Origin of the sequence: Salipiger bermudensis HTCC2601, from assembly GCF_000153725.1 — a bacterium.
Lineage (GTDB): Bacteria > Pseudomonadota > Alphaproteobacteria > Rhodobacterales > Rhodobacteraceae > Salipiger > Salipiger bermudensis.
Genome location: NZ_DS022276.1, coordinates 2,264,863 through 2,377,598 on the forward strand (window position 1 = coordinate 2,264,863; position 112,736 = coordinate 2,377,598).

104 protein-coding genes, 1 tRNA gene and 4 pseudogenes (1 of these 109 running past the window's edge) are annotated in these 112,736 nt (G+C 67.1%); 68 read left to right on the forward strand and 41 right to left on the reverse strand.

Annotated elements, in window-relative coordinates; genetic code table 11:
• The 5 genes from R2601_RS26970 to purU all read left to right on the forward strand — a co-directional run.
• Positions 1 to 309 (forward strand): sarcosine oxidase subunit delta (locus R2601_RS26970; protein ID WP_007797900.1); only part of this gene is annotated, 309 nt, incomplete at its 5' end.
• Positions 306 to 3,296, forward strand: coding sequence for a sarcosine oxidase subunit alpha (locus tag R2601_RS10840; RefSeq protein WP_007797904.1), 2,991 nt, complete (start codon positions 306 to 308; stop codon positions 3,294 to 3,296). The genes R2601_RS26970 and R2601_RS10840, both read left to right, overlap by 4 nt.
• 10 nt (positions 3,297 to 3,306) lie before the next feature.
• Entirely contained in the window at positions 3,307 to 3,861 is a 555-nt protein-coding gene (locus tag R2601_RS10845; protein ID WP_007797906.1) for an aminomethyltransferase family protein, read from the forward strand.
• Positions 3,862 to 3,968: 107 nt separating this feature from the next.
• The gene (locus R2601_RS10850; RefSeq protein ID WP_007797908.1) at positions 3,969 to 5,378 is read left to right on the forward strand and encodes an L-serine ammonia-lyase; all 1,410 of its coding nucleotides are present in this window, start codon (positions 3,969 to 3,971) and stop codon (positions 5,376 to 5,378) included.
• Positions 5,379 to 5,400: 22 nt separating this feature from the next.
• A complete protein-coding gene (gene purU, locus R2601_RS10855; RefSeq protein WP_007797911.1) occupies positions 5,401 to 6,285 on the forward strand; it encodes a formyltetrahydrofolate deformylase in 885 nt (294 codons plus the stop codon).
• 297 nt (positions 6,286 to 6,582) lie between these two features.
• Here purU and R2601_RS10860 read toward each other — a convergent pair whose 3' ends face one another.
• The 5 genes from R2601_RS10860 to R2601_RS10880 form a co-directional block, all read right to left on the reverse strand.
• Positions 6,583 to 6,966 carry a response regulator gene (locus tag R2601_RS10860; RefSeq protein WP_007797914.1) on the reverse strand — a complete coding sequence of 128 codons (384 nt, stop codon included), beginning with the start codon at positions 6,964 to 6,966 and terminating at the stop codon, positions 6,583 to 6,585.
• A complete protein-coding gene (locus tag R2601_RS10865; RefSeq protein WP_007797917.1) occupies positions 6,959 to 10,423 on the reverse strand; it encodes a CheR family methyltransferase in 3,465 nt (1,154 codons plus the stop codon). Before R2601_RS10865 ends, R2601_RS10860 begins: the two co-directional genes overlap by 8 nt.
• 19 nt (positions 10,424 to 10,442) lie before the next feature.
• Positions 10,443 to 10,991, reverse strand: coding sequence for a PAS domain-containing protein (locus R2601_RS10870; RefSeq protein ID WP_007797918.1), 549 nt, complete (start codon positions 10,989 to 10,991; stop codon positions 10,443 to 10,445).
• 114 nt (positions 10,992 to 11,105) lie between these two features.
• On the reverse strand, positions 11,106 to 11,930 hold the full coding sequence (locus R2601_RS10875; RefSeq protein WP_007797921.1) for a GNAT family N-acetyltransferase: 825 nt from the start codon (positions 11,928 to 11,930) through the stop codon (positions 11,106 to 11,108).
• Entirely contained in the window at positions 11,927 to 12,619 is a 693-nt protein-coding gene (locus R2601_RS10880; protein ID WP_007797924.1) for a GntR family transcriptional regulator, read from the reverse strand. The genes R2601_RS10875 and R2601_RS10880 overlap by 4 nt, the downstream gene beginning before the upstream one ends.
• Before the next feature lie 221 nt (positions 12,620 to 12,840).
• Between R2601_RS10880 and R2601_RS10885 the strand changes: the two genes are divergently transcribed.
• The 5 genes from R2601_RS10885 to R2601_RS10905 all read left to right on the forward strand — a co-directional run bounded on the left by R2601_RS10885 (position 12,841) and on the right by R2601_RS10905 (position 17,610).
• Positions 12,841 to 13,818, forward strand: a complete 978-nt coding sequence (locus R2601_RS10885) for an ABC transporter ATP-binding protein (protein WP_007797928.1) — start codon at positions 12,841 to 12,843, stop codon at positions 13,816 to 13,818.
• Positions 13,819 to 13,862: 44 nt separating this feature from the next.
• Entirely contained in the window at positions 13,863 to 15,128 is a 1,266-nt protein-coding gene (locus R2601_RS10890) for an ABC transporter substrate-binding protein (RefSeq protein ID WP_086003310.1), read from the forward strand.
• 153 nt (positions 15,129 to 15,281) lie between these two features.
• Positions 15,282 to 16,118, forward strand: a complete 837-nt coding sequence (locus tag R2601_RS10895) for an ABC transporter permease (protein ID WP_040545310.1) — start codon at positions 15,282 to 15,284, stop codon at positions 16,116 to 16,118.
• Between the two features lies 1 nt (position 16,119).
• A complete protein-coding gene (locus R2601_RS10900) occupies positions 16,120 to 16,959 on the forward strand; it encodes an ABC transporter permease (RefSeq protein ID WP_007797935.1) in 840 nt (279 codons plus the stop codon).
• Between the two features lie 9 nt (positions 16,960 to 16,968).
• Positions 16,969 to 17,610 carry an aspartate/glutamate racemase family protein gene (locus tag R2601_RS10905; protein ID WP_007797938.1) on the forward strand — a complete coding sequence of 214 codons (642 nt, stop codon included), beginning with the start codon at positions 16,969 to 16,971 and terminating at the stop codon, positions 17,608 to 17,610.
• 9 nt (positions 17,611 to 17,619) lie between these two features.
• On the opposite strand, the gene R2601_RS10910 is transcribed toward R2601_RS10905, so the two are convergent.
• Positions 17,620 to 18,033, reverse strand: coding sequence for a response regulator (locus R2601_RS10910; RefSeq protein ID WP_007797939.1), 414 nt, complete (start codon positions 18,031 to 18,033; stop codon positions 17,620 to 17,622).
• Between the two features lie 509 nt (positions 18,034 to 18,542).
• On the opposite strand from R2601_RS10910, the gene R2601_RS10915 reads away from it, so the two are divergent.
• A complete protein-coding gene (locus R2601_RS10915) occupies positions 18,543 to 19,928 on the forward strand; it encodes a sensor histidine kinase (protein ID WP_007797941.1) in 1,386 nt (461 codons plus the stop codon).
• Positions 19,929 to 20,003: 75 nt separating this feature from the next.
• On the opposite strand, the gene R2601_RS10920 is transcribed toward R2601_RS10915, so the two are convergent.
• The 4 genes from R2601_RS10920 to pedA1 form a co-directional block, all read right to left on the reverse strand.
• A complete protein-coding gene (locus R2601_RS10920) occupies positions 20,004 to 21,770 on the reverse strand; it encodes a PQQ-dependent methanol/ethanol family dehydrogenase (protein WP_007797942.1) in 1,767 nt (588 codons plus the stop codon).
• Positions 21,771 to 22,638: 868 nt separating this feature from the next.
• The gene (locus R2601_RS10925) at positions 22,639 to 23,169 is read right to left on the reverse strand and encodes a tetratricopeptide repeat protein (RefSeq protein ID WP_040544611.1); all 531 of its coding nucleotides are present in this window, start codon (positions 23,167 to 23,169) and stop codon (positions 22,639 to 22,641) included.
• Between the two features lie 51 nt (positions 23,170 to 23,220).
• Complete coding sequence (locus tag R2601_RS10930; protein WP_007797948.1) at positions 23,221 to 24,183, reverse strand: YVTN family beta-propeller repeat protein; 963 nt, start codon at positions 24,181 to 24,183, stop codon at positions 23,221 to 23,223.
• 4 nt (positions 24,184 to 24,187) lie between these two features.
• A complete protein-coding gene (gene pedA1 / locus R2601_RS10935; protein WP_007797950.1) occupies positions 24,188 to 25,354 on the reverse strand; it encodes a lanthanide ABC transporter ABC transporter substrate-binding protein PedA1 in 1,167 nt (388 codons plus the stop codon).
• A 213-nt stretch (positions 25,355 to 25,567) separates the two neighbouring features.
• Between pedA1 and pedF the strand changes: the two genes are divergently transcribed.
• The 5 genes from pedF to R2601_RS10960 all read left to right on the forward strand — a co-directional run bounded on the left by pedF (position 25,568) and on the right by R2601_RS10960 (position 32,309).
• Positions 25,568 to 26,206, forward strand: coding sequence for a cytochrome c-550 PedF (pedF, locus tag R2601_RS10940; RefSeq protein WP_040545311.1), 639 nt, complete (start codon positions 25,568 to 25,570; stop codon positions 26,204 to 26,206).
• 1 nt (position 26,207) lies between these two features.
• Complete coding sequence (locus tag R2601_RS10945) at positions 26,208 to 27,098, forward strand: substrate-binding periplasmic protein (protein ID WP_195903870.1); 891 nt, start codon at positions 26,208 to 26,210, stop codon at positions 27,096 to 27,098.
• 521 nt (positions 27,099 to 27,619) lie between these two features.
• Positions 27,620 to 29,140, forward strand: coding sequence for an aldehyde dehydrogenase (adh, locus tag R2601_RS10950; protein WP_007797958.1), 1,521 nt, complete (start codon positions 27,620 to 27,622; stop codon positions 29,138 to 29,140).
• A gap of 197 nt (positions 29,141 to 29,337) precedes the next feature.
• On the forward strand, positions 29,338 to 31,428 hold the full coding sequence (locus tag R2601_RS10955; protein WP_007797960.1) for a 4Fe-4S binding protein: 2,091 nt from the start codon (positions 29,338 to 29,340) through the stop codon (positions 31,426 to 31,428).
• Complete coding sequence (locus tag R2601_RS10960; RefSeq protein ID WP_007797963.1) at positions 31,425 to 32,309, forward strand: FAD:protein FMN transferase; 885 nt, start codon at positions 31,425 to 31,427, stop codon at positions 32,307 to 32,309. The genes R2601_RS10955 and R2601_RS10960 overlap by 4 nt, the downstream gene beginning before the upstream one ends.
• A gap of 46 nt (positions 32,310 to 32,355) precedes the next feature.
• Here R2601_RS10960 and R2601_RS10965 read toward each other — a convergent pair whose 3' ends face one another.
• Complete coding sequence (locus tag R2601_RS10965) at positions 32,356 to 33,246, reverse strand: helix-turn-helix domain-containing protein (protein ID WP_007797964.1); 891 nt, start codon at positions 33,244 to 33,246, stop codon at positions 32,356 to 32,358.
• 308 nt (positions 33,247 to 33,554) lie between these two features.
• Here R2601_RS10965 and R2601_RS10970 point away from each other — a divergent pair, with 308 nt between their 5' ends.
• From R2601_RS10970 to ureG, 19 genes are all read left to right on the forward strand, one after another.
• Positions 33,555 to 36,983, forward strand: a complete 3,429-nt coding sequence (locus R2601_RS10970) for a transglutaminase family protein (RefSeq protein WP_007797967.1) — start codon at positions 33,555 to 33,557, stop codon at positions 36,981 to 36,983.
• 26 nt (positions 36,984 to 37,009) lie between these two features.
• On the forward strand, positions 37,010 to 39,406 hold the full coding sequence (locus tag R2601_RS10975; protein ID WP_007797969.1) for a circularly permuted type 2 ATP-grasp protein: 2,397 nt from the start codon (positions 37,010 to 37,012) through the stop codon (positions 39,404 to 39,406).
• Between the two features lie 5 nt (positions 39,407 to 39,411).
• Entirely contained in the window at positions 39,412 to 40,290 is an 879-nt protein-coding gene (locus R2601_RS10980; RefSeq protein ID WP_040545313.1) for a transglutaminase family protein, read from the forward strand.
• A gap of 113 nt (positions 40,291 to 40,403) precedes the next feature.
• Positions 40,404 to 41,393 carry a hypothetical protein gene (locus tag R2601_RS10985; protein WP_007797978.1) on the forward strand — a complete coding sequence of 330 codons (990 nt, stop codon included), beginning with the start codon at positions 40,404 to 40,406 and terminating at the stop codon, positions 41,391 to 41,393.
• Between the two features lie 75 nt (positions 41,394 to 41,468).
• On the forward strand, positions 41,469 to 42,227 hold the full coding sequence (locus R2601_RS10990) for a sulfite exporter TauE/SafE family protein (protein ID WP_007797981.1): 759 nt from the start codon (positions 41,469 to 41,471) through the stop codon (positions 42,225 to 42,227).
• Between the two features lie 71 nt (positions 42,228 to 42,298).
• Positions 42,299 to 43,129 carry a 2-dehydro-3-deoxygalactonokinase gene (locus R2601_RS10995; RefSeq protein WP_007797984.1) on the forward strand — a complete coding sequence of 277 codons (831 nt, stop codon included), beginning with the start codon at positions 42,299 to 42,301 and terminating at the stop codon, positions 43,127 to 43,129.
• A gap of 70 nt (positions 43,130 to 43,199) precedes the next feature.
• Positions 43,200 to 43,688, forward strand: a complete 489-nt coding sequence (gene tsaA, locus R2601_RS11000; protein ID WP_007797987.1) for a tRNA (N6-threonylcarbamoyladenosine(37)-N6)-methyltransferase TrmO — start codon at positions 43,200 to 43,202, stop codon at positions 43,686 to 43,688.
• A 178-nt stretch (positions 43,689 to 43,866) separates the two neighbouring features.
• Positions 43,867 to 44,682 carry an urease accessory protein UreD gene (locus R2601_RS11005; protein WP_040544614.1) on the forward strand — a complete coding sequence of 272 codons (816 nt, stop codon included), beginning with the start codon at positions 43,867 to 43,869 and terminating at the stop codon, positions 44,680 to 44,682.
• 3 nt (positions 44,683 to 44,685) lie between these two features.
• Positions 44,686 to 44,988: an urease subunit gamma gene (locus tag R2601_RS11010; protein ID WP_007797992.1), complete on the forward strand. Its 303-nt coding sequence runs from the start codon at positions 44,686 to 44,688 to the stop codon at positions 44,986 to 44,988.
• Positions 44,989 to 45,011: 23 nt separating this feature from the next.
• Complete coding sequence (locus R2601_RS26975; RefSeq protein ID WP_007797995.1) at positions 45,012 to 45,185, forward strand: hypothetical protein; 174 nt, start codon at positions 45,012 to 45,014, stop codon at positions 45,183 to 45,185.
• Positions 45,182 to 45,487: an urease subunit beta gene (locus R2601_RS11015; protein WP_007797998.1), complete on the forward strand. Its 306-nt coding sequence runs from the start codon at positions 45,182 to 45,184 to the stop codon at positions 45,485 to 45,487. Before R2601_RS26975 ends, R2601_RS11015 begins: the two co-directional genes overlap by 4 nt.
• A gap of 1 nt (position 45,488) precedes the next feature.
• Positions 45,489 to 45,806: a hypothetical protein gene (locus tag R2601_RS11020; protein ID WP_007798000.1), complete on the forward strand. Its 318-nt coding sequence runs from the start codon at positions 45,489 to 45,491 to the stop codon at positions 45,804 to 45,806.
• 29 nt (positions 45,807 to 45,835) lie between these two features.
• Entirely contained in the window at positions 45,836 to 46,120 is a 285-nt protein-coding gene (locus R2601_RS11025; RefSeq protein ID WP_007798003.1) for a hypothetical protein, read from the forward strand.
• A 70-nt stretch (positions 46,121 to 46,190) separates the two neighbouring features.
• Positions 46,191 to 47,939 (forward strand): urease subunit alpha, encoded by a 1,749-nt coding sequence (gene ureC, locus R2601_RS11030; RefSeq protein WP_007798007.1) that lies wholly within the window; start codon positions 46,191 to 46,193, stop codon positions 47,937 to 47,939.
• Positions 47,940 to 47,962: 23 nt separating this feature from the next.
• On the forward strand, positions 47,963 to 48,547 hold the full coding sequence (locus R2601_RS11035) for a hypothetical protein (protein ID WP_007798010.1): 585 nt from the start codon (positions 47,963 to 47,965) through the stop codon (positions 48,545 to 48,547).
• 156 nt (positions 48,548 to 48,703) lie between these two features.
• Positions 48,704 to 48,922 carry a DUF1127 domain-containing protein gene (locus tag R2601_RS11040; RefSeq protein ID WP_007798013.1) on the forward strand — a complete coding sequence of 73 codons (219 nt, stop codon included), beginning with the start codon at positions 48,704 to 48,706 and terminating at the stop codon, positions 48,920 to 48,922.
• 136 nt (positions 48,923 to 49,058) lie between these two features.
• Positions 49,059 to 49,601, forward strand: coding sequence for an urease accessory protein UreE (ureE, locus tag R2601_RS11045; protein WP_007798016.1), 543 nt, complete (start codon positions 49,059 to 49,061; stop codon positions 49,599 to 49,601).
• On the forward strand, positions 49,552 to 50,226 hold the full coding sequence (locus tag R2601_RS11050) for an urease accessory protein UreF (RefSeq protein ID WP_007798018.1): 675 nt from the start codon (positions 49,552 to 49,554) through the stop codon (positions 50,224 to 50,226). The genes ureE and R2601_RS11050 overlap by 50 nt, the downstream gene beginning before the upstream one ends.
• Positions 50,227 to 50,264: 38 nt before the next feature.
• Positions 50,265 to 50,897 carry an urease accessory protein UreG gene (ureG, locus tag R2601_RS11055; protein ID WP_040545316.1) on the forward strand — a complete coding sequence of 211 codons (633 nt, stop codon included), beginning with the start codon at positions 50,265 to 50,267 and terminating at the stop codon, positions 50,895 to 50,897.
• A 310-nt stretch (positions 50,898 to 51,207) separates the two neighbouring features.
• On the opposite strand, the gene thyX is transcribed toward ureG, so the two are convergent.
• On the reverse strand, positions 51,208 to 52,122 hold the full coding sequence (gene thyX / locus R2601_RS11060; RefSeq protein WP_007798024.1) for an FAD-dependent thymidylate synthase: 915 nt from the start codon (positions 52,120 to 52,122) through the stop codon (positions 51,208 to 51,210).
• Positions 52,123 to 52,325: 203 nt separating this feature from the next.
• On the opposite strand from thyX, the gene R2601_RS11065 reads away from it, so the two are divergent.
• Positions 52,326 to 52,760, forward strand: a complete 435-nt coding sequence (locus R2601_RS11065; RefSeq protein ID WP_007798026.1) for a VOC family protein — start codon at positions 52,326 to 52,328, stop codon at positions 52,758 to 52,760.
• Entirely contained in the window at positions 52,754 to 53,482 is a 729-nt protein-coding gene (locus tag R2601_RS11070) for a DUF1194 domain-containing protein (protein ID WP_007798029.1), read from the forward strand. Before R2601_RS11065 ends, R2601_RS11070 begins: the two co-directional genes overlap by 7 nt.
• A gap of 34 nt (positions 53,483 to 53,516) precedes the next feature.
• Here the strand turns inward: R2601_RS11070 and R2601_RS11075 are convergent, their stop codons facing one another.
• The 3 genes from R2601_RS11075 to R2601_RS11085 all read right to left on the reverse strand — a co-directional run bounded on the left by R2601_RS11075 (position 53,517) and on the right by R2601_RS11085 (position 54,763).
• Complete coding sequence (locus R2601_RS11075) at positions 53,517 to 54,014, reverse strand: MarR family winged helix-turn-helix transcriptional regulator (protein WP_007798032.1); 498 nt, start codon at positions 54,012 to 54,014, stop codon at positions 53,517 to 53,519.
• A gap of 96 nt (positions 54,015 to 54,110) precedes the next feature.
• A complete protein-coding gene (locus tag R2601_RS11080; RefSeq protein ID WP_007798034.1) occupies positions 54,111 to 54,371 on the reverse strand; it encodes a succinate dehydrogenase assembly factor 2 in 261 nt (86 codons plus the stop codon).
• Positions 54,368 to 54,763: a helix-turn-helix domain-containing protein gene (locus R2601_RS11085; protein ID WP_007798036.1), complete on the reverse strand. Its 396-nt coding sequence runs from the start codon at positions 54,761 to 54,763 to the stop codon at positions 54,368 to 54,370. Before R2601_RS11085 ends, R2601_RS11080 begins: the two co-directional genes overlap by 4 nt.
• A 109-nt stretch (positions 54,764 to 54,872) precedes the next feature.
• On the opposite strand from R2601_RS11085, the gene R2601_RS11090 reads away from it, so the two are divergent.
• From R2601_RS11090 to R2601_RS11110, 5 genes are all read left to right on the forward strand, one after another.
• The gene (locus tag R2601_RS11090) at positions 54,873 to 56,075 is read left to right on the forward strand and encodes a pyridoxal phosphate-dependent aminotransferase (protein WP_007798038.1); all 1,203 of its coding nucleotides are present in this window, start codon (positions 54,873 to 54,875) and stop codon (positions 56,073 to 56,075) included.
• Positions 56,072 to 56,446 carry a bleomycin resistance protein gene (locus R2601_RS11095; protein ID WP_040544617.1) on the forward strand — a complete coding sequence of 125 codons (375 nt, stop codon included), beginning with the start codon at positions 56,072 to 56,074 and terminating at the stop codon, positions 56,444 to 56,446. The genes R2601_RS11090 and R2601_RS11095 overlap by 4 nt, the downstream gene beginning before the upstream one ends.
• Positions 56,443 to 56,841: a hypothetical protein gene (locus R2601_RS11100; protein WP_007798047.1), complete on the forward strand. Its 399-nt coding sequence runs from the start codon at positions 56,443 to 56,445 to the stop codon at positions 56,839 to 56,841. Before R2601_RS11095 ends, R2601_RS11100 begins: the two co-directional genes overlap by 4 nt.
• A gap of 163 nt (positions 56,842 to 57,004) precedes the next feature.
• The gene (locus R2601_RS11105; RefSeq protein ID WP_007798048.1) at positions 57,005 to 57,325 is read left to right on the forward strand and encodes a hypothetical protein; all 321 of its coding nucleotides are present in this window, start codon (positions 57,005 to 57,007) and stop codon (positions 57,323 to 57,325) included.
• Positions 57,326 to 57,410: 85 nt separating this feature from the next.
• Entirely contained in the window at positions 57,411 to 58,202 is a 792-nt protein-coding gene (locus R2601_RS11110; protein ID WP_007798052.1) for an inositol monophosphatase family protein, read from the forward strand.
• Between the two features lie 192 nt (positions 58,203 to 58,394).
• Here R2601_RS11110 and R2601_RS11115 read toward each other — a convergent pair whose 3' ends face one another.
• The 3 genes from R2601_RS11115 to putA form a co-directional block, all read right to left on the reverse strand.
• Positions 58,395 to 58,763: a GFA family protein gene (locus R2601_RS11115; protein WP_040545317.1), complete on the reverse strand. Its 369-nt coding sequence runs from the start codon at positions 58,761 to 58,763 to the stop codon at positions 58,395 to 58,397.
• Positions 58,764 to 58,771: 8 nt separating this feature from the next.
• Entirely contained in the window at positions 58,772 to 59,515 is a 744-nt protein-coding gene (locus R2601_RS11120; protein WP_007798056.1) for a rhomboid family intramembrane serine protease, read from the reverse strand.
• 84 nt (positions 59,516 to 59,599) lie between these two features.
• Positions 59,600 to 63,028, reverse strand: a complete 3,429-nt coding sequence (putA, locus tag R2601_RS11125; protein WP_007798059.1) for a bifunctional proline dehydrogenase/L-glutamate gamma-semialdehyde dehydrogenase PutA — start codon at positions 63,026 to 63,028, stop codon at positions 59,600 to 59,602.
• A gap of 106 nt (positions 63,029 to 63,134) precedes the next feature.
• Here putA and R2601_RS11130 point away from each other — a divergent pair, with 106 nt between their 5' ends.
• The 6 genes from R2601_RS11130 (at position 63,135) to R2601_RS11150 (ending at position 71,120) form a co-directional block, all read left to right on the forward strand.
• Entirely contained in the window at positions 63,135 to 63,623 is a 489-nt protein-coding gene (locus R2601_RS11130) for an Lrp/AsnC family transcriptional regulator (RefSeq protein WP_007798062.1), read from the forward strand.
• Positions 63,624 to 63,760: 137 nt separating this feature from the next.
• A tRNA-Leu gene (locus tag R2601_RS11135) sits at positions 63,761 to 63,845 on the forward strand.
• Positions 63,846 to 64,498: 653 nt separating this feature from the next.
• Positions 64,499 to 64,855 carry a hypothetical protein gene (locus R2601_RS11140; RefSeq protein ID WP_007798067.1) on the forward strand — a complete coding sequence of 119 codons (357 nt, stop codon included), beginning with the start codon at positions 64,499 to 64,501 and terminating at the stop codon, positions 64,853 to 64,855.
• Positions 64,856 to 64,967: 112 nt separating this feature from the next.
• Positions 64,968 to 68,330, forward strand: a complete 3,363-nt coding sequence (locus R2601_RS11145; protein WP_007798069.1) for a DUF4214 domain-containing protein — start codon at positions 64,968 to 64,970, stop codon at positions 68,328 to 68,330.
• Between the two features lie 530 nt (positions 68,331 to 68,860).
• Positions 68,861 to 69,058 carry a hypothetical protein gene (locus R2601_RS25870; protein WP_254656043.1) on the forward strand — a complete coding sequence of 66 codons (198 nt, stop codon included), beginning with the start codon at positions 68,861 to 68,863 and terminating at the stop codon, positions 69,056 to 69,058.
• Entirely contained in the window at positions 69,048 to 71,120 is a 2,073-nt protein-coding gene (locus R2601_RS11150; protein ID WP_007796339.1) for a recombinase family protein, read from the forward strand. Before R2601_RS25870 ends, R2601_RS11150 begins: the two co-directional genes overlap by 11 nt.
• Before the next feature lie 23 nt (positions 71,121 to 71,143).
• Here R2601_RS11150 and R2601_RS27705 read toward each other — a convergent pair.
• The 3 pseudogenes from R2601_RS27705 to R2601_RS26480 all read right to left on the reverse strand — a co-directional run.
• Positions 71,144 to 71,221: pseudogene (locus R2601_RS27705) on the reverse strand (integrase core domain-containing protein); the annotation flags it as partial.
• Positions 71,222 to 71,515: 294 nt separating this feature from the next.
• A pseudogene (locus R2601_RS11155) lies at positions 71,516 to 72,542 on the reverse strand (IS110 family RNA-guided transposase).
• Positions 72,543 to 72,626: 84 nt separating this feature from the next.
• Positions 72,627 to 72,701, reverse strand: a pseudogene (locus R2601_RS26480) (integrase core domain-containing protein); the annotation flags it as partial.
• A 73-nt stretch (positions 72,702 to 72,774) separates the two neighbouring features.
• Here R2601_RS26480 and R2601_RS11160 point away from each other — a divergent pair.
• Positions 72,775 to 73,776 (forward strand): annotated as a pseudogene (locus R2601_RS11160) (IS110 family RNA-guided transposase).
• Between the two features lie 664 nt (positions 73,777 to 74,440).
• Here the strand turns inward: R2601_RS11160 and R2601_RS26790 are convergent.
• Together R2601_RS26790 and R2601_RS11165 are read right to left on the reverse strand one after the other, a co-directional pair.
• The gene (locus R2601_RS26790) at positions 74,441 to 74,599 is read right to left on the reverse strand and encodes a hypothetical protein (protein WP_007798082.1); all 159 of its coding nucleotides are present in this window, start codon (positions 74,597 to 74,599) and stop codon (positions 74,441 to 74,443) included.
• A 387-nt stretch (positions 74,600 to 74,986) separates the two neighbouring features.
• Entirely contained in the window at positions 74,987 to 75,538 is a 552-nt protein-coding gene (locus R2601_RS11165; protein ID WP_007798085.1) for a carboxymuconolactone decarboxylase family protein, read from the reverse strand.
• 161 nt (positions 75,539 to 75,699) lie between these two features.
• Between R2601_RS11165 and R2601_RS11170 the strand changes: the two genes are divergently transcribed.
• The 3 genes from R2601_RS11170 (at position 75,700) to R2601_RS11180 (ending at position 79,420) form a co-directional block, all read left to right on the forward strand.
• Entirely contained in the window at positions 75,700 to 76,290 is a 591-nt protein-coding gene (locus R2601_RS11170) for a hypothetical protein (RefSeq protein WP_007798090.1), read from the forward strand.
• 184 nt (positions 76,291 to 76,474) lie between these two features.
• On the forward strand, positions 76,475 to 77,989 hold the full coding sequence (scpC, locus tag R2601_RS11175; protein WP_007798093.1) for a succinyl-CoA:acetate CoA-transferase ScpC: 1,515 nt from the start codon (positions 76,475 to 76,477) through the stop codon (positions 77,987 to 77,989).
• A 180-nt stretch (positions 77,990 to 78,169) separates the two neighbouring features.
• Positions 78,170 to 79,420 (forward strand): malonyl-CoA decarboxylase, encoded by a 1,251-nt coding sequence (locus R2601_RS11180; protein ID WP_007798096.1) that lies wholly within the window; start codon positions 78,170 to 78,172, stop codon positions 79,418 to 79,420.
• A 69-nt stretch (positions 79,421 to 79,489) separates the two neighbouring features.
• On the opposite strand, the gene R2601_RS11185 is transcribed toward R2601_RS11180, so the two are convergent.
• Positions 79,490 to 79,729, reverse strand: a complete 240-nt coding sequence (locus R2601_RS11185) for an Lrp/AsnC family transcriptional regulator (RefSeq protein WP_007798099.1) — start codon at positions 79,727 to 79,729, stop codon at positions 79,490 to 79,492.
• A 121-nt stretch (positions 79,730 to 79,850) separates the two neighbouring features.
• Here R2601_RS11185 and hisB point away from each other — a divergent pair, with 121 nt between their 5' ends.
• The gene (gene hisB, locus R2601_RS11190) at positions 79,851 to 80,438 is read left to right on the forward strand and encodes an imidazoleglycerol-phosphate dehydratase HisB (protein ID WP_007798102.1); all 588 of its coding nucleotides are present in this window, start codon (positions 79,851 to 79,853) and stop codon (positions 80,436 to 80,438) included.
• Positions 80,439 to 80,450: 12 nt separating this feature from the next.
• Here hisB and cobA read toward each other — a convergent pair whose 3' ends face one another.
• The 3 genes from cobA to ileS form a co-directional block, all read right to left on the reverse strand.
• Positions 80,451 to 81,218 (reverse strand): uroporphyrinogen-III C-methyltransferase, encoded by a 768-nt coding sequence (gene cobA / locus R2601_RS11195; RefSeq protein ID WP_040545318.1) that lies wholly within the window; start codon positions 81,216 to 81,218, stop codon positions 80,451 to 80,453.
• A 258-nt stretch (positions 81,219 to 81,476) separates the two neighbouring features.
• Positions 81,477 to 81,956, reverse strand: a complete 480-nt coding sequence (locus R2601_RS11200) for a histidine phosphatase family protein (RefSeq protein WP_007798108.1) — start codon at positions 81,954 to 81,956, stop codon at positions 81,477 to 81,479.
• Between the two features lie 174 nt (positions 81,957 to 82,130).
• The gene (ileS, locus tag R2601_RS11205; RefSeq protein WP_007798110.1) at positions 82,131 to 85,121 is read right to left on the reverse strand and encodes an isoleucine--tRNA ligase; all 2,991 of its coding nucleotides are present in this window, start codon (positions 85,119 to 85,121) and stop codon (positions 82,131 to 82,133) included.
• 451 nt (positions 85,122 to 85,572) lie between these two features.
• Here ileS and R2601_RS11210 point away from each other — a divergent pair, with 451 nt between their 5' ends.
• Together R2601_RS11210 and R2601_RS26485 are read left to right on the forward strand one after the other, a co-directional pair.
• Positions 85,573 to 85,881 carry a hypothetical protein gene (locus R2601_RS11210; protein WP_007798112.1) on the forward strand — a complete coding sequence of 103 codons (309 nt, stop codon included), beginning with the start codon at positions 85,573 to 85,575 and terminating at the stop codon, positions 85,879 to 85,881.
• A 315-nt stretch (positions 85,882 to 86,196) separates the two neighbouring features.
• Positions 86,197 to 86,400 (forward strand): hypothetical protein, encoded by a 204-nt coding sequence (locus R2601_RS26485; protein WP_083793962.1) that lies wholly within the window; start codon positions 86,197 to 86,199, stop codon positions 86,398 to 86,400.
• A 40-nt stretch (positions 86,401 to 86,440) separates the two neighbouring features.
• Here the strand turns inward: R2601_RS26485 and R2601_RS11215 are convergent, their stop codons facing one another.
• From R2601_RS11215 to R2601_RS11240, 6 genes are all read right to left on the reverse strand, one after another.
• Positions 86,441 to 87,142, reverse strand: coding sequence for a VIT1/CCC1 transporter family protein (locus R2601_RS11215; protein ID WP_007798116.1), 702 nt, complete (start codon positions 87,140 to 87,142; stop codon positions 86,441 to 86,443).
• Positions 87,143 to 87,236: 94 nt separating this feature from the next.
• Positions 87,237 to 88,271: a YcjF family protein gene (locus R2601_RS11220; protein WP_007798119.1), complete on the reverse strand. Its 1,035-nt coding sequence runs from the start codon at positions 88,269 to 88,271 to the stop codon at positions 87,237 to 87,239.
• Positions 88,268 to 88,699: a GNAT family N-acetyltransferase gene (locus R2601_RS11225; protein WP_007798122.1), complete on the reverse strand. Its 432-nt coding sequence runs from the start codon at positions 88,697 to 88,699 to the stop codon at positions 88,268 to 88,270. The genes R2601_RS11220 and R2601_RS11225 overlap by 4 nt, the downstream gene beginning before the upstream one ends.
• A 53-nt stretch (positions 88,700 to 88,752) precedes the next feature.
• Positions 88,753 to 90,180, reverse strand: coding sequence for a YcjX family GTP-binding protein (locus R2601_RS11230; protein ID WP_007798125.1), 1,428 nt, complete (start codon positions 90,178 to 90,180; stop codon positions 88,753 to 88,755).
• An 83-nt stretch (positions 90,181 to 90,263) separates the two neighbouring features.
• Positions 90,264 to 91,745 carry an inorganic phosphate transporter gene (locus tag R2601_RS11235; RefSeq protein ID WP_007798128.1) on the reverse strand — a complete coding sequence of 494 codons (1,482 nt, stop codon included), beginning with the start codon at positions 91,743 to 91,745 and terminating at the stop codon, positions 90,264 to 90,266.
• A 53-nt stretch (positions 91,746 to 91,798) separates the two neighbouring features.
• Positions 91,799 to 92,278: an NUDIX hydrolase gene (locus R2601_RS11240; RefSeq protein ID WP_007798132.1), complete on the reverse strand. Its 480-nt coding sequence runs from the start codon at positions 92,276 to 92,278 to the stop codon at positions 91,799 to 91,801.
• 130 nt (positions 92,279 to 92,408) lie between these two features.
• Between R2601_RS11240 and truA the strand changes: the two genes are divergently transcribed.
• From truA to argF, 3 genes are all read left to right on the forward strand, one after another.
• Positions 92,409 to 93,176, forward strand: coding sequence for a tRNA pseudouridine(38-40) synthase TruA (gene truA / locus R2601_RS11245; RefSeq protein WP_007798134.1), 768 nt, complete (start codon positions 92,409 to 92,411; stop codon positions 93,174 to 93,176).
• A gap of 233 nt (positions 93,177 to 93,409) precedes the next feature.
• Positions 93,410 to 94,600, forward strand: coding sequence for an aspartate aminotransferase family protein (locus R2601_RS11250; RefSeq protein WP_040545320.1), 1,191 nt, complete (start codon positions 93,410 to 93,412; stop codon positions 94,598 to 94,600).
• 80 nt (positions 94,601 to 94,680) lie between these two features.
• Positions 94,681 to 95,607, forward strand: coding sequence for an ornithine carbamoyltransferase (gene argF, locus R2601_RS11255; RefSeq protein ID WP_007798139.1), 927 nt, complete (start codon positions 94,681 to 94,683; stop codon positions 95,605 to 95,607).
• Positions 95,608 to 95,774: 167 nt separating this feature from the next.
• Here the strand turns inward: argF and hrpB are convergent, their stop codons facing one another.
• The gene (hrpB, locus tag R2601_RS11260; RefSeq protein WP_007798142.1) at positions 95,775 to 98,219 is read right to left on the reverse strand and encodes an ATP-dependent helicase HrpB; all 2,445 of its coding nucleotides are present in this window, start codon (positions 98,217 to 98,219) and stop codon (positions 95,775 to 95,777) included.
• 238 nt (positions 98,220 to 98,457) lie between these two features.
• Here hrpB and meaB point away from each other — a divergent pair, with 238 nt between their 5' ends.
• From meaB to R2601_RS11285, 4 genes are all read left to right on the forward strand, one after another.
• Complete coding sequence (meaB, locus tag R2601_RS11270) at positions 98,458 to 99,447, forward strand: methylmalonyl Co-A mutase-associated GTPase MeaB (RefSeq protein WP_007798149.1); 990 nt, start codon at positions 98,458 to 98,460, stop codon at positions 99,445 to 99,447.
• 260 nt (positions 99,448 to 99,707) lie between these two features.
• Complete coding sequence (gene rpmB / locus R2601_RS11275; protein WP_007798152.1) at positions 99,708 to 99,998, forward strand: 50S ribosomal protein L28; 291 nt, start codon at positions 99,708 to 99,710, stop codon at positions 99,996 to 99,998.
• 138 nt (positions 99,999 to 100,136) lie between these two features.
• A complete protein-coding gene (locus tag R2601_RS11280) occupies positions 100,137 to 100,454 on the forward strand; it encodes a hypothetical protein (protein WP_007798155.1) in 318 nt (105 codons plus the stop codon).
• A 50-nt stretch (positions 100,455 to 100,504) separates the two neighbouring features.
• A complete protein-coding gene (locus R2601_RS11285; protein WP_007798161.1) occupies positions 100,505 to 100,969 on the forward strand; it encodes a copper chaperone PCu(A)C in 465 nt (154 codons plus the stop codon).
• 69 nt (positions 100,970 to 101,038) lie between these two features.
• Here the strand turns inward: R2601_RS11285 and R2601_RS11290 are convergent, their stop codons facing one another.
• Positions 101,039 to 101,728, reverse strand: a complete 690-nt coding sequence (locus R2601_RS11290) for an NAD-dependent deacylase (protein ID WP_007798164.1) — start codon at positions 101,726 to 101,728, stop codon at positions 101,039 to 101,041.
• A gap of 54 nt (positions 101,729 to 101,782) precedes the next feature.
• On the opposite strand from R2601_RS11290, the gene R2601_RS11295 reads away from it, so the two are divergent.
• Positions 101,783 to 102,238, forward strand: coding sequence for a low molecular weight protein-tyrosine-phosphatase (locus R2601_RS11295; protein ID WP_007798167.1), 456 nt, complete (start codon positions 101,783 to 101,785; stop codon positions 102,236 to 102,238).
• On the opposite strand, the gene R2601_RS11300 is transcribed toward R2601_RS11295, so the two are convergent.
• Positions 102,223 to 102,408, reverse strand: coding sequence for a hypothetical protein (locus R2601_RS11300; protein ID WP_007798170.1), 186 nt, complete (start codon positions 102,406 to 102,408; stop codon positions 102,223 to 102,225). The two genes, R2601_RS11295 and R2601_RS11300, sit on opposite strands and share 16 nt — an antisense overlap.
• A 197-nt stretch (positions 102,409 to 102,605) precedes the next feature.
• Between R2601_RS11300 and R2601_RS11305 the strand changes: the two genes are divergently transcribed.
• Entirely contained in the window at positions 102,606 to 103,463 is an 858-nt protein-coding gene (locus R2601_RS11305; RefSeq protein WP_007798172.1) for a DUF1353 domain-containing protein, read from the forward strand.
• A 107-nt stretch (positions 103,464 to 103,570) separates the two neighbouring features.
• Here the strand turns inward: R2601_RS11305 and pyrG are convergent, their stop codons facing one another.
• Positions 103,571 to 105,214 carry a CTP synthase gene (gene pyrG / locus R2601_RS11310; RefSeq protein WP_007798175.1) on the reverse strand — a complete coding sequence of 548 codons (1,644 nt, stop codon included), beginning with the start codon at positions 105,212 to 105,214 and terminating at the stop codon, positions 103,571 to 103,573.
• 173 nt (positions 105,215 to 105,387) lie between these two features.
• Positions 105,388 to 105,771 carry a preprotein translocase subunit SecG gene (gene secG, locus R2601_RS11315; RefSeq protein WP_007798177.1) on the reverse strand — a complete coding sequence of 128 codons (384 nt, stop codon included), beginning with the start codon at positions 105,769 to 105,771 and terminating at the stop codon, positions 105,388 to 105,390.
• Positions 105,772 to 106,011: 240 nt separating this feature from the next.
• Here secG and R2601_RS11320 point away from each other — a divergent pair, with 240 nt between their 5' ends.
• Complete coding sequence (locus R2601_RS11320; protein ID WP_040545321.1) at positions 106,012 to 106,953, forward strand: DMT family transporter; 942 nt, start codon at positions 106,012 to 106,014, stop codon at positions 106,951 to 106,953.
• Here the strand turns inward: R2601_RS11320 and R2601_RS11325 are convergent.
• Complete coding sequence (locus R2601_RS11325) at positions 106,868 to 107,563, reverse strand: thiamine diphosphokinase (protein ID WP_007798183.1); 696 nt, start codon at positions 107,561 to 107,563, stop codon at positions 106,868 to 106,870. The genes R2601_RS11320 and R2601_RS11325 overlap by 86 nt on opposite strands.
• Positions 107,564 to 107,701: 138 nt before the next feature.
• Between R2601_RS11325 and R2601_RS11330 the strand changes: the two genes are divergently transcribed.
• Positions 107,702 to 110,065: a hypothetical protein gene (locus R2601_RS11330; RefSeq protein WP_007798189.1), complete on the forward strand. Its 2,364-nt coding sequence runs from the start codon at positions 107,702 to 107,704 to the stop codon at positions 110,063 to 110,065.
• Between the two features lie 419 nt (positions 110,066 to 110,484).
• Here R2601_RS11330 and rpsU read toward each other — a convergent pair whose 3' ends face one another.
• Positions 110,485 to 110,691, reverse strand: a complete 207-nt coding sequence (gene rpsU, locus R2601_RS11335) for a 30S ribosomal protein S21 (RefSeq protein ID WP_005614280.1) — start codon at positions 110,689 to 110,691, stop codon at positions 110,485 to 110,487.
• A gap of 118 nt (positions 110,692 to 110,809) precedes the next feature.
• Here rpsU and R2601_RS11340 point away from each other — a divergent pair, with 118 nt between their 5' ends.
• On the forward strand, positions 110,810 to 111,508 hold the full coding sequence (locus R2601_RS11340; protein ID WP_007798249.1) for a COQ9 family protein: 699 nt from the start codon (positions 110,810 to 110,812) through the stop codon (positions 111,506 to 111,508).
• 18 nt (positions 111,509 to 111,526) lie between these two features.
• Positions 111,527 to 112,510, forward strand: coding sequence for an NAD(P)H-quinone oxidoreductase (locus R2601_RS11345; RefSeq protein ID WP_040544629.1), 984 nt, complete (start codon positions 111,527 to 111,529; stop codon positions 112,508 to 112,510).
• Positions 112,511 to 112,553: 43 nt separating this feature from the next.
• Here R2601_RS11345 and R2601_RS11350 read toward each other — a convergent pair whose 3' ends face one another.
• Positions 112,554 to 112,736, reverse strand: partial view of a DUF2189 domain-containing protein gene (locus R2601_RS11350; RefSeq protein WP_007798255.1) — the final stretch only. 672 nt of this gene lie beyond the right edge of the window; the window shows 183 of its 855 coding nt (coding positions 673-855); its start codon lies off the right edge, out of view; the stop codon is at positions 112,554 to 112,556.

Below are 112,736 nucleotides of genomic sequence, written 5' to 3' on the forward strand. Positions count from 1 at the left end.
CTCTCCGATGCTTCTGATCCATTGCCCCTATGCAACGAGACCCTGCCCGAGGCCGAGTTCACATATGCCGGTCAGGCCCACATCGTCCGCGCCGAGGATCCGTCCAGCCAGAGCGATGACCAGTGGGAGGAATTCCTCTTCATCCGCGCCAACGTGAAGGGCCCGCATTACGAACGCTGGCGGCACTTCCACGGCTGTGGCCGTTATTTCAACGCGGTGCGCGACACCGTGTCGGACAAGTTCCTCACCACCTACGAGGCGGGCGCCCCGCGTCCCGATCTCGCCAGCCTCACGGAGGGTCTGAAATGAGCCAGTATCGCGTTTCCGGCCGCGGTCGCGTCGACACCTCGCGCCCCGTCACCTTCACATTCGACGGCAAGCGCTATACCGGCGGGCGCGGCGACACCGTCGCCTCGGCGCTGCTGGCCAACGGCGTGCACCTCATGGGCCGCTCGTTCAAGTATCACCGCCCGCGCGGTGCCGTGGCCGCAGGCAGCGAAGAGCCCAACGCGCTGATCGGCACCCGCCGCGGCGCCGGTCGTTTCGAGCCCAACACCCGCGCCACGGTGCAGGAGATCTGGGAAGGCCTCGAGACCAGCTCGCAGAACAAGTACCCGAGCCTCAAGTTCGACGTGGGGGCGGTGAACGATGCCGCCTACATGCTGTTCTCGGCCGGCTTCTACTACAAGACCTTCATGTGGCCGAAGAGCTTCTGGGACAAGGTCTACGAGCCCTTCATCCGGGCGGCTGCCGGTCTCGGCGTGTCGCCCACCGAGGAAGACCCCGACCACTACGCTTCGCGCTACCTGCATTGCGACGTGCTGATCGTCGGTGCGGGTCCCACCGGCCTTGCCGCCGCGCGCGCGGCCGCCGTCGACGGGCTCAAGGTCGTGGTCGTCGACGAGAACCCGGAAGCGGGCGGCACGCTGCTGTCCGAGCCGCAGGCCGAGATCTCGGGCCGCCCCGCCTGGGACTGGCTTGCCGCCGAGGTCGCCGAACTCGAGGCGCTGGGCGTGACCATCATGACCCGCACCACCGCCATCGGCTACTACCACCAGAACATGATCGGCCTTGTGCAGAAGCTCACCGATCACCTGCCGAAGCTGCCCGACGACACCCCGCGCGAACGCATGTGGCGCGTGCGGGCCGGTCAGGTCGTGCTGGCGCAGGGCGCGCTGGAGAAGCCGCTGGTGTTCCACGGCAACGACCGCCCCGGCGTGATGCTGGCGGGCTCGGCGCAGACCTTCCTCAACCGCTACGGCGTGCTGGTGGGCAAGTCGCCGGTCGTGCTGACCTCGCATGACAGCGCGTGGTACGCCGCCTTCGATCTCGCCGATGCCGGTGCCAAGGTGCAGGCCATCGTCGACACCCGCGAGGGCGTCCGCGAGGAACTGCAGGCCGAGGCGCGCAAGCGCAACATCCCGGTGAAGCTCTCGCACACCGGCACCGCCACCAGCGGTCGCCTGCGCGTGTCGTCGCTGCGGGTGAACCCGGTCTCCGGCGGCACCGTCGGCGCCGGGACGGAGATCAAGTGCGACGCGCTGCTGATGTCGGGCGGCTGGACGCCCTCGCTGCACCTCTTCTCGCACACCAAGGGCTCGCTCGCCTGGGACGACGACCGCAACACCTTCCTGCCCGAGAAGACGCCGGAGGATTGCGTCATCGCCGGCGCGAGCCGTGGTCTCTGGGGCATCGAGGCGGCGCTCAAGGACGGTGCCGAGAAGGGCCGCGAGATCGTCGCCGCGCTGGGCAAGACCGGCGCAGAGGTGAGCTATTCGGTCGCCAATGACCGCCCGGGCACCGGCGTGTCGCACAAGGAGCTGCCGACCGACCGTAGCCCCGGCAAGGCCAAGGCCTTTGTCGACTACCAGAACGATGTGACCGCCAAGGACCTGCGCCTTGCTGTGCGCGAGGGCATGCGCTCGATCGAGCACGTCAAGCGCTACACCACCAACGGCATGGCCACCGACCAGGGCAAGATGTCCAACATCAACGGCCTGAACATCGCTGCCGACGCGCTGGGCAAGGCGCCGCCGCAGGTCGGTCTGACGACCTTCCGTCCGCCCTACACGCCGACCTCGTTCGGCGCCTTCGCGGGCTACCATCGCGGTGCGCATTTCGAGGTCACGCGCAAGACCCAGATCGACCCCTGGGCCGAGGAGAACGGCGCGGTGTTCGAGCCGGTCGGCCAGTGGCGCCGGGCGTGGTACTTCCCCAAGGCAGGCGAGAGCATGGATGACGCGGTGCGCCGCGAATGCGCCGCCACCCGCGAGAGCGTCGGCATCTTCGATGCCTCGACGCTGGGCAAGATCGAGGTCGTGGGGCCCGATGCGGTCGAGTTCATGAACCGCATGTACACCAACCCCTGGACCAAGCTCGGCATCGGCCGCTGCCGCTATGGCCTGCTGCTGGGCGATGACGGCTACATCCGCGACGACGGCGTGATCGGTCGCATGGGGCAGGACCTGTTCCATGTCACCACCACCACCGGCGGGGCGGCCCGTGTGCTCAACATGATGGAGGATTACCTCCAGACCGAGTGGCCCGACCTCAACGTCTGGCTCACCTCGACCACCGAGCAGTGGTCCACCGTGGCGCTGAACGGCCCCAACGCCGCCAAGCTACTGGCGCCGCTGGTCGAGGGCGTCGAACTGACCGAAGAGACCTTCCCGCACATGTCCTGCGTGGAATGCACCGTCGCCGGGATGCCGGCACGGCTGTTCCGCGTCAGCTTCACCGGCGAGATCGGCTTCGAGGTCAACGTGCCGGCGCCCATGGGCCGCAAGCTCTGGGAGACGCTCTGGGAGGCGGGCCAGCAATACGGCATCACCGCCTACGGCACCGAGACCATGCACGTGCTGCGCGCCGAGAAGGGCTACATCATCGTCGGTCAGGACACCGACGGCACCGTCACGCCCTTCGATGCGGGCATGGGCTGGGCCGTGGGCAAGAAGAAGCCCGACTTTGTCGGCAAGCGCGGTCTGGCGCGTCCCGACCTCGTGGCCGAGGGCCGCAAGCAGCTCGTGGGCCTGCTGACCGAGGACAACTCGAAGCTCGAGGAGGGGGCGCAGATCGTCTTCGACCCGAACCAGCCGGTGCCGATGAAGATGGTCGGCCACGTGACCTCGTCCTACGACGTGGGCACCTCCGGCCGGCCCATCGCGCTGGCGCTGGTCGAGAGCGGGCAGTCCCGCATGGGCGAGATCGTCCACATCCCGATGCCCGACCGCACCATTGCCGCAAAGATCACCTCGACGATCTTCGTCGATCCCGAAAACGCCCGTCTGAAGATCTGAGGAGAAGAGCATGAACGCACCCGTATCGTCCTTCACCCCCGGCACGCTGGTCGAGACCTCGGCCGCCAGCGTCTCGGCTGCGATGCCCTGCACGCGCCTGTCGCTGCGCGCCCGTGGTGATCTCGCGCCGTTCGAGGCGGCGCTTGGCCTGTCGCTCGGCGGTCACATCGGCAGCCGCTCCTCCTCCGACGCGCTCGAGGCGATGCGCCTCGGCCCGGACGAGTGGATCCTGCACAGCCGCAGCGGCGATGTCGCGGACGTGGTTGCAGCCATGTCGGCGCTCTACGACAGCCACCCGCACAGCCTTGTCGACGTGTCGGGCCGCGAAGTCACCCTCGTGATCAAGGGCGAGCGCGCGGCCGAGCTGCTGACGCTGGGCTGCCCGCGCGACATCGACACCATCCCGCCCGGGGCCGGGCGCCGCACAGCCTTTGACGGCGTGACGGTCGTGCTGTGGCGCGACGGCGAGACCAGCTTCCGCATGGATGTCTGGAACACCTTCGCACCGCATGTCTACGATCTGCTGGCGATCGGCAGTCGCGAGCTTGCGGCGGAAAGCCACTGATCCGGTAGACGCGCAGTCTGGACGGGATAGTGTTCATCCCGTCCGGCACCCTTGGCCTTCGGCCTCTTTCCGTTCCCGCCGGCGCAAGCCATGCAAGGAGAGCAGCGATGTTCCTGTCGGTCTTCGACGTCTTCAAGATCGGTATCGGCCCCTCGTCGTCTCACACGATGGGCCCGATGGTTGCCGCGGCGCGCTTTCTCGACGACCTGCGGGGCGGGGCCGAAAAGATCCCCGGCGCCGGCACTGTGCACCGGCTGGCCGCGAGCCTGCACGGCTCGCTGGCATGGACCGGCAAGGGCCACGCAACCGACCGCGCAGTGATCCTCGGCTTCTGCGGCCTGTCGCCCGAGACCCTCGATCCCGACAAGGCGGAAGCGCTGGAAGAAACCGTGCGCCGGGAGGGCATGGTGCATCCTGACGGGCTCGAGCCGCTGGCCTTCGACACCCAGAACGACCTGGTCTTCGATTTCGGCCCGCCGCTGCCGGGCCATGCCAACGGCATGGTGCTCAAGGCCTATGACGAGGCCGGCAACACCTATCACCAGCAGACCTATTACTCGGTCGGAGGCGGCTTCGTCCTCACCGCCGCGGAGCTCGAGGCGCAGCGCGCCGGGGCGCACGATCTGCACGAGGAAAAGGTCTCGCACGCCTTTCCCTATCCCTTTGGCACCGCTGCGGAGATGCTCGAGATGGGCGTGGCCTCCGGGCTCAGCATTGCGCAGATGAAGCGCGCCAACGAGCAGGTGCTGCATGGCGCGGGGCTCGACGACCGCATCGACCGCATCCTCGACACGATGGACGACTGCGTCGCCCGCGGCCTGACGCAGGAGGGCATCCTGCCGGGCGGGCTCAAGGTCCGCCGGCGGGCCAAGGCGATCCACGATCAGCTGCAGGCCGAGCGCGGCATGAACCTCGCGCAGCCGCATCAGGCCAATGACTGGATGAGCGTCTACGCCATGGCGGTGAACGAGGAGAACGCCGCCGGCGGTCGGGTGGTGACGTCGCCGACCAACGGCGCGGCGGGCGTGGTGCCGGCGGTGCTGCGCTACTACCGCGATCACTGCGTCGGCGCGACCCGCGCGGGCTGCCGCGACCTGCTGCTGACCGCGGCGGCGATCGGCGGGCTGATCAAGCACAACGCCTCGATCTCGGGCGCCGAGGCCGGCTGCCAGGCCGAGGTCGGCAGTGCCGCGGCGATGGCCGCCGCCGGGCTTTGCGCTGTGCTGGGCGGCAACAACGAGCAGGTCGAGAACGCCGCCGAGATCGCGCTGGAGCATCACCTTGGCATGACCTGCGATCCCGCCGCCGGGCTGGTGCAGGTGCCCTGCATCGAGCGCAACGCGCTCGGCGCCATCAAGGCGGTCTCCGCCGCCTCCCTCGCCCTGCGCGGCGACGGTCAGCATTTCATGCCGCTCGACAACTGCATCCGCGTGATGCTGCAGACGGGGCAGGACATGAACGAGAAATACAAGGAAACCTCCACCGGCGGAATTGCAGTCAACCTGCCGGAATGCTGAGACAACGAAAGGTCCAACAGGAATGTCCCAGATTATCCTGACCGTCGCCTGCCCGGTGCGCTCCGGCATCGTCGCCGCGATCTCCACCTTCCTCGCCGAGCAGGGCTGCAACATCCATGACAGCTCGCAATTCTCGGATATCGGCAATGACCGCTTCTTCATGCGGTTGAGCTTCGAGAGCGAGCAGGGCAGGAGCCGCGAGGCGCTGGCCGAAGGGTTTGCTGCCACCGCGCAGAGCTTTGGCATGGAGTTCGCCTTCCACGATCCGAGCGAGAAGATGAAGGTCATCATCATGGTCTCGCGCTTCGGGCACTGCCTCAACGACCTGCTGTACCGCTGGCGCATCGGGGCGCTTCCGATCGACATCGTGGCGGTGATCTCGAACCATATGGACTACCAGAAGGTGGTGGTGAACCACGACATCCCGTTCCACTGCATCAAGGTGACCAAGGCCAACAAGCCCGAGGCCGAGGCCGAGCAGATGCGCATCGTGCGCGAGACCGGCGCCGAGCTGATCGTGCTGGCGCGCTACATGCAGATCCTCTCGGACGAGATGTGCACCGAGATGTCGGGGCGGATCATCAACATCCACCACTCGTTCCTGCCGTCCTTCAAGGGGGCCAACCCCTACAAGCAGGCCTTCGAGCGCGGCGTGAAGCTGATCGGGGCGACCTCCCATTACGTCACCGCCGATCTGGATGAAGGCCCGATCATCGAGCAGGACACGGTGCGCGTGACCCACGCGCAAAGCCCGTCCGATTACGTCTCGCTCGGGCGCGACGTGGAAAGCCAGGTGCTGTCCCGTGCCATCCACGCGCATATGCACCGCCGCGTGTTCCTCAACGGCGACAAGACCGTGGTCTTCCCGGCCTCGCCCGGGGAATACGCCTCCGAGCGCATGGGCTGACACCGGCCAACCGGGGGCTCTGCCCCCGTCCGCGTGCCGCGGACTCCCCCGAGGTATTTTGAAACCAGAGAAGCCAGGAGCGCTGCGCCCCTGGCTTCTCTTCGTGAAAAATACTCCCGCCGGAGGCGTCCGTCAGAGCCGCCTGGTCTCGCGCGGGCTTGCGTGAGGAGAAGGGGGCCGCTCTCGAACTTACGCGACCGATGCAAACTGCGATGGCCGCGGGTCCGCTACACACGGTAGAAGCTTGCGCCCACCGGGGCGGTCTCCGCAGGGTGGGCGGCATCTTCTTGGCGGCGGTCAGTGCGCCGGGCTGGCGGAGCAGACCTTCTGCAACGCGTGTTGCAGGCGCTTGGTGTCGATGGGCTTGTGACAGCACATGGCGTTGCCGTATTTCTCGGCGATGTCGGAGTCCTGCACATGGCCGGAATGGAACACCAGCCCGACACCCAGCTCGTTGAGCTTGTCGGCCAGCGGGAAGACCTCGCCGTCGCGCAGTCGCACATCAAGCACCGCCATATCGGGGCGGACCTCGTTCAGCGCCTTCAGACCCTTGGAGAAACTGTCGAACGGACCGATGACCTCGTAGCCGAACTCCTCGAGCAGCAGCTGCAGGTCGAGGGCGACGATATACTCGTCCTCGCAGAGCAGCACAGTGGGCTTCGAGCCATCGCCATCAGTCATTCCGCAGTAGGGGCCCATAGGTCAAGGTCATCCTTCGTTCGTGTTCACCAAACTCCACCGAGACCGACCCGTTGAGCTGGACAGCAGACAGCTGCACAAGCGTCGAGCCGAAGCCGGACGCACCATTGTCCGGCTCAACTTCGGCAGTGTGGATTTCGTTCCACGTGAGAATAACCCCGCCGTCGGTTTTTCGTTCCCAAAGCACTTCGAGCCGTCCTTCGCACGGTCCGAGCACGCCGTATTTGGCCGCGTTGGTGGCCCATTCATGCAGCAGCAGCGACAGCGCCGTGAGGTCCTGATCCTCGACCTCGACCGTCGGTCCGGCAACGTGATAGCCCGCCTGACCGGCATAGGGTTCGAGCGAGGCGCGCACCGTGTCCTCGAGCGTCAGCGAACGGCTGCCGGGGCGGCGCTGGGTCAGGTCGTGCGAACGCGCCAGCGCATTCACCCGCGTCTGGATGCCGTCGACCAGATCCTCGACCGAGTCGGTCGCGCGCCCGGCGATGCGCACCATCCCCGAGATGATCGAGAACATGTTCTTCACCCGGTGGTTCATCTCGCGCAGCATCATCTCGCGGATGTCGCGGGCCTCCTGCTCAGCGGTGATGTCGAACAGAACGCCCAGAACCCGGGCCGCGCGCTTGCTGTGCACGCGCCGGCCGACCACCCGCACCGAGCGGTACTTCGGCCCGGTGCCTGCGCGCTTGAACGTCAGGTCGATGGCATCGCCCTCGCTTGTCAGGCCGGCGATGGCTGCCTTGACGCTGTCGGCGTCGTCGGGATGCACGGTGTCGAGCAGGCTCTCGAGCGACAGCGCATTGGCGTCGACGCCAAGCACGCCGCAGCCGGTCTCGTCGAGCCGCAGGCTGCTCAGGATCGGGTCGAACTCCCAAACCCCGAGCGAGGAAACATCGAGCGCCAGCCGCAGCCGCTCACCCTCGTGCTTGAGCGCCTCCTCAAGACGGATGGCGTCGGTCAGCTCGGTGAATACCAGCGTGGCGCCGTCGATCTCGCCGTCGCGGGTGCGGTAGGGGGTGATGACAAGCGACCAGGTGCGCTCTTCCTCCTCGCGGTCGCTCACCCGCATGTGGCGCACTTCGCCATCGCGCACGGTCTGCGAGATGGCGTCGAGCACATCGTCGTTGCGGCGCAGCTTGCTGGTCACCTCCGACAGCGGACGGCCGCGATCGGTGGCGCGGAACGGGTAGATGCCCTGGATCGCGTCGGTGAAGTTGCGGATCGTCAGCGTCGAGTCGACCACCACCAGCGGCAGGGCAGTGGAGGCGAAGAAGTTGCTGAGGTCGGCATTGGCGACCGACAGCTCGTCGACCTTGCCCTTGAGCTCGTCATTGACGGTCGAGAGCTCCTCGTTGGTCGACTGGAGCTCCTCGTTCATCGACATCATTTCTTCGTTGGAGCTCTTCAGCTCTTCGTTCGCGGTCTCGAGCTCCTCGACGGTGGTGTGCAGCCGCACGCGGGTGCTGCGCAGCTCGTCCTCGAGGCTCTGCACGTGGCTGTCGATGCTGTCGATATCGTCGAGATCAGCATCGTCGAGCGGCTCGAAGCTCTCGCGTTCGCGGAACACCACGAGGATTGTGCCGTCCTTCAGCGGCTCGGCGATGAGGTCGAAGGCCTGCCGACCGAATTCCGACCGCGCCATGAGATCACGGGAAATCGTGCGCCGTTTGTTCTCGCTGACCTGCCGGATGATTGCCGAGAGCGACTCGCGCGCGCCGGGCCGCGCAACCGATGGCGCGAAACGGTTGGTCTCGTCACCGGGGGAGAAATCGAGGTATTTGCCGAGCCGCCCGGTCGAGGCGAGGATTTCCCCCGCCGTGGTGACGCGCAGCGTGGCCGGCGCATAGGTCGACAGGATGCGGTCAGTCGCCCCCCCGTCGGTCCATTCACGCCGTGGCGAAGGCTCGCTCTGGCGGGCCTGGCTGTCACGGTTGGCGGTGTTGGCGGTGTCCTTGCCACGCAGGTGCAGCGGGTATTCCGGGCGGCCGTCATTGCGCCGGAAGATACGCGAGCTCTGGTCGATGGCATGGAAGGCGTGGTCGTGGCGTCCCACCGTCTCGGACGGGCCAAGGAACAGCGTGCCGCCCGGCTTGATGGCGTAGTGGAAGATCGGCAGGGCCGAGTTCTGCAGCGTGTCACCGAAATAGATCAGCAGGTTGCGGCAGGACAGCAGGTCGATATTCGAGAACGGCGGATCGCGCACGACGCTGTGCACCGAGAAGCGGATCATGTCGCGGATCTTGGCCGAGATCTTGAAGCGGCCATCGCGCGCCACCGTGTAGAGATCGCGCATCGTCTCGGGGATATCGACCAGCGCCGCCTGCGGGTACGAGGCCTCGCGCGCGATGCGCAGCATCTGCTCGTCGATGTCGGTGGCGAAGATCTGCACGTTGGCCGAGCGTTTGCGGATCCGCGCCTCCTCGGCGAACATCATCGCCATGGAATAGGCTTCCTCGCCGCTCGAGCAGCCCGGCACCCAGACGCGGATCTCGTCCTCGTTGCCGGCATTGGCCACCAGAGGCTTGATCACCATTTCGCGCAGCAGGTCGAAATGCTCGGTGTCGCGGAAGAACCGCGTGACGTTGATCAGCAGCTCGCGAAACAGGATCTCACATTCCTTGGGTTCCGCCTTGATGTATTGCAGGTAGGCGTGCGCATCCGAGAGGTCGAGCACCTGGATGCGGCGCTGCACGCGGCGGATCAGGGTGGATTTCTTGTAGCCCGAGAAATCGTGGCCGACGAAGTTGCGCACCACCGTGAAGATGCCGTCGAGGTTTTCCTCGACGGTGACCGCGAGCTTCTCGCTCTTGGTCTCGCGCAGGGCATGAGCATAGAACTGGTGGATCGCCTGAACGATTTCGGAGGGGCGGCGGACGAAATCCACCAGCCCGGTGGACTGCGCCGAGGTCGGCATGCCGTCGTAGCGCGCGGTGCGCGGGTCCTGCACGATGCACAGCCCGCCATGCTCCTTGATGGCGCGCAGCCCGGCGCTGCCATCTGCGCCGGTGCCGGACAGGATCACGCAGGCGCCGAAGCGGCCCTGATCGAGCGCGAGGCTCTCGAAGAAATCGTCGATCGGCCGGCGCAGCCCGCGCGGCTGGGCGAACTCGGTGAGGTTCAGAACGCCGTCCGTGATCGACAAGCCAAAGCCCGGCGGGATGATGTAGACATTTCCCGCCTCGACCTTTTCACCTCCCGAGGCCTGCGTCACGCTGAGCGAGGTGTGCCGGCCCAGAAGCTCGGCCAGCAGGCTTTCGTGGTTGGGATCGAGATGCTGGATCACAACGTAGGAGAGGTTGCTGTCGGGCTTGGCCTCGGTCAGCATCTCGCGGATCGCCTCGAGCCCGCCTGCCGAGGCGCCGACGCCGATGATGCAGAGCCGTTCGCTGTCGCGGGTTGCGTCGTCCTCGAGGGACTTGTTGGTCTTGTCGTCTTTCATCGTCCGCCTGATCAAGGGCCTAGCGCTGGCTGTCGTCGAAGGTCAATTTTGCCATCAGGGCGATCGAATCCGCAAGAAGCCCTGCCGACCCCATCATGGCGAGACCGAATTCGCGTCCGATCTGACCGACATCCGAAAGCACATCCTGCAGTTTCTCGTCATTGAGCGAGATCTGCGAGCGCTTGAGGGCAGTGGTCATGTCGAACTGCGACGCGAGAATAAACTGGGGCTGACCCCCGGTGTCTTTTAACCGTGACATAAAAACGTAGTTATGAAACGCAGACCCGTCTTTGCGATAATTGAGGATCGGAAAGCGCCCGCTGTCGCCGCCGTTTCCATGCACGAAGTCATGCAGCGGCTGACGGGCGGAGTCGGTCGTGTCGGGGCCCTGCAGGAAGCGGCAGTTATGGCCCACCACCTCGTCCTCGGAATAGCCGGTCATGTCGCAGAACGCCTTGTTCACCACCAGAAGCGGCGCGTCGTCCTCAATGGCAGACAAGGCAAGCGCGACGCCCGACTTCTTGATGTAGTCGTGCAGCGCCGGGGGAAGGTCGAGCTGATTGATCATGGCCGTATGATGGTACCGACGGAACGCGTCTTCAAGAAGATGACGCGGCGTTCCTTGGAGGCAAGGGGAATAATCGCGTAGAGCCGTTTCTTGTCGGTTTCCCCGGCCCCGATGTCAACCGAGCTCGAGCGTCGCCACCGCGTAGAGCATATCGGATTCGAAGATCGGCGCGCCGCGATACATGCGCGCGGTCTCGAAACCGGGCGCGAGGCCCAGCTCGCGGCAGATGCCGGTCAGGGTGCGGTCCGAGGCGGGCACGTCAATCGACACGTCGGCCTCGCCCGAGATCGCGGCAGCGGCCTGCAGCAGGTTGCGCGCCTGCACGTCCGAGCGCGCCACCAAGGGGCCGATCTTGTAGCCGTCGCGGCATTCGCGGATCACCACCATGCCGGTGCCATCAGCGGTGATGAAGCCGTGCCGGGTCGGGGCGGGCCGGAACCACTGGGTCAGGAAGCGCGGCTTGGCGACGCCCGAGGCCACCGCCTCGAGCTCGGTCATGCGCCCGATATCAGCGGCGTTGGCGGGGCGGGTGTCGGCGGCGGGGCCGGAGGCCAGCGGGCCGGTGTGGCGCACGGTGGAGCCCACCAGCTCGAAGCCGCTCTTGATGTAGTTCTCCTGCTGCTCGGGCACCCCGTCGAGCCCGACGGTACGCTCGCCCGCATGCGCCATCGCTGTTTGCCAGAGCTCGTAGGCGATGCCGCGGCCGCGCGCTTCGGGCGCGCAGATGTAGAGGCCGAGGAAGGCGTAGTCGTCGGTGTGGTTGACCACCGAGATCGCGGCGAGGATCTGTTCGTCCTCGACGGCGATGAAAAAGCCGTCCGGGTCGGCGGCGTGGAACGGGGCGGTATCGTCGAGCCCGGGGTTCCAGCCTTCGGCGGCGGCCCAGTCCAGCACAAGGCCGAGGTCAGCCTTTGTCATGCGGCGGTGCGTGACGCTCATGCAAGCGCATCCTTCAGTGAGAGTGAGCCCGGAGGCGTCTGGCGCAGATCGAGCAGCGACAGAAGGTCAACGAGATGACTGGACATCAGTTCTTCGGCGGCAATGCCATCGCCGCGGGCCAGCGCCTCGATCAGCGCGTCATGAGCGTGGCTTTCGCACAACGCGTTCTGCCGCCGCCAGTAGAGCGCGATCACCAGTGACGAACGCGAGATCAGCTGTCGGATGAAATCCTCGATCGTGTCCTGATCGGCGATCTTGGCGATCTGGATATGGAACTCGCCTGAAAGCATCAGCGCGCGGCCGCTGTCGCCCTCGCGCATGGCGGCGTGCTCGGCGTCGATATGCTCGCGCAGCAGTGCGATGTCGGCGGGCGTGGCGCGTTCGGCTGCCGAGCGCGCGGTGCGCGGCTCGAGCAGGGCGCGGGCCTCGAACACCTCGCGCGCCTCGCGGATGCTCGGGCTGGCGACAAAGGCGCCGCGGTTGGGCTCGATTGCGACGAGCTGCTCATGCGCCAGCATCTGCAACGCTGCACGCGTCGTGGTGCGGCTGACATCGAAGATGCCGCCGACTTCGTCCTCGCTGAGCTTGGTGCCCGGGGTCAGCCGGTGGGCGTGGATGGCCTCGCGGAGCCGGTCGGCGATGTCCTCGGCCCGGCTGCGTCCTGTCGCGCTTTTTGTCTGCTTTGTCACACTCGTTCTCCGTGAGTCGGATCGTCATCCGAGGGCCGGGGAACTGCAAGGGGTGAGGATTGAGAACAGGATTGTATACGAAATTAGCCAAAATTTTAGACAATGCATTCGCGCTTTTGTCGAAGATTCCGGCAATCGCGGTTTCGGGGCGTTCGGGGTGTCGAAGACTCTTGGGCCGGGCAGGGGGAATGGCACAGGCTTGAGGCAACAGGGGAGTGCCCATGAAGTCGGATCTGAAACTCGTCAACGTCACCAAGCGCTACGGTGAGACCGTCGCGGTGAAGTCCATCAACCACCATTTTCGCAGCGGCTCCTATGCCTGCCTGCTGGGGCCCTCGGGCTGCGGCAAGTCGACGACGCTGCGGATGATCGCCGGGCACGAGAGCGTGTCCGACGGCTCCATCGTGCTCGACGGGCGCGATGTCTCCTACCTGCCACCGGCCAAGCGCGGAACCGCGATGATGTTCCAGAGCTACGCGCTGTTCCCGCATCTCAGCGTCGCCGACAACGTCTCCTTCAGCCTCAAGATGAAGGGCGTCGACGCCACCAAGCGCCGTACCCGCGCGATGGAGATGCTCGAGCTTGTCGATATGGCCAAGCTCGGCGACCGGCTTCCGGCGCAGCTTTCGGGCGGGCAACAGCAGCGCGTGGCGCTGGCCCGCGCGCTGATCACCGAGCCGCAGGTGCTGCTGCTCGACGAGCCGCTTTCGGCGCTCGACCCGTTCCTGCGCATCCGGATGCGCGCCGAGCTGAAGAAGCTGCAGCGCGAGACCGGCATCACCTTCATTCACGTCACCCACGGGCAGGACGAGGCGCTGGCGCTCGCCGACGAGATCGTGGTGATGAACAACGCGGTGATCGAACAGGCCGGCCCCGCGCGCGAGATCTTCGATGCGCCACGCACCGCCTTCGTGGCGAAGTTCATCGGCGCGCACAACGTCATCGCGCTGCCCGAGGGCAAGGTGGCGCTGCGCTCGGACGCGATCCAGCTCACCGATGCGCAGGCAGCCCAGCTCTCGGGGCGGATCACCGCCATCGAGTACCAGGGCACGCATGTGGCGCTGACCGCGATGGTCGCGGGCGAGCAGGAGGTCACCGTCCTGCTCACCGACAAGGAATTCTTCGGGGCTCCGAAAGAGACGGGCGAGGCCATTGGCCTGGCTTGGGATGCGCGCTCTGCGCATACGCTTTCGGCCTGAAGGACAAGGTCATAATAAAACAGGGAGACTGATACATGACCACGATTTCCAAGGTTCGTTACTCGCGGCGGTCGCTGCTCAAGACCGGCGGTGCCGCGCTCGCCGCCTCGGCGCTGCCGGCGCCGATGGTCTGGGGGCAGGAGACCAAGAACATCACCCTGCGCCAGTTCGGCACCGGCGTTTCGAACCTCAACGAGGTTGGCCAGAAGGTGAAGGAAGAGCTCGGCTTCACGCTCGAGATGACAGCGCTCGATTCCGACAGCGTGACCCAGCGCGCGGCCACCCAGCCCGACAGCTTCGACATCGCCGACATCGAGTACTGGATCTGCAAGAAGGTCTGGCCGACCGGCAACCTGCAGGCGATGGACACCTCGAAAATCGCCAACTACGACAAGATTGTCGGCATCTTCAAGGACGGCAAGCTGACCCCGGAGAGCGAGATCGCGCAAGGCACCGCGCCGCACACCGTGGGCTTCGTGCCGGAGCAGGGCGCCACCAGCTTCGCCGACGAGCCGACACAGTGGATGACGCTGATCCCGACGATCTACAACGCCGACACGCTGGGCATCCGCCCCGACCTCATCGGCCGTCCGATCAACAACTGGTCCGAGCTGCTGAACCCCGAGTTCAAGGGCAAGGCCTCGATCCTCGACATCTCCTCGATCGGCATCATGGACATGGCCATGGTCTGTGAATCGATGGGCGAGATCCAGTACGGCGACAAGGGCAACATGACCCGCGAGGAGATCGACGCCACCTTCGCGATCTTCACCGAGGCCAAGCAGAACGGCCAGTTTCGTGCCTTCTGGAAGACCTTCGACGAGAGCGTCAACCTGATGGCCTCGGGCGAGGTCGTGATCCAGTCGATGTGGTCGCCGGCGATCACCGCGGTCAAGTCGCGCGGCATTCCCTGCGTCTACCAGCCGCTCGAAGAGGGCTACCGCTCCTGGGGCGGCGGCATCGGCCTGTCGAAGTCGCTCTCGGGCATGGAGCTCGATGCGGCCTATGAATACATTAACTGGTATCTCTCCGGCTGGGTCGGCGGCTTCCTGATGCGTCAGGGCTACTACTCGGCGGTTCCGGAAACCTCGAAGGAGCACATGTCCGAGAACGAGTGGGGCTACTGGTTCGAGGGCAAGGAAGCCACCGGCGAGATCACCTCGCCCTTCGGCGACGTGCTGGCGCAGGCCGGCGAGACCCGCGACGGCGGCTCGTTCTACGACCGCATGGGCTCGGTCGCCTGCTGGAACGCCGTGATGGACGAGAACCAGTACATGGTTCGCAAGTGGAACGAGTTCATCTCCTCCTGATCCATCCAAACCAACGACTTGCCCCGGCCGTCCTCCCTTTCCGGCCGGGGCCCTTTGACCCATCGGACACGCGTCATGACGGCAGAGACCGACACCCCCACCGCTTCTTCCGCGGCCCCCGCCGCCCGCGCCGGCCGCCGGCTGCCCGCCGCAATGGTGGCGTGGTTCCAGGCCGCGCCGCTGGCGCTGGTGCTGGGCGCCTTCCTGGTGCTGCCGATCATCATGATCGTCATCGTCAGCTTCTGGGGCGCGACCGAGTATTCGATCTACCCGGCCTTCCAGTTCGACAATTATGAATTCCTGTTCAGCTCGCCGGTGACCTACAAGGTGTTCTTCAACACCTTCAAATACGCCCTGATCACCTGGGCGGCGACGCTGCTGATCGGCTTCACGGTGGCCTATTTCCTGGCCTTCCACGTGCGCAGCCTGACCTGGCAGATCGCGCTTTTTCTGCTTTGCACGATCCCGTTCTGGACCTCGAACATCATCCGCATGATCTCGTGGATCCCGTTCCTCGGACGCAACGGCATCGCCAACTCGACGCTGATCTCCTGGGGGGTCATCGACGAGCCGCTGGAGTGGCTTCTGTTCAGCGATTTCAGCGTCATCCTCGCCTTCGTGCACCTCTACACGCTGTTCATGGTGGTACCGATCTTCAACACCATGATGCGCATCGACCGCTCGCTGATCGAGGCCTCCTACGACGCCGGCGCCACCGGCTGGCAGACGCTTTGGCACGTCATCGTGCCGCTGACCAAGCCCGGCATCATGATCGGCACGATCTTCGTCATCACGCTGGTGATGGGCGACTTCATCACCGTGCGCTTCATGTCGGGCTCGCAATCGGCCAATGTGGGCCGGCTGATCTCCAACGATATCGGCCTGCTGCAATACCCCTCGGCGGCGGCCACGGCGGTGGTGCTGCTGGTCACCGTTCTGCTGGTGATCGGCATCCTGCTGCGCTTCGTCGACATTCGGAAGGAGCTCTGAGATGGAACGTCGCCCCCGGTCCTTCTATATCCTCGCCGCGTTCTTCGCGCTGTTCATCCTGTTCCTCTACGGCCCCACCATCACCATCGCGATCCTGAGCTTCCAGGGCCCGCAGGGCGGTCTGACCTTCCCGATGCAGGGCACCTCGCTGCACTGGTTCCGCGACCTGTTCCAGGAGCAAGCGGTGGGCGACATCTGGGGCTCGTTCCGGCGCAGCTTCGTGCTTGGCCTGATGGTCATGGTGACCACCGTCGTGGTCTCGGTCAGCGGCGGGCTCGCCTTCCGCAAGCGCTTTGCCGGTTCGGCGGTGCTGTTCTACCTGATCATCACCTCGCTGGTGATCCCGTCGATCCTCGTCTCGCTCGGCGTCGGACTGATCTTCAGCCAAGCCGGTCTCAAGGTTCACTGGGCCAGCTCCGGCTTCGGCTCGCAGCTCACCTGGACGCTGCCCTTCGGCCTGCTGATCATGTTCGCGGTGTTCAACCGCTTCGACAAATCCTTCGAGGAGGCGGCCCGCGATCAGGGCGCCACCGCCTGGCAGACCATCCGCCACGTGGTGCTGCCGATCATCGCACCGTCGCTGATCGGCGTCGCACTCTTCGGCTTCACCCTGAGCTATGACGAGTTCGCCCGCACGCTGCTCACCGCCGGAAGCTACAACACCTTGCCGCTCGAGATCTTTGGCATGACCACCAATGTCACCACGCCGGTGATCTTCGCGCTGGGCACGCTGACCACGGCCTTCTCGCTGATCGTCATCGGGGCCTTCCTTCTTACCGTCTGGCTGATGGGCCGCCGCCGCGCGCGGCAGGGCTCGGATGCCGGCAAGGGCATGGTTTGAGGTCCGGGCATGTCGATCGTTTTCGTCAATCCCAACAGCACCGAGGCGATGACCGCGACCATCGTCTCGGCAGCCCGCGCCGCTGCTCCGGAGCTGCTCATCACCGGGCGCACCTCGCTCGGCGGCCCGCCCTCGATCCAGGGCGCCGCCGATGGCGATGCGGCGACCCCTCCGCTGCTCGAGATCGTGGACGAGCTCGATGGGGCGGGCGCGGAGGGCGTGGCGATCAGCTGCTTCGACGACACCGGACTGGACGAGGCGGCGCGCCGCGCGCGCTGCCCGGTGATCGGCATCGGGCAGGCGGCTTTCCACCTCGCGGCGCTGCGCAGCTGGCGCTTCAGCGTGGTCACCACGCTGCCGATCTCGCTGCCGGTGATCGAAGGCAATATCGCGCGCTACGGGCTTGCCGGGCACTGCGCAAAGGTGCGCGCGTCGGGCGTGCCGGTCCTGGCGCTGGAGGACGATCCTGACGCCGCGCTCACCCGCATCGTCGAGGAGGCGCAGCGCGCCGAGGCCGAGGACGGGGTCGATTGCGTGATTCTGGGGTGTGCCGGCATGTCTGCGCTGACCCGGCGCGCCCGCGCCGCGCTGAGCTGCCCGGTGATCGACCCGGTCGAGGCCGCCGCGCGCAGCTTTCGCCTCTTTGCCTGATCGCCGGGCTCAGCAGTAGCGCTGCGCGTAGCTTATCAAAAGCCATTTGTGCAGCGGTTTCAGCAGCAGGTCGTCCATTCCGAATTTGGTCCAGTCGCCCTTCTCGAGAAACGCCATGTGGGAGGTGATCCCCACCACTCCACAGGATACGGTTTCGGTCAATTTCTTGAAATCCCGCGCGTAATCGAGCCCGCATTCGCCATCCGGGAACCGGATATCGAGAAGGATCAGTCCGAAGGCCTTCGGGTTTTGCGCGCATAGCGCCAGCCCGTCTTCGAGCCGAGGTACCGCGCGGGCGTGGAAGCTCTCTTCCTTCAGGTGTTTCTGGACGGAGAACCGCGTCCATTCGTCGTCGTCGACGATCAGGACGGTTTTCTTCAGTGTCTTGGCGTCGAGCGAAGAACTATGCCCGGTTTGCAACATGCCGTGTCTCCCGAGGCGATTGGAACTCCGGGTCGCCTCATCCCGATTTCTTCGCGCTATGGGCGATGCCGGAATGCGCGCACTCGCAAATTGTCAGAAACCGGCGGATTAGTGAAACGTTTTTGTGGCGAATTGATACATTTTCTATGTGGGGCGTGGGGAGCGGCCATTGGCGCTATATGTTAAGTCTGTTTCGAGGATCCCGCGTCGTCATGGAATTGTATATCGGCTATATACCTAAGAATGGAGCGTTTTATTTCGGATTTAATTGTCCGATACCCACATGGCGCTTGAATTAAGTTCCCGGCGGGCCCAGTATTTGAATTGGTGGGAGATCTTGAATGGTGAGAACGGTATCTCCGTGCGACAATAGGCCCGAGGCGGCAGAGGCGTGTGAAGGGCCGAACTGGGCGCTCCTCGTGATCGGAGAGGGCGGCATCTCCGACCTGACCTCGGAGGTCGCGGCACTATCCGAATCGGCTGAATCAGGAGCGGCGCAGGACCGTTCGTTGCTCCTCTCCGTGGCGCTGTCCTCCCGGGAGCGGGAAAAACTTGCCAAGCTGACCGATTCGCCCGCGCTGCTCCACGAGATCGCCGAGGGAACGCGGGCCGCGCCCGGTCGAATCTATTTCCCTCCAGACGGGCAGACTCCGGTTCTGCAGCCGGACCCCGAGGGCCCGGAGCTTCGTTTCGGACTGATCCCTGCCGAGTCCACGACCGGAGAGACCCTCGTGACCGTGCACGCCGGGTCCACTGCGCTCCGGCCCGGTGGGGGGAGTGTCCTCTCGGTGGGCGATGCCGATGGCCCTTCATGCGCCGTGCGCGCGCAGGTCGAGCGCATGATCGAGGCGGGGCAGGCGGGGTTTTGGGACTGGTACGTGCAGGACAACACCGCCTTCATGAGCCCGCTCCTGAAGGCGATGCTCGGGTTTGGCGGGGGCGAGCTCGGAACCAGCGCCGCGGCATGGCGGCAGAGGGTGCATCCCGAGGACCTGCCGCGCCTGCAGCAGGCGTTTCGCGCCCATGTCGAAAGCCGTGGCAAGCAGCCCTTCGACCTCGAGTTGCGCTACCTGCGCAAGGACGGCGCGACGATCTGGGGGCATTGCCGCGGGCAGGTGGTGGCCTGGCGCGGCGCCGCGCCGTCACGCGTGATGGGGATCCTGAGCGATGTCACGGACCTGCGCCGGCGCGAGGCAAAGCTGGACGAGATTCGCGACTTCGCCTTGATGGCCGCGCATGACCTGATGGCGCCGGCGAACACCATCGCCGGGGGGCTCTCGATGCTGCACACCGCGCTTGGCGAGGCGGTCGATGACGAGGCGCAGGAGGTCTTCGGCATTGCCAGCCGCGCCGCCGACAAGCTGCGCGCGCGGATCGGTGCCGTCGTCGACCTGTTCCGTATCGAAAGCACCGAGGTTGCGTTCGAGCCCGTGGATCTCGAGGCTTGTTTCCGTGACGCCGTCGACTTGTTGCGCGACGAGGTCGCGCACAGCGGGGCAGAGGTCAGTGTCGGGCCTTTGCCAATGGCGTCCGGTGGGCCTCTGCTGATCGGACAGTTGGCGCAGAACCTGCTGATCAACGCGCTGAAGTACCGCCACCCGGAGCGCCAGCCCTTGGTGCGTGTCGCCGCGTTCGATGCGGGGCCGCAGATGGTCGGCGTCAGGGTGAGCGACAACGGGCTCGGCATCCCGCGGGAGCAGCGCGAGCGCGTGTTCGAGCTGTTCCACCGGCTGCGTGCCGACAGCGCGCTTGGCGGCAGCGGCCTTGGCCTCGCACTCTGCGAACGTGTCGTCACGCAGCATGGCGGGCGCATCTGGGTCGAGGATGGCGACGCGGGCGGCGCCGCGCTGCTCTTCACCCTGCCGCGCGGGCGCCGGGGCCGGGCGCCGGAATGAACGATGCGCCGCGGTGGGCGCGGCGCATCGCATGAGGTCCAGTTGGGAGGCGGACCTCTGGGAGGAGCTCCTCGATCAGTTCGACGAAGCGAGTTGCTTGGGCAGCTTGAAGGTCCAGACGGTGCCACCCTGGTTGAGGTAGTTCACCTTCTTGGCGACCTCGCCGCCCCAGAGCGGAACCGCGCCGCCCCAGCCCGAGACCACCGAGACATACTGCTCGCCGTCCTGGTCCCATGTCACCGGCTGGCCGACGATGCCCGAGCCGGTCTGGAAGCTCCACAGAACCTCGCCGGTCTCGTCGTCAAGCGCCAGGAACTTGCCCTCGGGGGTGCCGGTGAAGACCAGTCCGCCGGCGGTGGTCATCACGCCGCCCCAGAGCGGGGCCTCGTTCTTGAACTCCCACTTCCACTCGCCGGTGGCGGGGTCGATGGCCTTGAGCGAGCCGATATGATCTTCGTACATCGGCTTGATGGTGAAGCCCGAACCGAGATAGGCCGCGCCCTTCTTGTAGGTGACGGGCTCGTTCCAGATGTCCATGCCCCACTCGTTCGAGGGCACGTAGAACAGGCCGGTGTTCTGGCTGTAGGCCATCGGCATCCAGTTCTTGCCGCCAAGGAAGCCCGGGGCCGAGAACACCACTTCCCCTTTGCCGCCATCGGCCGCCGCGCTCGGATCGCCGGGGCGGTTTTCCTCGACAAAGACCGGGCGACCGGTTTCGTCGATGTCGCTGGCCCAGGTGATGTCCTTGACGAAGGGGTGGGCGTCGACGAAGGCGCCGTCCTCGCGGTTCAGCACGTAGAAAAAGCCGTTGCGGTCGGCGGTGGCGAAGCGCTTGTTGCCGTCGGCATCCTCGTAGGCCACGACCTCGTTGACGCCGTCATAGTCCCAGCCCTCGCGCGGGGTGGTCTGGAAGTGCCACTTGATCTCGCCGGTGGCCGGGTCGATGCCGAGGCGCGAGGCGGCGTAGAGGTTGTCGCCGGTATTGCCCTCGCTGGGGCTGCCCGCGCCGCGCAGGTGGCTGTTCCAGGGCGCCGGGTTGCCGGTGCCGAAGATCAGCGTGTCGGTCTCGGCATCGTAGGAGCCGCCGAGCCAGGTGGCGCCGCCGCCGGTCTTCCACAGATCGCCCGGCCAGGTGGCGTTGAGCTCGCCGGTCATGGTGCTCTCTTCGCCGTTCAGCGTGCCCATGTGGCCCTCGATCACCGGGCGGGTCCAGACCATGTCGCCGGTCTCGACGTCGCGCGCCTGCACCTCGCCGACGATGCCGAACTCGCCGCCCGAATTGCCGGTGATGACGAGGCCGTTCACGATCAGCGGCGCGGCGGTGTAGGAGTAGCCGGCCTTGTAGTCGGCGATCTTGTCGCGCCAGACCACGTCGCCGGTCTTGCGGTCGAGCGCCACGAGGCGGGCGTCGAGCGTGCCGAAGATGATCTTGTCGCCGTAGATCGCCGCGCCGCGGTTGATCACGTCGCAGCAGGGCAGGATGCCCTCGGGCAGGCGGGCGTCGTATTGCCAGAGCTCTTCGCCGGAGGCGAGGTCGATGGCATAGAGCCGCGAGTAGGAGCCGGTGACGTACATCACGCCGTCATAGACGATCGGCTGGGTTTCCTGGCCGCGCTGCTTCTCGCCGCCCATGGAGAAAGCCCAGGCCGGCACGAGGTTCTGGACGTTGTCCTTGTTGAGCGTGTCGAGCGGGCTGTAGCGCTGCAGGTGGCGGCCCATGCCGTTGGTCACCACCTGGGTGGTGATGGACTGGTCGTTGGCCAGATCGTCCTCGGTGACCTGGGCCTGCGCGGCACCGGTCGCCAGCAGACCTGCGGTCACTGCCAGAATGAAGCGGTTCATGATGTCCTCCCTTAAAGACGGTTCAGAGCGTTCGGTTCGGCCACGGGGCCGGTCCCTCCTCTGGAGCAAGCATCCCCGGCGCGGGGCCGGAGATGAATTGCACCATGGTCGTACGACCTTTCCGCGGGGTTACTGCTGCCTCTCGATGGCGCGGTTGTCCTGCGGGCTGGTGACGCGCCGCTCGGCGCGTATGACGCCCCGTACGGAGCGGTTCGCGAGGCCGACATTGCGCATCCTCATGCCTCGCATGACGCCGCCATCGCCCTCCATAGACGCGCAGCGCCGCATGGGTCCGGACGAACCCCAAGGCCCCAAGCGCCGTCGAGCGGTCGTCATCGGCACAGGATTTGGAGCCGCGACAGAGCGGTTTCTCCTGCGGAGGCCATTCGGAAGGGGCTCTGGAATCAACGGCTTGTCAGAGAGGGCACGCGACATCGAATAGCGGCTTCCGGTCCGCGATCCTGACCATGGCGAGGGTGTCGACTGTGGCGGAGCCGGCCACGCACGGGGCCGCCATGGCGATGATGCGGGCGACCGGGGTCTCCGGTCCGGCGGCCCCGGTCGCAGGGCGCGCCGCGCCGGCACCGCAAAGGGGCGCGCGGTTCCGCGCCCAAGTAGACCGCCCGCCCCGGGCCGGGTGCGTTGCACCAAGGTCTAAGACCGAAGCGCCCCCAAATCCCCGCGCCGCGCCTTCTGGTCAGGCCGCGCACCGCCGAGGCCCCCGCGCCACGCTCCTGTCTTCTCTGGTTCAAAAATACCTCGGGGGAGTCGCAGCTCTGCTGCGGCGGGGGCAGCGCCCCCTCTCTCCCTCCTTCGCGCTGCGCGGCGACGGCAGTGCAGCGCGCCCCGGGTTTGCCCGAGCCGCCGCTCAGAACATCGGAGCGTAGCGCCAGTTGTCCGCATCCGGGGTGATCTCGTCGAGATCATAGCCCGCCCCCTGCAGGCGCCTTGCGATCTCCAGCCCATCGCGCGCCGCCTCGTCGACCAGCGCGCGCCCGGCGGCCTCGTCCTGCGCCGTGCCAAAGCCGCGCATCAGCCCGATGCCGTAGTTGAACTTGCCGACCGGGTCGCCGGCCTCGGCGGCGCGGCGGTCCCAGTGGGCAGCGGCATCAGGGTCGAACGGCCCGCCGAAGCCGTTTTGCTCCATGTAGCCCATCCAGGTCATCGCCGCGGTGTAGCCGGCCTCGGCACAGGCCTCGAAGATCGCCCGCGCGGTGGCGTGATCGCCGGACTTGGTCATCAGGTAGCCCGAGGCGCAGACCATCATGTCGGTCTCGCCGCGTTCGGCGCGGTCGCGCATCGATTGCCATGTCAGCTCCTCGGGGTTGGTGGTGCCATATTCGTCCGCCACGACGCCCGAAGCCGCCAGCAGCGCCAGGCACATCAAGACCGGTCTCATCTGCATCTCCTCTCTCCCGTGCCGCCCGCAACACTGCGGGCCGGCGGGCGCTCAGCCCTCCGTCGGTCGCAGCGCCGCACCCCAGGGGAAGCGGCCCACCTTGATGGTCTTGATCGGTTCGCGCTTCTCCACGTCGATCACCGTCACGTCGCCCGAGACCCCGTTGGTGGTGAAGAGCCGCTTGTGATCGCGGTCGAAGGCCATGTGCCAGACCCGGCGCCCCACCAGCAGGTAGTCCTCGACCTCCCATGTCTCGGCGTTGACCACGGCGACGTGGTTGGCCGGACCCAGCGCCACGAAGGCGGTCTTGCCATCCGGGGTCAGCTCGAACCCCACCGGCTGGAGCCGGTCCTCGTGCACGCCGGTGATCTCGAACTCGATCTTGGCCTTCTCGGCCTGGCTCGCCACGTCGAACACCGTCACCGTGCCGCCGATCTCCGACGAGACCCAGAGCTCGCTGCCTTCCTTGACGAACTCCGCATGGCGCGGGCGGCTGTCGACCAGCGTGTTGGCAAAGATCGCCTCGGTGCCGGTGTCGATCCAATGCGCCATGTTGGTGGTCTCGGAGGTGGTGATGACGATCTTGCCGTCGGGGCTCACCGCCATGCCTTCGGGCTCGATGCCGACGTCGATCTGGGCGATCACCCGGCGGGTCTCGGTGTCGACCACCGTGGTGATCGCATCATCCTCGTTGGCGATGTAGAGCCGTCGGTTGTCCGGGTGCAGGACGAATTGCTCGGGGTCCTCGCCCGAGGGCAGGTCGTGCATGATCTCGCCCGAGACCGGGTCCATCACCTGCACCGCGTCGCTGTCGGAGGCGCAGATGTAGACCTTCGAGAAATCGTGGCTGAAGGTGATGCCACGCGGGCGCTCGCCGGTGGGGATCGTGCGCGTCACCTCGAGCGTCGTCACGTCGATGACGCTGATGCTGTCATCCTTCTCGTTGGTGATCCAGATCTCGTCCGCCGCTGCGGGGGAGGCGAGCAGGGCGAGGATGGCGGTCAGTCTCAGCATGGTCTTATCCTCCGAATGCGGTGCAGGCGGTTTCGGGCGCGTCGCGGCCCAGCGTGTCGAGCTCGTTGCCCTGGTGGTGGAAGCCCTCGAGCGGCGCGGTGGCGACCACGGCGCGGTCGGTGACGATGGGGATCGGCTGGCGCAGCTGGCCGTTCCAGCCACGGAAGCTCAGCGGGCTGCCCTTGAAGCCCGCCAGCTCGAAGGCGTCCGAAAAGATGTAGTCGCGCAGCGTCGCGGCCTCGGCGCTGCCGGTGCGGGTGACTGCCTCGCCGATGCTGCGGATTGCGGCCCAGGCGGCGTAATCCTCGGGCTGCATCTCGCGCCCCGAGAGCTCTTCGAAGCGCGATTGCAGCTGCGCCGCGCCCCATTGCTCGACCACCGGCGCCCAGGCTTGCGGCACCAGCTCTTCCGAGCCCGCGACCGGGCGTGGCAGCCAGGTGTTGTAGACCACGTAGCGGCCGAAATCGCCGATCTCGTCGGCCAGCAGCAGCACGTCGTGCTCCTTGAATCCTTGCGTGAAGAGCGGCACCTCGGCGCTGGCATTGCGGCGCATGTCGGCATCGAACACCCAGTCGGACTCGCCCACCAGCTTCAACCGGAACTTGGCGATCGAGGCGCGCAGCGCGTCGGCAAAGGCCGTGTCGCGCGGATGCGCGCCCGAGATCAGAGCCACGTCGGTCCAGCGCCGTTGCACCAGGAACTGTGCCAGCGCGTCGGTGCGCATGGCGTCCGAGGGGATCGTGTGCAGCAGGTTGGCGCGGCAGTCGGCGTCGCGCAGGGCGCTGTCGGGCGCGCTGGCATTGAACAGGAGCGCGCCCTCGGCCTCGGGCAGGTCGGCGACGGCGGTGAGCGTCGCGGCGGGGGCATCGAGCACGAGGAAGGGGCTCGACGCCAGCAGGGCGCGCGCGGCGGCGAGCGCGTCGCCGCCCTCGGGCACGCGGGTCTCGTCCATGGTGTAGGTCTGGTTGAGGAAGCGCCCGGTGGTTGCGTTGTCCTCGATCCCCAGCTGCGCCCCCGCGAGCCCGAGGTCCTCGGGGGCGGGGTCGAGATTCGACAGCACCGGCGGGGCTGGCTGGTCGACGGTGAGATAGCCGATTCTGACCTTGGTCTCCGACGCGGCGGCGGCGCCCAGCGACAGCGACAGCACGGCAGCAAGCCCTATGATACGCATGTATGTCCTCCCTTGGTGCAGACTACGCCTGCTTAAGAGGCCGCGCCGTAAGACCATGGTCGAAGAGATCCCAGTTTCACGACCAAGGTCCAATATGGCCCGCCGGGGCGCCTTGCTAGCAAAGCTGAAACCAGTGGAAACGGAGGAGGTCCCATGCCCACTATCAAGCGATCTGCAGTGAAGTTCCCGAGCACCGTCCTGTCCGGTGCCGCAATGTGCATGTTTGCCGCCACGCTCGCGCTTGCCCATGGCGATGTCGCCCCGCAGCCGGTCAACACCGACGCGCTGCCGGACGTGGGCGAGGAGTGGCTGACCGAGAACCCCTATCGCGATGCCGGCGAGGATGTCTGGCAGGCCGCGGTCGAGATCGGCGCCTCGGGATACAACCAGAACTGCGCCCGCTGCCACGGGCTCGAGGTGATCTCGGGCGGGCTCGCCCCCGACCTGCGCTTCCTCGAGGCCGAGGAATACGGCGACGAGTGGTTCATGGAGCGCTTCATCCACGGCTACACTCAGAACGGCACCACCAAGATGCCGGCCTTCGGGGAACTGCTGGGTCAGAAGGCGGCCTGGGCGATCCGCACCTATGTCGAGGCGCGCCCCGATGACATGGCGGTCGAAGACCAGTCTGCCGAACTCAAGGAGATCCGTGACAAGCTCGCCTCGGGCGATGCTGATGTCGAGGCGCTGCGCGCCCGTCTGCGCGAGATCGCCGGCGAGATCGAAACCCTCTCTGGCGCGCCGGTGGCGGACAGCATCGCCTTCCGCGCCGCCAACCAGCTCGAGGCCCATCCGGAGGATCTGACCCATGCCGCCGAGACGCTCACCATCGGGCTCTCCGCCGCGCACTGACATGCGGCGCCGGATCGTATTGGCCGCGCTGGCCGGGCTTGCGTTTGCAAGCCCGGCTTTCGCGCGTTGCGAGGACTGGGTGCCGCAGCCCAAGCCTCAGAATGCCGGCCGCGACATCGTCGGTCAGGATCTCGACCAGATCATCGAGCGCGGCTACATCGAGTTCGCCGCCTACGAGGATTTTTCGCCCTGGTCCTACGAGGAGGCAGGCAAGCCCGCCGGCGTCGATATCGAGATCGGCCGGCTGATCGCCGCGGATCTCGGCGTCGAGCCGCGCTTCCGGCTGGTGGCGGCGGGTGAGAACCTGGACGCCGACCTGCGCAACAATGTCTGGAAGGGGCCGGTGATCGGCGGGCGGGTGTCGAACGTCATGCTGCATGTGCCCTATGACAGTGCCTATACCTGCCGGGTCGAGCAGGTGGTGTTCACCGGGCAATATGCCGCCGAGCAGATCGCCATCGCCTATCGCGAGGAGGCCTATCCCGAGGATCCGCCGGTGCCGGCCTATTTCCGCATCGATACCGTGGCGGTGGAGAACGACTCGATCACCGATTTCTACCTCACCTCCTTTGCCGGCGGGCAGCTGGCGCAGGGGGTGCGGCGCTATCCGACCTATGCCGACGCCATGGCGGCGCTGGGCGCGGGCGAGACGATGGCCGCGATGGGGCCGCTGGCGCAGCTCGAGGCCGGGGCCGGGGAGGGCATCGCCATCCACCAGCCGCCGCTTGCGGGCTTCGCGGTGAGCCGCTGGACCATCGGGGTGGGCGTGCACATGCGCTACCGGGCGCTGGGCTACGCGGTGGACGACGCGATCCGCGCCGGGCTCGAGGATGGGCGCATCGCGGCGATCTTCGAGCGCTACGGGCTGAGCCACTTGCCGCCGGAGCGGTGAGCGTGGGGTCATGGTAGAGACGGAACGGGCGCGGGCAACTGCGCCCGTTTCCCATTCCGGCTCTTCCAATACGCCGCTCGCGAGCCAACAAACACCCGAGCGCCTCCCCGCGCGGAAACAAGGCCGCAGGCCGCCGCGCATCGCCGGTCCGCCCCCCCGGGCCGGCGATTTGGTGACGCCTGTGCCCAGCTGCGAGGTCCTTCGGACTTGGCCGGGATAAATCGAGGGATTCAAAGCGCGGTTCGCCGCCCCGCGGACCGGCGATGCGCGGCGGCGTCGCAGTGGCCATGGTCGTGCGAATCTCAGGAGATGCGAGCGAGGGCCGAGGCGCTCGAAACGGCGCCGTGACCGGCAATCACAGGCGCCATGTCGCCCCACAGTCCCGAACTCGCCCGCAACCTGTCTCAGAACCGAGACACCTCCGCCCCGCGCGCCGCTTGCCCCCCGCTGACAGGCGCGCCACGGGGGCGCATCCTGATCGCATCCCCGGGTGGAGGACCCGGACAGACAGGAGGACAGCCATGAACGTCATGACCCAAACCGAGGGCAAATACGCATCGCCCTTCAAGGCCCGCTACGACAATTTCATCGGCGGCAAGTTCACCGCCCCGGTGAATGGCCGCTATTTCGACAACGTCACCCCGATCACCGGCGCCAAGGTCTGCGAGGTCGCCCGCTCCGACGCCGCCGATGTCGAACTGGCGCTCGATGCCGCCCACGCCGCCAAGGAGGCCTGGGGCCACACCTCGGCCGCCGAGCGCTCGAACATCCTGCTCAAGATCGCTGACCGTCTCGAAGAGAACCTCGAGATCCTCGCCCAGGCCGAGACCTGGGACAACGGCAAGCCGATCCGCGAGACCACCGCCGCCGACATCCCGCTCTCGGTCGACCACTTCCGCTACTTCGCGGGCGTGCTGCGCAGCCAGGAAGGCTCGATGTCCGAGATCGACGCCGACACCGTCGCCTATCACTTCCACGAGCCGCTGGGCGTCGTGGGCCAGATCATCCCGTGGAACTTCTCGATCCTGATGGCGGCGTGGAAGCTCGCCCCGGCGCTCGCCGCCGGCAACTGCATCGTGCTCAAGCCCGCCGAGCAGACACCGGCCGCGATCCTGGTGCTGGTCGAGCTGATCGCCGACCTGCTGCCCGCCGGCGTGCTCAACGTGGTCAACGGCTTCGGCGCCGAGGTCGGCGGCCCGCTGGCCGAGAGCAACCGCATCGCCAAGATCGCCTTCACCGGCTCGACCGAGACCGGCCGCGTCATCATGAAGGCCGCCACCAAGAACCTGATCCCGGTGACGCTGGAGCTGGGCGGCAAGTCGCCCAACATCTTCTTCTCCGACGTGATGGCCGAGGATGACGCCTTCCTCGACAAGGCCGTCGAGGGCTTCGTGCTCTTCGCCTTCAACCAGGGCGAGGTCTGCACCTGCCCGAGCCGGGCGCTGGTCCAGGAAGACATCTACGAGGCCTTCATCGAGAAGTGCATCGCCCGCGTGAAGGCGATCAAGCAGGGCGACCCGCGCGACATGGAGACCATGGTCGGCGCCCAGGCCAGCTCCGAGCAGCAGGACAAGATCATGTCCTACTTCACCATCGGCCGCGAAGAGGGCGCCGAGGTGCTGGTCGGCGGCGATGCGGCGCAGATGTCGGGCGACCTGTCCAACGGCTACTACATCCAGCCGACCATCCTGAAAGGCCACAACAAGATGCGGGTCTTCCAGGAAGAGATCTTCGGCCCGGTGGTCTCGGTCACCACCTTCAAGGACGAGGAAGAGGCGCTCGCCATCGCCAACGACACCATGTACGGCCTCGGTGCCGGCGTGTGGACCCGTGACGCCAACCGCTGCTACCGCTTCGGTCGCAAGATCGAGGCCGGCCGGGTCTGGGTGAACAACTACCACGCCTACCCGGCCCACGCGGCCTTCGGCGGCTACAAGCAGTCCGGCATCGGGCGCGAGAACCACAAGATGATGCTCGACCACTACCAGCAGACCAAGAACATGCTGATGAGCTACAACCCCAACAAGCTCGGCTTCTTCTAGGTCTCCTCCCGTCCGGGGCGCGCGCTCCTTGCCACTCGATGCGCGCCCCGGGCACAAGCCGCCGGTCCGACCCCGCGCCGGCAGCCCCGGCGGTGCCTTCCCTTCACTCCCTCCGAAGGCACCGCCGATTTCCCCGGCCCGCATCTCAGACCTAGGTCGCATCTCCCGGCCTCATCCGCCCTGCTAGTCTGCGCCCCATGCGGGCGCTTTTGCTTTTCCTGACCCTGAGTCTCGTCACCCTCCTGCCGCGCCCCGGCGCGGCGGAGCCGCTCGACCGTGCGGCGATGGAAGCTTTCGTTTACGCACCCTATGCGCTGGGCGATCCGCTGGGCGAGAAGGGCGTGTGGGAGCTCCTCAACTCCGGCGGAGGGCTGGCTGGCTACGCCTTCGAGACCGAGCTGATGGCGCCGCTGCCGGGCTTTTCCGGCGCGCCGCTCAACATCTTCGTCATGCTCGATCTCGACGGCCAGTTCCTCGACGTGCGGCTGATCGAGCACAACGAGCCGATCTTCGTCTCCGGTCTGGGCGAGGCGCCGCTGCGGGGCTTTCTCGAGCAGTATTCCGGCCACGCGATCTCCGAGACGATGGTGGTCGGTACCGCCTATGGCGGCGGCGGCGAGGGCTCGGCGCTGGTCTATCTCGACGGTGTCACCAAGGCCACGGCCAGCGTGCGCATCGCGCATGAGAGCATCATGGCCGCCGCCCGCGAGGTGGCGCGCGAGCGCATGGCCGGCATCAGCTCCGGTCCGCCGGCGCATCCCGATCCCGACCACGACGAGGCGCTCGACTGGGCGGCGCTGGTCGCGCAGGGCATCGCGACCCACAAGGTGGTCAGCAACGCCGAGGTGGACGCGCTCTTTGCCGGCACCGTCTGGGCCGATGACGACCCAGAGGCCACGGAGGACCCCGAGGGCGCCTATCTCGATCTCTGGATGGTCGATCTCGGGCCGGCTTCGATTGCCCGTGCCGCCCTCGCTCCGGAAACGCTCGAGGAGCTGCAGCGCTTCCTCGCGATCTCGCCCGACGAGGAGCCGATCCTGCTGATCGAGACCGGGCGCCACGGGCTGGTCTCGCCCGACTTCGTGCGCAACACCGCGCCGGATTGGCTCTCGGCCGAGCAGGACGGGTTGCCCATCGCGCTGCGCGACGCCGATCTCTTCGTCGAGCTGGCCGATGGTGTCCCCGCGGGGACGGCGATGATCCTGCGCACCGACCGGCGGCTCGGCTTCGATCCGGCGCGCGACTGGACGCTCAAGGTCGCGGCGGTGCGCGAGCATGGCATGTTCCAGCCCGAGATCGGCCGCCGCGATCTCGAACTGACCCACGCCACGCCCGAGCGCTTCTTCCTGCGCCCCGGCGCGGTGGAGACGCTGCCGCCATGGCGCGAGGCGATCCTCAACCGGCAGGCCGACCTGATCGCGCTCTGCGTCTTCCTCATCGTGCTGCTGCTCGCCGTCGGCCCGGCGCAGAACCGGCTGGCGGGTCTGCGGATCTTCACCCCGGTCAGGCTCGGCATCCTTGCGGTGATGACCGGCTTCATCGGGTTCTGGGGGCAGGGGCAGCTGTCGATCGTGACACCGCTTGGCGTGTTGCGCACGGCGCTCGACGGTGGCAGCTACGCCTTCCTGCTCTACGACCCGTTCTCGCTGCTGGTCTGGGCGGCGGCCATCGCGGGGCTCATCCTCTGGGGGCGCGGGTTCTTCTGCGGCTGGCTCTGCCCGTTCGGGGCGCTTCAGGAGTTCGCTTCGCATCTCGGCCGGCTGCTGCGCCTGCCGCAGATCGAGCCAAGTCCCCGCTGGGACAAGCGCCTCAAGGGGCTGAAATACGTGGTGCTGGCGGGCATGATCGCGACGGTCTTCGTGGCCCCGGGAGAGATCGACACGGTGGCCGAGATCGAGCCCTTCAAGACCGCCATCACCACGCATTTCCAGCGGGCGTGGCCGTATATCGCCTGGGCGGCAGGGCTGATCGTACTGAGCGCGGTGCTGTTCAAGGGCTTCTGCCGCTACCTCTGCCCGCTGGGGGCGCTGATGGCGATCGGCGGGCTGTTGCGCGGGCGAGACTGGATCGCGCGCCGCAGCGAATGCGGCTCGCCCTGCCAGCTGTGCCGGGTGCGCTGCCGCTATGGCGCCATCGAGAAGACCGGGAAGATCGATTATTCCGAATGCTTCCAGTGCCTTGACTGCGTGAAGATCCACGACGACCCGGCGCAATGCGTGCCGTTGGTGCTGGCGCAGAGAGCGCGCAAGCGTCCGATAAGCCGTGGCCAGGAGGTGCCCGCCGAATGAGCCTGACCCGCCGCCGTTTCCTCACCATCTCTGCTGCCTTCGCCGCCGGACCCGCGCGGGCGCTGGCGCCGGCGCGCTGGCGCGGCATGGCGCTTGGGGCCGAGGCCGAAATCACCCTGCATGGCCCCGGCGCCGAAGAGGCGCTGGAGGCGGCGCTCGCGAAGATCCGCGCGTGTGAGGCACGGTTCAGCCTGTACGATCCCGCCTCAGAGCTCTCGCGTCTCAACCGCACGGGAAAGCTTGACGCATCCTTGCCGTTCCGCGTGCTGATGCAACTTGCTGACCGGGTGCATGAGGCCTCCGGCGGGGCGTTTGATCCCAGCGTTCAGCCGCTTTGGCGGGCGCTGGCCTCGGGCGGCGACGTGGCGGCCGCGCGGGCGCGGATCGGCTGGGAGAAGATCGTGCGGGACGGGAACCGCATCGCGCTGGGGCCGGGACAGGCGCTGACCTTCAACGGCATCGCGCAGGGCGTCGCGACCGACGCCGTGGCAGAGCTGCTGGCGGCGCGCGGCTTCGGGCAGGCACTGATCAATATCGGCGAATTTCGCGCCCTTGGCGGGCCGTGGCGGCTGGGACTCTCGGACCCGGAGCACGGGCCACTCGGCACCCGCACGCTGGACACCGGCGCGGTCGCGACCTCGAGCCCGGCGGCGCTGCGTCTGGGACAGGAAACCCATATCCTCGATCCGCGCGGGGCAGGGGGCGTGCTCTGGTCGACGGTGAGCGTCGAGGCCGAGAGCGCGGCACTGGCCGATGCGCTCTCGACCGCTGGCTGCATGATGGACGCAGACGCGCTGCACCGGGCCGCGACAGCACTCGGCGGCGTGAGACGCATCACGCTGGTCACGCATGAGGGCGATCTGCGCAGCCTTTCTGTCTAGGCGTGCAGGGCAACAATCGGAAAAGGCAGTTAAAAATAGTCGACCGTCAGTCCCCGATGCCCAGCCGTTTCATGCGGCGGTAGAGCGTCGCGCGGCCGATGCCGAGATCGCGGGCCGCCTTGCTGACATTGCCGTCGGCGCGGGTCAGGGCGCGGATCACCGCCGCGCGCTCGGCGCGCTCGAAACCCGTGGGGCCGTCCTCGCGGCCGAACAGATCCGCCGCCGGGCGCGGCTTCAGCGCGCCCTTGCTCTCGAGCTGGAAGGCCCGGCGCGCGCCGCGGGTCGCGCCCACGACAAGGTCGTCGCCATCCACCGCCAGAAGCACTGCTGTCTCGCCATCGTCGCTGTCGCCCACGAGGATGCGGGCGTCGGGGAAGGAGGCGCGGAAATAGTCGGCCTCGATGCTGCGCGCGGTCTGCGCCACGGTGGCGGCGATCAGCCGGTTGAAGCCCTCGGTCTGGTCGGCCCGCGCCGAGGACACGTCGAGCGCCGCCACGATGCGCCCGTCGGGGCCGAAGATCGGCGCGTCCATGCAGCTCATGCCGATGTTGCGGGCGAGGAAATGATCGCCGCGATGGATCGTCACCCGGCGCGCCTCGGCGAGGCAGGTGCCGATGCCGTTGGTGCCCTCGGCGGCCTCGCTCCAGTCGGTTCCGGGCCAGAGCCCCCAGCCCTCAAAGGTGTCGGCATCGGCCTGCGAACAGCGCTGGTCGAGCACCAGCCCTTCGCTGTCGGTCAGCAGCACGCCGCAGCCCGAGCTCGCCACCAGCCCGAAGAGCTGGTCGAGCTTCGGTGCCGAGACCAGCAGGAAGCGCTCCAGCATGGCGCGGCGATGGGCGAGGGTAAGGTCCTCGAGCCGGCGCGTGCCCTGTCGGGTCGCCGGGTCGAGCCCGTGATGCTGCATCGAGCGCCGCCACGAAGCAGCGAGAGACGACATGGCGGCAGCTCTGTCGGATGAGACGGTCCTGAAGACACGGTCGATATGATCTGCCACGGGGGAAATGTCGGCGCTCCTCGGTGTTGTGCGGATGTGTCAGGCGCGTTGCGTCGCCGGAGCCTAGCCCGCAGGGGCACAGGCGCGATATGCGACCATCGGAGGAGGGCAGGGCGCGCAGCGTCGCCGCACGGGATCTGTGCAGCGTCACGCCCCGGTCGCGTCGCGGGAAGCGTCAGGCTTTACAAGGGCCTGTATCCAAGTTCTTCTGAACCCGATCCACGAGACAGCATCACGGGCGGACCGATCCCATGGCCATCACGGCAAGCATTCACCACCTGACGCATTACAAGTATGACCGTCCGGTCACGCTCGGGCCGCAGCTGATCCGGCTGCGCCCGGCGCCGCATTCGCGCACACGGGTGATTTCGCACTCGCTTAAGGTCGGCCCCGAGGGCCATTTCGTGAACCACCAGCAGGACCCCTACGGCAATTGGCTGGCGCGCTACGTGTTCCCCGAGCCGGTGACCGAGTTCAAGATCGAGGTCGATCTCGTCGCCGACATGACGGTCTACAACCCGTTCGACTTCTTCGTCGATGAAGAAGCGCAGGAATGGCCCTTCGAGTACCCGGAAGAGTTCCGCAACGACCTGCGCATCTACGCGCGCCCCGACGAGGTCGGCCCACATCTTGCCGCCTACATGCAGAGCATCCCGCGCGAGCCGGTCAACACGGTCAACTTCCTTGTCGACATCAACGCCAAGCTGCAGAAGCATATCGACTACATCGTGCGCATGGAGCCCGGGGTGCAGACCCCGGAAGAGACGCTGCAGCACAAGCGTGGCTCGTGCCGCGACAGCTCGTGGCTGCTGGTGCAGATCCTGCGCAATCTTGGCTTCGCGGCGCGGTTCTGCTCGGGCTACCTGATCCAGCTGAAACCGGACCTGCAGGCGCTTGACGGGCCGTCGGGGACGGATCACGACTTTACCGATCTGCACGCATGGTGCGAGGTGTTCCTTCCGGGCGCCGGCTGGATCGGGCTCGACCCGACCTCGGGTCTGCTGACCGGCGAAAGCCACATCCCCCTCGCCGCCACGCCGCATTACCGCAACGCCGCCCCGATCACCGGCGGCTTCTCGGCGGTGGGCAACCCGCATGTGAGCTTTGATTTCGACATGCAGGTCAGCCGCGTGGCCGAGCATCCGCGCATCACCAAGCCGTTCTCCGAGGAGTCGTGGCAGGCGCTCGACGCGCTGGGCGAGAAGGTCGACGCCACCATCGCCGCGCAGGACATGCGGCTCACCATGGGCGGCGAGCCGACCTTTGTCAGCATCGACGATTTCGAGAGCGCCGAGTGGAACACCGCCGCCGTGGGCCCGACCAAGCGCGACCGCGCCGACACGCTGATCCGGCGCCTGCGCGAACGCTTCGCGCCGGGCGGCTTCCTGCATTACGGGCAGGGCAAGTGGTATCCCGGCGAGACCCTGCCGCGCTGGACCTTCTCGCTCTACTGGCGCCGCGACGGGCTGCCGATCTGGAAGAACCCCGATCTGGTCGCCAAGGAGACCGCCAAGGGCGCCGATGCCGCGCAGGCCGACCAGTTCATGTCGGCCTTTGCCGAGAACCTCGGGCTCGAGGCCGACTATGTGCATCCGACCTACGAGGACCCGGTCGAATGGATCCTCAAGGAGGCGGATCTGCCGTCGAATGTGACCCCCGAGGACAGCAAGCTCAAGGATCCCGAGACGCGGGCACGCATCGCCAAGGTGTTCTCGCGCGGGCTCGAGACGCCGGCGGGCTACGTGCTGCCGATCCAGCGCTGGCAGTCCAAGGCGCAGCCCTCCACGCGCTGGCGCTCGGAGCACTGGAAGACGCGTCGCGGCCAGCTCTTCCTGATCCCCGGCGACAGCCCGGTGGGCTTCCGCCTGCCGCTGGGGGCGCTGCCCTACATCGCGCCCTCGGCCTACCCTTATGTCTACCCCACCGACCCCTCGGTGCCGGTCACCCCGCTGCCGGATTTCCACGCCGAGCGCGAGGAGCAGCGCCGCGCCCTGATGGCCGAGCTCGAGCGCATCGCCAGGGAAGAAGCAAAGATCGCCGAGGAAGAGGCCGCGGTCCTGCCCGAGGTGACGCCGGGCCACGAGCAGCCGGTCTCGGAAGCGCGCGACGCCGGGCGGCGGCAGAAGATCATGGAGCAGGGCGTCGATCCCGAGGGCGGGCAGGTGCGTACCGCCATCGCCATCGAGCCGCGTGACGGGCGGCTGTGCCTGTTCATGCCGCCGGTCGAGGCGCTGGAGGATTACCTCGAGCTGCTGGCCACGGCGGAAGAGACCGCCGAGGAGCTTGGCCTGCCAATCCATATCGAGGGCTACACCCCGCCGCATGACAGCCGCATGAACGTGATCCGCGTCGCGCCAGATCCCGGCGTCATCGAGGTCAACATCCATCCCGCCCACAGCTGGGAGGATTGCAAGGAAATCACCGAGGCGGTCTACGAGGAGGCCCGCCAGAGCCGTCTCGGCGCCGACAAGTTCATGATCGACGGCAAGCACACCGGAACGGGCGGCGGCAACCACGTCGTGGTGGGCGGTGCGACCACGCTCGACAGCCCGTTCCTGCGCCGCCCTGACCTGATGCGCTCGCTGATCCTCTATTGGCTGCAGCATCCCTCGCTGAGCTACCTGTTCTCCGGCCTCTTCATCGGCCCGACCAGCCAGGCGCCTCGCATCGACGAGGCCCGGCATGACAGCCTCTACGAGCTCGAGATCGCGCTGTCGCATTTCCCCGGACCGGAAGAGGGCGAGCCGCCGCAGCCGTGGCTCACCGACCGGCTGCTGCGCAACATGCTGATCGACGTGACAGGCAACACCCACCGGGCCGAGATCTGCATCGACAAGCTGTTTTCGCCCGATGGCCCGACGGGCCGCCTGGGCCTCGTGGAGTTCCGCGGCTTCGAGATGCCGCCCGATGCCAAGATGAGCCTGGCCCAGCAGGTGCTGATCCGCGGCCTTCTGGCGCGCTTCTGGAAGGCGCCGGTCCAAAGCCGCCCGGTGCGCTGGGGCACCACGCTGCATGACCGCTTCATGCTGCCCTATTTCGTCTGGGAGGATTTCCTCGAGGTGCTGCGCGACCTCAAGGCGCATGGCTTCGAGTTCCGCTCGGAGTGGTACGAGGCGCAGAAGGAGTTCCGCTTCCCCTTCGCCGGCGAGGTCGATTACGAGGGCGTGCACCTGCAGCTCAACCAGGCGCTCGAGCCCTGGCACGTGCTGGGCGAGCGCGGCGCTATCGGCGGCACCGTGCGCTACACCGACAGCTCGGTCGAGCGCATGCAGGTGCAGCTCACCGCGATGGATCCGGAGCGCTACATCGTCACCTGCAACAAGCGGCCGGTGCCGCTCGCGGGGACCAAGGCGAGCGGCGTGAAGGTCGGCGGGGTGCGCTTCAAGGCGTGGCAGCCGGCGGAGGCGCTGCACCCGACGCTGCCGGTCAACGCGCCGCTGGTGTTCGACATCTTCGATACCTGGACCGGCCGGGCGCTGGGCGGCTGCACCTATCACGTGGCGCATCCTGGCGGGCGCAACTACGACACCTTCCCGGTCAACACCAACGAGGCCGACGCGCGGCGTCTTGCGCGATTCGAGAAGATGGGTCATACCCCCGGCTCCTATTGGCCGGCACCCGAGCATCCGCATCCGGAATTCCCGATGACGCTTGATCTGCGCCGGATGCCCGGCCTCTGAGCATCAAGCAGGATGGGGTGACCTCCATGGCGCCGGACCAGATGACCCGGTTCCTTTCCGGCTACGCCCCGATCGAGGGCGTGGCCGACGAGTTGAAACGCCCGGACGGCTCCATGCGTCCGGTGTGGACGCCGTTGATGCGTCACCTCGCCGGGCAGAGCGCCGAGACGCTGGCGCGCTCGTTTGCCCGCGGCGACCAGTACCTGCACGACACCGGCGTCTATTTCCGCCAGCACAACACGACCGGCACGGGCACCGGCTCGACGGTGCGCGACTGGCCGCTGAGCCACGTGCCTGTGGTCATCGCCGAGGCCGAATGGGCGGCACTGGCCGACGGCATCGCGCAGCGCGCCGAACTGCTCGAGCGGGTGATGGCCGATCTCTACGGTCCCGGCGACCTCGTGCGCGACGGTTTCCTGCCCGCCGACCTGGTGGCGCAGAACCCGGAATGGCTGCGCCCGGTGGTGGGGATGAAACCGCGCTCCGGCCATTACCTGCACTTCCTCGCCTTCGAACTCGGCCGCTCGCCGGACGGCAGCTGGTTCGTGCTTGGCGACCGCACGCAGGCGCCCTCGGGGGCGGGGTTCGCACTGGAAAACCGCATGGCCTCGACGCGGATCTTTCACGACCTGTTCCAGAAGACCAATATCGAGCGCCTCGCCGGCTTTTTCCGCAGCTTCCGCGATGCGATGAACGGGCTGCGCGGCGACAGCGAGGGGCGGGTCGGCATCCTGACGCCCGGCCAGCATACCGACACCTATTACGAACACGCCTACATCGCCCGCTACCTCGGCTTCTCGCTGCTGGAATGCGAGGATCTCAAGGTGCAGGACGGCCGCCTCGCTGTGCGCACCATCAACGGTCCCGAGCCGGTGGGCGTGCTCTGGCGGCGTCTGGATTCGCGTTTCGCCGATCCGCTCGAGCTTGACGAGACCTCGGCGCTGGGCACGCCGGGCATGGTCGCGGCGCTGCGGGCGGGGGCGATGGACATGGTCAACTGCCTGGGCTCGGGCGTGCTCGAGAGCCGGGCGCTGATGGCCTTCCTGCCGCGCATCGCGCGCCACCTGATCGGCGCACCGCTGCGCCTGCCCAACATCGCCACGTGGTGGTGCGGGCAGGAGACCGAGCGGGCCTACGTGCAGGCCAATCTCGACCGCATGATGATCGGCTCGGCGCAATCGACCAAGCTGCCCTTCGACATCGAGGTCAACACCGCCGTGGGCGGCAAGTTTCCCTGCGGTGCCGACGAGTCCGTGTCGGACTGGATCGACCGCGAGGGGGCGCAGCTGGTGGGGCAGGAGGCGGTGACGCTCTCGACCACGCCGGCAATGATCGACTGCAAGCTGGTGCCGCGCCCCATGGTGGTGCGGGTCTTCGCGGCGCGCACGCCCAATGGCTGGGCGGTGATGCCCGGCGGCTACGCCCGGATCGGGCGCAGCGGCGATCCCACCGCGCTGGGCATGCAGGCCGGCGGCTCGGTGGCGGATGTGTGGATCATGGCCGATCAGCCGGTGGTACAGGACACGCTCAGCAGCAAGCAGAGCGGCCCATTCCTGCGCCGCCTGCCGGGGCTTCTCCCGGCGCGGGCGGCGGACAACCTCTACTGGCTCGGTCGCTATGTCGAGCGCGCCGAGGGCGGCGTGCGGGTGCTGCGCGCCTATCACCTGCGGCTCGAGGAATACGGCCGGCGCACGGTGCCGCTGGTCGACAGCCTTGGCCGGTTCCTCGAGAGCTACGGCTTCGAGACGCGCGAGCCGGTGCCCGACGCGCTGCTGAGCCATCTCGACGCGGCGCTGACCTGCGCCAGCAAGGTGCGCGACCGCTTCTCCACCGACGGCTGGAGCGCGCTGAACGATCTTGCGGACAGCGCCCGCGAGCTGTCGGACCGCGTCACCCCCGGTGACGATGCCGCCCGCGCCATGAGCGTGCTGCTGCGCAAGACCGCCGGCTTCTCGGGCCTCGTGCACGAGAACATGTTCCGCTTCCTCGGCTGGCGCTTCCTGTCGATCGGACGGGCCCTCGAGCGCGCCGACCACATGGCCTCGGTGCTGACGAGCTTTGCTGCGGCCGAGGGGCTCGACGGCGGGCTCGATGCCACGGTCGAGATCGGCGACAGCGTGATGACCCATCGCCGCCGCTATTCGGTCGAGACTACCCGCGACACGGTGATCGACATGCTGGCGCTCGACCGGGACAACCCGCGCTCGATCCTGTTCCAGATCGACCGGGTGCGCGAGGAAGAGAGCAAGCTGGCCGAGCTTTCCGGTGCCCAGAGCATGGGCGACGCCGGGCGCAAGATCCTGATGTTGCAGACTGCCATGGCGGTGGCCACGCCCGAACAGATCACCGCGCGGCGCCTGTCGCGCACACGCCGCGAGCTTGCGGCGATCTCGGAAGCGCTGACCGCGCAGTACCTGAGCTGATGCCCATGAGCCAGACATACGACATCACCCTGCGCATCGCCTACAGCTACCAGAGCCCGGCGGCGGCAAGCCGGACGCTGCTGCGGATGCTGCCGCGCACCTTGCCGGACCAACAGCTGCTCTACGGCGTGGTGACCACCGATCCGGCTCCGGATCACCGCATCGACGATCTCGATTTCTTCGGCAATCCCTGCACCGAGCTGGCGCATGAACGGCGGCTCACGGAGATCGATTTCCTGTTCAAGGGCCGTGTGTTGTGCCACGAGCCGTCGCGCGGGCTGGATCTGTCCTGCGCGCTCGAGGACGTGCCGCGCGAGGTGGCGCAGATCCAGAGCATCGCGCCCGAAAGCCCGCATCATTTCCTCGGCGCCTCGCCACGGCTGCGGCCCGAGCCCGAGATTGCCGCCTTCGTCCGCGACTGCGTATCGCCCGGACTTTCGGCGCTGGCGGCGGTCGACGCGGTGAGCGCGGCCCTCCACGAGGCCTTTGCCTTCGATCCCGGCGCCACCGAGGTCACCACCACCCCGATCGAGGCGTTCCGCGCCCGCCGCGGCGTCTGCCAGGACATCAGCCACGTGATGATCACCGGGTTGCGTGCCATCGGCATCCCGGCGGGCTACGTCTCGGGATTTCTGCGCACGATACCGCCCAAGGGGCAGAAGCGGCTCGAGGGGGCCGACGCCATGCATGCCTGGGTGCGGGCCTGGTGCGGCGCCGAGACCGGCTGGGTCGCCTTCGATCCCACCAACGCCATCCGCGCCGGCACCGATCATGTCACCGTGGCCTTCGGGCGCGACTATTCCGACGTGGCCCCGGTCAAGGGCTCGCTGCGCTCCTCGGGGTCGCACAAGACCACCCATCACGTCGACGTGGTGCCGGTCTGAGCGCCTTTACCATTGCGTAAGCTGTGATCGGCTAAGCTGCGGCCGTGGCGCCTCCGGCCTTGCCGGGTGTTGAATGGCGCAATACGGCAAGATGGCATGGCGGACCCGCAGACATGAGACGCATCGACGAGAAACTTGCCAAGATCACGGCCGAGGATTACAGCCGCCGGGATTTCATCATCACCTTCGCCAAGGATGCCGATCTGCTGCGCGGGTGTTCGGCCACCGGGCGCGATGGGCTGGGGCGGCCGCGCCCGCTTGCCGCCTACCGGGCCGACGTCCGGCGGGTGATCGAAAGCGACCTTGCCGATATCGTGCTGACCTCTCTCTCCACCGCCGAGATGCTGGCGGAATCCGGCGTCTATGCCCGCGCCACCGCCACGCCCGCGGTGCGGCTCAACGATCCCACCGACATGTGGCGCGTGCGCGGCGGCGCCTATCCGTCCTATCCGGCGCTGCCGTTCCGCTCTGCCCGGCTCGACGCGGTCAAGCCGGTGGCCAATCTCGGGCTTTACGGCATGACCTTCTACAACAGTCCCGAGCAGGATCACGCCACGCTCACCGCCTATTGCGAATTTCGCGACATCGCCAGCAAGGTCGGCATCCGGCACTTCCTGCAGGTCTCGGATCCGAAGGTGGAAATCGACACCGGCGATGCCGACTATGCCGCCTTCCGCAACGATATCCTGATCCGCAGCCTCGCCGGGGTGGCGCGGCGCGAGCGGCCGATCTTCATCGAGGTCGATTACCACGGCCCTGCCGCCACCGAGGAGCTGGCAAGCTGGCACCCCTCGCGTATCGTCATCGGCGTCACCGGCTGCCCGAACGGCACCACCCGCGACTGCCTCGAGCGGCTGGCGCAGGCGGAACGCCACGGTGCCCGGCTGGCGAACTTCAGCCGCGAGAGTTTCCACTGCGAGGATCCGGTGCTGATGCTGGTCGCGATGCGCCGCGTGATCCGTGACGGCATGTCCTCCCACGAGGCGGTGCGCGCCTATCACGACGACCTCAAGGCGGCAGGTCTGCAGCCCAACCGCCCGTTGCAGGAGGATGCAGAGCTGACCTGTCCGATGCTGAAGGCGCATTCCCGCGAAGCGGCCTGATGGCTTTTCCCTTTTCGTCACCGCCGGCCCGGTGCATGACGGGCGGGGTTGGTGACGTGAGGCAAAGGGCAGGCATTGGAACAGACGGTCGCTTTCTGGATCGCCGCAGGGGCGGCGACGTTCTTTGTCGGCATGTCGAAGGGCGGTTTGCCCATGGTGGCGATGATGGGTGTCCCGATCCTGTCGATCTTCATCGCCCCTGCTGCCGCCGCGGGCCTGCTGCTGCCGATGTACATCCTCGCCGATGTCTACGCGGTCTGGTTGTTCCGCGGGCATTATTCCGCGCGCAACCTGAAGATCCTGATCCCGGCGGCGGCCATCGGCATCTTCGTCGCCTTCCTGCTGATCTCGCGGGTGCCGGTCGAGGCCACCAAGCTCGTCGTGGCGCTGATCGGGCTGGGCTATCTTGCCGATGCGCTGCGCAAGCGGCTGGCGGGCGATTTCGCCGCCTGCCCGGCGGACGTGCCGCGCGGTCTGTTCTGGGGCGCGCTCGCGGGGTTCACCAGCTATATCAGCCATGCCGGTGGGCCGCCGTTCCAAGCCTACACGCTGCCGCAGAAGATGCCCAAGATGACTTTCGCGGGTACGGCCACCATCACCTTCGCCTGCATCAACTGGATGAAACTGCCGCCCTACATCCTCGCCGGGCAGGTGACGTGGGACAGCCTGCAGCAGATCGCGGTGCTGGCGCCGCTGGCGCTCATTGGCGCGTGGTCGGGCTATCGCGTGACCCGCTGGCTGCCGGAACGCGCCTTCTTCCTCCTGGTCAACGTGGCGCTCGGGCTGCTCTGTCTCAAGCTGCTGGTCGAGGTCGGGCAGGCGTGGTGGCCCTGAGAGGCGTTGCGCCCCGGCCTTGAACCGCGGCGGCGCGGGGCGTACCTGTCGCGGCAGAAGGAGTGCCGCCCATGACAACGCCCGACTGGATCGCCGCCGAACACCGCGAGAGTCGTCTGCGCATCTGGCAGATGGCCGCGGATGACACCGTCCTGGCCCAGACCGAGTGCATCGCGGAGGGGGGCGAGGACCTCTCCCGCACCCTGAGCCATGCGCTGCCCGGCCTCGATCCGGGCACGCCGGTCGTTGTCAGCGGCGCCGCGAAGCTGCCATTCGCCGCCGTACCCTGCACTCCGCCGAAGCTGGCGCAGGCGCAGCGCGACGGCGATCTGCACCGCCTTCCCGGCATCGCGCAGGAGCGCCCGGTGGACGTGCTGCATGGCGAGGAGACCCGGGTTGCGGGCTTTCTTTCGCTCAACCCGCGCTTCGACGGGGTGATCTGCCTGCCCGGGGCGCAGAGCCGCTGGGTGCATGTGAGTGCAGGCGAGATCGTCAGCTTTCGCAGCGCTCTGACCGGGACGCTCTTCGATCTGCTGGGCGCGCCCGAGGCGCTTGGTGTCGACGCCCCCGCCGCGTTCGACGAGGACGCGCTGCTGCAGGCGGCGGATCAGGCCATGGGGCGCCCGGCGAATTTCGCCGGTGAGCTCGCGGTGATCCGCGCCGAGCGCCATCTCAGCGGTCTTGGCGACACGCTCGCGGCGTCGCGCGCCATGGGGCTTCTGGTTGGCATGGAGCTCGCCGCCGCCAAGCCCTACTGGCTGGGGCAGAGCGTCGCCATCGTCGCCGAGGGCAACGCCGCGCAGCCCTACCGGCTGGCGCTCGAGGCGCAGGCGGTGCCGGTGGTCGTGGCCGATGGCGCGCGCATGGCGCTCGAAGGGCTGAAAGCGGCGCGCAAGGGCTGATCCGTGTCCGAGCCCGTGGCGGCGCCGCGTGCGAAGCGCTAGGCTGAGCGCAAAGCAAGGAGACCCAGCCATGTCGGACGAGGCCGAGATCCGCCCCGGAGAGACCACCGTCGATCTGCCGCCAGCGGATGACGCGCAGTTGCGCTTCATCGGGCGCATCCGCACCCCGTTCCTCACCCGGGCCGACTGTCCGCGGCAGGGCGATCCGGAGGAGGGGCCCGAGTGCCGCGTCGAGCTCGATCCGCGTCTCGAGCCGGCGCTGGCCGGGATCGAGGGCAAGGCTTGGCTCGAGCTGCTCTACTGGCTTGACCGCTCGCGCCGCGACCTGCTGACTCAGCGCCCGCGCGGCAGCGACGGGCCGCGCGGCACCTTCAGTCTGCGCTCGCCGCAACGTCCCAACCCCATCGGCAGCTCGATGGTCCGGCTCGTGCGCCGCGAGGGGCCGGTGCTGGTGGTGCGCGGGCTCGACTGCCTCGACGGCACGCCAGTGCTCGACCTCAAGCCCGCCCGTTGCGATCAGGGAGTGCAGATCCGGGCTGAGAGCGAGCGGGAGACGTGATTTTCATTTCGCCAAATTTGCGGGCGTTTCGGGCCATATCGCCCTCGTCATGCGCATTGAGGCGCCTCTCAGGCTCCGAGCCGGTTCGTGAGGCGGGTCGCCTGCTTGCCCTTGCCGCAGGGTCTGCCAAGGGTGCCTGCCGCAGGAGGGCCGCGCCATACCATATGATCAGCCGCAGATGACCGCGCCCGCCGCCATTGCCGCGCAGCGCGCAAGAGGGAAGGCCCGGTTGGGTGTCCGTCTGCGCAACGGCCGCTCGGCGATTTCGGACCTGCACATGTCCGGAAGCTCCAAGCTGCTGTTTCCGCGTGTGAAAGACGCGTTGCAGGCGGTCTATCTCAACAGTTCGGGCGGGGTGACCGGGGGCGATGCCTTCGATGTCGAGGCGCGCGCCGAGGCCGGCTCGCATCTCGTGATGACCACGCAGGCGGCCGAGCGTGTCTACCGCGCGCTGCCCGCCGAGACCGGCCGGGTCGAGACCCGGTTGGCGCTCGAGGCTGGCGCACGGCTCGACTGGCTGCCGCAGGAAACCATCCTCTTCGAGGGCGGCGCGCTCGACCGGCGGCTGCGCATCGACATGGCCGGGGACGCAAGGCTCACCGCCTGCGAGTCCCTGGTCTTTGGCCGCCACGCGATGGGCGAGGTGCTGCACGACCTGCGCCTGCGCGACCATATCGACCTGCGCGTCGACGGTCGGCTGGCCTTTGCCGACCGGCTGCACCTGAGCGGCGATGCCGCCGATACGCTCGCGCATCCGGCGATTGCCGGCGGTGCCGGGGCGGTGGCGACGGTGATCCATGCCGCCCCCGGAGCGGCCACGCTGCGCGATGCGCTGCGCGGGATGCTGCCGGAGACGGCGGGGGTCTCGGCGCTGTCGGAGGAACTTCTGGTACTCCGTCTGGTTTCCGTTGACGGCTACACACTGCGGGGCCACCTTGCCCCTGTCCTGCGCCGCCTGAGCGGCGCCGAACTTCCACGACCCTGGATGATCTGACCCATGCAATTGACCCCCCGCGAAAAGGACAAGCTGCTTGTCGCAATGGCCGCCGAAGTGGCGCGCAAACGCCTCGCCCGCGGCGTGAAGCTGAACTACCCGGAGGCGGTGGCGCTGATCACCGACGCGGTGGTCGAGGGCGCCCGCGACGGACGTTCCGTGGCCGAGATGATGGAGGCCGGTGCGCAGGTCATCAGCGCCGAGCAATGCATGGACGGCATCTCCGAGATGATCCACGAAGTGCAGGTCGAGGCCACCTTCCCGGACGGCACCAAGCTGGTCACCGTCCACAACCCGATCCGCTGATCTCCCCTCAGAAGGATACCGCAATGAAATACGCTCTCCCTCTCGCCCTTGTCGCCGGTCCGGCGCTGGCCCATTCCGGCGATGCGCCGCACGTGCACCCGCATGACGGGGCTTCGTGGCTGATCGTCGTGGCGCTGCTTGGCGTCGTGGCGGTGGGCGCACCGCTGGCGCTGGCGCGCCTCCGGGGCCGCAAATGATCCCGGGCGAGCTGATCCCCGCCGAGGGGGAGCTCACCCTCAACGCCGATCGCGAGGCGATCACGCTGATGGTGGCGAACACGGGTGATCGCCCGGTGCAGGTGGGCTCGCACTACCATTTCGCCGAGACCAACCCGGCGCTCGACTTCGATCGCGACGCCGCGCGCGGTCTGCGGCTCGACATCGCTGCCGGCACCGCTGTGCGCTTCGAGCCGGGTCAGCGCCGCGAGGTCAACCTGATCCCGATCTCCGGCGCGCGGAAGATCTACGGCTTCAACCAGAAGATCATGGGGGCGCTCTGAGATGTTCAGCCAGATGCTGGAATGGCAGCGCAGTGCGCTGAAGGTCGCCTCGCTGGCGGCCGAGGCGCAGCAGGTGGTGGCCTACCGGACGCTCGGCATGGCCGGGCTGTGGTCGGTGGATCCGTCCGAGAACGTGCGCATGGTGACGGAAAAGAGCCCGGCGCTGATGCAGAGCTGGTGGAGCGCCAGTCGCGCAGCCATGGGCGGGGCCGCGCCCGAGCGCGTGGTCATGGCGTGGGCCGGACCGCTGGAGCGCAAGGCGCGTTCGAACCGCAAGCGGCTCGCCAAGCGCGGGCCGAACATGAATTTCGGAGCCTGAACGACGCATCGACCGAGGAGGGTGCCGCGATGTTGCCGACCTACTGGGGATTTACCGCCATGCAGATGGGGGTCGAGATGATCAGCCTGCAGATGCGCATGGCCCAGGCCGTCTACGAGGCCGGGGTGATGCAGCAGAAGGCATTCTGGAACGCCCGCCAGCCGCTGGCGGTGGCGCCGCTGATGCCCGCGCCGATGAGCATGGGGATCTGCGGCCCGGTGGCGCTGTCCGGCGGTGGCCGTCCGCGCGCCAACTCAGGGCTCAAGGCCGTGCCCGCGGCGCGCCGCTCTCACGAGCCCGGGACGCCCGTCTGACTTAAATCCAACCGGCGCGCGGCAGGACGCTGCGGACGCCGATGCCGACCTGATGACCAAGGACCACCACATGCCAGCCACGATCTCCCGCGCCGATTATGCCGCCATGTTCGGCCCCACCACCGGCGACAAGCTGCGCCTCGCCGACACCGACCTGATCATCGAGGTCGAGCGTGACCTGACCGCCGAGGCGGTGGGCCAGGCGGTCGGCGGCAACGCCCCGGTCTACGGCGAAGAGGTCAAGTTTGGCGGCGGCAAGGTGATCCGCGACGGCATGGGCCAGAGCCAGGCGACCCGCGCCGAGGGCGCGGTCGACACCGTCATCACCAATGCGCTGATCGTCGACCACACCGGCATCTACAAGGCCGATGTCGGCCTCAAGGACGGGCGCATCCACACGATCGGCAAGGCCGGCAACCCCGACACCCAGCCCGGCGTCAGCATCATCGTCGGCCCCGGAACCGAGGTGATCGCCGGCGAGGGGCGCATCCTGACTGCCGGCGGCATGGACAGCCATATCCACTACATCTGCCCGCAGCAGATCGAGGACGCGCTGCACTCTGGCCTGACCACCATGCTCGGCGGCGGCACCGGCCCGGCGCATGGCACGCTGGCCACCACCTGCACGCCCGGTCCGTGGCATCTTGGCCGCATGATGCAGGCCGCCGACGCCTTTCCGATGAACCTGGCCTTCGCCGGCAAGGGCAACGCCTCGCTGCCGGCGCCGCTGGAAGAGCAGATCAAGGCCGGCGCCTGCTGCCTCAAGCTGCACGAGGACTGGGGCACCACCCCCGCCACCATCGACAATTGCCTGAGCGTCGCAGATGCCTGGGACGTGCAGGTGATGATCCACACCGACACGCTCAACGAGTCCGGCTTCGTCGAGAACACCGTGGGCGCCATGAAGGGCCGCACCATCCACGCCTTCCACACCGAGGGCGCGGGCGGCGGCCATGCCCCGGACATCATCAAGATCTGCGGCGAGGAGTTCGTGCTGCCGAGCTCGACCAACCCGACGCGGCCCTATACCGGAAACACGCTGGAAGAGCATCTCGACATGCTCATGGTCTGCCACCACCTCGACAAGTCGATCCCCGAGGACGTGGCCTTTGCCGAGAGCCGCATCCGCCGCGAAACCATCGCCGCCGAGGACATCTTGCACGACATGGGAGCGTTCTCGATCATCGCCTCGGATAGCCAGGCCATGGGCCGCGTGGGCGAAGTGATCATCCGCACCTGGCAGACCGCCGACAAGATGAAGAAGCAGCGTGGGCGGCTTTCGGACGAGACCGGCCACAACGACAACTTCCGCGTCCGCCGCTACATCGCCAAGTACACCATCAACCCCGCCATCGCGCATGGCATCTCGCAGGAGATCGGCTCCATCGAGGTCGGCAAGCGTGCCGACCTGGTGCTGTGGTCGCCGGCCTTCTTCGGGGTGAAGCCCGAGATGGTGCTGATGGGCGGCACCATCGTCTGCGCCCAGATGGGCGATCCCAACGCCTCGATCCCGACGCCGCAGCCGGTCTATTCGCGGCCCATGTGGGGCGCCTACGGTCGCTCGGTCGAGAATTCGGCGGTGATCTTCGTCTCCGAGGCGGCGCAGGCCGAGGGCATCGGCGCCTCGCTGGGCCTCGCCAAGCAGACCGTGGCGGTGAAGAACACCCGCGGCATCGGCAAGAAGGACCTGATCCACAATGCCGAGACGCCGGAGGTCGAGGTCAATCCCGAGACCTACGAGGTGCGCGCCAATGGCGAGCTGCTGACCTGCGAGCCGGCCACCGAGCTGCCGATGGCGCAGCGCTATTTCCTCTACTGAAGCAACGGGGTAGAGGGCTCTGCATGAAGCTCTTTGCGCCCCTCGTCGCGCTGGCGCTGCCCACGGTGGCGCCGGCCGTCTGCCCGACCGCCGAGGATCTCGACACCGGGATCCTGTTTCGCACCCTCGATGGCGACACCGAGCTGTTCCGCCGGGTGAGCGAGAACGTGGTGCTCTCGACCTACACCAGCGGCAGCGAGGAGAGCCGCATCCTGCTGGGGCAGGGGCTCTACGTGCTCGACAACGTGGGGCTGGCCGAGGGCGAGCTGCTGCCCGAGACGCAGGTGCGCTTCTCCTATCCGATGCCCGCGGCCGAGATGCCGCGCCCGACGCCGGAAGGCGACTGGGCGGTCGACGTCACCGTGGAGGAAGGCGGCGGCTCGGAGCCCGAGCACCAGAGCTATGCGTTCGGGCCGGTCACCGAGATCGGGCTGGGCAAATGCACGTTCGACATGATTCCGGTGGTCCAGACCTACAGCCCCGATCCCTACGAGGTGACCGACTACGTGAACTGGCTTCCCGAGCTCGGAGTGTCCTATCTGGTGCAGTCCAGCCATGCGCATGGCGACGACCGTTACATATATACCAGCGTCGAGGCGGTGCGATGAACGGGAAACCAGTGGAAAGTTTAATATTGAACCATCTGCGACCTATGCACCTGCAGAAACCCGACAATGCAGATGCAGCATTTGAGAACTCGGGCAGCATCGCTTACCTTGTTGGCAAGGGAGGGGACCTGAACATCAATAGGAAGGTTCCTACAAATGGCATTCATGACCGCAAGCGAGCGCCACGTCGCCGCACCGTTCTTTACCCGTCTTCTGACCTCGATCGGCAACGTGATCGTTGCGATGGGCGAAGCGAACCCGCGCCTGCGCCGCATCGAAGCGCTGCAGCGCCTGTCCGACGTCGAGCTGGCCGAGCGTGGCATCCGCCGCGAGGACATCGTGCGCCACGTCTTCCACGACGTCTACTACCTCTGATCTCTGCCCGCGCAGCGCGCTTTGACGCGCGCGCCGGAGACATGCATCAAGGCCACGCGCCCGGGATCGTCCGGGCCGTGGCCTTCTTCGTTTCGCGGCCCCGCCGCCGCGCCGTTTCCAAGACCAAGGACCTGACATGACCCAGTTGCCCACCGCTCACGAGATCGCCCGCAAGGGCCACTGGGAGACCGCCTCGGACACCGTGACCCTGTCCTACGAGGACCGGTTCCTGCGTCGCAAGGTGCTGACCGCCGGATCCGGTGCGGGTTTTCTCGTCGATTTGGCCCATACAGAAAGCCTCGATCACGGCGATGCCTTCCGGCTCACCGACGGGCGGCTGGTCGAGGTGGTGGCGGCGTCCGAGCCTCTGCTGGCGGTGAGCGGGGACGACCTGCCGCGCATCGCGTGGCATATCGGCAACCGCCACACCCCCTGCCAGATCGAAGCCGTGCGGCTGCTGATCCAGCGCGATCACGTGATCCGCGACATGCTGCAGCGCATCGGCGCCACGGTCACGGAGGTCGACGAGCCTTTCACCCCGGAGGGCGGCGCCTACGGCCACGGCCGGACCCACGGCCATGACCACTCGCACAGCCACGGGCCGGAGGGGCATTCCCACGGTCACTCGCATGCGCATGACCATGACCACGGGCATCATCACCACGACCATGAGCACTGACGTTGCGCTCACCCTGCACCAGCTGTTCTCGCCGGCCTTCCCCGTTGGCGCCTTCGCCTATTCGCATGGGCTGGAAACAGCGGTGCAGGCGGGGCAGGTGAGCGACGCCAGCGCCCTGCAAGGCTGGCTCGAGGCGGTGCTGCGCCACGGCGCGGGCTGGTCCGACGCGGTCCTGCTGGCGCAGGCGGCACAGGGCGCCGACGCCGCCATGCTCTCGGAGCTGGGGCTGGCGCTTTCGCCCTCGGCCGAGCGGCGGCTCGAGACCGAGCAGCAGGGGCGGGCCTTTGCCGCCACGGTCTCGGAGGTCTGGGGGCGCGAGATCCCGGCCGCGCCCTACCCGGTGGCGGTGGGGCTCGCGGTGCAGGCGCTGGAGCTGCCCTTGGAGGAGGCGCTGCGGCTCTACCTGCAAGCCTTTGCCGCGAACCTCGCGGGCGCCGGCGTGCGACTGATCCCGCTCGGTCAGACCGACGGGCAGCGCGTGGTGCAGGCGCTGGCGCCGCTCTGCGCCGAGCTGGCCGGACGTGCGCTTGAGGCGGAGCTCGACGATCTGGGCGGCTTCGCGCCGCTCATTGACATCGCCAGTCAGCGCCATGACATGCTGTATTCCCGGCTATTCAGATCATGACCCCGGATCATGGCCTCAGATCATAACGGAGAGAGATGATGGCATCCCCCAACGGACCCCTGCGTGTCGGCCTCGGTGGCCCGGTTGGCGCCGGCAAGACGACGCTGACAGCGGCGCTTGCGCGCGCCCTGCGTGACCGACTGTCGATGGCGGTGGTCACCAACGACATTTACACCCGCGAGGATGCGGAGGAGCTGATGCGCCAGCAGGTGCTGCCGCTCGACCGCATCAAGGGGGTGGAGACCGGCGGCTGCCCGCATACCGCGATCCGCGAGGATGCCTCGATCAACCTCGCCGCCATTGCCGAGCTCAACGAGGTGCACCCGGATCTCGACCTGATCCTGATCGAGAGCGGCGGCGACAACCTCTCGGCCACGTTCTCGCCCGAGCTGGCCGATGTGACGATCTACGTGATCGACACCGCCGCCGGCGAGGAGATCCCGCGCAAGGGCGGGCCGGCGATCACCAAGTCGGACATCCTGGTGATCAACAAGACAGATCTCGCGCCCCATGTCGGCGCCTCGCTCGATGTCATGGAGCGCGACGCCACCAAGATGCGCGCCGGACGGCCTTTCGTCTTCGCGTCTCTGCGGCAGGGCAAGGGCGTGGACGAGATCATCTCGCTTCTGGCGCGGATCGGAGGCCTGCCGCTGGTCGAGGCGGCGGAGTAAGGGGGGGCCTGCGCGGACTCAAGGCCGAAGGCTGCCTCTCACACATCGCGTTTCGCGATGTGTTGCCGGCAGGTGTTTGCAAGCAAGCGCCGAGAGGCGCGCATCGGTCATGCTGGAAGCATGCCTCCGGCATGACCCGCCCGCACGGGCCGGCGATCTGGAAGGGCCGGGCACTCAGCTTCGAGGTCTTTCGGGCTTGGCCCGGATAAATCGAGGGATTCCACAGTGGTTTCGCCGCCCCGCGGTCCGGCGATGCGCGGCGGTTCCGATCGTTTCGCCAAATGGCTCCGCGCTTCCCTAGGGAAGGCCCTCAGCCTTCCCCGTCGAGCACTGCCTTGAACTCGCGCCACTCGCCCTTGGACATGCCCGAGGTCTCCTGCGAGACCTCTTCGCCCTTCAGCATCCGGCGCACGCAGTCGAGCGCGGTCGAGGACAGCTGGGCACCGCCCATGCGGTAATCCTCGAAGGCCTTGTAGGCGAAGGGCACCCAGTCGGCGACCATCTCGCAGATCGCGTCGGCGTAGACGCGGATCTCGTACTGAGCATGGCTGTCGGCGCGCAGGCGGAGGAAGTGCAGCAGGTTGTGCAGGTCCACCTTCCAGTACCACTGGGTGTAGGTGTTGGCGGGCAGGTTCATCCGCGCCAGCTCGCGCGCGAGGCCCTGCTGGTCCTCGGTCGAGATCATCTCTTCGTAGTGGTCGAAGGCGCGCATCGCGTCGTCGCGCAGGTAGCGCAGCACGCGGTCGGCCTCGGCTCCCTCGAGCGCTTCGCCGCGGCCCTGGTTGTTGGTCACCGACTGCGCCGCCAGATGCTCGGGCGCGGGGATGTAGAACTCGCGGTCGAGGATCGAGTAGCGGGCGGAGTATTCATTGACGTTGGCGGTGCGGTGGCGGATCCACTGCCGCGCCACGAAGATCGGCAGCTTCACGTGCAGCTTGATCTCGCACATCTCGAACGGGGTCGAGTGCCAGTGCCGCATCAGGTAGCGGATCAGCCCCTCGTCATTGCTCACCGACTTGGTGCCGCGCCCGTAGGAGACCCGCGCCGCCTGACAGATCGCCGCGTCGTCGCCCATGTAGTCGATGACCCGGACGAAGCCGTGATCGAGCACCGGCTTGGCGGTGTAGAGATGCGCCTCCATGCCGGCGGAGACGGCGCGCAGGGTGGGCTGCGTCTCGCTGCGCTGCGCGTCGATTTCGGCCTGCTGTTCCGGGCTGAGCGGCATGGGGAATCCCTTCTTCGGTCTGCGAGTCGGTAAGCCCCATATATGGCGGAAAGCGGCGAAGATGGAAACTAGATGGTGTGGCCGAGCCTGCGTTTTGGCCGGGCCGGCTGCGGTGCGGGATTATCGACGGTCACCTCGGCCCTCGACATATGCGCCATGCTGTCTACTCTCTGGGCAAGAACTGGAAAGAAGGAGCATGCCCCATGGGCATCAAGTATCTGCACACCATGGTCCGGGTGAAGGACCTCGACGCGTCGATCGCGTTCTACAAGCTCTTGGGTCTCGTCGAGCGCCGCCGCACCGAAAGCGAGAAGGGCCGCTTCACCCTGGTCTTCCTGTGCCCGCCGGATCAGGCGGACGGCACCGCCGACGTGGAACTGACCTACAACTGGGATGGCGACGATGGCCTGCCCTCGGATTCGCGCCATTTCGGCCATCTCGCCTATACGGTGCCGAACCTCTACGAGATGTGCCAGACGCTGATGGACAACGGCGTGACCATCAACCGCCCCCCGCGGGACGGGCACATGGCCTTCGTGCGTTCGCCCGACAACATCTCGATCGAGCTGCTGCAGGAGGGCGACGCGCTTGAGCCGCAGGAGCCCTGGGCCAGCATGGAAAACACGGGCCATTGGTAAGCGCGGCGGCCCTTCGTCTCGCGGCCGCGGCCGCTCTGGGGCTCACGCTCTGGAGCGGGGCAGCCGTGGCGGAGGGCTGTCGGCTGGCGCTCTTGTTGGCGCTCGATGTCTCCTCCTCGGTGGACGAGGAGGAGTACCGCCTGCAGAAGGAGGGGTTGGCCGCGGCACTGGCCGATCCCGACATCGCGCGCTCGATCCTCGAGGGCGACGGGCGCGTTGCGCTCGGGGTCTACGAGTGGAGCGGGCGGCGGCAGTCGACCGTCGTGCTCGACTGGACGGTGCTCGGCGACAAGCCGACGCTTGATCAGGCGATCGGGCAGATCCTTGCCGCGCCACGCAGCCACAACCGTTTTCCCACCGCGATGGGCTATGCGCTGGGGTATGGATCGGCCATGCTCGACCGTGCCCCGGTCTGCGCGCGGCGGGTGATCGATGTCTCGGGCGATGGCATCACCAATGACGGCTTCCGCCCGCAGCAGGCCTATCTGCACTTTCCCTTCGGAGAAGTAACGGTGAACGGGCTGGCAGTGCTGGGCTCCGATCCGCGGGTGGTGGAGTACTTCCGCGGCGAGGTGGCGCACGGGCCGGGCGCTTTCGTGGAGGTCGCGCAGGGCTACAGCGATTTCCGCCGTGCGATGACGCTGAAGCTCTTCCGCGAACTCAACGACATGATCATCGGTGGGCTGGAGGGACAGGCCGGTGACCGGCCGGAGTTGCGCTAGGCGGCCTTGGCGGCGGTGGAGACTGCGCCGGTCGCTAGTAAATGTACCGGATCTGGTCGGTCCAGAACCGTTCGAGCCGGCGCAGGGATGTGTTGATGTGGTCGAGCCCGTCGAGATCGATGACGTTGCGCCCCTCGAGCCCTTCTGAATGCCGCTCGAACAGGGTTTGCACCATGTCGCGCACGTCGCGTCCCTTGGCGGTCAGCCGAACCCGCACCGAGCGGCGATCAATCTCGCAGCGCTGGTGATGCATGTAGCCCATCTCGACCAGTTTCTTGAGATTGTAGCTGACATTGCTGCCCTGATAGTAGCCGCGCGATTTCAGCTCGCCCGCGGTCACTTCGTTGTCGCCGATGTTGTAGAGCAGAAGGGCCTGCACCGCGTTGATGTCGAGCAGGCCCGTGCGCTCGAATTCGTCCTTTATGACATCGAGCAGAAGCCGGTGCAGGCGTTCCACGAGCGACAGCGTCTCAAGATAGCCGGTCATGTAGCCGCTGAGCGGCTTCTTCCCCATGGAGGCATGAATGCTCATCACCGTCTCCGCCTGTTCCTTGTGACAGGCAGGTTTGCGGGAAAAACACCAACAATCGGTTAAATCACGCCAAAGACATGAAAAACCGTCCCGACCTCAGGGATTGCAGGCGACCTGCGAGATATCGGTGATCAGCGGCCGCAGCGCCTCCGGGGCCGGGCGCTGGCCCGAGACCCACTGGTAGAGATCCTGGTCGTTCTCCTCGAGCAGCGCCTCGTAGGCGTCGAGCTGCGCGGCGTCCATTGCCGCGAGCCGGGCATCGGCATAGCGCATCAGGATGATGTCCATCTCCTTGATGCCACGGCGCATCGACCGCATGGTCAGCCTCTTCAGGCGGTTTTCCGGGGTCTCGGTCATGCGTCCTCCTTGAGCAGCTGGCGCAGGGTCTTTTCCAGCCGGCCGAGCCGGTCGCCGGCGGTCTGCATCTGGGTTTTGAGGGCGCGGATCTCCAGCAGCGCGTCGTTCACATCGGCGGGCAGGGCGGCCTCGGTCTCTTCCGGGCCGGATATGCCCTCGCCTTCGCCGGTGAGCAACCACACGATCGACACGTTGAGCAGCCCGGCGAGCATCTGCAGCTTGTTGGCGCGCGGCTCGGCAAGGTCGTTTTCCCAGCCATGCAGCGTCTTGAGCTTCACGCCGAGGCGGCGGGCCAGTTTCTCCTGCCCCATGCCGGCAGCCTCGCGGGCGGCGGCAATGCGGTCGCCAAAGGTGGCGGCGTCGGGGCCATACCAGTCGGTGGTGTCGTTCATTCTGCGCTCCTCCCGGCCCTCGGGGGCCGCTGACCTTGCGGCGGATGCCGCTTGAACGGGTGCTGGGCGCACCCTATGACAGTCCTGATCTCAATACAAACGGTGCCCCATGGCTTTCCTCTCCGACACCCTCGCCCGCGTCAAACCCTCGCCCACCGTGGCGGTGACCCAGCTTGCCGCCGAGCTCAAGGCTCAGGGCAAGGACGTGATCGGACTCGGCGCCGGCGAACCCGATTTTGACACGCCTGAGAACATCAAGGAGGCCGCGATTGCGGCCATCCATGCGGGAAAAACGAAATACACCGCGCCCGACGGCATCGCCGAGCTGAAGCAGGCGATCTGCGCCAAGTTCAAGCGCGAGAACGGGCTCGACTACGCGCCGGCGCAGATCAGCGTCAGCACCGGCGGCAAGCAGGTGCTCTACAATGCCTTCATGGCGACGCTGAACCCAGGCGACGAGGTGATCATTCCGGCGCCCTACTGGGTGAGCTATCCCGACATGGTGCTCCTGGGGCAGGGCACTCCGGTGATCATCGAGGGCAAGCCCGAGCTCGGCTACAAGATCACGCCCGAACTGCTCGAGGCGGCGATCACGCCGAAGACCAAGTGGTTCCTGTTCAACTCGCCCTCGAACCCCACCGGCGCGGGCTACTCCCGGGACGAACTGAAAGCGCTCACCGAGGTGCTGATGCGTCACCCGCATGTCTGGGTGATGACCGACGACATGTACGAGCACCTCGCCTATGACGGGTTCGAATTCTGCACGCCCGCGCAGGTCGAGCCGGCGCTCTACGAACGCACGCTGACCTGCAACGGCGTCTCCAAGGCTTATGCCATGACCGGCTGGCGCATCGGGTATGCCGGCGGCCCGGTCGAGCTCATCGCCGCGATGCGCAAGGTCCAGTCGCAATCGACCACCAACCCCTGCTCGATCAGCCAGTGGGCGGCGGTGGAGGCCCTCAACGGCCCGCAGGATTACCTCGCCCCGCGCGCCGAGGCGTTCAAGCGCCGCCGCGATCTCGTGGTTTCGCGGCTCAACGCGATCGACGGCATCACCTGCCCGGTCCCCGAGGGCGCGTTCTACGTCTACCCCTCGATCGAGGGGCTGCTGGGCAAGACCTCGGCGGGCGGCGCGCTCATCGACAGCGACGAGGCGTTCAGCACCGCGCTGCTGGAAGAGAACGGCGTCGCGGTGGTGTTCGGCGCGGCCTTCGGTCTGAGCCCGAACTTCCGCATCTCCTATGCCACGTCGGACGAGAACCTGGAAAAGGCCTGCGACCGGATCGCGGCGTTCTGCGCCGGTCTCGCATGAGGGCAGTGGTCACGGCCAACCTGCCGTCGCGGGATTTCGGCGCGACCGAGGCATTCTACGCGAGGCTCGGGTTCGAGACCCGGTTTCGCAACGAGGGCTGGATGATCCTCGGCTTCGGCGACACGCAGGTGGAGTTCTTCCCGCATCCCGGGCTCGACCCGCGCGAGAGCTGGTTCTCGGCTTGCCTGCGTTGCGACGACCTCGAGGCGCTGCACGCCCGGTTCTCGCAGGCCGGCCTGCCGGTCGATGCGACCTCGGTGCCGCGCCTGACCGGCATCTTCAGGCTCGAGCATGCGCCACGCATGTTCGCGCTGGTGGATGAGGATGGCTCGCTGTGGCGAGTGATGGACGAGACGGAGGCGCGTGGATGAGCGATCTGCCCGACTACTATTTCCGCGTTCGCGAGAACGGCGCGACGGTGTTCCGGGTCGATACCGAGAACCGCCAGCGCCGCATCGAGATGGACCAGATCGCCGTGGTCAACGTCAACCGCGGCGAGATCAAGCCGCATGGCGACCGGGTGCTCAGCGATGCCGACCTGAGCGCGATCCGTCGCTGGATGACCGACCGGCAGGCGCTTCTCGAGATGCGCGACATGGACGACATCCACCGCGCCATCGACGGGCTGAACCTCACGACGCAATGGGCCCAGTCCAAGGCCAGCGACGCGCAGCTCGACGAGGTCACCGACGCGTTGCTTCTGGCGATGCACGATCTGCGCAGCGTGCTGGTGCGCAAGCGGGCGGACCGGCTGCTGAAGAAGTGACAGGGTTTGCGAACAGTTCCGCGTCTTGATCGGGATTGTTCGGGAATTGCGCCTTGCCGAGCCGCGTGCGCCTTATTTTCGCCAAGATGTTTGACTCGGTCCGGGGCGCTGATACCCTGATTTGAAGAGATAATTTTCACCAATCCGGTTTACGGGGGACCAGATGCGCGCCTTCACCTTTCTCGCTGCAGCCGCCGCGCTGTCGATTTCCGCCTCGCAGGCGCTGGCCTGGGACGATGCCTACAAGGGCGACGCCACCGCCGATGCCAGCCGCCAGCCGCTGATTCAGGCCTATCCGGCGGCAAATTACTGTCCGGCCGGCAAGCAGCCGGTGATCGTGGGCGGGGTGATCTGTTGCGGTGTGCCGACGGCGGGCACCTATTACAACCCGGTCTCGGCTCCGCGCCCGGTCGTGGCGACGCAGAACAGCTACCTGCCGCGCGCCTACGCCCCCGAGGGCGAAAAGGGCGTGGTCATCAACTGAGGCTCACCAACTGGCGCCGCGCCCCTTGGCAAATTCCGACAGGCCGCGTATACGCGCGGCCTGAACCATTTCCGGGAATCCGACCATGCAGGGCAGTGCAAATCTCAACATCATGATCAAGGCGGCGCGCAAGGCGGGCCGCTCGCTGGTCAAGGATTTCCGCGAAGTCGAGAACCTGCAGGTCTCGATGAAGGGTGCAGGCGACTTCGTCAGCCGCGCCGACATCGCCTCCGAGACCATCCTCAAGGAGGAGCTTCTGGGCGCCCGGCCGACCTATGGCTGGCTGGCCGAGGAGGGGGGCGCGCAGGATGGCGCAGATCCGACGCGGCGCTGGATCGTCGATCCGCTCGACGGCACCACCAACTTCCTGCACGGCCTGCCGCATTGGGGGGTGTCGATCGCGCTCGAGCACAAGGGCCAGATCGTCTCCGCGGTGGTCTACGACCCGGCCAAGGACGAGATGTTCTACGCCGAGAAGGGCAGCGGTGCGTGGCTCAACGACTCGCGCCGCCTGCGCGTGTCGGGCCGCTCGCGGATGATCGAGGCGATCTTCGCCACCGGCATCCCCTACGCCGCCAAGAACACCCTGCCGGCGACCTTGAAGGATTTCGCCAAGCTGATGCCGGAATGCGCCGGCGTGCGCCGCTGGGGTGCCGCTTCGCTGGATTTGGCCTATGTCGCCGCCGGCCGCTTTGACGGCTACTGGGAGCGCGAGCTGAAGCTCTGGGACATCGCCGCCGGCTACCTGATCGCGCTCGAGGCCGGTGCTCTGGTCGACGGCGTCCGCGCCGGCCAGGATCCGCTCGAGAGCGGCTCGCTGCTCTGCGCCAACAACGCGATCTTCGACGGCTTCGCCAAGATCATCCGCGAGGTCTGACGCCGGGCACGCGCGCCGCGCCCTTGTCTTCTCTACGTCGGAAAATACTCCCGCCGGAGGCGTCCTAAGCCTGCGGCCTGGCGCCGGTATCTCGGCGTATCGCGTAGACCCGCTGCCGACCCGCACCACGCCCGCATCTTCTCTACGTCCCAAATACTCCCGCCGGAGGCATCCCCGGCCCGCGGCCGGGCGTTACCGGTCGGAGGGATGGTTGACCCCGTCGGACCAGCCGATGGGCTCGTGATCGGCCGGGTTCACACCTTCGATGGCGCCCATGTTGACCCCGTACTCGTTGGGGTTCGAGCGCCTCCGGTGATACATGTAGATGCCGCAGACCGAGCAGAAATGGTGCTGCGCGGTCATCGTGCCGAACTGGTAGAGCGTGAGCTTGTCGGCGCCTTTCACCACCGCGACCCCGTCCAGCGGCGCCGAGACCGCGGGCGCGCCGCGGCGGCGGCAGAACGAGCAGTCGCAGCGGCGGGCGGTGTTGAGCCCGTCGGACAGGGTCACGCGCAGCTCCACAGCGCCGCAATGGCAGGTGACCTTTACGGGCTCGGGCATCGCCTCTGTCATCGTCTGCGTCCTACTCTTGGAATGCGTGTGGTGTCGGTGTAGCGGCCCGCCGGGTGGGGCGGATGGCCGTGGGTGCGGCTCCAGAAGGCCGGGCCGCCGCGGCGCAGCCAAGTGGGCGCGATCAGTGCCATGCCGGCGACGAAGCCGCCCAGATGCGCCCAGTAGGCCACGCCCGAGCCGTCTCCGGCGGGGCCGAAGCCGCCGAAGAGCTGCAGGCTGAACCACACGGCGAGCATGATCCAGGCGGGCACCGGGATGATCTTGAAGATCACGATCAGGATCACGAGAATGTCGACGCGGGCCTTGGGGAACATCAGCAGATACGCCCCCATGACCCCGGCGATGGCGCCCGAGGCCCCGACGGTCGGAATCGGTGAGAGCGGCGCAGAGACGTAGTGCACCAGCGCCGCGATCAGGCCCGAGGCGAGGTAGAAGCCAAGGTATTTCACGTGCCCCAGCGCATCCTCGATATTGTCGCCGAAGATGAACAGGAACAGCATGTTGCCGGCAAGGTGGGTGAGCCCTCCATGCAGGAACATCGAGGTCAGAAGGCCGCTGAAGCCATAGCCCTCGGTGACCAGCGCCGGGATCAGCGCCCAGTCGATGAAGAAGGCGTTGAGCGCGCGCGGGTTCTGAAACAGGCCCCAGTAGCTGATGAAGATCACGATATTGGCCACGATCAGCCCGTAGGTGACATAGGGCGTGCGGCCCGACGGGTTGTGATCGCGGATCGGAAACATGCACAGTAGCTTGGCGCGGAACCGCGCCGCGTCAAGCTCTTGCAGGTGAAACGGGGCGCGGCAGGGGGCCGCGCCCGGCGCGCCTCACATGTTGCCGCCAAGGAGTGCGGCGTTGCCGCCCGAGGCGGTTGTGTCGATGCAGACATGGCGCTCGGCGCGGGCGTGGCCGGTGTCGGGCAGGCCGGTGATCAGGCTCAGGATCGGCCCTTTTCGCCCGGCGAGCGCGGCGCGGTAGGCGCGCGCCTCCGCTTCGTCGCCCCACCAGAGCGCCGCCGAGAGGCCGTCCAGCGTCGCCAGCGCTTCGGGTGCCAGCTTGCCCTGCGTGGTCACCGCGACGCCTCCCAGCTTGCGCACCGCCTCGGCTTGCGCCGCGGCGCAGTCCGAGCCCGGCCCGAGGCAGAGCACCGGAGGCCGGGCGAAGCTGGTGTACTGGTTGGCCTCGCCAGTCGGCCCGGGCAGTTCGGTGAGCTTGGGTGCCGCGCCGGGGCCTGCCCCGTCGATGGCCGCCGCGAGGCGCGCGGGCAGCTCGGCGGTGGACCAGCTGCCGGGGGCCTCGGATGCGGCATGTCTCCGGAAGCGATCGCAATAGAGCGGCCCGCCGGCCTTGGGACCGGTGCCCGAGAGCCCCTCGCCGCCGAACGGCTGGCTGCCGACGATGGCGCCGATCTGGTTGCGGTTGACGTAGAGGTTGCCGGCCTCGACGCGCTCGGTCACGTGCTGCACCCGGTCGTCGATGCGGGTCTGCAGCCCGAAGGTCAGCCCGTAGCCGGTGGCGTTGATGGCGTCGATCACCTTGTCGAGTGCGTCGGCCTTGAAGGTGGCGAGATGAAGCACCGGGCCGAAGATCTCGCGCTCGAGATCCTCGATGCCGCCGACCCGGACCAGCGCCGGCCCGATGAAATGCCCGGCGCGCGGCACGTCGATCTGTTTCATCAGCCGGCCCTCGGCGCGGGCGGCCTCGACATAGGCATGGATGCCGTCATGCGCCTCGGCGTCGATCACCGGGCCGAGATCCGTCGACAGCTCCCACGGCTGGCCTGGGCGCAGCGCCTCCATCGCGCCTTCCAGCATCTCGATGAAATGCGGGGCGATGTCTTCCTGCACGTAGAGGCAGCGCAGCGCCGAGCAGCGCTGGCCGGCGGACTGGAAAGCCGATTCGACGATGGCGCGGATCGCCTGCTCGGGCAGGGCGGTGCTGTCGACGATCATCGCGTTGAGCCCGCCAGTCTCGGCGATCAGCGGGGTGCCGGGGTCGAGATGCTCGGCAATCGAGCGGTGGATGATCTGCGCAGTCTCGGTGGAGCCGGTGAAGGCGACGCCCGAGACGCGGCTGTTCGAGGTGAGCGCAGCGCCCACGTCGCCGGCACCGGGCAGCAGTTGCAGCGCCTCGCGCGGCACCCCGGCCTCGTGCAGCAGCTGCACCGCGCGCCACGCGATCAGCGGGGTCTGCTCGGCGGGTTTCGCCAGCACGGCATTGCCGGTGGCCAGCGCCGCGGCGATCTGGCCGGTGAAGATCGCCAGCGGGAAGTTCCACGGAGAGATGCAGGCAAACACCCCGCGCGGCGGGGCCCCCTCGGCGCGCTCGGCGTAGTAGCGCAGGAAATCAACCGCCTCGCGCAGCTCGGCCACGGCGTCGAGCTGGGTCTTGCCGGCCTCCCGGTGCAGCATCGCGAAGATCTCGCCGTAATGCGCTTCATAGAGATCGGCGGCCTTGAGCAGGGCCGCGGCCCGGTCCGAGGGGCTGGCCTGCCACGGCTGCGCAGCCTCGGCAGCGGCAGCGACGGTCTCGGGGCTGGCCCAGGTGATCTGGCCCACCTCATCGGACGGATCGGCCGGGTTCGGCACCGTCTCGGTCGCGCCGAGCGGAGCCTCGACAGCGGTGATCGGTCCGGCCTGCCACGGCGCACTGCGGAACGGTGCGCGGGCGGCGTCGATCTCGGCCAGCGTCGGACGGTGGGTCAGATCGAAGCCCTTGGAGTTCTCGCGCTCGGGGTGGAACAGCTCTGGCCCGCGGGCGAGGGGGCGCTGATCGTCGGCCTCGAACGGATCGGCGGCAACCACAGACGGCGGCACGTCCTCGTCGACGATCTGGTTCACGAAGGACGAGTTCGCCCCGTTCTCGAGCAGGCGCCGCACCAGATAGGCCAGCAGGTCGCGATGCGCGCCCACGGGCGCGTAGATTCGGCAGCGGGTGCCCGCATCGGTCTTGACCAGCCCGTGCAGCGTCTCGCCCATGCCGTGCAGGCGCTGGAATTCGAACGCATCGGTGTTGTCAGCCATGTGCAGCACGGCGGCGACTGTGTGGGCGTTGTGGGTGGCGAATTGCGGGTAGATCCGGTCGGTCATGCCCAAGAGCTTGCGGGCATTGGCGATGTAGGAGATGTCGGTATTGGTCTTGGCGGTGAAGACCGGGAACCCCGCAAGGCCCATGACCTGCGCACGCTTGATCTCGGTGTCCCAGTAAGCGCCTTTCACCAGCCGCACCATGATGCGGCGATCATGCGCCTCGGCCAGCGCGTAGAGCCAATCGATGGTCTCGGCGGCGCGCAGCCCGTAGGCCTGCACCACCACGCCGAACCCGTCCCAGCCGGCAAGCGTGGGCGAGGCGAAGGCACGCCCGATCACGTCGAGCGACAGCGACAGGCGGTCAGCCTCCTCGGCGTCGATGTTGAGCCCGATGCCGGCGGTCTTGGCTTCTTCGCAGAGCCGCAGCAGGCGCGGCACCAGCACCTCCATGACATGCTCGAACTGGCCCTCCTCGTAGCGCGCATAGAGCGCCGAGAGCTTCACCGAGATGCCGGGATTGTCGCGGATGTCCTTGGCCTTGGCGGCTTTTGCAATGGCGGAGATGGCCTTGGAATAGGCCTCGAGGTAGCGCAGCGCGTCCTCCTCGGTGCGGGCGGCCTCTCCCAGCATGTCATAGCTGTAGGTGTAGCCCTTGGCCTCCATGGCGCTGCCGCGCTTCATCGCCTTCTCGATGGTCTCGCCGAGGACGAACTGCGCGCCCATCTCCTTCATGGCGCGGCCCACGGCGGTGCGGATCACCGGTTCGCCGAGGCGTTTCATCGCATTGCGCAGGTGGCCCGCGGGGCCGGGGCGCTTCTCGGGGTCGAGGACCTTGCCGGTGAGCATCAGGGCCCAGGTCGAGGCGTTGACCAGCGGCGAGGTCGAGCGCCCCATGTGCTTGCCCCAGTTCGAGGGCGCGATCTTGTCCTCGATCAGCGCGTCGATGGTCTCGGCATCGGGGACGCGCAGCAGGGCCTCGGCAAGGCACATCAGCGCGATGCCCTCGTCGGTCGATAGGCCATACTCGGCGAGGAAGACCTCCATCATGCCGGGCTTGGTGCTGCCGCGGATCTGGGTCACGAGGTTGGCGGCGCGGTCACCGATTTCGCCGCGGTCGGCGGGCGAGAGTGCCGCCTGTTCGCGCAGCTTCGCGACGGTCGCGGCCTCGTCGGCATAGGTGTTGTGGTCGATCAGATGGCGCAGATCGGGGGCGATGTCCTTGGGCATTGGGCGTCTCCGGTGATTTTTGCCAGGATAGAGTGGTTCGTGAAGTCAATTTGCCTTAAGAGCTATTTTAGGCGCATCAAAACGACCGAAGATTCCGAGAAACGCAATGCAAGACGACTACGAAGAATACGACCGGTTCGACCGCGCGATTCTGACCACCTTAGCAGCCGAAGGGCGAATCTCGATAACCGAGCTCGCCCGTCGTATCGGGCTGTCAAAAAGCCCCACGCAGGCGCGGCTGCGCCGGCTCGAGGAGCTTGGGGTGATCCGTGGCTACCGGGCGATCCTCGACCCGATCCGCCTGCGGCTCGATCACGTGGCCTTTGTCGAGGTGCGCATGCTCGACACCCGCGAGGCCTCGCTCGAGGCGTTCAACGCAGCGGTGGCGGCGATCCCCGAGATCGAGCAGGTGCATCTGATCGCCGGGAATTTCGATTATCTGCTGAAGGTACGCACCGCCGATATGCGCAGCTATCGCCGGGTGCTGGCCGAGAAGATCTCGACCTTGCCGCATGTCTCGACCACCTCGACCTATGTGGCGATGCAGGCGGTCAAGGAAGACGGCCTGGCGCGCCCGCCGGGGGCGAGCGCCTGAGGCGCGCCGACGGGAAAGGAAAGGCGGCGGTTGCCCTTCGGGACGAAAGGGCACAGCGCGGTCATTTCGCAGGATCCCACGCGGGAAGATCGTTGTCAGTCGTCGTCCTGAGCGGTAGAGGCATCAGGGCGCGTCGTGCGGGCGTGGTGGAATGGTAGACACAAGCGACTTAAAATCGCTAGGGCCTGGCCCGTGCGGGTTCGAGTCCCGCCGCCCGCACCACTTGTCCATTGAGGCCTTTTTGCAAAGTCTAACGCTTTGAAAGGTGCGGTGGTTTTTCCGGCTTGAAGGCCGGTTTTTCGGCTCACGCCAATAGGAGCTGAATACACCATACGTAGTACTGCCCTTTTCACGCTGAAATCGCCATTTTCTATTATAAAATAAGGGCTTGAGGGGGCGTCGGGTGTTCGAGCATTTCGTCGAGCGAGCGGTTCGGGCTCGACATGCTTACAGCTTCCTCCTCAAGTAGAGCCTTCTCCTGTTGGAGTTCGGAAATGCGAACCTCGTATGGGCGTTGACTATGATCTGCGTCCGGGCAAGGTTCTCTTCGGCGAGGATTGCCCGAAGATCTTCAAGGGGATCACGCTGGCCAGGTTGAAGCCCGAGCGGACCAAGATTGGCTCTTGATAATGGCATTTCGTGAGACACGCGAAACCTGAGATCTGCTGTTGAGAATCTTCATAATGTGTTAACATCTTGACGTCGGAGAGCGCCGTGTCTGCGACGGGGCGTCTTCCGGCTTTGATGATCGGAGAGATTTCACCTTGATCGATTTGAGCGGAATATTGCGGGGTTCTCCCGTACTCGTATGCCAGTTCGCAGCGCTTTTTGTTGCCGGGTGTGCGCAAACCCTCATCCCGTCAGAAGCGGTCGGCATGTCGAGCGGCACATCCGGTGCGCGCGTCGCCAGCTTCTTCGAGGGGACTGTCTCGGACATCGTGAGTTTCGAGCCTCTCCAATTTACGCTGGACTGCTGCGAGGGGCGGCTTGAACTCGGAATGGCCGATGTCCGGAGCGCGTCTGAGGCGAGCCGGGCTGCCATTGCCGCCCTCCTGTCAGGTCGAGAGCTGAGCTGTACCGCCTTTTCCGAGGCGCCCCGTTCGGGGTCCGGGCCGGACAATTTCGTCTGGTGCAACACGACCGACGGCACGCTGCTCTCGTCGATCCTGATCGAAAGAGGGCTGGCAACCGAGAGGTGTGAGTTCAGCGGGAACCAGTTCGGAACCTGCTGATCGGCAATTGGGAAACAGGGACGGAACAGAGGAGGAAGAAGGCCAGAGGGGGGACGCCGATTTTGGGCCGGTGTCGATTTAAAGACCTGAATTTTATTGGAGGAGTGGGGCAATGACAGCGCTTACGCAACAGTATGAATTGAAGAACGTTGATTGGGCGACCTTTGGCAATGGCGATGCCAGGGATGGCAATACCACCGTCACCGTTTCTGGGGTGACCGGATCACAGAGATTCGCTTTCCTGTACTGGGGAGAGCTGAACTTCAGCGGGTCGAGCGACACCCAGATCACCGTGAACGGAACCGCCGTGACAGGGACGACGCTTGGCACGTCCGTGGACACGTGCTGGGGCTCCGACCAGAGCGTCGGATACTTTGCCAATGTCAGCGACATCGTGAACGGCGACGGAAGCTACACGATCGAAGGCATGGGTGAGGGCGGGCAGGGCGCTTCGCTGGTGGTCTTCTACGATGATGGCGACGCGACCAACAATCGCGATGTGACCATTTTTGCCGGCAACGACTCGACCGACCAGTCCGGCTCGATCACGACAATCAACCTTGGAAATCTGGAATACGAAAGCGGCAGCTCGACGCTGACGCTCTTCGTCGGCGATGGTCAGAGTTTCACCGACGGCGATCTGACGATCAACTCGACGCTTCTGGGCACCAACCAGTTTCCGGGCGGTGACGGCGCGCTCTGGGACATCAACACCTATGATATCACCTCGGTGCTGAGCCCCGGCGACAACAACCTGGCCGTCACCCATGTGAGCGATGGTGACTGCCTGCAGTTCGTGACTGCGATCGTAGACAAGGCTGCAAAGCCGCCGGTGCTTTTCCTCGACTTCGATACCGCGATCCCGCGCGACTACTATGTGACCTATGCCAGCTATCTCGGGTTCCTCGGGCTCGACGCCCGCGAGACCTCGGCCACCCGTGCCGGAACCGAGCCGCTCGGTGTGTTTACCGCAGCCCAGAAAACCGAGCTCGTTGGGCTGGTGCAGGACATCTTCGACCGCTCCGGCATCGCGATGGACGTCACGTCGACGCAACCGACCAGCGGCGATTACCACTCGGTGCGGTTCACGTCGACCAAGCTGCGTTACGACACCACCGGCGACGGCAACGACAACGCCCGTCTGCTCGGGCAGGCCTATGAGGGCGTCGACCGGTACAACACCGAGGACAACAACATCGTCGCCGTGCTGATGGATGGCAGCGATGCGATGCTGTCGGTCGCCGAGACCGTGGCGCACGAGGGGGCGCACGCCTTCGGTGCCCGTCACATCAACCCAGTGCAGGGCTCCGGGGCCGAGGTGATGGATTACGACTCGAGCGGCCTCGAAACCTTTGTGAAGACGCCGGCCAACATCACCGAGCCGCCGGTCGACGGCAAGCCCGCCACCAGCGTCACTCACAACCCTGCATACCACATCCGCCGCTACGTGAACGAAGAGAACGACACGCAGTTGCGCCTTGAGGGGCTGACCCCGGGCACCTGGGATCGCACCGCCTTCGAGAACATCCTCTATTCGCTCGGCCTCTCAGATCTGACCCAGTCTCTGAGCGACCTCTACGTTCTGGTGCTCGGAAGAGATCCGCTCGTTGAGGGCGACGACGAGAGCTTTGGCACCCTGATCCCGGTGGCTGAAAACATCGACAGCTCGGGCAACCTGACCTTCACGGTGCCGGAGGGTTCCGAATTCCGGATCGTGGCGTCGACCGGCGACAGCAGCGTTCTGGATGCAGTGCTTGAACTCGATCCGGACGCAGACGACCCCTATGCGATGACGGCCAACCCGTCGTCGAACCCGTCGGGAACGCTCGTCATGGACGATGGCACCGGCAACCCGGTGGCCATCGGCAGTTTCGCGTTGGAGGTCGAGGAGGTCATCGAGGTTGCTGACGCGGAGGCGCTTGCGCCGCTCTTCGTCTCGATTGATCGCAACATGGAGTCGGAAGCCGGCCCGGATGCCACCGTCACCGTCAGCCGCGGCGCGGAAACGACCGGCGACTTGACCGTGGTTCTGTCCAGCACGGACACCTCGGCCGCGACGCTGCCGGGGACCGCGATCATCCCCGATGGCGAAACCGAAGTGGAGGTCAGCCTCTCAATGATCGACGACTTCCGTCTCGACGGGCTGCAGACGACCACCATCCTGGCGCTTGCCGAGGGCTATGAAAGCGCGTCGACGAACTTTGACGTCATCGATGATGAGACGGCCATCATGGGGACGCTCGAGCCCGACGATCTGACAGGTACTCCGGATCTCGACGGGATCTTCGGCTTCGCAGGCGATGACCGGATTCTCGGGCTCGAATCGAATGACATCATCGGCGGCGGCCTTGGCAACGACACCGCGGTCGGCGGGCCCGGGGCTGACATCCTGTCGGGCGGGGCGAACGACGACGTCCTGATCGGGGGCAGCGTCCCACCGGTCGACGAGCTGGGCCAGACCAGTGGGGCCCAAGTCTTCCGGGTTTTCGGGGCGACGCTCGACCGCATCCCCGACTCGTTGGGATATGACAACTGGTCTGGCCAGCTCGAGAGTGGTGCGATGGTCTTGACGCAGGTGATCACCGGCTTCGTCGCATCGCCCGAATTCCAGGCCACCTACGGCGCGCTGGATGACGAAGCCTTCGTCACGTTGCTATACAACAACGTGCTTGATCGCGACCCGGATGCCGGTGGTCTGGCGAACTGGCTGTCGCAACTCGCGTCCGGAACCACACGCGAGGAGGTCGTCCGGGGCTTTTCTCAGAGCTCGGAATATATCGCGCAGACAAACGATTCGGCCAGCGCCTATGTCCTCGCGGGGATTGCGGCGCCTTTCGCGGATGATGTCTATCGCCTCTACGAGGCAACCCTCGATCGCGAGCCCGATGTGGTCGGCCTGACCAACTGGTCAACAGAGAGGGGCATGGGCACATCCTACCTCGACGTGGCGTCGGGCTTCGTAAACAGCCCCGAGTTCCAGGCCACCTACGGGGCGCTCGACGACGAGGCTTTCGTGACTCTGCTCTATAACAACGTGCTCGACCGTGATCCCGATGCGACGGGTCTCGCGAACTGGCTCCAGCTTCTCTCCGAGGGCGCGAGCCGCGAGGAAGTGGTGGAGGGCTTCGCCCAGAGTCCGGAGTTCGTGGCCAAGACGGCCGAGGCGTTCGCAGCCTACATGGCGGCGACCGAGGGCGACACTTATGACGGTGGTCCAGGCGACGACCTGATGAGCGGCAGCCTTCTGGCTGATGACTTCATCTTCGAGCGCGAGGATGCCGGACGCGACCGGGTGCTCGAGGTGGATGCCTTCGATACCGCGTCGTTCCTCGGCTTCGGCTACGCGGATGCGGCGGAAGCCAGATCCCATATGACCGAGGTGAACCTCGATGTCGTCTTCGCGGATCAGGGCGTGTCGGTGATCTTCATGCACACTGACATGGAGACGATCGATAGCATGACGATCCAGGTCTGACGGTCTGGGCCGTCTGCGCCGGGAGCGTTCCGAAGCAGCTGGCACTGACCTGCTCCGCAGAGAGGCCGAGCTTATGAGTTAGTTCTGTTCAGGGTTTGGCCCTCTACTGACCGTTGGTGATACTCCCACGGGGTGAGCCCGTCGAGGTTCGTGTGGGGGCGGCGGTGGTTGTACAACTCAATCACAGAACACCCACGGGACCGAGGAGCGCGAGGTGCTCTACCCTTGGCAGCCCTGGACGGGGCGAGTTGTTCACGTACACGAGGTGATCGCGAAGGCGGGCTGGGCTGCGTTTCGCTGTAGCCTGAGCGGTATCTCGTCGGACCGACGGCTGGAGGTTCCCGTCTGGATGTTCGATCGGGCGGCCTGCCAGTGCTGGCAAGTCGCGGTAACGCCGGTTGCCTCAGTGGCGGCTTTGCGAGCTCTGGCGGCATTGCTGCACGATGCGGCCGGCGTTCGTGATGGCGCATCGCAAATGCCAGATTCGAGCGCAACATCGAGCTCCCAGCAGGCGATTCCGGGAGATGCCGATGCCACGCCGACCAGCACCACAACAGCTCGAGTTGTTCACTCACCCCAGCGACGTCGACCAGGTTCCGGCGCCGCACTGGCAGACGTTGCCGGAGGAGGCGCGGGTAACGCTGACCGAACTGATGACCCGCCTGATCCTCGACCACGCCGCCGGCGCTCAGGCGCCTCGCCGGACGGAGGCACGACATGAAGCATGAGAAGATCAGTTCGCACCACCTGGAGCGCAAGGCGATCCTCTACGTGCGACAGTCCTCCGCCCACCAGGTGCTGCACAACCGCGAGAGCGGCGCTCTGCAATATGCGATGCGCGACCGGCTGGCGACGCTCGGCTGGTCCTGCATCGAGACGATCGACGACGACCTTGGCCGGTCCGCGGCGGGCGGCGTTGCGCGGGCGGGCTTCGACCGGATGGTCGCCGAGGTCTGCCTGGGCAAGGTCGGTGCGGTCGCGGCGCGGGAAGTGTCGCGCTTTGCGCGCAACAGCCGCGACTGGCAGCAGCTGATCGAGATGTGCCGGGTCGTCGACACCGTCCTGGTCGACCAAGAGGCGGTATATGCGCCACGCCAAGGCAACGACCGTCTACTTCTCGGTTTGAAAGGAAGTCTCAACGAGTACGAGCTCGATCTGCTGCGGCAACGGTCGCTGTCCGCCCGTTACGAGAAGGCCCGGCGCGGCGAGTTGATCGTCGCGGCTCCCGTCGGCTTCGTGAAGGCCGGCGACAGGCTCGAGAAGGACCCCGACCGCCGCGTCCAGGAGGCCATCACCCTTGTCTTCGACAAGGTGACCGAGCTCGGCAGCGCCCGGCAGGCCCTGCTCTGGTTCCTGGAGCACGGGCTGGACCTGCCCGCAAGACACGCCAATGGCGACGTGATCTGGCGCAGGCCAACCTATGCCACCATCCACCGCATGATCGAGAACCCGGTCTACGGCGGCGCCTACGCCTATGGTAAGACCCGAGTTGTGCCGAGACACGGCGCGGCCGTTCCGCGAACCGGCAGCCGCCGCAAACCGCGCGCTGAATGGCTGGCGCTGAAGCCCGGCGCACACGAAGGTTATATCAGTTGGGAACGGGCAGAGGCGATCCGCGCGATGGTCAGCGACAATACCCCCACGAGCCGGCACCATGGGGCGCCCAAGCACGGCGATGCCCTGCTCGCCGGTCTCTTGCGCTGTCGGCGCTGTGGCCGCAAGCTGACGGTCCGCTACACTGGGGCCAAGCACGACATCCCGCGCTATTCCTGCTGGCGCGGTCTGCTCGACAACGGCGAGCCGCGCTGCATCGCCTTCGGTGGCCTGCGGGTCGACGATGCCATCAAGGATGCGCTGCTGCGGGTGGTCGAGCCGGGCGCCATCACTGCGGCCGCCGAGGCCGAGGCGCAGGTCGCCAGTCGCCGCGATCAGGTTCGCGACGCGTTGGCGCGAGACCTCGAAGCTGCCCGCTACGGTGCCGACCGCGCCTTCCGCCAGTATGATGCAGCCGATCCCGAGAACCGACTTGTGGCGGCAGAACTCGAAGCGCGGTGGAACCGCGCCCTCGCACGCGCCGCCGAGATTGAGGCCAAGATCGCCGCGCATGATTCTGCAACCTCCAGGCCTTCCTCCTTGGCGGCGCTGGATGCCGCCGCGCTCGGCACGGACCTTCGCACTGTCTGGGAGGCGCCAACGACCGATGCCCGGCTCAAGAAGCGCATCGTGCGCACCGTCATCCTCGAGGTGGTCGCCGACATCGACGACGACGCCTCCGAGATCGTCCTTCTGATCCACTGGATCGGCGGCATGCATACCGAACTGCGCCTGCCGAAGCGGCGTCGAGGCCAGCGCAACAGTACAGCACCAGAGATCATCGCGGCGGTACGTCAGCTCGTTCTCCTGGCCACCGACGATCTGATCGCCGGCATCCTAAATCGAAACGGTCTGCTGACCGGTCATGGCAACCGATGGACCCGGGAGCGCGTCACCGCACTCAGGTCGCATCACAAGATCCCGGTATTCCGCCCGGCTCCCGACGGCACCGAACCCTGGCTCAACCTGACCAACGCTGCGCGCCTGCTCGGCGTCACGACCAAGACACTAAGACTGGCCGCCGAAGCCGGCAGCATCGAGGGCGTTCATCCGTTACCGGACGGTCCGTGGATCTTCGCCCGCGCGGAACTCGGCAAACCGCCAGCCCAGCAACTCACCCAGCGCGCCCGGCAGAACCCCAAATACCCCACCGGATCGCACCCCGATCAGCAAAACCTATTTACTTCAGAGGCATAGAGAGATGGGCGCAATGAAGCAGGATTGTAGTGTCTACGCCAATCCTCCAGCTTTTCCCGCGCATCTGCAAGGTTCATGAACCAGTGCGCGTTTAGACATTCGTCCACTGCCCGGCAGGGCATTGTGCAGCAATGTCCCGTGTATGGACGCCCCCGGGGCTGCAAGCGATTTTTTGACTTTGGCAACAGCATTGCGGTCGAGTTCCTTCGTGTATCCGGCCTCTGGTTGCGACCTTCAATGCCGCGGGCCCTCATGGTGAGTTCGAGGAACAGGTCCAAAACGAGAGGCCGTAGTACAAGCTACTCGGGACATTACTGGTTTTCCCATTCCTGATCTCGTCGACGCTTTGCCATGACCTCCATTCAGAACCACCGCACCCCAGCCTGCCTTCGCGCTCAGGCGTTGGCAGGGGTCTCGTAGACGCCGCCATGAGCCATGATCGCCCAGGCCATCCGCGCCATCTTGTTTGCCAGCGCAACTGCAACCAGCATTTTAGGTTTGCGAGCCAACATACGGGCCAGCCACGACCCATCTGGCGCGCCGCCGCGTTTTTGCGCGGCTTGGATCGCGGACATTGCACCGATGATCAGCAAACGCCGCAGGTCGCGCTGACCCATTTTTGATATCTTGCCCAGCCTTGTTTTACCGCCCGTAGAATGCTGGCGTGGTGCCAGCCCGATCCAGGCTGCGAAGTCGCGCCCCTTGCTGAACATCTCTGGCGGTGCCGCCAGCACGGCAATCGATACCGCCGTCACCGGGCCCGATCCCCGGCATGGTCATCAACCTGCGCGCCACATCGTCCTGTCGGGCAATCTGTCGAAGTTGCCGGGTCAGCGCGTCAATGCGCGCGCTTAGCCCGGCGATGAGATCGAAGAATATTTGGCAAAGGCCGGTGACTTCGGGCGGCAATCGTTCTCCATTCTCAGCCACAGCCTTTTCCAACCGAGGCAGATGCTGAGGGCCTTTCGGCGCGACAATCCCATGTTCAGCCAGATGCCCTCGCAATGCGTTGATCGCCTGGGTACGTTGCCCTGTCAAAAGATCGCGGGTCTTGAGTACCATCGACTGACCTTGTTGCTCGGTTGTCTTGGTCGTCACAAAGCGCATGGTCGGTCGGGACGCTGCTTCAGCGATGGCTTCGGCATCATTCGCATCGTTCTTTTGCCGCTTCACATAGGGTTTGACGTATTGCGGGGCGATGAGCCTGACATCGTGGCCAAGTCTGGAAAGCTCCCGGCTCCAGTGATGCGCACCCGCGCAAGCCTCCAAAGCGATGGTGCAAGGCTCAATCTGACCGAAAAACTCTAGCACCCGCCCTCGCGGCAACGCCTTGCTAAAGACCTTAGATCCATTTGCCGCCGCGCCATGCGCGTGAAACGAACTCTTGGCAATATCCAGCCCTACAATGCTAACCTTCTCCATGGACGCTTCCTCCTCGTAGCGAATTTCGACACCGCTACCTTGGCACAGCGATGCCGTGAGGGGGCGTCCACACCATCAAGAGGGGCGCAGCCGTCCATTGAAGCTCTCGACGAAGCCGTTCTGCATCGGTTTTCCCGGAGCAATGTAGTGTGAGTTGATAAGGTGGATGCCCCCACCAACGGCATCTCATATGCCATGATGGTTCCATTGGAACCGAACGGAGGGCACATCGATGACGACGAATATCGGCATGCTGGCGATCGACCTTGCGAAGGGTAGCTTCCAGGTCTGCGCCATCGGGCCGGAGGGGGCGGTTCTATACAACCGAAGTATGTCGCGGACGCGGCTTGCGTCCCTTCTTGCCGAGCAGCCAGCTTGCATCGTGGCGATGGAGGCCTGCGCCACGTCGCACCATTGGGGCCGGGTGGCGCAACTGCACGGCCACGAGGCTCGGCTTGTTCCGGCGGCCTACGTGAAGCCGTTCGTAAAGCGCCAGAAGAATGATCGCGCGGACGCGGAAGCCATCGCGGAGGCGGCCTTGCGCCCGACTATGCGCTTCGTGGCGGTCAAGAGCGCCGAGACCCAGGCGCGCGCGGTCGCATTCCGGACACACCAATGCCTGGTCCGGCAACGCACGCAGCTTATCAACGGGCTACGAGGACATCTGGCCGAGTTCGGACTCGTGGCGCCGAAGGGCCCGGCGAGCCTGAACGCGCTGGACGACGAGGCCACGGACCTGCCAAGCCCGGTTCGTGAGATGGGCGCGATTTACCTCGACCAAATCGCGCGCCTCACTGCGGTGATCGAACAGCTGGCGGACGAACTCCAGGCGGCATCGAAGGCAGATGCACAGCTGCGACGATTGTGTACCATCCCCGGGATCGGCCCGGTCACCGCTGGCGCGGTCTCGGCATTTGCACCGGACCTCGATACATTTGACAGCGGACGAAACTTCGCAGCGTGGCTCGGCCTGGTACCCCGGCAGAGGTCCACCGGCGGCAAGACGAGCTCGCTCGGTCAGCAAGATGGGCCAAACTGACATCAGCGCCTTCTGATTGTCGGCGCCATGAGCGTGATCCGTTGGGTGGTTCGCAAGGGCGGCAGTGCGAACCGCTGGCTGGCTGCGCTGGTGGCGCGCAAGCCCAGGATGGTCGCGGCCGTCGCGTTGGCGAATAAGATGGCTCGCATAATCTGGGCCATGACAACGAAGAAAGAGGATTATCGAATGCCGTGATCTGGGCCCGAGCAGGGCCTGAACACGGCATGGCCGCAGGGCCGGGGTGAGCGATCGACGAGGAGTAGGCGACACGGACTTCGAAGTTCAAGGCGGGAGATTCAGTCCCGGGGCTCGAGCGCTTGCAGCTCTCTGAACCGATGTGAACCCAGCCTTCCGAACAGCATACCGGCCCGTGGCGTCATGGAAGGCCACGCTCAGAGGCCTGACACACGTCCGATCGAAGACCCCGCCGACAAATCGAAGATCATGCTTGCCAAACAGGGGGCATCCACACACGTCCCCTCCGGCCCGACGGCGCAGACCTGGAAGCTACCCTTCGCAAGGTCGATCGCCAGCATGCTGATATTCGTCGTCATCGATGTGCCCTCCGTTCGGTTCCAATGGAACCATCATGGCATATGAGATGCCGTTGGTGGGGGCATCCACCGCATCAGTTCAGTTGCCACCGGGCAACGCTTTGGCCGCCGGTGGCTTAGGGGGCGCTGTGTAAGAGGGCGTACTTACTCCATGTGGAGGCCCAAGAGGTTGCTCTGCCAGCGCTGCAGCTCGTCAAAAAGTGAGTTTGAGCTTAGTCGTCTCGGGCGTACCACGCCGCATCCGGCAATGGTCCGTGAGTGGTGGTCGTTTGGCCGGTACGGCGGATCCACTGGGCGCCTGACAGTCAGGCGACCTCAGGCTCTTCTACCGAGGCAAGCTTCTTCGCGTCGAGCTTCTGTTGCAGCTTTTCGAGATCCGAGACCCCTTTGTCCTGAAGAGCAGCGGGGTTGATCTTGTGTTCCACCATGAGCTGAGCACGGAGATGTTGGAAGACGTTGAGCATCGGCGGTCCTTTCCGTCGTGAGAAAGATGCCCGGCGAGCGGCGGTGGACCCTTGGCCCGTGTCTCTTCGCGAGGGAGAGGTCCGGGTTTCGGGTCCTGAGGCGCTTCGGGCTTGGCGTCTCCTGATGGTCTTGCCGTCATTCCAAGATATAGGAATGCAGGGTCGTATTTCAATGCCATGATATTTCGATAAGTATCAGTTTTTGTTGAATTTTACGCGTTTTAACATGCATCTGAAACATAGTTTGAATGTTGTTAAGATTTATCAGGACGTTAACAATGTTTGGATCGAATCTTCAGGCCGCAAAAAAAGTCGCGGGCCGGAGCGTGTTTGCGCTCGCGGCCCCGGCCGGGTCTCGGGTTTCGCGATTGGAGAGGGCGGCCGGCCTCAGCGCGGCGGCAGGTCGAGCGGCGCCTCGGCCATTTCGGCCGCTACCCGATCATCAATCGGCGTGTCGTAGGTCATCAGCAGGTAGCCCAGAACGGAATAGAAACCGACCGTCGCGATCAGGTCGATCACCGCGTGGCGCCCGATCGCCTCGGCCAGTTCGCGCTCCTGGTCGGGGGCGAGCTTCTTGTCGTCGACCAGCGCGTCGACGGCGCGGGTGATGAGCCCGTCCTCGCCCTCGGGCGTGCCGCCGATGGCTTCGATGCGGGCATCGCTGAAGCCGAGCTGGCGCGCTCTTGAGACGTGGTGCGCCCATTCATAGGGCGAGCCCAGCCGGTAGCCCGCGCGCAGGATCACCACCTCCGAGCGCTCGAGCCCCAGCGCCGTGTCGCGCACGATGTGCTGGCGCAGCGGTGCCCAGGCGCGCAGCAGGTCCGGGTGATGCGCCATGGTGCGGTAGACGTTGAGCGCCCCCGCGAATCCGTCGCGCAGGTCGGCAATCTCCTCGGGCCAGTCGGCATCGGGGATGGGCGGGCAGGGCGAAGCGGTCATGGCAGGCTCATCTGAAAAGGGGAATCGTGGTGATGAGCCTAGAGGCTGGCACGGTCCCCGCCAATGCGCCGCGTCCCGACAAGACGTGGCGTTGATCGAGCGCAAGGAGCGCGGCGGTCGTGCGCCCTAGCATGTCTGCGCCGGGGGCAGGGGAGGCCAGCATGACCAGCCGCATCGACCAGATCCTCGCGCGCATCGACGCGCTGCATGACGAGCTCGAAGAAGAGATCGGACGCCGCCGTGACGCGTTTCACTACCGGCTCGAGAAGAACCGCGTGCGCTTCGAGTCCGAGAGGCTGCGTCAGCAGCGCGCCCTGCGGATGCGCTGGCGGACCTTCCTCGCACGGGCGAACCCGTGGCACATCCTCACCGCGCCGCTGATCTACGGCCTGATCGTGCCCTTCGCGCTGCTCGATCTCTGCGTCTCGCTCTATCAGGCGATCTGCTTCCGCGCCTACGGCATCCCGCGGGTGAAGCGCCGCGATCACATCCGCATCGATCGCCATCACCTCGCCTATCTCAACGTGATCCAGAAGGCGAACTGCGTTTATTGCGGCTATTGCAACGGCTTGCTCTCCTATGTGACCGAGATTGCCTCGCGCACCGAGGCCTTCTGGTGCCCGATCAAGCACGCCGCCCGGATCGCGCAGCCGCATCGCCGCTATCCGCAATTCACCGATTACGGCGATGCGGAGGGCTACCAGGACGGGCTCGAGGCCTCGCGACGTGACGTCACACGGGGCGACCGCTGATTGCCAAGCCATGCGCTGAGCGCGTATCTTTTTCCGTAAGCCATGCGTTTTAGGAATGCCCGTTCTGCGGGCGCATTCTCTGTCTTCTCGGCAGGAGCGAGGGCTGCATACAGTGGTGTGCAGAAGTTTTCCCGGTCTGAGCGGGGCGCGGCCGGGCCGTGCCACCCGCAGTGGAGGAGCCCCCATGACGCGACAATCCCGCATCGCCCATCCCGATTTCCAGAGCCGCCTGATGAGCGCCGAGGACGCCGCCGCACTGATCCATGACGGCATGACCGTCGGCATGAGCGGCTTCACCGGCTCGGGCTATCCCAAGTCCGTGCCCACGGCTCTGGCGGCCCGGATCGAGGCCGCGCATGACGCGGGCGATCCGTTCCGCGTCAAGGTCTGGACCGGCGCCTCGACCGGGCCCGAGCTCGACGGGGCGCTGGCCAAGGCCGACGGCATCGAGTTCCGGCTGCCCTACAATTCCGATCCCATCGCGCGCGAAAAGATCAACGCGGGCGAGATGAACTATTTCGACATGCACCTGAGCCAGGTCGCGCCGATGGCGTGGCAGGGCTTTCTGGGCCGGCTCGACGTGGCGGTGGTCGAGATTTCCGGCATCACCGCCGAGGGCGCGCTGATCCCGTCCTCGTCGATCGGCAACAACAAGACCTGGCTCGATTGCGCCGACAAGGTGATCCTCGAGCTGAACCGCTGGCAGAGCGACGCGCTAAACGGGATGCATGATATCTACTACGGCACCGCCTTGCCGCCGAACCGGCGACCGATCCCGCTGGTGGCGCCCGACGACCGCATCGGCCAGCCGCATTTCATGGTCGATCCCGAGAAGGTGGTCGCCATCGTCGAGACCGATGCGCCCGACCGCAACCTGCCCTTCGCCAAGCCCGACGCGGTGGCCGAGGCCATCGCCGGGCACCTGCTGGAGTTCTTCGCCCACGAGGTGGCGCGGGGCCGGTTGCCCGAGCATCTGCTGCCGCTGCAATCCGGCGTGGGCAACGTCACCAACGCGGTGCTCTCGGGGCTGATGGAGGCGCCCTATCACGGCATGACCGCCTACACCGAGGTCATTCAGGACGGCATGCTCGACCTGCTTGATGCGGGCAAGCTGCGCCTGGCGTCGGCCACGGCCTTTTCGCTCTCGCCCGAGGCGGCGGAGCGCTTCAACAACGAGGCGGCGCGGTTCCGCGACAAGCTGATCCTGCGCCCGCAGGAGATCTCGAACCATCCCGAGCTGGTGCGGCGGCTGGGCTGCATCGCGATGAACGGGCTGATCGAGGCGGATCTCTACGGCAACGTCAACTCGACCCACGTGATGGGCTCTCGGATCCAGAACGGCATTGGCGGCTCGGGGGATTTCGCCCGCAACGCCTATGTCTCGATCTTCATGACGCCCTCGACCGCCAAGGACGGCAAGATTTCGGCCATCGTGCCGATGGCCTCGCATGTCGATCACATCGCGCAGGATGTGCACGTGCTGGTGACCGAGCAGGGTCTGGCGGATCTGCGCGGGCTGGCGCCGAAGCAACGCGCCGAGCTGATCATCGAGCGCTGCGCCCATCCCGACTATCGTGAGGCGTTGCGCGATTATGCGACGCGGGCGAAGGCGGGCTCTTTCGGAGGTCATGCCCCGCATCTTCTGGGCGAGGCGCTGTCGTGGCACCAGCGCTTCGTCGAGACCGGATCGATGGGCTAGGGTGCGACATGCGGCGGTGTTACCGCTGCCTGCCGCGGGTGTCGCCCTGCGGCGCGCCGAAATCCGCGCGGGGCAGCGTGCTGCGACGCTCTGCGGCTTGATTTCACGGACCGTCCGTCCGACGCTTGGGGCGACCCGACTCTGTCCTGCTTTGCCACGCCCGCCCGGGAGGCCCAGACCATGTCCCTGCTTGCCGACCTGCTGACCACCGTATTCGAGCGCCGTGCCCGCATCGGGCCGATCCTGCGCCGCGATCCGCGCAGCACCGAGGCGCTGATCTCCGACCTGATGGGCGCGAGATCGGAAACCGCGGCGCTGTCACTGGCGCGGCGGGTGCTGCAGCGCTACGTCGAACTGGACGATGCCGGGAAGCTGGCCATCTTCCGCCACGTGGCCGAGACCTACGGGCTTGATGCCGAGGCGCTGCGCAGCGCGCTCGACGCCTTTGAGGCCGCGCCCTCCGGCACCACCTACCGCGCCTTCACCCACGCCTGCGAGGCCCCGAGGCAGGAGCTGATGCGGCGTCTCAACGCGGTGCCCGGCGGCACCGAGAGACTGGTGCAGATGCGCGCCGACCTGCGCCGGCTGGGCGGCGACGAGGCGGCGCTGCAGGCGCTGGATCTCGATGCCAAGCACCTGCTCCGGGCGTGGTTCAACCGGGGCTTCCTCGTGCTGCGCCCGATCAGCTGGGAGAGTCCGGCGCATATCCTCGAGAAGATCATCGAATACGAGGCGGTGCACGCGATCCACAGCTGGGACGACCTGCGCCGCCGTCTCAAGCCCGCCGACCGGCGCTGCTTTGCCTTCTTCCACCCGGCGATGCCCGACGAGCCGCTGATCTTCGTCGAGGTGGCGCTGACCAAGGGCATTCCCGGCTCGATCCAGAAACTGCTGGCCGAGGATCGCTTGCCTGGCGGCAGCGGCGAGGCCGACACGGCGGTGTTCTACTCGATCTCCAACTGCCAGCCGGGGCTCGCGGGGATCTCCTTCGGCAACTCGCTGATCAAGCAGGTGGTCTCGGACCTTGCCGCCGAACTGCCCGGTCTCAAGACCTTCGTGACACTGTCGCCGATCCCGGGGCTGACGCGCTGGCTCAAGGCAGAGGGCCGGAGCTTCGATCCGCAGGACGGCAAGGCGATGGCGGCGCTTGCAGCGCATTACCTGCTGCATGCCAAGCGCCCGGACGGCCAGCCGGTCGATCCGGTGGCGCGCTTTCACTTGGGCAATGGCGCGATGGTGCAGGCAGTACACGCGGAGGCGGATGTCTCCGAGAACGGGCTGCGCCAGTCGGGCGGGGTGATGGTGAACTATCTCTACGATCTGAACCGGGTCGAGAAATATCACGACCGGTATGCCGACAGCTTCGAGGTCACCGCGGCGCAGGGCGTGAAATCGCTCGCCAACACGCGCGAGAAGGTGGCGGCGGGCTGAGCCGACCGCGCCTGCGCGCCGCGACCCAATGCATCGGCAATCTGGGGAACGGAGGGCGCCTGCGGGCGCTCAGAACGCCTTGAACGTGAGCGTGGTGAGGGTGCGCTCGATCCCCGGCACATCCGCGAGCTGCTCGTTGATGTAGTGGCCGACATCCGAGCCCTCGGGGATGTAGAGCTTGACCAGCAGATCCCATTCGCCCGAGGTCGAGTAGAGCTCGGAGTGGATTTCGCGCAGCGCGATTTCTTCCGCCACCTTGTAGGTGGTGCCGGGGGTGCAGCGGATCTGGACGAAAACGCAGGTGGTCATGGCGGTCTCCTTCGGGCGCAAGCTGGCACAGACGCCACGCCGGCACAAGATGCGCCAGCGCGCCGCTTGGCCTGCGCGCGCGGCGCGCCTATAAGCGCCCGGACATCCGAGGAGTATGCCCATGCGCAAGGCCAGCATCAGCCGCAAGACCGCCGAAACCGCGATCGAGGTCAGCATCGATCTCGACGGCAGCGGCACCTATGACAACCAGACCGGCGTCGGCTTCTTCGATCACATGCTGGACCAGCTGTCGCGGCACTCGCTGATCGATATGACGATCCGCGCCGAGGGCGATTACCACATCGACGATCACCACACCGTCGAGGACACCGGCATCGCCATCGGGCAGGCGCTGGTCGAGGCCCTGGGCGACAAGCGCGGCATTCGCCGCTACGGCTCCTGCCACCTGCCGATGGATGACGCGCAGGTGCGCGCCGCGCTCGATCTCTCGGCGCGGCCCTTCCTGGTCTGGAACGTCGACTTCCCGAGCCAGAAGATCGGCACCTTCGATTGCGAGCTCGTGCGCGAGTTCTTCCAGGCGCTGGCGACCCATGGCGGCATCACGCTGCACGTGGACCAGCTGCACGGGTTCAACTCGCACCACATCGCCGAGGCCGCCTTCAAGGCCGTCGCCCGCGCGCTGCGCGAGGCGGTCGAGCCCGATCCGCGCAAGGGCGACGCCATTCCCTCGACCAAGGGCGCGCTCTGAGCGTGCCCGCGCCTAGGCGGCGATGACGGCCCCCGTGCCCGCAAGGGCGCGGGCCAGCGATTTCGGGTAGCGGATGAACAGGATCGCCGGGTTGGCAATGCCCTCGGCCGCGATGGTCTCTGAGAGCGCGCCCAGCGTGGTGGCGACGTGCCGCTCCTCTGGGGTGCTGGCCCGGGTCACGATCTCGACCGGGCAGGCGGCCGGGGCGCCGGCGCCCATCAGATCGGCCTGAACTTGCGCGGCGCGCTCCACCGCCATGTAGAATGCCATAGAGGTGCCGGGATGGGCGAGGCGGGCGCGGTCGGGGGCGGCGTCGCCGGGCTTGCAGGTGCCGGTGGTGATCACGAAGGTGTCGGTCTCGCCGCGCTCGGTCAGCGGGCGGCCGATGCTGGCGGCGGCGGCCGACGCGGCGGTGATGCCGGGCACGATCTCGACCTCGATGCCGGCGGCGCGGGCGGCGGCGATCTCCTCGCAGGCACGCCCGAAGATCGACGGGTCGCCGGATTTCAGCCGCACCACCCGCAGCCCGAGCCTGGCCTTGGCGACGATCAGCCGGTCGATGCGGCCCTGCGGCCATTTGCAGGCGCCCACGTCCTTTCCGACGTAGATGCGCTCGGCCCCGGGGCGGGCGAGCTCCATGATCTCGGGATCGACAAGCCGGTCGTAGAGCAGCACGTCGGCGGCACGGATACGCTCGAGCGCGCGCAGGGTGAGCAGGTCGCGGGCGCCGGGTCCGGCGCCGACGAGCGCGATGTGGCCTTTGGTCTTCGGATGCGTCATCGGGAGGATCTCCATGCGCAGGGTGCAGAAACAAAAAAAGCCGCCGACGCGTCGCATCATCTGAAGCGACGGATCGAGCAGCTTTGCTCAGCGATCCCGGTCATTCGGGAGACAGGTGCGGCGCCATTGCCGCGTGTTCTCAGCTAAGAGGGCAGGGGCGGGATTCGCGCAAGGGTTTTGTGCCGCAGCGGGGGGCTGCCCGCCGGCTTGGGGCCGAGCGGGGGCGTATCTGCACAGAACGCAGGCAGTCCGGCGCGATCAGTAGCGCTGCCGCTCGATGCTCACCCGACCGTCGGCGTCGCTGCGCAGGAATGTCAGGTCGCCATATTCCAGCGGAGGGCCTCCGGGCAGGCCGAGGGTCTCCCAGATCGTCGTCAGGTTGCCCTTGTTGCCGACCCAGAGCACGCTGCGCTCGGCCGATGCGGCGGCAAGCGCCGCGGTCGGGGCTTCCTGCGGGATGCGGTTGACGGCGAGGCCGCGGGCCTCGGAGATGGGGGCGGCGGTGTCGAGATTGCGCTGGATGCCGGGGCTGTAGATCGCGTCGAGCGCCACGCCGTCGAGCGCGGTCACCAGATCCCGCGCACGCTGCCTGCCACGGTCGTTGAGCAGATCCTCCGAGCCGCTGCGGTCGCCATGCCGGGTCAGGATCAGCGTGCTCTCCGGCGGCAATGTCACCGGCCCGCTCGCGCCGCAGGCGGCGAGCGCGGTGGCGGCGAGGATGAAGTAACGGCGTTGCATGGCGATGGCCCTCCCTGATGTCCCTCGCGGAAGCATATCAAAACGAGACGCCTTGCCGGATGTTTTCTTGGGCCGGGACGGGGGCGGTCTTGATGCGGGCGCAATGCAAAGGCCCCCGCAGATCGCTGCGGGGGCCTCTGTGTGTCGTGTGACCTGCGCTCGGTCGCGCGGGTGTCAGTCCAGCGCGGCGTCGCAGCGTGCGCAGGTGGCCGCGTGGGTGTGGGTGCCCACGTCGGGAAGGATCTTCCAGCAGCGCTGGCACTTCTCGCCATCGGCCTTCTCGAACACTACGCCGACGCCCGGCACCTCGGTCATGCGGAAGGCCTCCTGCGGGGCGGGGTCTGCGGTCAGGCGGATGCCCGAGGTGATGCAGAGATCCTCGAAGGTCACGGTCTTGAGCGCCGCGAGCATCTCGGCATCTTCCACATGCACGATGGGGGCCGCCTCGAGCGAGGCGCCGATCACCTTGTCCGTCCGCTGGATTTCCAGCGCCGCGGTCACCGCGCGGCGCGCGGCGCGGACCTTGGCCCACTTCTCGGCCAGCGCCTCGTCGCGCCAGCTTGCCGGCGTCTCGGGGAAGTCCTGCAGGTGGATCGAGCTCTGCTCGCCGGGGAAACGGTCGAGCCAGACGTCTTCCATGGTGAAGACGAGGATCGGCGCCAGCCAGCTGGTCAGGCGGTGGAACAGGATGTCCATCACCGTGCGCGCGGCGCGGCGGCGCTCGGTGTCGCCATCGCAATAGAGCGCGTCCTTGCGGATGTCGAAGTAGAAGGCCGACAGGTCCACGGTGCAGAAGGTAAAGACCGACTGGAACACCGACTGGAAATCGTAGCTGCGGTAGCCTTCCTGCACCTTCGCGTCGAGCTCGGCTAGACGGTGAAGCACCCAGCGCTCGAGCTCGGGCATGTCGTCCGCGGCGACCCGGTCAGCTTCCGAGAAGTGCCCCAGCGCACCCAGCATGAAGCGCATGGTGTTGCGCAGGCGGCGGTAGCTGTCGGCGACGCCCTTGAGGATCTCCGGCCCGATGCGTTGATCGGCGGTGTAGTCGGTCTGGGCCACCCAGAGACGCAGGATGTCGGCGCCGTACTGCTTCACCACCTCTTCGGGGACGATGGTGTTGCCGAGCGACTTGGACATCTTGTTGCCCTTCTCGTCCAGCGTGAAACCATGCGTCACCACGTTGCGATAGGGCGCGCGCCCGATGGTGCCGCAGGCCTGAAGCATCGAGGAGTGGAACCAGCCACGGTGCTGGTCGGTGCCCTCCATGTAGACATCGGCGATGCCGTCCTCGGTGCCGTCCTCGCGGTCGCGCAGCACGAAGGCGTGGGTCGAGCCACTGTCGAACCACACGTCGAGCACGTCGAAGACCTGCTCCCACTCGTCAGCCGCATAGTCCGACCCGAGGAAGCGTTCCTTGGCGCCCTCGGCGTACCAGCAATCGGCACCCTCGGCCTCGAAGGCCTCGCAGATGCGGGCATTGACCGCCGGATCGCGCAGCAGGAAGCCCTCGTCGGTGGGCAGGGCGCCCTTTTTCACGAAGCAGGTCAGCGGCACGCCCCAGGCGCGCTGGCGCGACAGCACCCAGTCCGGGCGGCTCTCGATCATCGAGTAGAGTCGGTTGCGGCCCGATTGCGGGGTGAATTTCACCAGCTCGTCGATCGAGCGCAGCGAGCGCTCGCGGATGGTGGTGCCGTACGCGTCCTGACCGTCGCCCACGGCGCGGTCGATGGCGGCGAACCATTGCGGCGTGTTGCGGAAGATCACCGGCGCCTTGGACCGCCAGCTGTGCGGGTAGGAGTGCTTGATCTTGCCGCGTGCCAGCAGTCCGCCGACCTCGGTCAGCTTGTCGATCACCGCCTTGTTGGCGTTGCCTTCCTTGCCGTTCGGCTTGAGGATCATCTTGCCGCCGAAGAATGGCAGGTCCTCGCGGAAAGAGCCGTCTTCCATGACGTTGTAGGTGATGACCTGCTTGAGCATCCCGAGATCGCGGTAAAGCTCGAACTCCTCCATGCCGTGCGACGGCGCACAGTGCACGAAGCCGGTGCCTTCCTCGTCGGTGACGAAGGGCGCGGCACGGAAATCACGCGGATCGTCCCACTCGCCTTCGCCGCCCTCGGCGCCGGCCAGCGGATGCGCCAGCGTCATCGCGGCAAGCTGGTGCGGGGTCACGTCCGAGACGCGCGTCCACTGGCTCTCGTCGAGGCGCGCGCGGGCAAAGGTCTGCGCCGCGAGCTTGTCGGCGAGGATGTAGCGCTCGCCCTTGGCGGCCCAGCATTCCTCGGGTGTGTCGGTGACCTCGTAGAGCCCGTACTGGAACTCCTCGCCGAAAACGACGGCCTTGTTCGAGGGGATGGTCCAGGGGGTGGTGGTCCAGATCACCACGTAGGCGCCGAGGAACGTGTCATGCGCGGCCTGCGCGGCGCTGACCGCCGCCTGGCGCTCGTCGTCGCTTTCTTCCTCGCTGGCGCGGTCGACCTCGGGGGCGTCATATGCGCTGACCTTGAACTTCACCCAGATGGTGAAGCTTTCCTTGTCGTGGTACTCGACCTCGGCCTCGGCCAGCGCGGTCTTTTCCACCGGGGACCACATCACCGGCTTGGAGCCCTGGTAGAGCGTGCCGGTGGTGAGGAACTTCATGAATTCCTCGGCGATGACGCGCTCGGCGTGGTAGTTCATCGTCAGGTAGGGATCGGCCCAGTTGCCGGTGATGCCAAGGCGCTTGAACTCGTCGCGCTGGATGTCGACCCAGCCTTCGGCAAACTTGCGGCATTCCTGCCGGAAGTCGATCACCGGGACCTCGTCCTTGTTCTTGCCCTTGGCGCGGTACTGTTCCTCGATCTTCCACTCGATCGGCAGGCCGTGACAGTCCCAGCCCGGCACGTAGCGCGCCTCGTGGCCCATCATCTGGTGGCTGCGGACGATCATGTCCTTGATCGTCTTGTTCAGCGCGTGGCCGATATGCAGGTGACCGTTGGCGTAGGGCGGGCCGTCATGCAGGGTGAACGGCGGGCGCTCGGCGCCTTTCTCGCGCAGGCGGTCGTAGATGCCGATGTTTTCCCAGCGCTCCAGCCACTCCGGCTCGCGCTTGGGCAGGCCCGCGCGCATCGGGAAGTCGGTCTTGGGAAGGTTCAGCGTGTCCTTGTAGTCAGGCGTTTCGGCGCACATGATCTGTGGTCCCGGTTCTTGAATCGTGAATTGGGGAATGGTCGGTCGGCGCGGTCGTCCATACGCCTTGTCCCGGCGACTCTGCTCTCAGAGCGCCGGGCATGTAATTCGAATGATGATCTCGAAACGGCCCATCATGGGCGGCCTTATAGGCCCGCGACTCGCGATGGTCCAGAGCTTGCGGCGGCGGCGCAAGGCGCGAGAGCTTGGCGAGAATCCCCCGAGGCGCGGTCGAATCCGGCGTCAGACCGCCGGTTGCGGCGATGCCGCGCTGCGGCGCGGCGGGGATCAGCCTACCTTAGGTTGTGTTTCTGGCGGTCGATTGCCGCATTCGTCGTGATCGGGGCGCGGGTCGATACGTGGCCGGGCGGCTGTGCTTCACTTGGTCCAAGGAGGCGCGGCAGACCGTCGCGCCGGGCATCTGCCCCCCGCGCCGAGAAGGAGAGCCGTCATGGCCTATCCCGACGAACAGCTGAAGCGATCCGATCCCCATGCCCCGCAGGGCCGGGCCGATCCGGGGCCGCTTGGCCGCGCGCGCAGTGGCGGCAGCCGGCTGACCGGCATCCTCGTCGCCGTGATCCTGGTCCTCGGCGTGGTCTTCGCCGTGAATCTGTTTCTGGGCGGCGGCGAGACCGACACCGCGCCGGCGGCCGTCTCAGACACAACCGATACCACGGTGCCAGGGGATGGCGCCGTGGCCCCCGCGACCGGAGGGGCTGACGACACGGCACCGGTTGCGTCCGACGCGCCGGCCGAGTAAAGGCCCGCGTTCGCCGCTCCCGCCCCGGATCGAGGCTCCTTCCCTGACGGGAGTCGCGCCACCACTCACGGACCCTTGGGCGGGGGCGGCACATGTGTCGCGAGAATGGGTCATCGCGACCGCATCGGCGTCGCGATCCGGTTCCCGTCGATATGTGACAATCCGGCCGCAACTGGCGGGAAGTGGCGCAGGCGATCCCGTCTTTGCGCGATCCGCCGCGCATGTCTGCGGCGGACGGAAATACCGCGCGACAAACACCCGTTCGAGGCCCATGTGAGCCTTGTTCTGCTCTTTCTGCCAATCGAGTATATTGCAATGTCCCAGTCGAGAGACGACTGCCCCCCGCCCGTGCGGCCCGAGCCGCTGTTGCCCGTCGATCTGCGCGGTCTGGATTGGACCGCCGCGCTTGTCTTCGCCGTTCTGCTGGCGCTTGGCATGCTGGTGGGCCACGACGCCGTGACCAACACCCGCGACACGCTGCGCGAACCGATGATCGAGGTGCAGGCGGCCTTGCCCTGACTCCGGTCTGCCGGCGATACGTTGGGCGCGCCGCCGGGGTTCAGGCGCCGGCGAAGAGGCTGCCGACGATATAGGCGATGCTTGCCGCAACGCCTCCGATCAGGAAAGTCTCAAGCCCGGAGCGCCACCACGGCGCCAGCGACCAGCGGCTCTTGTAGGCGCCGATGGCGAAGAACACCGCCATGGTCAGGAGCGTCGCGACGATAAAGGAGTGGGGCAGGGCCAGCAGGAACGGCAGCAGCGGCACCATCCCCGCGATCAGGAAGGCGCCGAAGGTGAAGAGCGCCGCCCGCAACGGGTGCGGATCCACCGAGGACAGGCCGTAGATTCCGTCGAGAATCATTGCGACCGCGTGCTCGGGCGTGCGGCTGATCTCGTTCGCGGCGCTGTCGAGCGTGCCATCCTGTAGCCCCTTGGCGGCGAAGATCCGGCGCAGATCGGCGCGCACGGCCTCGGGGTCGTGCCTGAGCCGCAAGGTCTCTATCCTGCGCAGGCGGTTGAGGTCATCGAGCTCGGCCTTGGTGCCCGAGTAGTTGCCGGCGGCCATCGAGAAGCCATCGGCAAAGACATTGGCGAATCCCAGCGCGATGATCACCAGCGGCGGCAGGCCCGCGCCCGCCACCCCCGCAACGATGGCGAAGGTGGTGACCGCGCCGTCGATGGCCCCGTAGATGATGTCACGCAGGTTGCCGCGCCCGTTCGGAACGGCGGACGGCTGCGGGTCGTGGCTGGCAAGGGTCATGGCTGGCGTCTCCCGTCGCGACTCTGCCGCAGCGGTGGGGCGCATAATATGAGATGGATCAAGCCGCGTCGGATGTCCCGGCTGCCGGCGCGGCTCAGGCCTTGTCGGCGCTCTTCACCAGCCCGGAAAGCGCGCTGCGGATGATCACGCGCACCGAGGGGCGCTTGACAGCCTGGAAGGGCAGGGGCCGGCAGACCTCGATGGCGGCAACGCCCACCCGCGCGGTCAGCGCGCCGTTGACCAGCCCCTCGCCGAAGCGGCGCGAGAGCTTGCCAAGCAGCCCGCCGCCGAGGATCGGCTCGAGCATGTCGTCGCCCACCGCGACCGCGCCGGTGGCCACCAGATGCGACATCACCGCCTTGGTGAGCCGCCAGCTGCCCAGCGTGCCGGAGCGGCCACCATAGATCTCGGCGATGCGGCGGATCATCCGCATGTTGGCGCCGAGCGCGGTGGCGACATCGGCCAGCGCCAGCGGCACCAGCGCCGTGACCGTCGCCACCTGCCGGGCCGAGGCCTCGACCTCGCGCCGGGCGGCGGCGTCGAGCGGTGAGAGCAGTTCGGTCTCGGCAAGGCCCAGGAGACCCGAGGCGTCGAAGATCTCGGCCTCGCGCTCGCGCAGGCGCTCGCGGCCCCAACGGGTGTCGTCGCGGCCCGCGTAGAGGGCGGTGAGTTTGCCGGTGACGGCGCGGGCGGCCTTGAGATCCTCGTCCGCCAGCGCCTGCGCCGAGGCGCGGTGCAGCGCGTCGACGCGGCTCAGCCGGGACAGCGCCGCCAGTTCCTTGATCACGATCAGCAACACCACCAGCACGAAGAGCGCCATCAGCGCGGTGACGGCGTAGCCCAGCAGCGGCACCGAGACGATCAGGTCGGTGACGAAGCGCCAAGCGGCAATCGAGACCAGCGCCGAGATCAGCGTGCCGAGCAGCGCCCAGAACCAGCGTGCCAGCCGCGACGGGCGGCGCGCGGCGAGCACTGCGGCGGTGGTCATCGCGCGGCCCTCGGGCAGGGTCGGGGCTATGTCCGGCTCGGGCACCGGGGGCGCCTCGGAGGGGGTGGCCGGGGCGGCGCTTTCATCAAGCTCGAACAGCACCGGGCCGCGTCTGTCGCCGGGTTTGTCCTTGTCGCTCATGATCCGGGCTCCTTGGCTGCGGCGCTGGCCGGGGCGATCCAGCGGTAATGGATGTCGGGCAGACCTTCCTCGTTGTCCGAGCCGTCGCCGCGCTCGATCTCGGCAAAGCCCGTGCCTTCGTAGAAGCGGCGGGCAGCGGTGTTGGCGGCGAAGGTCCAGAGGTCGAGCGCAGGGCTTTCGGCCTTGGCGTGAGCCATCAGCGCGCGGCCGATGCCGCGGCGCTGCCAGCCCGGGGCGATGAAGAGGGCGTGCACGTAGCTGCCTTCTCGGGCGAGAAAGCCCGTCACCGGGCCGCCCTCCGCGGCCTCGGCCACCGTCACCCAGCCGCGCGCGATCAGCAAATCGGCATGGGCGATGTCCTCGGCCGCCGAATGCAGGCGCGGTTTCCAGGCCCGCGCCGCCACCGCTGCGGACATCATCGCGCCCATCGGGCCCGCGTCTAGGCTGCGCGCCGGGCGCAGCGCAGACGTCACGTCCGGGCTCACAGCCGGTCTCCGAACAGGAACTGTGCAGCGCGGTCGAGGCGGATATGCGGCGGGCCCTCGCCGGGCTTGAGGCTGAGCCGCGACGGGGCGAAGCGCATGATGGCATAGTCGCCGTCGAGCCATCCCTCGGCGCCCTCGCGGGCGGGGCCGAGCAGGCGGGCCGGGTCCTCGGGCAGCTCGCCGGGATAGAACGCCGCCTCGCGGCCACGGCTGCCATCGTCCTGCAGCAGCGTGCCGCGCACGCAGTCGAACTGGTCCCCGTTGCGCGGCAGGGTCTGCTCGACCGTGGCGCGCAGAGAGGCGATCGACATGGCGCCGGTCTCGGCCCCGGCAAAGCGTGCGCGGTCGCGGGCGTCGCGGGTCAGCGCCTCCATGATGGCCGTCAGCCGGCCGTGCTGGGTGTGGTGCAGATGGTCGGCCTTGGTGGCGGCGAAGAGGATCTTCTCGACCCGCTTGCCGAGCAGCAGGCTGGTGAGGAATGCGTTGGCACCCGGGCGGAAGGCGGTGAGGATCTCGGCCATCGTCCGGCGCAGATCCTCCATCGCGGCGGGGCCGGCATGGATCGCGCCGAGCGCATCGACCAGCACCACCTGCCGGTCGATGCGGGAGAAGTGGTCGCGGAAGAAGGGCTTCACGATCTGGGATTTGTAGGCCTCGAAGCGGCGCTCCATCTCGCGCCAGAGCGATTTGCGCGGCGGATCGGAGGGTTTGGGCAGCGGCGCGAAGGTCAGCGCCGGGCTGCCCTCCTTCTCGCCGGGCAGCAGGAAGCGGCCCGGGGTGCAATCCGAGAAGCCGGCATTGCGCGCGGCGTGCAACGCTTCTGTGAAGCGGGAGGCCAGTGCCTTGGCGCGGACCTCGTCCAGCGTCTGCGCGCTGTCCTCGGCGTGCGCCATCGCGACGTAGTCGGCACCTCCGGGGCGATTCTCAAGGCGAGAAAGGCTCTCCTCGGCCCACTCGGCATAGCTCTTGTCCATCAGGCCGAGGTCGAGCAGCCACTCACCGGGATAGTCGACAATGTCGAGATGCACGGTGCGTGGGCCCGACATGCCAGACAAGAGCCCGGTCGGGCGCAGCCGCAGCGACAGGCGCAATTGCGACACCGCGCGGGTGCTGTCGGGCCAGTGCGGGGTCGGGGAGGTGAGCGCGCCGAGATGGGCCTCGTAGTCGAAGCGCGGCATGGTGTCGTCGGGCTGCGGCTGAAGATAGGCGGCGAGGATGCGGCCCTCGCTCTCGGCCAGCAGCTGCGGCATCCGCGCCCGGTCCATGAGGTTGGCCACCAGCGAGGTGATGAACACCGTCTTGCCGGCGCGCGACAGGCCGGTGACGCCGAGCCGGACCACCGGCTCGGTGAACGGGCTGGTCAGCGTGTCGGTGACGTTTTCGACCCCGCGGGTCAGCCTGTCGGCGATGGTTCCGATGACCAAGGTCTGCCTCTCTGCCTGTGCTTGTCTGGCTGTGCTGCGCCCTACAGATAGACCCGGGGCCCCACAGTTGCCAGTGAGGCAGATCAGAAACCGAGCAGGGAGAGCATCCAGAAGCAGGCGGCGGAGAGCAGCGCGGCGGCGGGAACGGTGATCACCCAGGCCGCGACGATGGTCATGAAATGCGACCGGCGCACCAGCTTGCGGCGGGCACGTTCCTGCCGTGCGAGGCGGGTCCCGCTGGCGCCATTGACGTTCGCCTTGCGGGCGCGTCGCTCCATGTACCACTCGCGGAAGAAGCCGACGCCGAACACGCCGCCGACCGCGATATGGGTCGAACTCACCGGCAGGCCGAGCCACGAGGCGGCGATCACGGTGACCGCTGCGGAGAGCGCCACGCAATAGGCGCGCATCGGGTTGAGCTTGGTGATCTGGCTGCCGACCATGCCGATCAGCTTCGGCCCGAAGAGCACCAGACCGAACGAGATCCCCAGCGCGCCGATCAGCATGACCCAGAGCGGGATGGTCACCTCGTCGGCCACCCCTGCGGATTGCTGGACATAGGCCACCGCCGCGAGCGGACCCACGGCATTTGCCACGTCATTGGCACCGTGGGCAAAGGAGAGCAGCGCCGCCGAGACCACCAGCGGCAGCCGGAACATGGTCTTGAGCGAGCGGTTGCGGTTCTCGAGCCCCTCGGACTGGCGCCGGATGAAGGGCACCGAGAGCGCCCAGAAGATCACCCCGGCCACGGCGCCGATCAGCAGCGCCGTCTGCAGATCGATCTGCATCACGTGCTGCAGGCCCTTCAGGGCCAGATAGGTCCCGAAGGCGGCGCTCATCAGCCCGATCAGGACCGGCACCCAGACCCGCGCGGCGGCGATCTTGTCTTCGACATAGATCACCCGCCACTTGATGAAGGCGAGCATGGCGGCGGCGATGATGCCGCCGAGCAGAGGTGAGATCACCCAGCTTGCGGCGATGGCGCCCATCGTCGACCAGCTCACCGTTGCAAGGCCCGCCGCGGCGATGCCCGCGCCCATCACCCCGCCGACCACCGAATGGGTGGTCGAGACCGGGGCGCCGACCCATGTGGCGATGTTGACCCAGATCGAGGCCGCCAGCAGCGCCGCCATCATCGCGCGGACGAAGACCTTGGTGTTGGACAGGCTGGAGGGATCGATGATGCCCTTGGAGATCGTCGACACCACGTCGCCGCCGGCCAGCAGCGCGCCCGCGCTCTCGAAGACCGCGGCGATCGCGATGGCCCCGAGCAGCGACAGCGCCTTGGCGCCGACCGCCGGGCCCATGTTGTTGGCCACGTCGTTGGCACCGATGTTGATCGCCATGTAGGCACCGAACGCCGCCGCCACCACCACCGCGAGCCCCTGGGGCTCACCGCCGGTGAAGATCGCCGCCGCCACCGCCGCGAGCGTGACGAAGACGAGGCTGACGCCGACCCCGACCAGCGGGCGCGACGTGTACATGGTGGCAGCCTCGAGGCGCGACAGGCGGTTGAGATCCTGATCGAGCGTCTTCCACTGATGCGGGGGCGTGTCCTGGGGCAATGTCGGAAGGTCCTGTAGGTCTGGCAACCGGTTCGGCGCGTGTTGCGCGGAGCTCAGCGTCGCGCCGTGTCGGCGAGCAGGGCCGGCAGGTCGCGCAGAAGCTCCGAGAGCTCCTCCTCGTCGACCCGCTCGGCGGCCTCCTCGGGTGTCATCCAGTGGCGTTCGCGCTCATCCATCTCGGGATAGCTGTCGAGCAGTTTCTCGACCGAGACGGCGTAGACATCGACATCGGTGGCCACCGGCAGACCGCCATCGAGCACCTTGTCATAGCGATAGCGGCCGATACGCGCAGGCCGTCCGGCCTCCGACTTGACCCCGGCCTCTTCCCACGCCTCCTGAAGCGCGGTGCCCGCAGCGTCGGTGCCGTGCATCGGCCAGCCCTTGGGGATGATCCAGCGCTTGGTTTCGCGCGAGGTGATCATCAGAACCTCGGGTCCGGTCTCGCCCGCGCGATGGCACAGCGCCGCAATCTGCACCCGCGGAGGGCGGCGCAGCATGGGGGCAATATAGCTTTTCCAGACGCGGGCAAGCATACGGGTCACCGGTTTCGGGGCAGGTCAGGTCGGCCTCCCCTATAGAACCTGTCGCGAAAACTCAAGCCGGCAAGGCCGCAAGGGGGGTGCGGCATTGCCGAGATGCGACAGCGCTTGTATGGGAGCGGCCATGCCCAGATACGCCCTTCTCGTCGAATATGATGGCCGCCCCTTCGCCGGATGGCAGCGCCAGGCCGATCAGCCCTCGGTGCAGGGCGCGATCGAGGCGGCGTTGGCGCGGCTCGAAAAGCGCGACCACACCATCGCTGCCGCCGGGCGCACCGATGCGGGGGTTCATGCGCGCGGGCAGGTGGCCCATTGCGACATGGAGAAGGCGTGGGACCCGTTCCGCCTCTCCGAGGCGCTCAACTTCCACCTCAAGCCCGCGCCGGTGGCGATCCGGGCCTGCGCGGCGGTGAGCGATGACTGGCACGCCCGCTTCTCCGCCCATGAGCGGCGCTACCTGTTCCGCCTGCTGGTGCGCCGGGCTCCGGCCACGCTCGAGGCCGGGCAGGTCTGGCGGGTGATGAACCCGCTGTCGCTGGAGGCGATGCGCGCGGGCGCGGCCCATCTCATCGGGCAGCACGATTTCACCACCTTCCGCTCGACCATGTGCCAGGCCGCCTCGCCGGTGAAGACCATGGACGAGATCCGCATCGAGCAAACCGACACCGGAGCCGGAACGGAGTTTCGCTTCCACCTGCGCGCCCGCAGCTTCCTGCACAACCAGGTGCGCTCCATCGTCGGCACGCTCGAGCGTGTCGGCGCAGGCTCCTGGGCGCCCGAAGACGTCCGTTCGGCGCTCGAGGCCCGAGACCGCGCCGCCTGCGGGCCGGTGTGCCCGCCGGACGGGCTCTATCTCATGGGCGTGGGCTACGCGGACGATCCATTCTCCTGAGGCGTTGCGGGGATGCCCGTGACCCGCGGTCAAGAAACCGCTTTGCGCCGCGGGCAAACCCCGCTATCAGCGCAGCCATGACGTTTGCGATCCGAATCCGACGAGCCTGAACGCTCCTCTGTCGTGCCTCCTCACCGGGGAGGCTCCTGCTTCGCACGTCTCACCCCCATGAAACTTGACTTGGCCCCGTGCCCTTGGCACCAATCGGGCCTCAATCCACCGAGGATATGCTGATGATCCCGTCCGTCCTGCCGACCTATTCCCGCGCGCCCCTGCACTTCGTGAAGGGCGAAGGCACCTGGCTGGTTGAGGAGGACGGCCGCCGATTTCTCGATCTTGGCAGCGGCATCGCGGTGAACGCGCTGGGTCACGCGCATCCGGCGCTGGTCGCCGCGCTCACCGCGCAGGCACAGAACCTGTGGCACGTGTCGAACCTCTACGAGATCCCGCAGCAGCAGGCGCTGGCCGACAAGCTGGTCGCGGAAAGCTTTGCCGACACCGTGTTCTTCACCAATTCCGGCACCGAGAGCTGCGAGCTGGCGGTGAAGATGGCGCGCAAGTACTGGTACGACAAGGGCCAGCCCGAGAAGACCGACATCATTGCCTTCGCGGGCTCGTTCCACGGCCGCTCCTCGGCGGGCATCGCCGCGGCGGGCTCAGAGAAGATGACCAAGGGTTTCGGCCCGCTGCTGCCGGGCTTCAAGCACCTGCCCTGGGGCGATCACGAGGCGCTGGACGCGGCCATCGACGACAACACCGCGGCCATTCTGATCGAGCCGGTTCAGGGCGAGGGCGGCATCCGTCCGCTGCCCGACCAGTGCATGCAGGGGCTGCGCAAGCTCTGCGACGAGAAGGGCGTGCTGCTCGTTCTCGATGAGGTGCAATGCGGCATCGGCCGGACCGGTCGGCTCTTCGCCCATGAATGGGCCGGCATTGCGCCCGACATCATGATGGTCGCCAAGGGCATCGGCGGGGGCTTCCCGCTGGGCGCGGTGCTCGCCACCGAGGAAGCCGCCTCGGGCATGACCGCCGGCACCCACGGCTCGACCTATGGCGGCAACCCGCTGGGCTGCGCGGTGGGCTGCGCGGTGATGGATCACGTCACCGACCCGGCTTTCCTCGACGGGGTCAACCGCAAGGCCGGCCTGCTGCGCCAGAAGCTCGAGGGCCTCGTCGCCGCCCATCCCGACATCTTCGAGGAGGTGCGCGGCATGGGGCTGATGCTCGGCCTCAAGTGCAAGATCGCCCCGGCGGACCTGGTCAAGGCCGGCTACGAGGCGCTGGTCATCACGGTGCCCGCCGCCGACAATGTCGTGCGCCTGCTGCCGCCGCTGACCATCACCGAGGACGAGATCGGCGAGGCCATCGCGCGTCTCGACACTGCCGCCTCCGCCCTCGCAACGCCCGCCTCTTCTTCGGTTTGACAAATACCTCGGGGTGAATGGGCGCTTCGCGCCCAGAGGGGCAGCGCCCCTCCGCCCCGCCAGACAAAAAGAATATTCGCATGAACCACTTCCTCGACATCCACAAGACCGACAAGGACGACCTGCGGTCGATCATCGACGCCGCCAAGGCGATCAAGGACAAGCGCAACGGCCGCCCGCGCGCCGCCCCCGACGACGATCTGCCGCTCAAGGACCGCATGGTCGCACTGATCTTCGAGAAGCCCTCGACCCGGACCCGCGTGTCGTTCGACGTGGGCGTGCGCCAGATGGGCGGCCAGACCATGGTGCTCTCGGGCTCCGACATGCAGCTCGGCCACGGCGAGACCATCGCCGACACCGCCCGCGTGCTGTCGCGCTTTGTCGACATGATCATGATCCGTACCTTCGACGAGGCGGTGCTGACCGAGATGGCGGAATATGCCGACGTGCCGGTGATCAACGGTCTCACCGACCGCACCCACCCCTGCCAGATCATGGCCGACATCCTCACCTTCGAGGAGCATCGCGGCCCGATCGCCGGCAAGAAGGTGGTGTGGTGCGGCGACGGCAACAATGTCTGCGCCTCGTTCCTGCACGCCGCCGGCCAGTTCGGCTTCGACCTGACCTTCACCGGCCCGGTGCAGCTCGACCCCGAGATGGAATTCGTCGGCCTCGCCCGCAACCAGGGCAGCACCATCACCATCGAGCGCGATCCTTTCAAGGCGGTCGAGGGCGCCGATCTGGTGGTTGCCGACACCTGGGTGTCGATGCATGACGCGCAATCCGCCAAGGAGCGCCGCCACAACATGCTGCGCCCCTACCAGGTCAACGACAAGCTGATGGAGGCCGCCGGCAAGGACGCGCTCTTCATGCACTGCCTGCCGGCGCATCGCGGCGAGGAGGTCACCTCCGAGATCATGGACGGGCCGCAATCGGTGATCTGGGACGAGGCCGAGAACCGGCTGCACGCCCAGAAGGCGATCATGCGCTGGTGCGTGGGGGGCTGAGACGCTACACCCGGCTGACCCGCGCCACGCCCGTGTCACCGGGATCTCTGGTGAGTATTTGGAACGTAGAGAAGACCCGGGCCGGTCACTTGGCGGGCCCGGGTCTTCTCTGGTTCAAAAATACCTCGGGGTGAATTGGCCCGCAGGGCCAAGAGGGGCAGCGCCCCTCACTGCCCCCGTGGCTTGGCTCGCAGGGTCGGGTCCGCCTGGCGCGGGTCCTCGGGCCACGGGTGCCTCGGGTACTGCGCCTTCATGTCCTTGCGCACATCCGCATAGGAGCCGTCCCAGAACCCCGGAAGGTCCATGGTGGTCTGCACCGGGCGGCGGGCGGGCGAGAGCAGCGTGACGCGCAGCGGACGCCGGCCCACCGTGGGGTGGCTGCGCTGGCCGAACATCTCCTGCAGGCGCAGCGCGATCTCCGGGTGCTCGCCGGAATAGTCGATGGGGATCTCGCGCCCAAGGGGCGTGGTGAACTTGCCCGGCACGGACGCGTCGAGCGCCTGCATCTGGCCCCAGTCAAGCCGGGCGCGCAGCGCCGGCAACAAATCGAAGCGCTTCCAGTCCTCGGCGCTCTTGACCCCTGCGAGATAGGGCAGCAGCCAGTCCTCGAGCGTCTGCATCAGCGCGGGCTCCGACATGTCGGGCAGGTCGAGCCCGCCCTCGCGGCCGATGGCTGCGCGGGCGCAGAAGCGGCGCGCGGCGTCGGAGAGGGCAATGCCGAGATCGCGCACCCCGTCGAGCATGGCGCGCGCCACCGCGTCGGGCGGGGCATCCTTCCAGAGCCGGTCGTCGAGCGCGATGGCGCCGAGCCGTTCCTGCTGACGCGCCAGCACGCGGCGCTCGCGCTTCGACCACTCACACAGATCGTGCCAGCGGATCTGGTCCGGGAACAGCGCGCGCAGCTCGCTTTCGGTGATCTGCGTGGCCTGCCGGATGCGGGCCTCGCGCGGGTTGCCGTCGGTGTCGGTGACCACGATGAGCCGGGCCGAGGCCAGCGGGTCGGCGGCGTCGAGCATCGCGCCCTTGCCGCCGGAGAGCTGGAAGCGCGGCGCGTCGCCCTTGCGGCGCAGGCCGATGCGGTCGGGATAGGCGAGCGCGGCCATGGTGGCGGGGCTCATCGTCTCGTCGTGGCCCCCCTTCGCCCGCGCCCGCAGCCGCTTGGCCTCGGAGCGGATGCGCTCCAGCGGGGCGCGGTTGAGCCTGTAGGGCCGGGTCGCCTCGAAGCGTTTGGGGTCGCGCAGCGCCTCGAGCCGCAGGGCGAGATCGGTGGGCGCGCCGGTGAGCGGGTCGCGCTCGGCCAGCAGTGCCGCGAGCGGGGCGGCCTGCGGACCGGCCAGCGTCAGCATGTGGCCGAGGCGCGGATGCAGAGGCACTGCGGCAAGCGCCTTGCCGTGCGCCGTGATGCGGCGCTGGTCGTCGAGCGCTCCCAGCATCTGCAGAAGCGCCTGCGCCTCGGCAAAGGCGCCGGGATTGGGCGCGCTCAGGAAGGGCAAATCCTCCGGCGTGGCGCCCCAGAGCGCCAGTTCCAGCGCCAGCCCGGCCAGATCTGCGGTCTCGATCTCGGCCGGGGGGTAGGCCTGCAGAGCGCCTTCCTCGCCTTTGGTCCAGAGCCGGTAGGCCACGCCCTCGGCGACGCGACCGGCGCGGCCGGCGCGCTGGGTGGCCTCGGCGCGGGTGACGCGCTCGGTCACCAGCCGCGCCATGCCCGAGCCCGGGTCGAACCGCGCCCGCCGGGCGCGGCCGCCATCGACCACAACGCGGATGTCCTCGATGGTCAGCGAGGTTTCGGCGATCGCGGTGGCGAGTACCAGCTTGCGGCCCTTGCTCTCGGGGCGGATGGCGGCGCGCTGGTCGGCGAACGCCATGGCGCCGAAGAGCGGGCGCACCGTGACGTCGCCGGGCAGGCGACCCTTGAGCCGCGCCTCGGTGCGGCGGATCTCGCCCTCGCCCGGAAGGAAGGCGAGAATGCCGCCCTCGGTCTCGCCCGCGGCCTGCACGACCAGCTCCGCCATGCTGTCCTCGAAGCGGCGTTGCTTGGGCAGGGGGGCGTCGAGCCAGCGGGTCTCGACCGGGAAGGCGCGGCCCTGCGAGGTGATGACGGGCGCCTGCATGAGCTCTGCCACCGGGCCCGCGTCGAGCGTGGCGGACATGGCGAGCAGGATCAGGTCGTCGCGCAGGGCGCCGGCCACTTCAAGACAGAGCGCGAGGCCGAGATCGGCGTTCAGAGACCGCTCGTGAAATTCGTCGAAGATCACCGCGCCGATCCCGGAGAGCTCCGGATCGCTCTGCAGCATCCGGGTCAGGATGCCCTCGGTGACCACCTCGATGCGGGTGGCGTTCGAGACCTTGGCCTCGCCGCGGATGCGGTAGCCCACGGTCTCGCCCGGGGCTTCGCCCAGCGTGTCGGCCATCCGCGCGGCGCTGGCGCGCGCGGCAAGGCGGCGCGGCTCGAGCATCAGGATGGTCTGGTCGGTGAGACCCGCGTCGAGCATGGCCAGCGGCACGCGGGTGGTCTTGCCGGCGCCGGGGGGCGCCTGCAGCACGGCGCGGCCCTCGGCGCGGAGGGCGGTGAGGAGTTCGGGCAGGGCGTCGTCTATGGGCAGGCGGGTCATGGTGTGGGTTATGCGGGAGTGCGTGGACGGCGTCGAGGGGGCGTGGTGGCCAGTCGTGGCGGAGAGGACGATCCTTTCGGGGGCGCTGCCCCCGTCCGCGCGCGGCGCGGCCTCCCCCGAGGTATTTTCGAACCAGAGAAGATGCCGGGGGCGCGCCCAGGAGGAGATGCTGGCGGGGGGCTGGACATCGGCGCGGCTTGCGGGTCAGGTCGGGGGCGGCAGAGAAGAGGGCTGAGGCATGGATATCGAGGATCTGGCAGAGCGCATCCTGGCCGGCGAGCGGCGGGCCCTGGCGCGGGCGATCACGCTGGTGGAGAGCGGGCGCGCCGATCATCGGGCGCAGGCACGGGCGCTGATCGAGCGGCTGCACGGTCACGAGAACGTCGCGCTGCGGGTCGGGCTCTCGGGCACGCCCGGGGTCGGCAAGTCGACCTTCATCGAGGCGTTCGGAATGATGCTCACCGCGCAGGGGCTCAAGGTGGCGGTGCTGGCGGTGGATCCGTCCTCGGCGCGCTCGGGCGGGTCGATCCTTGGCGACAAGACCCGGATGGAACGGCTGTCGCGGGACCGCAACGCCTTTATCCGGCCGTCTCCCTCGCAATCGCACCTGGGCGGCGTGGCGCGGCGCACCCGCGAGGCGATCGATCTCTGCGAGGCGGCGGGGTTCGACGTCATCCTGATCGAGACCGTGGGGGTGGGCCAGTCGGAGACCGTGGTGGCCGAGATGTCGGACCTGTTCCTGCTGCTGCTGGCGCCCGCCGGGGGCGACGAGCTGCAAGGGGTGAAGCGCGGCATCATGGAGACCGCCGACATCATCCTGATCAACAAGGCCGATGGCGATCTCAAGGCCACCGCGACGCGGACCTGCGCCGATTATGCGGGCGCTCTGCGGCTGCTGCGCAAGCGGGCGCAGGATCCGGAGGGATTCCCCAAGGCGCTCACCGTCTCGGCGGTGGAGGAGAACGGGCTCGACCGGGCGTGGGACGAGATGACCGCGCTCAGCGACTGGCGTCGCGAGACTGGGCATTTCGAGGCGCGCCGGGCGGCGCAGGCGCGCTACTGGTTCGAGGCGGAGGTGCGCGAGGGGTTGCTGGCGCGGCTGCGGCGCGAGCCGGTCAAGGGCGCGATGGCGGCGCTGGCGCACCAGGTCGAGGACGGCGAGATCAGCGCGGCCGCCGCGGCGGAGGAGCTGCTCGAGACCTATCTTGGCGAGGTGCCGCAGGTCTGAGGGGGATTCGGGCCGACTCTGCGACGGCCTTTGACGCCCCGCCGGAGCGGTGGCTCGACATCGCGAAATCCGCGTGAAACAAGCGGTTTCACGGCCTTTGGCAAAGCCCCGGTGGAAGGGGTTGACGCGCGAGGGGCTTGGAGCTAGAGAAGCCCGACCAGATTCCGGGCGCCCCTGGTGGCGCCCTTTCATATTGGCGGAACGATCGGCAGGAGCTGCCTCTCACCGGTCCGAAGCCCCGAGACGATGAGGATGGACCCATGTCGCGCGTATGCGAACTGACCGGCAAAGGCCCGATGACGGGTCACAATGTTAGCCACGCCAACAACAAGACCAAGCGGCGCTTCCTGCCGAACCTGAACGATGTGACGCTGCAGTCCGAGACCCTGGGTCGCGGCGTGAAGCTGCGCATCTCGGCTTCGGCCCTGCGCTCGGTGGACCACCGCGGCGGCCTGGACAAGTTCCTGGACAAGGCCAAGGACGCCGAACTCAGCGCCACCGCGCTGAAGGTGAAGAAAGAGATTGCAAAGGCCCGCGCAGCGCAGGCCTGAGCCACTTGATTCCACAGAATCATCCACAGCCCCGATGCCAGCCGCATCGGGGCTGTTTCCTTTTGTCACATGACAATTCGGGCCATGTTGCCTAAACCTTCGGCGATGGTTCGGAAAAGATATCCACTGGTCGCATTTTTGCTGGTTCTGGCGGTCGCGCTGACCGGGTTCCAGATGGCATTCGCGCGCGCCCAGCCGCAACCCGTCGGTCAGATGGTGATCTGTACCGGGCTGGGTCTGACCACGGTGATGGTCGATTCCGAAGGCGCTCCGGTGTCGCAGAGCCATGTCTGCCCCGACGGCCTCCTGACCCTATTCCTCTCCGCCGGCGGCGCCTGGGAATCGCCTGTGCGTCTGCTGGACTGGGTTCCTCTGCCGCAGATCATGGTGACGGTGCGCGGGCAGGGGCTGCAGGCCCCGCGCGCGCAGGCGCGTGATCCGCCGGTCCGGGTCTGATCTCCCAAAGACAGACCTCACGGACCCACAAAGATCACAGGACAGACAAGATGAAATCCCTGATTCTCGCCGGCGCCGCCGCGCTGGCCCTTTCGACGCCCGCCCTCGCCGACATCGCCGTGCACGACGCTTATGCCCGCAGCGCCATGGCCAGCGCCAAGACAGGCGCCGCCTTCATGGTGATCGAGAACACCGGCGACAGCGACGACCGGCTGGTCTCGGCCACCTCCGACGCCGCGATGAAGGTCGAACTGCACACCCACGTGGCCGACGGCAACGGCGTGATGAAGATGATGGAGGTCGAGGAAGGCTTCGTCATCCCCGCGAATGGCCAGCACGCGTTGGCGCGCGGCGGTGACCACGTGATGTTCATGGGGCTGACCGGCCCCTTCGTGCAGGACGAGACCGTCACTGTCACGCTGACCTTCGAGAACGCCGGCGAGATGGTGGTCGAGATACCGGTGGATCTCGAGCGTCAGCCGACGCATGGCGCTATGAACAAGATGAGCAACTGAGCGCTCAGCCGGTGATGAGAGAGGCCGCGTCCGGGGCAGACCCGGGCGCGGCCTTTCCGTGTCCGGGCCTCAGTCGAGCAGCTCTGCGACCCAGGCGGGCACCACCTCGCTGGCGGGGCCGATGCGGTGATCCTCGAACGCGCCCGTGATCTCGCTCTCGGCCAGGTTCAGCTCGATGGTCCGGGCACCGGCATAGGCCGCGCCCTGCACGAAGCCCGCCGCCGGGTAGACCTGACCCGAGGTGCCGATCGCGGCGAAGAGGTCACAGCCCAGCAGGTGATCCTCGATCTCGTCCATGTGGTAGGGCATCTCGCCGAACCAGACGATGTCGGGGCGGCCCGTGGGGGCGGCGCAGGCCGGGCAGGGCTCACCGGGAGACATCTGGGGCGGGGCGGTCCAGCGGTGGCCGCAGGCAAAGCACAGCGCGCCCGAGAGCTCGCCGTGCATGTGGATCGCGGTGGCGCCGGCTTTCTCGTGCAGCCCGTCGACATTCTGCGTCACGATCACCACCTCGCCGGGCCAGTCGCGCTGCAGCCGCGCCAGCGCTGTGTGAGCCGGGTTCGGCACGGCACTTGCGGCCTGCACCCGGCGGGCATTGTAGAAGCCGTGCACCAGCGCGGGATCGCGCGCGAACCCTTCGGGCGTGGCGACGTCCTCGATGCGGTGCTTCGCCCAGAGCCCACCCTCGTCGCGGAAGGTGCCAAGGCCGCTTTCGGCCGAGATGCCGGCTCCGGTGAGGATCACGATCTTGTCGGCCATGCTTTTCCCTTCCTGGCTGCCGCGTTAGGCTCCGGCGCAAAAGGAGCGCGCCCCATGACCCAGAGTATCCTCTTCGTCTGCCTCGGCAATATCTGCCGTTCGCCCTCGGCCGAGGGGGTGGTGCGGCAGATGGCGGCGGAGCGCGGGCTGTCGCTGCAACTGGACAGCGCCGGCACCGGCACGTGGCATCTGGGCGATCCACCCTACGCGCCGATGCAGGCCGCCGCCAGTGCGCGGGGCTATGACCTTTCGGCGTTGCGGGCGCGGCAGGTCAGCCGGTCGGATTTCGACCGCTTCGACCTGATCGTGGCAATGGACGGCGACAACCTCGCCAATCTCGAAGCGATGCGGCCGGGGCAGGGCGGTGCCCAGCTGCGGCTGTTCACCGACTACGCCGCGTCCACCGGCGCGCGCGAGGTGCCCGATCCGTATTTCACCCGCGATTTCGACGGCACGCTTGATCTGATCGAGATCGCCGCCCAAGGGCTTCTGGATCAGCTCTCGGAATAGATCGCGCGTGTGACGAACCAGGTCACCGGGAAGGCGACCACGGCGCCCGCTGCTGCGGAGGCGACGATCGGCACCAGCGTGTCGAAGCCGGCCACCAGCGCCGCGACGATGAAGCTGCCCGCCAACGTGGTCCCGATCAGCGAGTAGAGAATTCCGGCCAGTCTGAACATGGATCTGTCTCCCGATGGCCGCCCGGTGGGCGGTCTTCCAGGTGAATTCATATCGAATTTGGAATGTGTTCCTTGATCGGGATCAAGAAAAGAGCAAATGGTCAATTCGGGTATTCAACCAACGCGCGAGCCTTGCAGTCGCGGCACGGTTGCCGCAGATTCCGCCGTATTGCATTTGAGCTATCAGGATTTCGAGAATGAAGAGATTGCGCATTCTTGGCGCGGGCCTGCTGATGTTGTCCGCCTGCGCCGCGCCGACCCGGCAAAATATCGATGAACTGCGGGCCATGCAGGAGGTGACCTGCGCCAGCCGCCCCGGCACCTGCAGCTACGAGAACAGCCCACTCAAGGTCTCTGATCGGACAGTGACCCTGCCGAAGCGGCCCTACGCGTTCCGCCCGGTGGCGCAGACGCTGCATTTCACCGATGCGCAACGGCGCCAGTGGACCGCGCCTCGGGGCATCCTGACCGACGGGGCCTCGATTCCGCTGCTCTTCGTGTCCATCGTGGGCCAGCCCACCGCGCCGGAATACATCAACGCGGGCGCGCTGCACGACGCCTATTGCGGTGTTGGCAACGAAGGCACGGCGAATTTCCACAATGGCCGCTGGCAGGATGTGCACCGGATGTTCTTTGATGCCCTGGTGGCCGCGGGGACGCCCGAGCAGCGGGCGAAGGTCCTGTTCGCGGCGGTTTGGCTCGGTGGGCCGCGCTGGGACTATCACGTCTCGCTGCAGGAGGTTCCGCAAGGGGCGATGCAGCAGGCGATGCGGCAGGCCAAGCGCTACATCGAAGAGAGAGACCCGTCGTTGTCGGAGCTGGAAGCATACCTGCTGCGGCTCGAGAAGGGCATCATCCGCAGCCATCCCGACCTGTTCGCCCAGCTTCTGCCTGATGGCGGGGAGGGCCCGCGCCAAGGCTACGAGGCGCCGGTCGAAGACGAAGCGGAGTACGAGCCGCCGGTGCGCGACGAGCCGGTCTCTGAAGAGCCGGGCCAAGAGTTCCCCGATGAGTACGAGATTCCGGGCGACGACTTCACGGATATCGAGCTCTAGGGCGCAGCGCCCCGGGATCTTGCCGGTCGCGTTTCGCCGGCCACGTCTCAAAAAGAAAAAGGCGCCGGAGCTCCGGCGCCTTTATACATCGTCCTCGCGTCGTGGTCTCAGACCAAACGCGACACCTCCTTCGCGGCGCGCACGAAATCCTTGAACAGGGGATGCGGATCGAAGGGCTTGGACTTCAGCTCGGGGTGGAACTGCACGCCGATGAACCACGGGTGATCCGGCCATTCCACAATCTCCGGCAGGCGCCCGTCGGGCGACATGCCCGAGAAGCAGATGCCGGCCTCTTCGAGGGGCTTGCGGTACTTGATGTCGACCTCGTAGCGGTGACGGTGACGCTCGTCGATGGTGGTGGTGCCGTAGACTTCGGCGACCTTGGAACCCTCGGTCAGAACCGCGTCATAGGCACCAAGCCGCATGGTGCCGCCCTTGTCGTCGGCCACCGAGCGGTTCACCTTCTGGTTGCCCTGCACCCATTCCTTGAGGTGGTAGACCACCGGCTCGAAGCGCTTCTCGCCGGCCTCGTGGTCGAACTCTTCCGAGCCCGCCTTGCTCACGCCGGCGACGTTGCGGGCCGCTTCGATGACGGCCATCTGCATGCCGAGGCAGATGCCCAGATAGGGCACATTGTGCTCGCGCGCGAACTGCGCTGCCTTGATCTTGCCCTCGGTGCCGCGCTCGCCGAAGCCGCCGGGCACGAGGATCGCGTCGTAGTTCTCGAGATAGGGGGCCGCGTCCTCGCGGTCGAAAAGCTCGGCATCAACCCAGCTCACCTTGACCTTCACCCGGTTCGCCATGCCGCCATGGGTCAGTGCCTCGGCGATGGACTTATACGCATCCTCGAGCTGGGTGTACTTGCCCACGATGGCAACGTTGACCTCGCCCTCGGGGTTGTGGATGCGCTCGCTGACGTCGTCCCACTTCTCGAGGTTGGGTCGCGGTGCCGGGGTGATCTGGAACGCATCCAGCACCGCCTGATCGAGCCCCTCGCGGTGATAGGCCAGCGGCGCGTCGTAGATCGACGACAGGTCCTGCGCGGCGATCACGCTGTCGGGGCGCACGTTGCAGAACAGCGCCAGCTTCTCGCGCTCCTTCTGCGGGATCGGGCCCTCGGAGCGGCAGACGAGGATGTCGGGCGCGATGCCGATCGAGCGGAGTTCCTTGACCGAGTGCTGGGTCGGCTTGGTCTTCAGCTCGCCGCTGGCCTTGATCCAGGGCAGCAGCGTCAGATGCATGAAGATGCACTGGCCGCGCGGTTTGTCCTGCGCGTACTGGCGGATCGCCTCGAAGAAGGGCAGGCCCTCGATGTCGCCGACGGTGCCGCCGATCTCGCAGAGCATGAAATCGACCTCGTCCTCGCCGATCGAAAGCCAGTCCTTGATCTCGTCGGTGACGTGGGGAATCACCTGGATGGTCTTGCCGAGATAATCGCCGCGGCGCTCCTTCTCGAGCACGTTGGTGTAGATCCGCCCCGACGAGACCGAGTCGGTCTTGCGCGCCGGCACACCGGTGAAGCGCTCGTAATGGCCGAGGTCGAGATCGGTCTCGGCGCCATCATCGGTGACGAAGACCTCGCCGTGCTCGAAAGGCGACATGGTGCCCGGATCGACGTTGAGATAGGGGTCGAGCTTGCGCAGCCGGACCGAGAAGCCGCGTGCCTGCAGCAGCGCACCAAGCGCCGCACTGGCAAGGCCCTTGCCCAGCGAAGAAACGACACCGCCTGTGATGAAGATGTAACGTGCCATTGTGGCAGGACCCCGTGATTTGCATCTAATTCTGGACACCCACGGGCCTTTCGGACCGCAGCATCACGGGAGTCCATATATAAAGGATTCGGGCTGCACTGTCCAGAGAACCGCAAGATGCTGTTGCGGTTCAGGGTGCAGCCCTCAATCTATGGTGGTTTGGCCAGAAGGCCTTAGTCTGCGCGCGGAACCAGCGGCGCGTCGGGCGCGGTTTCGCTGTCGGAGGCCGACGGCGGCGGCAGCAGCGCGTCGGTGTCGATCTCGCCCGGTGCGGTCTGCTCCGTGGCCGGCGCCGAGCCCGATCCGCCGAGGCGGTCCATGACCGAGACGCCCGAGGCATCCTGAGCGGCCAGGATCGTCAGCGTGATCGACGTCACGATGAAGCCGATCGCCAGGATCCATGTCACCTTGCCGAGCGCGGTCGCGGCCGCGCGCTGGCTCATGGCGCCACCGCCACCACCCATGCCGAGCCCGCCCCCTTCGGAGCGCTGCAGCAGCACCGCGCCGATCAGCGACAGCGCGAGAAGAAGATGGACGATGAGAATGACGTTCTGCATGGAAGGTCCCGAAGCCTGCGGTCTTGGCGCGCTATGTAGGGGAAGCCGCTGATGGGCGCAACCCGCGAGATGGGCCTGTCGGTCAGGGGGAGCGGTTGACGCCACGGGCAGGGGGCAGTGCGGGCGGCGCCCGACGGAAAGATGACTCGAATGACTCTCTTTATGATTGAATCAACTCGGTGGGAAAATAATTGAGGTAGTGTATTGCCCGAAAGCCGGGCGCTCGCTACCGTCGCCATCATGAGACAGGACAGACCCCTTCTCGGCATCGCTCTGATGCTCGGTTTCTGCATCATTGCGCCGCTCGCCGACGCGGTGGCGAAGCTCATTGCCGACAAGGTGCCGCTTGCCGAGCTGGTCTTCTTCCGCTTCGCGGTTCAGGCGGCGCTCTTGGTGCCCTTGATGCTGCTGACAGGGCGCAGCTTCCGCCTGCGCCGGCGGGTTGCTGGGATCGTGTTCCTGCGCACGCTCATGCATATTCTCGGCATCGGCATGATGGTGACCGCGCTGCGTTACCTGCCGCTTGCCGATGCCATCGCCATTGCCTTCGTCATGCCCTTCATGTTGCTGATACTGGGTCATTATTTCATGGGGGAAGAGGTCGGCTGGCGCCGCCTCGTGGCGTGCGCGATCGGCTTTATCGGCACGCTTCTCGTGGTCCAGCCCGCGTTCAGCGATGTCGGCTGGCCGGCGCTGTTACCGCTGGGCGTGGCGCTCAACTTCTCGCTCTTCATGATCACCACGCGGCAGATCTCGCGCGATATCGATGCGGTGTCACTGCAGGCGATCTCCGGTCTGATGGCGATGGTGGTGATCGCGCCGATGATGTTGCTCCTGCCTGCCGGCCGCATCCCCGAGATCCAGTGGGTGTCGGTCTCGCTCGAGACCTGGTCGCTGCTGCTGTCGATCGGTCTGCTCGGCACCGTGGCGCATCTGCTCATGACCTGGTCTCTGCGCTACGCGCCGGGGGCCACGCTGGCGCCGATGCAATATCTCGAGATGCCCTTTGCCACGCTGTTCGGCTTCATGATCTTTCAGGAACTGCCGAATCCCGTGGCGACGCTGGGGATCTGCATCATCATGTCCGCGGGCCTCTTCATCCTCGCGCGCGAGCGGGCCATCCATCGGGCGCAGAAAGCAGCGCCCGCGCCAGTTCCGGAAGGTGTGACACCGGCAGAATGATGAGCATGAGCGGCGCGTCGAAGCGCAGCGAGACTGTCTCGGCGCTGGTCTCGTTCGAGGTGCCCGCGCGCTGCGCCGGGGTGAAGTCGAGCCCGCCCAGCGGCCAGCGCAAGCCCGTGCTCTCGCCGTGCACCAGCCCCATCGGATAGAGCGAAAACCGCAGCCGGACCGGCAGCGTCAGGGTGATGTGCGGCGGCGCCAGCGCGATGGCGTCCTCCTCGCCCACGAGGATGCAGCGCCGATCCGCGCGCATGGTCAGAACCGTCAGCGCCGCGAGCTGATGATCGACGCGCGGACCCAGAAACCCGGTGCCGAAGACCAGCGGCGCCGCAATGTTGCGCAGGCACTTGTCGAAATCGGTGCTGTCCTGCTCGGCAATGTGATGCACGCGCTCCGCCGGGATCTGCGCCCGGTCGCTCTCGGACAGAGAATCGAGGTCGCCGATCACGGCGTCCGGCAGCGCACCTGCTCGCAGCAGGGTCGCCGCGCCACCGTCTGCGGCCACCCGCGTCTCGCACCGGGCCAGAAGCGGGGCGAGATGCGCTTCGGGGCTGTCTCCGCCGCCCACCAGAAGGATCGGCTCGGCGCGTCTCAGGATGGGAGCATTCATGGCAAATTTACGGCTTTCAGTGACAGAGGTCACAATGGAGACACGAAATGATACGCTCGGGACCAAAGATTCGGTCGGCTTTCGTCTCGTATGACGTGGTAAACACATTGTTGCAAAGCGATTGAGAGTGAGCAGCACATGGTGAGTTCGAGCAAAATTCTTACGGTCTCCTACGGCACCTTCTCCTGTACTGCGGAGGGGTTCGAGGATCCGCTGGAGGTGGTGAAGGACGCCACCCACTTCTTCCGTGGTGTGGTCCGCGAAGACCGCTTCTTCGGGGCCGAGCCGCCGCAGTTCGACCCCGAGCTCGCGGCCGAGTTGCTGCAATCCCAGATCAGCGCCGAGGCAGGGCAGGGCAAGCTGACCCTGCGCAGCCCCTTCGCTGGTGCCGGGGCGTCCAGCGGCGCGATGAGCGCCGCGCTTTCCGCGGGCCGCGCGCCGGAGCGCTCCGCCGCAGACGAGGTGGGCGAGCTGCCCGCCGCTGCCGCTGAGACACCGGCCTCCACGCCCGAAACAACAGCGCCCGAAACAACAGCGCCCAAGACAACCGCGACCGAGGCTGTTGCCGAGATGGCGGCGGAGCCGGCCCCCGAGGAGCCGAAAGTTGCCGTCTCCTACCAGGGCGACGGCAGTGAGGACGATTTGGAAGAGGCCCGCCGGGCCGAGGACACCATCGCTTCGATCCTTGCCGACGAGGCCGGCGACGACAGCCTCGCGGGCGAGGCGGCCCTCTTCGGAGAGGCCGACGGTGGCGAGATCCCCGCCGCGCCGCAACCCGGCGTCGGGCTGAGCGATCCGGAAAGCGTGGCGGCCAAGCTGCGCCGCATCCGCGCTGTCGTGGCGCAGGGTGGTCCTGCGGATGCAGAGGCAGAGCCCGAGGCGGAAGAGGCCGAAGCCTCGGTCTCGGCGATGCTCGAGGCTCTGGAGCCCGCGCGCGATGAGACCCCGAGCTCGGTGCAGGCGCTGCGCGACAACCTGTTCACCGACACGCTCGCCAGTGCCGCGTTCGAGGATGGGTTCGAGGACGACGCCGAGGACGAGGATGACAGTGCGCTCTACGAGGCGCCGCCCGAGGCCGATGCAGAGACCGATGCAGAGACCGCCGAAGAGACCACGGTAGAATCGGAGGCACCGGCAGCCGAGCCCAAGATCACGCCTGCGCGTCCGCGCGCCCGCGTTGTGAAGGTCAAGCGGGCGGCGTTCGACGCTGCCGCGGGCAAGGGCCTGATCGAGGACATCGCCGAAGCCTCTGCTGCTCCGGCCGCTCCGGTCAGCAGCCTGAGCCCGGAAGACGAGGATGATCTGGCCCGCGAGCTCGCCGCCGTCCGCGCCGAGCTGCAGGACGACTTCGAAGACGGCTGGGACGCAGAGGACGACCTCGAGGACGTCGCCGAGGCGCAGGATGATGACGCCGTGGCGGAAGATGTGGCCGCAGAGCTTGGCGGTGACACCGAGCTGGCTGCAGCCGTCGGCGCGGCGATGTTGAACGACGACAGCGACGACAGCTGGGAATATGACGACGAGTGGGACGACGAGGACGAGGACGCCACCGCCCGCGGTGCCGAGACCGCCGCCCCGCTGCGTCTCGAGACCTCCGACGCCGCACCGCAGGAGGACTGGGACGAGGACGGCGACAGCACGCTGGAGTTCGAGTTCTCTGACAGCTTCGAGGACGATGAAGATGCCGAGGACGACACTGACCTCGCCGCAGGGGGCGATGCGGACAGCGCGGCCGAGGCCGAGCGCGAGGAAGCTCAGCGCCGCGCCGCGCATGAGGAGGTCCGCAAGGCGGTGAAGATGTCGAGCCCGGCCCGTGCCATGCTCACCGAGCGCCGGGTCGAGGACAACGACGCCTCGCGCATCCTCGACGAGACCAACACCCAGCTCCAGGAGCCGGAAGGCAACCGCCGCCGCAGCGCCATCGCGCATCTGCGCGCCGCCGTGGCCGCGACCCGTGCCGACAAGCTTCTGGGACGCAAGCGCGATGCGGGCGAACAGGCCGAGCCCTATCGCGAGGATCTCGCCAACGTGGTCCGCCCGCGCCGCCCCGCAGCCCCCGCGGGCCACACCGAGCGCCCGGCCGAGATCGCACGCCCGGCGCCGCTCAAGCTGGTGGCCGAGCAGCGCGTCGACTCCGAGACGCCGGCACCGCGTCCGCGTCGCGTGCGTCTCGCCGATATCGACGAGACGGCGGCGCTGAGCGCGGGCGAAGGGGATGACAGCTTTGCCGAATATGCCGAGAGCGTCGGCGCACGCGACCTGCCGGAGCTGCTCGAGGCGGCGGCGGCCTACATGTCCTTCGTCGAGCGCCGCGAACAGTTCTCGCGCCCGCAGCTGATGACCAAGGTGCGCCAGGTCGAGACCGAGGAATCGAGCCGCGAGGACCGGCTGCGCAGCTTTGGCCAGCTGCTGCGCGAAGGCAAGATCGAGAAGACCCGCGGCGGCCGCTTCACCGCCTCGGAGCGGATAAGCTTCAAGCCGGATGCGCGCGCCGCGAGCTGATCGATCCGGCCTCACATGAGACGACCGCAGCGGCGGGGGCCACGGCCCTCGCCGTTTGCGGTTTGTCAGGATGGATGTCGGGCGGTGGAGACGGGAAGGGGCTCTGCCCCCTCTTGGCGCTGTGCGCCAATTCACCCCCGAGGTATTTTGAAACCAGAGAAGGGTAGGGCGCTGCGCACCTGGCTTCTCTTCGTCAGAAATACTCCCGCCGGAGGCTGGCCGGCCTGTTCCGCCAGTGCCGCGCCGGTCAAGAGCGTGGCCCTTGCCACAGGCGTGCAAGACCGTCCGACGGGCCAGGGCCGCGCTCTTGACCGGCCAAAAAAGACAAACCCCCGAAAGGCAGGGCCCCGGGGGTCGTCGAGTTCTTGTGTTGGAAGGTCAGCTGCCTGACCTGAGCCGGAAAACCCGGTGCGGATGCCTCAGAGGAGACCTTCGCGTTGGGCTTTCTTGCGCGCCAGCTTGCGGGCACGGCGGATGGCCTCGGCCTTCTCGCGCGCTTTCTTCTCGGACGGCTTCTCGAAATGCTGCTTGAGCTTCATTTCACGGAACACGCCTTCGCGCTGCAGCTTCTTCTTCAGGGCACGGAGCGCCTGATCGACATTGTTGTCGCGAACACTAACCTGCATGTGGTTTTCACCACCTTTCTAAGTTTGAGTTGCAAGGAATTGCAGGAGGTGGCCGTATAGCAAGGCCGGGCTAAATTGTCTAGGGTCTAGAAACTCTATTGAGTCGAAGGAGAGGCCCATGACGGACGATGCAGCCGGGCGCCTGCTGGATGCGGCGCTGAACCATGTAGCCTTCGATGGCTGGTCGGAGACAACGTTCCGCGCCGCGGTCGCCGATGCCGGGATGGATCCGGTGGTGGCGCGCGGCCTGTTCCCGCGCGGGGCGGTCGATCTCGCGGTGGCGTTCCACAAGCGTGGCGACGATGCCATGGTGGCAGCGCTGGCCGAGTTGGACAAGGCGTCTGACGGCGCGCCGCTGCGCTACCGGGACAAGGTCACCCGTGCGGTGCGCACCCGGCTCGAAGTGGTCAAGGACCGCGAGGCGGTGCGCCGCGGCACCACGCTTTTTGCCCTGCCAATCTATGCCCCCGACGGGGCCAAGCTGATCTGGGGCACCTCCGACCGGATCTGGACCGTGCTCGGCGACACCGCGCGCGATTTCAACTGGTACAGCAAGCGGGCGACGCTGAGCGGGGTCTATTCCTCGACGGTGCTCTACTGGCTGGGCGACGATTCGCTTGACCACCAGGCCACGTGGGAGTTCCTTGACCGTCGCATCGAGGACGTGATGCGCTTCGAGAAGACCAAGGCGAAGGTGCGCGAGAACCCGCTGCTGAAGCGTGTCTTCGCGGGCCCCGAGAAGGTGCTGGGCTCAATCCGGGCGCCGCGCGCCGTGCGGGAAAACGATCTGCCGGGCGGCTGGACCGCCCCGCGCTGACAGAACAGGGAAGACCGAATGACTGACACGATGCGCGCCGTCGAGATTTCCGAGCCCGGCGGGCCGGAGGTGCTGCGCCCGACGACCCGGCCTGTGCCGCAACCGGGACATAGCGAGGTGGTCATCCAGGTAGCCTGGGCCGGGGTGAACCGGCCCGACGCCCTGCAGCGGGCGGGCCGCTACGCGCCGCCCGAGGGCGCCAGCGACCTGCCGGGTCTCGAGGCCTCGGGCATCGTGTCGGCGGTGGGGCCCGGGGTGACCTGGCCCGCGGTGGGCGACGCGGTCTGCGCGCTGCTGCCGGGCGGGGGGTATGCCGAATACGTGGCCACACCGGCGGCGCATTGCCTTCCGGTGCCCGAGGGCATGGGCCTGCGCGAGGCGGCTTGCCTGCCCGAGACCTATTTCACCGTCTGGTCCAACGTGTTCCAGCGCGGCGCGCTGAAGGCCGGGGAGCGCTTTCTCGTGCATGGCGGCTCATCGGGCATCGGCACGACGGCGATCCAGCTGGCGCATGTGATGGGCGCGCGGGTCTTCGCCACCGCCGGATCGGCGGAGAAATGTGCCGCCTGCCTGTCACTTGGGGCCGAGCGCGCGATCAACTACCGCGAGGAGGATTTCGTCGAGGTCCTGCGGGCCGAGGGCGGGGCGGATCTGATCCTCGACATGGTGGGGGGCGATTACATCCCGCGCAACGTCAAGACGCTGGCCGACGACGGCCGGTTGGTGCAGATCGCCTTCCTGCAAGCGCCAAAGGTCGAACTGAACTTCGTGCATCTGATGGTGCGGCGGCTGACCATCACCGGCTCGACCCTGCGCCCGCAGAGCGTCGAGGCGAAAGCGCGCATCGCCAGCTCGCTGCGCGAGCATGTCTGGCCGCTCCTCGATGCCGGGCGGATCGGTCCGGTGATGGATTCCGAGGTCCCGCTCGAGAAGGCCTCGGAGGCTCATGCGCGGATGGAGAGCTCTGCGCATGTGGGCAAGATCGTCCTGAAGGTCGCCTGAGCGCTGCCCGGCGTGGGCGCGACCCCACGCCGGATGAGACGCGTCAGACCACCGCGCGACGGTAGAAATGCCAGCTGGCGTGGCCAAGCACCGGCAGCACCACGATGAACCCCAGCAGCAGCGGGATGGCCGCGAGCATCATCAGGATGCCCAGGGTGGCCCCCCAGCACAGCACCACCATCGGGTTGCTCTTCAGCACCCGGATCGAGGTGGCCACCGCCATCGG

Coding starts and splice junctions, on each gene's coding strand:
- R2601_RS26485 (WP_083793962.1), top strand. CDS start 86,197: ATGTCCCAGTCGAGAGACGACTGCCCCCCGCCCGTGCGGCCCGAGCCG.
- hrpB (WP_007798142.1), bottom strand. CDS start 98,219: ATGACCCGCCTGCCCATAGACGACGCCCTGCCCGAACTCCTCACCGCC.
- cobA (WP_040545318.1), bottom strand. CDS start 81,218: ATGACGCATCCGAAGACCAAAGGCCACATCGCGCTCGTCGGCGCCGGA.
- R2601_RS11320 (WP_040545321.1), top strand. CDS start 106,012: ATGAGACAGGACAGACCCCTTCTCGGCATCGCTCTGATGCTCGGTTTC.
- R2601_RS10870 (WP_007797918.1), bottom strand. CDS start 10,991: ATGATCAATCAGCTCGACCTTCCCCCGGCGCTGCACGACTACATCAAG.
- R2601_RS11325 (WP_007798183.1), bottom strand. CDS start 107,563: ATGAATGCTCCCATCCTGAGACGCGCCGAGCCGATCCTTCTGGTGGGC.
- thyX (WP_007798024.1), bottom strand. CDS start 52,122: ATGCCGCTCAGCCCGGAACAGCAGGCCGAAATCGACGCGCAGCGCAGC.
- R2601_RS11130 (WP_007798062.1), top strand. CDS start 63,135: ATGCAAGACGACTACGAAGAATACGACCGGTTCGACCGCGCGATTCTG.
- scpC (WP_007798093.1), top strand. CDS start 76,475: ATGACGCGACAATCCCGCATCGCCCATCCCGATTTCCAGAGCCGCCTG.
- R2601_RS10900 (WP_007797935.1), top strand. CDS start 16,120: ATGGAACGTCGCCCCCGGTCCTTCTATATCCTCGCCGCGTTCTTCGCG.
- R2601_RS11065 (WP_007798026.1), top strand. CDS start 52,326: ATGGGCATCAAGTATCTGCACACCATGGTCCGGGTGAAGGACCTCGAC.
- R2601_RS11105 (WP_007798048.1), top strand. CDS start 57,005: ATGCGCGCCTTCACCTTTCTCGCTGCAGCCGCCGCGCTGTCGATTTCC.
- R2601_RS10875 (WP_007797921.1), bottom strand. CDS start 11,930: ATGAGCGTCACGCACCGCCGCATGACAAAGGCTGACCTCGGCCTTGTG.
- R2601_RS26975 (WP_007797995.1), top strand. CDS start 45,012: ATGAAATACGCTCTCCCTCTCGCCCTTGTCGCCGGTCCGGCGCTGGCC.
- R2601_RS25870 (WP_254656043.1), top strand. CDS start 68,861: ATGCCACGCCGACCAGCACCACAACAGCTCGAGTTGTTCACTCACCCC.
- R2601_RS10970 (WP_007797967.1), top strand. CDS start 33,555: ATGGCCATCACGGCAAGCATTCACCACCTGACGCATTACAAGTATGAC.
- hisB (WP_007798102.1), top strand. CDS start 79,851: ATGCGCAAGGCCAGCATCAGCCGCAAGACCGCCGAAACCGCGATCGAG.
- rpmB (WP_007798152.1), top strand. CDS start 99,708: ATGTCGCGCGTATGCGAACTGACCGGCAAAGGCCCGATGACGGGTCAC.
- R2601_RS11100 (WP_007798047.1), top strand. CDS start 56,443: ATGAGCGATCTGCCCGACTACTATTTCCGCGTTCGCGAGAACGGCGCG.
- rpsU (WP_005614280.1), bottom strand. CDS start 110,691: ATGCAGGTTAGTGTTCGCGACAACAATGTCGATCAGGCGCTCCGTGCC.
- R2601_RS11300 (WP_007798170.1), bottom strand. CDS start 102,408: ATGTTCAGACTGGCCGGAATTCTCTACTCGCTGATCGGGACCACGTTG.
- R2601_RS11170 (WP_007798090.1), top strand. CDS start 75,700: ATGACCAGCCGCATCGACCAGATCCTCGCGCGCATCGACGCGCTGCAT.
- R2601_RS11240 (WP_007798132.1), bottom strand. CDS start 92,278: ATGCTTGCCCGCGTCTGGAAAAGCTATATTGCCCCCATGCTGCGCCGC.
- R2601_RS11025 (WP_007798003.1), top strand. CDS start 45,836: ATGTTGCCGACCTACTGGGGATTTACCGCCATGCAGATGGGGGTCGAG.
- R2601_RS10930 (WP_007797948.1), bottom strand. CDS start 24,183: ATGCTGAGACTGACCGCCATCCTCGCCCTGCTCGCCTCCCCCGCAGCG.
- adh (WP_007797958.1), top strand. CDS start 27,620: ATGAACGTCATGACCCAAACCGAGGGCAAATACGCATCGCCCTTCAAG.
- R2601_RS10985 (WP_007797978.1), top strand. CDS start 40,404: ATGAGACGCATCGACGAGAAACTTGCCAAGATCACGGCCGAGGATTAC.
- R2601_RS11010 (WP_007797992.1), top strand. CDS start 44,686: ATGCAATTGACCCCCCGCGAAAAGGACAAGCTGCTTGTCGCAATGGCC.
- R2601_RS10925 (WP_040544611.1), bottom strand. CDS start 23,169: ATGAGACCGGTCTTGATGTGCCTGGCGCTGCTGGCGGCTTCGGGCGTC.
- R2601_RS11115 (WP_040545317.1), bottom strand. CDS start 58,763: ATGCCCGAGCCCGTAAAGGTCACCTGCCATTGCGGCGCTGTGGAGCTG.
- R2601_RS10980 (WP_040545313.1), top strand. CDS start 39,412: ATGAGCCAGACATACGACATCACCCTGCGCATCGCCTACAGCTACCAG.
- R2601_RS10965 (WP_007797964.1), bottom strand. CDS start 33,246: ATGTCGTCTCTCGCTGCTTCGTGGCGGCGCTCGATGCAGCATCACGGG.
- pyrG (WP_007798175.1), bottom strand. CDS start 105,214: ATGGCACGTTACATCTTCATCACAGGCGGTGTCGTTTCTTCGCTGGGC.
- R2601_RS11345 (WP_040544629.1), top strand. CDS start 111,527: ATGACTGACACGATGCGCGCCGTCGAGATTTCCGAGCCCGGCGGGCCG.
- R2601_RS11050 (WP_007798018.1), top strand. CDS start 49,552: ATGCGCATGACCATGACCACGGGCATCATCACCACGACCATGAGCACT.
- R2601_RS11120 (WP_007798056.1), bottom strand. CDS start 59,515: ATGTTTCCGATCCGCGATCACAACCCGTCGGGCCGCACGCCCTATGTC.
- R2601_RS11215 (WP_007798116.1), bottom strand. CDS start 87,142: ATGACCCTTGCCAGCCACGACCCGCAGCCGTCCGCCGTTCCGAACGGG.
- R2601_RS11180 (WP_007798096.1), top strand. CDS start 78,170: ATGTCCCTGCTTGCCGACCTGCTGACCACCGTATTCGAGCGCCGTGCC.
- R2601_RS11015 (WP_007797998.1), top strand. CDS start 45,182: ATGATCCCGGGCGAGCTGATCCCCGCCGAGGGGGAGCTCACCCTCAAC.
- R2601_RS11145 (WP_007798069.1), top strand. CDS start 64,968: ATGACAGCGCTTACGCAACAGTATGAATTGAAGAACGTTGATTGGGCG.
- truA (WP_007798134.1), top strand. CDS start 92,409: ATGCCCAGATACGCCCTTCTCGTCGAATATGATGGCCGCCCCTTCGCC.
- R2601_RS11150 (WP_007796339.1), top strand. CDS start 69,048: ATGAAGCATGAGAAGATCAGTTCGCACCACCTGGAGCGCAAGGCGATC.
- R2601_RS11295 (WP_007798167.1), top strand. CDS start 101,783: ATGACCCAGAGTATCCTCTTCGTCTGCCTCGGCAATATCTGCCGTTCG.
- R2601_RS11225 (WP_007798122.1), bottom strand. CDS start 88,699: ATGGGCGCGATGATGTCCGCAGCGGTGGCGGCGCGGGCCTGGAAACCG.
- R2601_RS11185 (WP_007798099.1), bottom strand. CDS start 79,729: ATGACCACCTGCGTTTTCGTCCAGATCCGCTGCACCCCCGGCACCACC.
- R2601_RS11090 (WP_007798038.1), top strand. CDS start 54,873: ATGGCTTTCCTCTCCGACACCCTCGCCCGCGTCAAACCCTCGCCCACC.
- R2601_RS10840 (WP_007797904.1), top strand. CDS start 306: ATGAGCCAGTATCGCGTTTCCGGCCGCGGTCGCGTCGACACCTCGCGC.
- R2601_RS10945 (WP_195903870.1), top strand. CDS start 26,208: ATGCGGCGCCGGATCGTATTGGCCGCGCTGGCCGGGCTTGCGTTTGCA.
- meaB (WP_007798149.1), top strand. CDS start 98,458: ATGGATATCGAGGATCTGGCAGAGCGCATCCTGGCCGGCGAGCGGCGG.
- R2601_RS10895 (WP_040545310.1), top strand. CDS start 15,282: ATGGTGGCGTGGTTCCAGGCCGCGCCGCTGGCGCTGGTGCTGGGCGCC.
- R2601_RS10960 (WP_007797963.1), top strand. CDS start 31,425: ATGAGCCTGACCCGCCGCCGTTTCCTCACCATCTCTGCTGCCTTCGCC.
- R2601_RS10975 (WP_007797969.1), top strand. CDS start 37,010: ATGGCGCCGGACCAGATGACCCGGTTCCTTTCCGGCTACGCCCCGATC.
- R2601_RS10860 (WP_007797914.1), bottom strand. CDS start 6,966: ATGACTGATGGCGATGGCTCGAAGCCCACTGTGCTGCTCTGCGAGGAC.
- R2601_RS11200 (WP_007798108.1), bottom strand. CDS start 81,956: ATGCAACGCCGTTACTTCATCCTCGCCGCCACCGCGCTCGCCGCCTGC.
- tsaA (WP_007797987.1), top strand. CDS start 43,200: ATGTCGGACGAGGCCGAGATCCGCCCCGGAGAGACCACCGTCGATCTG.
- R2601_RS11250 (WP_040545320.1), top strand. CDS start 93,410: ATGATCCCGTCCGTCCTGCCGACCTATTCCCGCGCGCCCCTGCACTTC.
- R2601_RS11290 (WP_007798164.1), bottom strand. CDS start 101,728: ATGGCCGACAAGATCGTGATCCTCACCGGAGCCGGCATCTCGGCCGAA.
- ureG (WP_040545316.1), top strand. CDS start 50,265: ATGGCATCCCCCAACGGACCCCTGCGTGTCGGCCTCGGTGGCCCGGTT.
- pedF (WP_040545311.1), top strand. CDS start 25,568: ATGTGCATGTTTGCCGCCACGCTCGCGCTTGCCCATGGCGATGTCGCC.
- R2601_RS11165 (WP_007798085.1), bottom strand. CDS start 75,538: ATGACCGCTTCGCCCTGCCCGCCCATCCCCGATGCCGACTGGCCCGAG.
- R2601_RS10995 (WP_007797984.1), top strand. CDS start 42,299: ATGACAACGCCCGACTGGATCGCCGCCGAACACCGCGAGAGTCGTCTG.
- R2601_RS11075 (WP_007798032.1), bottom strand. CDS start 54,014: ATGAGCATTCATGCCTCCATGGGGAAGAAGCCGCTCAGCGGCTACATG.
- secG (WP_007798177.1), bottom strand. CDS start 105,771: ATGCAGAACGTCATTCTCATCGTCCATCTTCTTCTCGCGCTGTCGCTG.
- ileS (WP_007798110.1), bottom strand. CDS start 85,121: ATGTGCGCCGAAACGCCTGACTACAAGGACACGCTGAACCTTCCCAAG.
- R2601_RS26790 (WP_007798082.1), bottom strand. CDS start 74,599: ATGCTCAACGTCTTCCAACATCTCCGTGCTCAGCTCATGGTGGAACAC.
- argF (WP_007798139.1), top strand. CDS start 94,681: ATGAACCACTTCCTCGACATCCACAAGACCGACAAGGACGACCTGCGG.
- R2601_RS11040 (WP_007798013.1), top strand. CDS start 48,704: ATGGCATTCATGACCGCAAGCGAGCGCCACGTCGCCGCACCGTTCTTT.
- R2601_RS11035 (WP_007798010.1), top strand. CDS start 47,963: ATGAAGCTCTTTGCGCCCCTCGTCGCGCTGGCGCTGCCCACGGTGGCG.
- purU (WP_007797911.1), top strand. CDS start 5,401: ATGTCCCAGATTATCCTGACCGTCGCCTGCCCGGTGCGCTCCGGCATC.
- R2601_RS10885 (WP_007797928.1), top strand. CDS start 12,841: ATGAAGTCGGATCTGAAACTCGTCAACGTCACCAAGCGCTACGGTGAG.
- R2601_RS11210 (WP_007798112.1), top strand. CDS start 85,573: ATGGCCTATCCCGACGAACAGCTGAAGCGATCCGATCCCCATGCCCCG.
- putA (WP_007798059.1), bottom strand. CDS start 63,028: ATGCCCAAGGACATCGCCCCCGATCTGCGCCATCTGATCGACCACAAC.
- R2601_RS10845 (WP_007797906.1), top strand. CDS start 3,307: ATGAACGCACCCGTATCGTCCTTCACCCCCGGCACGCTGGTCGAGACC.
- R2601_RS11305 (WP_007798172.1), top strand. CDS start 102,606: ATGAAGAGATTGCGCATTCTTGGCGCGGGCCTGCTGATGTTGTCCGCC.
- ureC (WP_007798007.1), top strand. CDS start 46,191: ATGCCAGCCACGATCTCCCGCGCCGATTATGCCGCCATGTTCGGCCCC.
- R2601_RS11110 (WP_007798052.1), top strand. CDS start 57,411: ATGCAGGGCAGTGCAAATCTCAACATCATGATCAAGGCGGCGCGCAAG.
- R2601_RS10850 (WP_007797908.1), top strand. CDS start 3,969: ATGTTCCTGTCGGTCTTCGACGTCTTCAAGATCGGTATCGGCCCCTCG.
- R2601_RS11080 (WP_007798034.1), bottom strand. CDS start 54,371: ATGACCGAGACCCCGGAAAACCGCCTGAAGAGGCTGACCATGCGGTCG.
- R2601_RS10955 (WP_007797960.1), top strand. CDS start 29,338: ATGCGGGCGCTTTTGCTTTTCCTGACCCTGAGTCTCGTCACCCTCCTG.
- R2601_RS10920 (WP_007797942.1), bottom strand. CDS start 21,770: ATGAACCGCTTCATTCTGGCAGTGACCGCAGGTCTGCTGGCGACCGGT.
- R2601_RS11330 (WP_007798189.1), top strand. CDS start 107,702: ATGGTGAGTTCGAGCAAAATTCTTACGGTCTCCTACGGCACCTTCTCC.
- R2601_RS10905 (WP_007797938.1), top strand. CDS start 16,969: ATGTCGATCGTTTTCGTCAATCCCAACAGCACCGAGGCGATGACCGCG.
- R2601_RS11085 (WP_007798036.1), bottom strand. CDS start 54,763: ATGAACGACACCACCGACTGGTATGGCCCCGACGCCGCCACCTTTGGC.
- R2601_RS11220 (WP_007798119.1), bottom strand. CDS start 88,271: ATGAGCGACAAGGACAAACCCGGCGACAGACGCGGCCCGGTGCTGTTC.
- R2601_RS11140 (WP_007798067.1), top strand. CDS start 64,499: ATGTCGAGCGGCACATCCGGTGCGCGCGTCGCCAGCTTCTTCGAGGGG.
- R2601_RS11020 (WP_007798000.1), top strand. CDS start 45,489: ATGTTCAGCCAGATGCTGGAATGGCAGCGCAGTGCGCTGAAGGTCGCC.
- pedA1 (WP_007797950.1), bottom strand. CDS start 25,354: ATGCGTATCATAGGGCTTGCTGCCGTGCTGTCGCTGTCGCTGGGCGCC.
- R2601_RS10865 (WP_007797917.1), bottom strand. CDS start 10,423: ATGAAAGACGACAAGACCAACAAGTCCCTCGAGGACGACGCAACCCGC.
- ureE (WP_007798016.1), top strand. CDS start 49,059: ATGACCCAGTTGCCCACCGCTCACGAGATCGCCCGCAAGGGCCACTGG.
- R2601_RS10910 (WP_007797939.1), bottom strand. CDS start 18,033: ATGTTGCAAACCGGGCATAGTTCTTCGCTCGACGCCAAGACACTGAAG.
- R2601_RS11285 (WP_007798161.1), top strand. CDS start 100,505: ATGAAATCCCTGATTCTCGCCGGCGCCGCCGCGCTGGCCCTTTCGACG.
- R2601_RS11340 (WP_007798249.1), top strand. CDS start 110,810: ATGACGGACGATGCAGCCGGGCGCCTGCTGGATGCGGCGCTGAACCAT.
- R2601_RS11005 (WP_040544614.1), top strand. CDS start 43,867: ATGACCGCGCCCGCCGCCATTGCCGCGCAGCGCGCAAGAGGGAAGGCC.
- R2601_RS11095 (WP_040544617.1), top strand. CDS start 56,072: ATGAGGGCAGTGGTCACGGCCAACCTGCCGTCGCGGGATTTCGGCGCG.